Annotated in this window: 105 protein-coding genes, 1 tRNA gene, 4 pseudogenes, 1 riboswitch and 1 other annotated feature (1 of these 112 running past the window's edge); of the genes and pseudogenes, 21 read left to right on the top strand and 89 right to left on the bottom strand. The window is 42.5% G+C overall.

Going from position 1 to position 115,343, the window contains the following annotated elements; genetic code table 11:
* From smc to LI074_RS01630, 6 genes are all read right to left on the bottom strand, one after another.
* Positions 1-1,627, bottom strand: partial view of a chromosome segregation protein SMC gene (smc, locus tag LI074_RS01655; RefSeq protein ID WP_173697735.1) — the start only. It extends 1,934 nt beyond the left edge of the window; 1,627 of the gene's 3,561 nt are visible here — the first part of the coding sequence; its start codon is at positions 1,625-1,627; its stop codon lies beyond the left edge, outside the window.
* Positions 1,628-1,638: 11 nt separating this feature from the next.
* Positions 1,639-2,322 (bottom strand): ribonuclease III, encoded by a 684-nt coding sequence (gene rnc / locus LI074_RS01650; protein ID WP_008704699.1) that lies wholly within the window; start codon positions 2,320-2,322, stop codon positions 1,639-1,641.
* 125 nt (positions 2,323-2,447) lie between these two features.
* Positions 2,448-2,675: an acyl carrier protein gene (acpP, locus tag LI074_RS01645; protein ID WP_020993747.1), complete on the bottom strand. Its 228-nt coding sequence runs from the start codon at positions 2,673-2,675 to the stop codon at positions 2,448-2,450.
* Positions 2,676-2,712: 37 nt separating this feature from the next.
* Complete coding sequence (gene plsX / locus LI074_RS01640) at positions 2,713-3,750, bottom strand: phosphate acyltransferase PlsX (RefSeq protein ID WP_020993746.1); 1,038 nt, start codon at positions 3,748-3,750, stop codon at positions 2,713-2,715.
* A gap of 175 nt (positions 3,751-3,925) precedes the next feature.
* The gene (locus LI074_RS01635; RefSeq protein ID WP_118521114.1) at positions 3,926-5,743 is read right to left on the bottom strand and encodes an ABC-F family ATP-binding cassette domain-containing protein; all 1,818 of its coding nucleotides are present in this window, start codon (positions 5,741-5,743) and stop codon (positions 3,926-3,928) included.
* A 210-nt stretch (positions 5,744-5,953) separates the two neighbouring features.
* On the bottom strand, positions 5,954-6,766 hold the full coding sequence (locus tag LI074_RS01630) for a hypothetical protein (RefSeq protein WP_008704704.1): 813 nt from the start codon (positions 6,764-6,766) through the stop codon (positions 5,954-5,956).
* 248 nt (positions 6,767-7,014) lie between these two features.
* On the opposite strand from LI074_RS01630, the gene LI074_RS01625 reads away from it, so the two are divergent.
* Positions 7,015-7,737 carry a LytR/AlgR family response regulator transcription factor gene (locus tag LI074_RS01625; protein WP_173697734.1) on the top strand — a complete coding sequence of 241 codons (723 nt, stop codon included), beginning with the start codon at positions 7,015-7,017 and terminating at the stop codon, positions 7,735-7,737.
* A 44-nt stretch (positions 7,738-7,781) separates the two neighbouring features.
* Here LI074_RS01625 and LI074_RS01620 read toward each other — a convergent pair whose 3' ends face one another.
* The 7 genes from LI074_RS01620 to pta form a co-directional block, all read right to left on the bottom strand.
* A complete protein-coding gene (locus LI074_RS01620) occupies positions 7,782-9,686 on the bottom strand; it encodes a sensor histidine kinase (RefSeq protein WP_173697733.1) in 1,905 nt (634 codons plus the stop codon).
* A gap of 52 nt (positions 9,687-9,738) precedes the next feature.
* Positions 9,739-11,964 (bottom strand): hypothetical protein, encoded by a 2,226-nt coding sequence (locus tag LI074_RS01615; RefSeq protein WP_173697732.1) that lies wholly within the window; start codon positions 11,962-11,964, stop codon positions 9,739-9,741.
* Positions 11,965-12,101: 137 nt separating this feature from the next.
* Positions 12,102-13,454, bottom strand: coding sequence for an MATE family efflux transporter (locus LI074_RS01610; RefSeq protein ID WP_022380589.1), 1,353 nt, complete (start codon positions 13,452-13,454; stop codon positions 12,102-12,104).
* Positions 13,455-13,539: 85 nt separating this feature from the next.
* Positions 13,540-13,722 (bottom strand): 50S ribosomal protein L32, encoded by a 183-nt coding sequence (gene rpmF, locus LI074_RS01605; RefSeq protein ID WP_008704709.1) that lies wholly within the window; start codon positions 13,720-13,722, stop codon positions 13,540-13,542.
* 4 nt (positions 13,723-13,726) lie between these two features.
* The gene (locus tag LI074_RS01600; protein ID WP_120062487.1) at positions 13,727-14,254 is read right to left on the bottom strand and encodes a YceD family protein; all 528 of its coding nucleotides are present in this window, start codon (positions 14,252-14,254) and stop codon (positions 13,727-13,729) included.
* A gap of 274 nt (positions 14,255-14,528) precedes the next feature.
* On the bottom strand, positions 14,529-15,719 hold the full coding sequence (locus LI074_RS01595) for an acetate/propionate family kinase (RefSeq protein ID WP_008704712.1): 1,191 nt from the start codon (positions 15,717-15,719) through the stop codon (positions 14,529-14,531).
* Positions 15,720-15,950: 231 nt separating this feature from the next.
* Positions 15,951-16,961, bottom strand: coding sequence for a phosphate acetyltransferase (gene pta, locus LI074_RS01590; protein ID WP_019161337.1), 1,011 nt, complete (start codon positions 16,959-16,961; stop codon positions 15,951-15,953).
* A gap of 210 nt (positions 16,962-17,171) precedes the next feature.
* Between pta and LI074_RS01585 the strand changes: the two genes are divergently transcribed.
* Entirely contained in the window at positions 17,172-18,539 is a 1,368-nt protein-coding gene (locus LI074_RS01585; RefSeq protein ID WP_173697731.1) for a tRNA(Met) cytidine acetate ligase, read from the top strand.
* A gap of 80 nt (positions 18,540-18,619) precedes the next feature.
* A complete protein-coding gene (locus LI074_RS01580) occupies positions 18,620-19,408 on the top strand; it encodes a hypothetical protein (RefSeq protein ID WP_025576926.1) in 789 nt (262 codons plus the stop codon).
* A gap of 9 nt (positions 19,409-19,417) precedes the next feature.
* Here LI074_RS01580 and LI074_RS01575 read toward each other — a convergent pair whose 3' ends face one another.
* Positions 19,418-19,831, bottom strand: coding sequence for a potassium channel family protein (locus tag LI074_RS01575; RefSeq protein WP_008704717.1), 414 nt, complete (start codon positions 19,829-19,831; stop codon positions 19,418-19,420).
* Positions 19,832-19,925: 94 nt separating this feature from the next.
* Here LI074_RS01575 and LI074_RS01570 point away from each other — a divergent pair, with 94 nt between their 5' ends.
* Together LI074_RS01570 and LI074_RS01565 are read left to right on the top strand one after the other, a co-directional pair.
* Entirely contained in the window at positions 19,926-20,462 is a 537-nt protein-coding gene (locus tag LI074_RS01570) for an HdeD family acid-resistance protein (RefSeq protein ID WP_173697730.1), read from the top strand.
* Positions 20,463-20,480: 18 nt separating this feature from the next.
* Positions 20,481-21,755: a chloride channel protein gene (locus tag LI074_RS01565; protein ID WP_173697729.1), complete on the top strand. Its 1,275-nt coding sequence runs from the start codon at positions 20,481-20,483 to the stop codon at positions 21,753-21,755.
* Positions 21,756-21,874: 119 nt separating this feature from the next.
* On the opposite strand, the gene LI074_RS01560 is transcribed toward LI074_RS01565, so the two are convergent.
* The 3 genes from LI074_RS01560 to LI074_RS01550 all read right to left on the bottom strand — a co-directional run bounded on the left by LI074_RS01560 (position 21,875) and on the right by LI074_RS01550 (position 24,797).
* Complete coding sequence (locus tag LI074_RS01560) at positions 21,875-22,669, bottom strand: ABC transporter ATP-binding protein (protein WP_022380585.1); 795 nt, start codon at positions 22,667-22,669, stop codon at positions 21,875-21,877.
* 3 nt (positions 22,670-22,672) lie between these two features.
* The gene (locus LI074_RS01555) at positions 22,673-23,599 is read right to left on the bottom strand and encodes an ABC transporter permease (protein WP_008704724.1); all 927 of its coding nucleotides are present in this window, start codon (positions 23,597-23,599) and stop codon (positions 22,673-22,675) included.
* 175 nt (positions 23,600-23,774) lie between these two features.
* Positions 23,775-24,797, bottom strand: a complete 1,023-nt coding sequence (locus LI074_RS01550) for an ABC transporter substrate-binding protein (RefSeq protein ID WP_008704725.1) — start codon at positions 24,795-24,797, stop codon at positions 23,775-23,777.
* Positions 24,798-25,042: 245 nt separating this feature from the next.
* Positions 25,043-25,294, bottom strand: a binding site (T-box leader).
* Positions 25,295-25,909: 615 nt separating this feature from the next.
* Between LI074_RS01550 and LI074_RS01545 the strand changes: the two genes are divergently transcribed.
* Positions 25,910-27,001 (top strand): pyridoxal phosphate-dependent aminotransferase, encoded by a 1,092-nt coding sequence (locus tag LI074_RS01545; RefSeq protein ID WP_173697728.1) that lies wholly within the window; start codon positions 25,910-25,912, stop codon positions 26,999-27,001.
* A gap of 362 nt (positions 27,002-27,363) precedes the next feature.
* On the opposite strand, the gene LI074_RS01540 is transcribed toward LI074_RS01545, so the two are convergent.
* From LI074_RS01540 to LI074_RS01475, 14 genes are all read right to left on the bottom strand, one after another.
* Entirely contained in the window at positions 27,364-28,728 is a 1,365-nt protein-coding gene (locus LI074_RS01540; RefSeq protein ID WP_008704727.1) for a PFL family protein, read from the bottom strand.
* Positions 28,729-28,817: 89 nt separating this feature from the next.
* Positions 28,818-29,090: an ACT domain-containing protein gene (locus tag LI074_RS01535; protein WP_008704728.1), complete on the bottom strand. Its 273-nt coding sequence runs from the start codon at positions 29,088-29,090 to the stop codon at positions 28,818-28,820.
* 16 nt (positions 29,091-29,106) lie between these two features.
* Complete coding sequence (locus LI074_RS01530) at positions 29,107-29,901, bottom strand: MBL fold metallo-hydrolase (RefSeq protein ID WP_008704729.1); 795 nt, start codon at positions 29,899-29,901, stop codon at positions 29,107-29,109.
* Positions 29,888-30,490: a dephospho-CoA kinase gene (gene coaE / locus LI074_RS01525; protein ID WP_306797798.1), complete on the bottom strand. Its 603-nt coding sequence runs from the start codon at positions 30,488-30,490 to the stop codon at positions 29,888-29,890. Before coaE ends, LI074_RS01530 begins: the two co-directional genes overlap by 14 nt.
* The gene (polA, locus tag LI074_RS01520) at positions 30,490-33,243 is read right to left on the bottom strand and encodes a DNA polymerase I (protein WP_173697727.1); all 2,754 of its coding nucleotides are present in this window, start codon (positions 33,241-33,243) and stop codon (positions 30,490-30,492) included. The genes coaE and polA overlap by 1 nt, the downstream gene beginning before the upstream one ends.
* 17 nt (positions 33,244-33,260) lie before the next feature.
* Positions 33,261-33,608, bottom strand: coding sequence for a zf-HC2 domain-containing protein (locus LI074_RS01515; protein WP_029676784.1), 348 nt, complete (start codon positions 33,606-33,608; stop codon positions 33,261-33,263).
* A 213-nt stretch (positions 33,609-33,821) separates the two neighbouring features.
* Complete coding sequence (gene ftsH / locus LI074_RS01510; RefSeq protein WP_118566270.1) at positions 33,822-35,777, bottom strand: ATP-dependent zinc metalloprotease FtsH; 1,956 nt, start codon at positions 35,775-35,777, stop codon at positions 33,822-33,824.
* Between the two features lie 172 nt (positions 35,778-35,949).
* A tRNA-Leu gene (locus LI074_RS01505) sits at positions 35,950-36,032 on the bottom strand.
* A 63-nt stretch (positions 36,033-36,095) separates the two neighbouring features.
* A complete protein-coding gene (locus tag LI074_RS01500; protein ID WP_173697726.1) occupies positions 36,096-37,160 on the bottom strand; it encodes a leucine-rich repeat domain-containing protein in 1,065 nt (354 codons plus the stop codon).
* Between the two features lie 296 nt (positions 37,161-37,456).
* The gene (locus LI074_RS01495; RefSeq protein WP_173697725.1) at positions 37,457-38,971 is read right to left on the bottom strand and encodes a glycerophosphodiester phosphodiesterase family protein; all 1,515 of its coding nucleotides are present in this window, start codon (positions 38,969-38,971) and stop codon (positions 37,457-37,459) included.
* A 4-nt stretch (positions 38,972-38,975) separates the two neighbouring features.
* A complete protein-coding gene (locus LI074_RS01490) occupies positions 38,976-39,191 on the bottom strand; it encodes a hypothetical protein (protein ID WP_020993737.1) in 216 nt (71 codons plus the stop codon).
* Between the two features lie 184 nt (positions 39,192-39,375).
* Positions 39,376-40,656 carry a diaminopimelate decarboxylase gene (locus LI074_RS01485; RefSeq protein WP_008704744.1) on the bottom strand — a complete coding sequence of 427 codons (1,281 nt, stop codon included), beginning with the start codon at positions 40,654-40,656 and terminating at the stop codon, positions 39,376-39,378.
* Positions 40,657-40,673: 17 nt separating this feature from the next.
* Positions 40,674-41,552 carry a membrane protein gene (locus LI074_RS01480; protein ID WP_025576938.1) on the bottom strand — a complete coding sequence of 293 codons (879 nt, stop codon included), beginning with the start codon at positions 41,550-41,552 and terminating at the stop codon, positions 40,674-40,676.
* Between the two features lie 114 nt (positions 41,553-41,666).
* On the bottom strand, positions 41,667-42,608 hold the full coding sequence (locus LI074_RS01475) for a magnesium transporter CorA family protein (RefSeq protein WP_020993736.1): 942 nt from the start codon (positions 42,606-42,608) through the stop codon (positions 41,667-41,669).
* 266 nt (positions 42,609-42,874) lie between these two features.
* Between LI074_RS01475 and LI074_RS18060 the strand changes: the two are divergent.
* Positions 42,875-42,928, top strand: a pseudogene (locus LI074_RS18060) (DUF6783 domain-containing protein); the annotation flags it as partial.
* Here LI074_RS18060 and LI074_RS18055 read toward each other — a convergent pair.
* Positions 42,920-43,024, bottom strand: a pseudogene (locus LI074_RS18055) (DUF6783 domain-containing protein); the annotation flags it as partial. The pseudogenes LI074_RS18060 and LI074_RS18055 sit on opposite strands and share 9 nt — an antisense overlap.
* Between LI074_RS18055 and aroC the strand changes: the two are divergent.
* Positions 43,025-44,119: a chorismate synthase gene (gene aroC, locus LI074_RS01470; protein ID WP_008704750.1), complete on the top strand. Its 1,095-nt coding sequence runs from the start codon at positions 43,025-43,027 to the stop codon at positions 44,117-44,119.
* Positions 44,120-44,230: 111 nt separating this feature from the next.
* Here aroC and LI074_RS01465 read toward each other — a convergent pair whose 3' ends face one another.
* The 8 genes from LI074_RS01465 to LI074_RS01430 all read right to left on the bottom strand — a co-directional run bounded on the left by LI074_RS01465 (position 44,231) and on the right by LI074_RS01430 (position 53,955).
* Positions 44,231-45,298, bottom strand: coding sequence for a lactonase family protein (locus LI074_RS01465; protein ID WP_008704751.1), 1,068 nt, complete (start codon positions 45,296-45,298; stop codon positions 44,231-44,233).
* 294 nt (positions 45,299-45,592) lie between these two features.
* On the bottom strand, positions 45,593-46,870 hold the full coding sequence (gene hemL / locus LI074_RS01460) for a glutamate-1-semialdehyde 2,1-aminomutase (RefSeq protein ID WP_118408165.1): 1,278 nt from the start codon (positions 46,868-46,870) through the stop codon (positions 45,593-45,595).
* Positions 46,870-47,853: a porphobilinogen synthase gene (hemB, locus tag LI074_RS01455; RefSeq protein WP_008704753.1), complete on the bottom strand. Its 984-nt coding sequence runs from the start codon at positions 47,851-47,853 to the stop codon at positions 46,870-46,872. Before hemB ends, hemL begins: the two co-directional genes overlap by 1 nt.
* A gap of 60 nt (positions 47,854-47,913) precedes the next feature.
* Entirely contained in the window at positions 47,914-49,419 is a 1,506-nt protein-coding gene (gene cobA / locus LI074_RS01450; RefSeq protein WP_118408163.1) for a uroporphyrinogen-III C-methyltransferase, read from the bottom strand.
* A gap of 48 nt (positions 49,420-49,467) precedes the next feature.
* A complete protein-coding gene (hemC, locus tag LI074_RS01445; protein ID WP_330584076.1) occupies positions 49,468-50,388 on the bottom strand; it encodes a hydroxymethylbilane synthase in 921 nt (306 codons plus the stop codon).
* The gene (locus tag LI074_RS01440; RefSeq protein ID WP_118408159.1) at positions 50,366-50,863 is read right to left on the bottom strand and encodes a precorrin-2 dehydrogenase/sirohydrochlorin ferrochelatase family protein; all 498 of its coding nucleotides are present in this window, start codon (positions 50,861-50,863) and stop codon (positions 50,366-50,368) included. Before LI074_RS01440 ends, hemC begins: the two co-directional genes overlap by 23 nt.
* Entirely contained in the window at positions 50,853-52,082 is a 1,230-nt protein-coding gene (gene hemA / locus LI074_RS01435) for a glutamyl-tRNA reductase (protein WP_025576942.1), read from the bottom strand. The genes LI074_RS01440 and hemA overlap by 11 nt, the downstream gene beginning before the upstream one ends.
* Positions 52,083-52,254: 172 nt before the next feature.
* Positions 52,255-53,955 (bottom strand): AAA family ATPase, encoded by a 1,701-nt coding sequence (locus LI074_RS01430; protein WP_144137218.1) that lies wholly within the window; start codon positions 53,953-53,955, stop codon positions 52,255-52,257.
* Positions 53,956-54,162: 207 nt separating this feature from the next.
* On the opposite strand from LI074_RS01430, the gene LI074_RS01425 reads away from it, so the two are divergent.
* On the top strand, positions 54,163-54,978 hold the full coding sequence (locus LI074_RS01425; RefSeq protein WP_227311061.1) for a hypothetical protein: 816 nt from the start codon (positions 54,163-54,165) through the stop codon (positions 54,976-54,978).
* Positions 54,979-55,042: 64 nt separating this feature from the next.
* Here LI074_RS01425 and LI074_RS01420 read toward each other — a convergent pair whose 3' ends face one another.
* From LI074_RS01420 to LI074_RS01380, 9 genes are all read right to left on the bottom strand, one after another.
* A complete protein-coding gene (locus LI074_RS01420) occupies positions 55,043-55,747 on the bottom strand; it encodes a response regulator (RefSeq protein ID WP_025576945.1) in 705 nt (234 codons plus the stop codon).
* Positions 55,740-57,305, bottom strand: coding sequence for an ATP-binding protein (locus tag LI074_RS01415; protein ID WP_173697724.1), 1,566 nt, complete (start codon positions 57,303-57,305; stop codon positions 55,740-55,742). The genes LI074_RS01420 and LI074_RS01415 overlap by 8 nt, the downstream gene beginning before the upstream one ends.
* Before the next feature lie 72 nt (positions 57,306-57,377).
* Positions 57,378-58,025 carry a potassium channel family protein gene (locus tag LI074_RS01410; RefSeq protein WP_118408269.1) on the bottom strand — a complete coding sequence of 216 codons (648 nt, stop codon included), beginning with the start codon at positions 58,023-58,025 and terminating at the stop codon, positions 57,378-57,380.
* A gap of 19 nt (positions 58,026-58,044) precedes the next feature.
* Positions 58,045-59,382 carry a TrkH family potassium uptake protein gene (locus tag LI074_RS01405; RefSeq protein WP_173697723.1) on the bottom strand — a complete coding sequence of 446 codons (1,338 nt, stop codon included), beginning with the start codon at positions 59,380-59,382 and terminating at the stop codon, positions 58,045-58,047.
* A gap of 134 nt (positions 59,383-59,516) precedes the next feature.
* A complete protein-coding gene (locus LI074_RS17670) occupies positions 59,517-59,687 on the bottom strand; it encodes an ArsR family transcriptional regulator (RefSeq protein WP_173697722.1) in 171 nt (56 codons plus the stop codon).
* Between the two features lie 11 nt (positions 59,688-59,698).
* Positions 59,699-62,197: an ABC transporter permease gene (locus tag LI074_RS01395; RefSeq protein WP_173697721.1), complete on the bottom strand. Its 2,499-nt coding sequence runs from the start codon at positions 62,195-62,197 to the stop codon at positions 59,699-59,701.
* Complete coding sequence (locus tag LI074_RS01390) at positions 62,190-62,891, bottom strand: ABC transporter ATP-binding protein (RefSeq protein WP_008704772.1); 702 nt, start codon at positions 62,889-62,891, stop codon at positions 62,190-62,192. Before LI074_RS01390 ends, LI074_RS01395 begins: the two co-directional genes overlap by 8 nt.
* 139 nt (positions 62,892-63,030) lie before the next feature.
* Positions 63,031-63,960, bottom strand: coding sequence for a sensor histidine kinase (locus LI074_RS01385; protein WP_008704786.1), 930 nt, complete (start codon positions 63,958-63,960; stop codon positions 63,031-63,033).
* The gene (locus LI074_RS01380) at positions 63,948-64,616 is read right to left on the bottom strand and encodes a response regulator transcription factor (RefSeq protein ID WP_008704787.1); all 669 of its coding nucleotides are present in this window, start codon (positions 64,614-64,616) and stop codon (positions 63,948-63,950) included. Before LI074_RS01380 ends, LI074_RS01385 begins: the two co-directional genes overlap by 13 nt.
* 714 nt (positions 64,617-65,330) lie before the next feature.
* On the opposite strand from LI074_RS01380, the gene LI074_RS01375 reads away from it, so the two are divergent.
* Positions 65,331-65,873, top strand: coding sequence for a Uma2 family endonuclease (locus LI074_RS01375; RefSeq protein WP_128868207.1), 543 nt, complete (start codon positions 65,331-65,333; stop codon positions 65,871-65,873).
* Between the two features lie 131 nt (positions 65,874-66,004).
* Here LI074_RS01375 and LI074_RS01370 read toward each other — a convergent pair whose 3' ends face one another.
* The 5 genes from LI074_RS01370 to LI074_RS01350 all read right to left on the bottom strand — a co-directional run bounded on the left by LI074_RS01370 (position 66,005) and on the right by LI074_RS01350 (position 69,710).
* Positions 66,005-67,033, bottom strand: a complete 1,029-nt coding sequence (locus tag LI074_RS01370) for an SdpI family protein (RefSeq protein ID WP_173697720.1) — start codon at positions 67,031-67,033, stop codon at positions 66,005-66,007.
* Positions 67,017-67,322: an autorepressor SdpR family transcription factor gene (locus tag LI074_RS01365; RefSeq protein WP_196801867.1), complete on the bottom strand. Its 306-nt coding sequence runs from the start codon at positions 67,320-67,322 to the stop codon at positions 67,017-67,019. The genes LI074_RS01370 and LI074_RS01365 overlap by 17 nt, the downstream gene beginning before the upstream one ends.
* 265 nt (positions 67,323-67,587) lie before the next feature.
* Positions 67,588-68,193 (bottom strand): TIGR04100 family radical SAM protein, encoded by a 606-nt coding sequence (locus LI074_RS01360; RefSeq protein WP_173697719.1) that lies wholly within the window; start codon positions 68,191-68,193, stop codon positions 67,588-67,590.
* Between the two features lie 44 nt (positions 68,194-68,237).
* The gene (locus LI074_RS01355; protein ID WP_173697718.1) at positions 68,238-68,774 is read right to left on the bottom strand and encodes a TIGR04002 family protein; all 537 of its coding nucleotides are present in this window, start codon (positions 68,772-68,774) and stop codon (positions 68,238-68,240) included.
* 66 nt (positions 68,775-68,840) lie between these two features.
* Complete coding sequence (locus LI074_RS01350; RefSeq protein WP_055053409.1) at positions 68,841-69,710, bottom strand: pyridoxamine kinase; 870 nt, start codon at positions 69,708-69,710, stop codon at positions 68,841-68,843.
* Between the two features lie 163 nt (positions 69,711-69,873).
* On the opposite strand from LI074_RS01350, the gene pdxR reads away from it, so the two are divergent.
* A complete protein-coding gene (pdxR, locus tag LI074_RS01345) occupies positions 69,874-71,187 on the top strand; it encodes a MocR-like pyridoxine biosynthesis transcription factor PdxR (RefSeq protein WP_173697717.1) in 1,314 nt (437 codons plus the stop codon).
* 199 nt (positions 71,188-71,386) lie between these two features.
* Here the strand turns inward: pdxR and LI074_RS01340 are convergent, their stop codons facing one another.
* The 11 genes from LI074_RS01340 to LI074_RS01290 form a co-directional block, all read right to left on the bottom strand.
* Positions 71,387-72,031: a precorrin-8X methylmutase gene (locus LI074_RS01340; RefSeq protein WP_173682835.1), complete on the bottom strand. Its 645-nt coding sequence runs from the start codon at positions 72,029-72,031 to the stop codon at positions 71,387-71,389.
* A gap of 91 nt (positions 72,032-72,122) precedes the next feature.
* Complete coding sequence (locus LI074_RS01335; RefSeq protein WP_173697716.1) at positions 72,123-73,631, bottom strand: cobyric acid synthase; 1,509 nt, start codon at positions 73,629-73,631, stop codon at positions 72,123-72,125.
* 32 nt (positions 73,632-73,663) lie between these two features.
* The gene (locus LI074_RS01330; RefSeq protein ID WP_173697715.1) at positions 73,664-74,707 is read right to left on the bottom strand and encodes a pyridoxal phosphate-dependent aminotransferase; all 1,044 of its coding nucleotides are present in this window, start codon (positions 74,705-74,707) and stop codon (positions 73,664-73,666) included.
* A 128-nt stretch (positions 74,708-74,835) separates the two neighbouring features.
* Positions 74,836-75,813 carry an adenosylcobinamide-phosphate synthase CbiB gene (gene cbiB, locus LI074_RS01325; RefSeq protein ID WP_173697714.1) on the bottom strand — a complete coding sequence of 326 codons (978 nt, stop codon included), beginning with the start codon at positions 75,811-75,813 and terminating at the stop codon, positions 74,836-74,838.
* A 100-nt stretch (positions 75,814-75,913) separates the two neighbouring features.
* Positions 75,914-77,308 carry a cobyrinate a,c-diamide synthase gene (locus LI074_RS01320; RefSeq protein WP_173697713.1) on the bottom strand — a complete coding sequence of 465 codons (1,395 nt, stop codon included), beginning with the start codon at positions 77,306-77,308 and terminating at the stop codon, positions 75,914-75,916.
* A gap of 122 nt (positions 77,309-77,430) precedes the next feature.
* Positions 77,431-79,482, bottom strand: coding sequence for a precorrin-6A reductase (cobK, locus tag LI074_RS01315; RefSeq protein ID WP_173697712.1), 2,052 nt, complete (start codon positions 79,480-79,482; stop codon positions 77,431-77,433).
* Positions 79,475-80,206 (bottom strand): precorrin-3B C(17)-methyltransferase, encoded by a 732-nt coding sequence (cobJ, locus tag LI074_RS01310; protein ID WP_161275974.1) that lies wholly within the window; start codon positions 80,204-80,206, stop codon positions 79,475-79,477. Before cobJ ends, cobK begins: the two co-directional genes overlap by 8 nt.
* Complete coding sequence (locus LI074_RS01305; RefSeq protein WP_161275973.1) at positions 80,199-81,320, bottom strand: cobalt-precorrin 5A hydrolase; 1,122 nt, start codon at positions 81,318-81,320, stop codon at positions 80,199-80,201. Before LI074_RS01305 ends, cobJ begins: the two co-directional genes overlap by 8 nt.
* Before the next feature lie 73 nt (positions 81,321-81,393).
* On the bottom strand, positions 81,394-82,170 hold the full coding sequence (cobM, locus tag LI074_RS01300) for a precorrin-4 C(11)-methyltransferase (RefSeq protein WP_161275972.1): 777 nt from the start codon (positions 82,168-82,170) through the stop codon (positions 81,394-81,396).
* Between the two features lie 255 nt (positions 82,171-82,425).
* A complete protein-coding gene (cbiD, locus tag LI074_RS01295) occupies positions 82,426-83,586 on the bottom strand; it encodes a cobalt-precorrin-5B (C(1))-methyltransferase CbiD (protein WP_173697711.1) in 1,161 nt (386 codons plus the stop codon).
* Between the two features lie 321 nt (positions 83,587-83,907).
* The gene (locus LI074_RS01290; protein ID WP_055053399.1) at positions 83,908-85,251 is read right to left on the bottom strand and encodes an MATE family efflux transporter; all 1,344 of its coding nucleotides are present in this window, start codon (positions 85,249-85,251) and stop codon (positions 83,908-83,910) included.
* Positions 85,252-85,618: 367 nt separating this feature from the next.
* Here LI074_RS01290 and LI074_RS01285 point away from each other — a divergent pair, with 367 nt between their 5' ends.
* Positions 85,619-86,518, top strand: coding sequence for an RluA family pseudouridine synthase (locus LI074_RS01285; RefSeq protein ID WP_022381458.1), 900 nt, complete (start codon positions 85,619-85,621; stop codon positions 86,516-86,518).
* Positions 86,519-86,611: 93 nt separating this feature from the next.
* Here the strand turns inward: LI074_RS01285 and LI074_RS01280 are convergent, their stop codons facing one another.
* Both LI074_RS01280 and coaBC read right to left on the bottom strand, forming a co-directional pair.
* Positions 86,612-87,376 carry a type III pantothenate kinase gene (locus LI074_RS01280; protein WP_025576961.1) on the bottom strand — a complete coding sequence of 255 codons (765 nt, stop codon included), beginning with the start codon at positions 87,374-87,376 and terminating at the stop codon, positions 86,612-86,614.
* 37 nt (positions 87,377-87,413) lie between these two features.
* Entirely contained in the window at positions 87,414-88,625 is a 1,212-nt protein-coding gene (coaBC, locus tag LI074_RS01275) for a bifunctional phosphopantothenoylcysteine decarboxylase/phosphopantothenate--cysteine ligase CoaBC (protein WP_173679304.1), read from the bottom strand.
* Between the two features lie 457 nt (positions 88,626-89,082).
* Here coaBC and LI074_RS01270 point away from each other — a divergent pair, with 457 nt between their 5' ends.
* Entirely contained in the window at positions 89,083-89,646 is a 564-nt protein-coding gene (locus LI074_RS01270; RefSeq protein ID WP_022381455.1) for a class I SAM-dependent methyltransferase, read from the top strand.
* A gap of 121 nt (positions 89,647-89,767) precedes the next feature.
* Here LI074_RS01270 and LI074_RS01265 read toward each other — a convergent pair whose 3' ends face one another.
* Positions 89,768-90,586 (bottom strand): peptidylprolyl isomerase, encoded by an 819-nt coding sequence (locus LI074_RS01265; protein ID WP_173697710.1) that lies wholly within the window; start codon positions 90,584-90,586, stop codon positions 89,768-89,770.
* A 237-nt stretch (positions 90,587-90,823) separates the two neighbouring features.
* Between LI074_RS01265 and LI074_RS01260 the strand changes: the two genes are divergently transcribed.
* Positions 90,824-91,303, top strand: a complete 480-nt coding sequence (locus tag LI074_RS01260; protein WP_118613380.1) for an S-ribosylhomocysteine lyase — start codon at positions 90,824-90,826, stop codon at positions 91,301-91,303.
* 218 nt (positions 91,304-91,521) lie between these two features.
* On the opposite strand, the gene LI074_RS01255 is transcribed toward LI074_RS01260, so the two are convergent.
* Complete coding sequence (locus tag LI074_RS01255) at positions 91,522-92,004, bottom strand: SH3 domain-containing protein (RefSeq protein ID WP_022381452.1); 483 nt, start codon at positions 92,002-92,004, stop codon at positions 91,522-91,524.
* A 315-nt stretch (positions 92,005-92,319) separates the two neighbouring features.
* Positions 92,320-93,315 carry an XdhC family protein gene (locus tag LI074_RS01250; protein WP_008704827.1) on the bottom strand — a complete coding sequence of 332 codons (996 nt, stop codon included), beginning with the start codon at positions 93,313-93,315 and terminating at the stop codon, positions 92,320-92,322.
* Between the two features lie 82 nt (positions 93,316-93,397).
* On the opposite strand from LI074_RS01250, the gene LI074_RS01245 reads away from it, so the two are divergent.
* The gene (locus LI074_RS01245; RefSeq protein WP_022381450.1) at positions 93,398-94,609 is read left to right on the top strand and encodes a dicarboxylate/amino acid:cation symporter; all 1,212 of its coding nucleotides are present in this window, start codon (positions 93,398-93,400) and stop codon (positions 94,607-94,609) included.
* 57 nt (positions 94,610-94,666) lie between these two features.
* Here LI074_RS01245 and yedF read toward each other — a convergent pair whose 3' ends face one another.
* The 3 genes and pseudogenes from yedF to LI074_RS17665 form a co-directional block, all read right to left on the bottom strand.
* Positions 94,667-95,281: a sulfurtransferase-like selenium metabolism protein YedF gene (gene yedF, locus LI074_RS01240; RefSeq protein WP_022381449.1), complete on the bottom strand. Its 615-nt coding sequence runs from the start codon at positions 95,279-95,281 to the stop codon at positions 94,667-94,669.
* Between the two features lie 93 nt (positions 95,282-95,374).
* Positions 95,375-96,748, bottom strand: coding sequence for a dihydropyrimidinase (gene hydA / locus LI074_RS01235; protein WP_161275967.1), 1,374 nt, complete (start codon positions 96,746-96,748; stop codon positions 95,375-95,377).
* A gap of 23 nt (positions 96,749-96,771) precedes the next feature.
* Positions 96,772-96,936, bottom strand: a pseudogene (locus tag LI074_RS17665) (DUF6783 domain-containing protein).
* On the opposite strand from LI074_RS17665, the pseudogene LI074_RS17660 reads away from it, so the two are divergent.
* The 4 genes and pseudogenes from LI074_RS17660 to LI074_RS01220 all read left to right on the top strand — a co-directional run.
* Positions 96,874-97,023 (top strand): annotated as a pseudogene (locus tag LI074_RS17660) (DUF6783 domain-containing protein); the annotation flags it as partial. The pseudogenes LI074_RS17665 and LI074_RS17660 sit on opposite strands and share 63 nt — an antisense overlap.
* A gap of 253 nt (positions 97,024-97,276) precedes the next feature.
* Positions 97,277-97,909, top strand: a complete 633-nt coding sequence (locus LI074_RS01230; RefSeq protein WP_020993722.1) for a helix-turn-helix transcriptional regulator — start codon at positions 97,277-97,279, stop codon at positions 97,907-97,909.
* A gap of 330 nt (positions 97,910-98,239) precedes the next feature.
* On the top strand, positions 98,240-99,508 hold the full coding sequence (locus tag LI074_RS01225) for a sensor histidine kinase (protein ID WP_173697709.1): 1,269 nt from the start codon (positions 98,240-98,242) through the stop codon (positions 99,506-99,508).
* Positions 99,509-99,572: 64 nt separating this feature from the next.
* Entirely contained in the window at positions 99,573-100,289 is a 717-nt protein-coding gene (locus tag LI074_RS01220) for a LytR/AlgR family response regulator transcription factor (protein WP_173697708.1), read from the top strand.
* 92 nt (positions 100,290-100,381) lie between these two features.
* Here the strand turns inward: LI074_RS01220 and LI074_RS01215 are convergent, their stop codons facing one another.
* Positions 100,382-100,567, bottom strand: coding sequence for a hypothetical protein (locus LI074_RS01215; protein WP_008704840.1), 186 nt, complete (start codon positions 100,565-100,567; stop codon positions 100,382-100,384).
* A 362-nt stretch (positions 100,568-100,929) separates the two neighbouring features.
* Here LI074_RS01215 and LI074_RS01210 point away from each other — a divergent pair, with 362 nt between their 5' ends.
* The gene (locus tag LI074_RS01210) at positions 100,930-101,457 is read left to right on the top strand and encodes a hypothetical protein (protein ID WP_173697707.1); all 528 of its coding nucleotides are present in this window, start codon (positions 100,930-100,932) and stop codon (positions 101,455-101,457) included.
* A gap of 281 nt (positions 101,458-101,738) precedes the next feature.
* Here LI074_RS01210 and ilvC read toward each other — a convergent pair whose 3' ends face one another.
* From ilvC to LI074_RS01195, 3 genes are all read right to left on the bottom strand, one after another.
* Positions 101,739-102,758, bottom strand: coding sequence for a ketol-acid reductoisomerase (gene ilvC, locus LI074_RS01205; protein ID WP_008704844.1), 1,020 nt, complete (start codon positions 102,756-102,758; stop codon positions 101,739-101,741).
* Between the two features lie 128 nt (positions 102,759-102,886).
* Positions 102,887-103,384, bottom strand: coding sequence for an acetolactate synthase small subunit (ilvN, locus tag LI074_RS01200; protein ID WP_008704845.1), 498 nt, complete (start codon positions 103,382-103,384; stop codon positions 102,887-102,889).
* 228 nt (positions 103,385-103,612) lie between these two features.
* Entirely contained in the window at positions 103,613-104,665 is a 1,053-nt protein-coding gene (locus LI074_RS01195) for a tyrosine-protein phosphatase (RefSeq protein WP_020993720.1), read from the bottom strand.
* 245 nt (positions 104,666-104,910) lie between these two features.
* On the opposite strand from LI074_RS01195, the gene LI074_RS01190 reads away from it, so the two are divergent.
* Positions 104,911-105,855, top strand: a complete 945-nt coding sequence (locus tag LI074_RS01190; protein WP_020993719.1) for an AEC family transporter — start codon at positions 104,911-104,913, stop codon at positions 105,853-105,855.
* A gap of 17 nt (positions 105,856-105,872) precedes the next feature.
* Here LI074_RS01190 and LI074_RS01185 read toward each other — a convergent pair whose 3' ends face one another.
* The 12 genes from LI074_RS01185 to LI074_RS01130 form a co-directional block, all read right to left on the bottom strand.
* Positions 105,873-106,682 (bottom strand): HAD family hydrolase, encoded by an 810-nt coding sequence (locus tag LI074_RS01185; RefSeq protein ID WP_025580980.1) that lies wholly within the window; start codon positions 106,680-106,682, stop codon positions 105,873-105,875.
* Positions 106,683-106,735: 53 nt separating this feature from the next.
* Positions 106,736-108,004 carry a M18 family aminopeptidase gene (locus tag LI074_RS01180; RefSeq protein WP_173697706.1) on the bottom strand — a complete coding sequence of 423 codons (1,269 nt, stop codon included), beginning with the start codon at positions 108,002-108,004 and terminating at the stop codon, positions 106,736-106,738.
* 132 nt (positions 108,005-108,136) lie between these two features.
* Positions 108,137-108,463 carry a cupin domain-containing protein gene (locus LI074_RS01175; RefSeq protein ID WP_022381443.1) on the bottom strand — a complete coding sequence of 109 codons (327 nt, stop codon included), beginning with the start codon at positions 108,461-108,463 and terminating at the stop codon, positions 108,137-108,139.
* Positions 108,464-108,599: 136 nt separating this feature from the next.
* The gene (folK, locus tag LI074_RS01170) at positions 108,600-109,451 is read right to left on the bottom strand and encodes a 2-amino-4-hydroxy-6-hydroxymethyldihydropteridine diphosphokinase (protein ID WP_118633910.1); all 852 of its coding nucleotides are present in this window, start codon (positions 109,449-109,451) and stop codon (positions 108,600-108,602) included.
* A 57-nt stretch (positions 109,452-109,508) separates the two neighbouring features.
* Positions 109,509-110,318: a dihydropteroate synthase gene (gene folP, locus LI074_RS01165; RefSeq protein WP_173697705.1), complete on the bottom strand. Its 810-nt coding sequence runs from the start codon at positions 110,316-110,318 to the stop codon at positions 109,509-109,511.
* A gap of 39 nt (positions 110,319-110,357) precedes the next feature.
* Positions 110,358-110,855, bottom strand: coding sequence for an HD domain-containing protein (locus LI074_RS01160; protein ID WP_226840099.1), 498 nt, complete (start codon positions 110,853-110,855; stop codon positions 110,358-110,360).
* Positions 110,852-111,409 carry a GTP cyclohydrolase I FolE gene (gene folE / locus LI074_RS01155; RefSeq protein WP_173697704.1) on the bottom strand — a complete coding sequence of 186 codons (558 nt, stop codon included), beginning with the start codon at positions 111,407-111,409 and terminating at the stop codon, positions 110,852-110,854. Before folE ends, LI074_RS01160 begins: the two co-directional genes overlap by 4 nt.
* Before the next feature lie 135 nt (positions 111,410-111,544).
* Positions 111,545-111,641, bottom strand: a riboswitch (THF riboswitch).
* Between the two features lie 232 nt (positions 111,642-111,873).
* Positions 111,874-112,287 carry a hypothetical protein gene (locus LI074_RS01150; RefSeq protein ID WP_173697703.1) on the bottom strand — a complete coding sequence of 138 codons (414 nt, stop codon included), beginning with the start codon at positions 112,285-112,287 and terminating at the stop codon, positions 111,874-111,876.
* Between the two features lie 15 nt (positions 112,288-112,302).
* On the bottom strand, positions 112,303-113,829 hold the full coding sequence (locus tag LI074_RS01145; RefSeq protein WP_173697768.1) for a Y-family DNA polymerase: 1,527 nt from the start codon (positions 113,827-113,829) through the stop codon (positions 112,303-112,305).
* A 39-nt stretch (positions 113,830-113,868) separates the two neighbouring features.
* On the bottom strand, positions 113,869-114,324 hold the full coding sequence (locus LI074_RS01140) for a YaiI/YqxD family protein (RefSeq protein ID WP_173697702.1): 456 nt from the start codon (positions 114,322-114,324) through the stop codon (positions 113,869-113,871).
* A gap of 10 nt (positions 114,325-114,334) precedes the next feature.
* Positions 114,335-114,703 carry a VOC family protein gene (locus LI074_RS01135; RefSeq protein ID WP_020993716.1) on the bottom strand — a complete coding sequence of 123 codons (369 nt, stop codon included), beginning with the start codon at positions 114,701-114,703 and terminating at the stop codon, positions 114,335-114,337.
* Positions 114,704-114,730: 27 nt separating this feature from the next.
* The gene (locus tag LI074_RS01130; protein WP_026648565.1) at positions 114,731-115,141 is read right to left on the bottom strand and encodes a peptide deformylase; all 411 of its coding nucleotides are present in this window, start codon (positions 115,139-115,141) and stop codon (positions 114,731-114,733) included.
* Between the last annotated feature and the right edge of the window lie 202 nt (positions 115,142-115,343).

Here is a 115,343-nt window from a genome sequence, read left to right as displayed (position 1 = left end):
TCTCGATAGCGATCTCATAATCTTTGTTTACCTGGATCAGATCTGCGACAACACCCTGGATTCCCGGAACACGTTCTTTTTGTTCCATAACTCTCCGGATACTGTTTCCGTATCCATCATAGCGCTCCGCGATATTTCTGAGAGAATCCAGCCGGGATGCCTCTCTGTGATAGGCTGTCTGTTCTGCTTCCAGCTTTGTGTTCTGTTCCTTCAGCTTTTCCTGAATCTTCATCACACTCAGATTCAGATGTTCACATTCCTCATTGGCATTTTCAATCTGGGATGTAATCTCATCATACTGTTTCCGGGCTGTAGTCAGAATGGTCTGCTGCTCTTCCTCTTCACTCTTCAGTCTGAGAATACGCTGGCTGATCTCTGCCTTACGGATTTCTGCCTGTTCCATCATTGCATCAAATCTCTGGGCTTTACCCTTGACATTGGCGCGGCTGTTCAGAATTTCAATGATCTCATTTTTGCCATTCTCCACTTCGAGAGTACAGGCTTCCATATTCTCCTGCGCTGTCCTTAATTTCTCTTCTTCCTCAGAAAGTTTCTTACGGACAGCCTTTAACTGTGCATAAATATCCGTTTTTTCTTCTTCAAGTTTCTTCTTTGAATCTGTTCTTACTGAAAGTTCAGCCTCAATAGTCTGGATACGTCCCTTATAATGCTCTTCATTCTGTGCCCCTGCCAGTATCTGCTCATTTAATACATTGATCTGGCCTTCCAGCTGTTGTTTACGGATTGCCTGCTCCTGACCGGAAATGCGAAGTGCATCCATTTTGGAATTTAAATCTTCCAGTTCCTGTTCCAGACGTTCATATTCCACCTTGGTCCGGTCATAGGAACTCTGGGTATCCTTCAGCTGATTCTGCGCAATTATGTTCTTCTCTTCCAGTTCCTTGAGTTCTTTGGCTGCAGCAGCATACTCCATCAGGAACATATTCACATCCAGTTCCTTAAGAGTCTCTCTTTTGGAAAGATAAACTCTTGCTGTCTCTGACTGTTTCTCCAGTGGTTCCAGCTGTCTGGTAAGCTCCGAGAGGATATCTGTCACTCTGACCAGGTTCTGGCGTTCTTCCTCCAGTTTTTTGATCGTGGTATTCTTTCTTCTCTTAAATTTAACAATACCTGCTGCCTCATCAAAAAGCTCTCTTCTCTCTTCCGGTTTACCGCTTAGGATCCTGTCGATCTGTCCCTGTCCGATAATGGAATATCCTTCTTTACCGATACCTGTATCATAAAACATCTCATTGATATCTTTCAGTCTGCAGGCACTTCCGTTGATCTTATATTCACTCTCTCCTGAACGGTAAAGCCTTCTGGTAACCGTAACCTCGTTAAAATCAACCGGAAGCTTATGGTCTGAATTATCCAGTGTGATCGCCACCGATGCATAACCCAGGGGTTTTCTTGTCTCTGTACCGGAGAAAATAACATCCTGCATATTTCCTCCTCGCAGAGACCTGGCACTCTGTTCACCCAGCACCCATCTCACCGCATCACCGACATTGCTCTTTCCACTTCCGTTCGGACCTACAATACCGGTGATCCCGTTATGAAATTCAAAATTGATCTTCTGGGCGAAAGACTTAAATCCCTGTACCTCTATATTCTTTAAATACATAATTCTCCTGTTTATTTTCTGAGTACACGAATCGCCTGGTATGCTGCGGCCTGTTCTGCTGCTTTCTTTGTATGACCGCTTCCCTGTCCCATCACTTTTCCGTTTACTCTTGCCTCCACAGTAAAGTTTTTGTTATGATCCGGGCCTTCTTCTTTTGTCAGAATATATTCCACCGGCTGTGTTCCGTTTTCCTGCACGATTTCCTGCAGGATGGTCTTGCTATCATAAAAGAGCTGTTTATGTTCAATATCATTCAGGATAAAATTCAGCACAAACTCCTTTGCATTAGCAAAACCACCATCCAGATAGATAGCTCCCAATAAAGCCTCTGTTGCATCAGAGACGATAGAATCCCTGTTTCTTCCGCCTGTCATATCCTCTCCCTTTCCAAGCAACAGAAACTGCGGCAGTCCGAATTCTCTTGCACAATAGGCAAGGCTTGGCTCACACACCAGGCTGGCTCTCTTCTTTGTCAGCTCTCCCTCCGGTATCTGGGTAAATCTTGCATACAGATAATCACTGCTGATCAGCTCCAGCACAGCATCTCCCAGAAACTCCAGTCTCTCATTGCTGCCCAGCTTCCCCAACTTCTTCTCATTTGCATAGGAACTGTGAGTCAGTGCCTGTGTAAGATAATGTTTATTTTTAAAATGATATCCTATGATTTCTTCTAATTCTTCTGTCTTTCTATTCATTCCTCTAACCCTCTCCATATGCACAGGGCTGTCATCTGACAACCCTGCGGCATCATTTTTTGCAACTGCTCAGTCCGCCTGTATTATGCTCCTGTCAAATTTCAGACTGCCGGACAGTTACATTTTTATTTAATTGTCCGAATTGCTTCAACAGCATCACCGACTGTCTGAATCTGTTCGACAGATTCATTATCCAGCTCAATGTCATACTCCTCTTCAATCCCCATAATAATCTGAAAAATATCAAGAGAGTCTGCACCAAGATCATCTACAAATGTAGTGTCTTCTGTGATCGAATCTGCATCAATATTCAGAACCTCTGCTATGATAGCTTTTATTTTCTCCAGTTCCATCTTCAACCCTCCTTCCTGTTTCTGTTCCTGTCCTGCTCTATTCTGCTCCGGACTTCAGTACTTCCTGATCCTCCAGGATACGCTCTGCGATCTTCTCGTTGATCTTCTCCTGTTTAAACTGTACACACTGGAAAATACCATGTTTGATCTCAATGGCTTTGGCACTTCCATGCGTCTTTACCACAAGTCCTTTAAGCCCCAGAAGCGGTGCTCCGCCATATTCCGTTGCATCAAAGGATTTCAGAGTTTCTTTCAGTGCAGGCTTTACCAGAAGTGCACCGATCTTACTTCTTGTGCTGGTCATCATTCCTTCTTTGATCTTCTGGACCAGGGCAGAACCAACTCCCTCATATAATTTAAGGATCACATTTCCCACAAATGCTTCGCATACGACCACATCCGCATATCCTGCCGGGATATCTCTGGCTTCTATACTTCCGATGAAATTAATGCTTTTGCATTCTTTCAGAAGGGGGAAAGTTTCTTTTACAAGTGCATTTCCCTTCTCCTCTTCCGCCCCGTTATTTACAATGGCAACTTTTGGATTTTTAATACCAACTACGTTCTCCATATAAATAGAGCCCATCTTCGCAAACTGCACCAGATGCGATGGACGTGCATCCACATTGGCACCACAGTCGATCAGAAGGGAAACACCCTTCGTGGTAGGGATCAACGGTGCAAGAGGCGGCCTCTCCACACCTTTACTTCTGCCTACCAGTACCTGTCCGCCAACAAGAACAGCTCCTGTACTTCCTGATGAAACAAAGGCATCTGCCTCCTGTTTCTTAACCATATTCAAACCTACTACGATTGATGAATCTTTTTTCTTACGGATCGCAAAAACAGGGGGTTCTGCTGTCTCAATCACCTGGGATGCGTTGACAACCTGGATCTGGTTCTTCGGATATCCTGAATATTTCGCCAGTTCCTTATCTATCACTTCCTGTTTTCCTGTAAGAATTACTTTTATGTCCTGTCTCTCTGTTACAGCTTCCACTGCAGCCCTGACAGGTTCTGCCGGGGCATTATCCCCGCCCATTGCGTCCACTACAACTCTGACCTGTTCTGCCATATTTTTATATCTCCTGTTCACTTACTGTTCACTCACAGATGTCAGGATCAAAAGATATTTTCTGTTACTGACCCGGCATCCGCAAATTGCCCCGCTGCAAAGCAGCTCCTGCAATCTTCCATAATCTGTATCATACTAAAGAACCCTCTGCAAAGTCAATAGCATCTGAAAAAAATCACTTTTCACTTTTTTGTGCCTCGATTCGCTCCGCCAGATCATTCAGATAAACCCACCTGTCCATCTTCTCATCCAGATCTGCCTGTGCCTTCTCCTTCTGCTCCATGATCTCACGAAGCTTCACAGAATTGGTGGCATTGGCCTCCATATCCTTATCCAGCTTCTCCAGCAGTTCCTCCAGCGCTGCAATATCATCATCGATAGTTTCAAATTCCCTCTGCTCTTTATAGGTAAATTTCAGCTTCTGGGGACGATTCTGCTTCCAGTCTGCCTGAGCCGACTTCTTCTTTTCCGCACCAACTGCAGTGCTCTGTCCTTCAGATACTGCCCCGCCTTTTCTCGCCAGCGCCTCTGTATAATCCGTATATCCGCCCTCATACTGGGTCAGATGTCCATTCCCCTCAAAAGCAAAAATCCTGTCCACAATATTATCCAGAAAATACCTGTCATGAGACACTGCGATCACAATCCCTGCAAAAGAATCCAGATAATCCTCCAGAATGGTCAGTGTAGGAATATCCAGATCATTACTTGGCTCATCCAGAAGAAGCACATTCGGCGCCTCCATCAGAACCTTCAGCAGATACAGACGCCTCTTCTCACCACCTGACAATTTGGCAATGGGTGCATACTGCATGGCAGAATCAAAGAGAAACCTCTCCAGCATCATTGTTGCGGAAATCTTCCCGTCTCTGGTCGGAATATACTCTGCCACGTCGCGAATATAATCGATCACACGTTGATTGGTATCCATATCCGGCACTTCCTGTGCAAAATACCCTATGCGGATGGTTTCTCCAATTTCCACTTCTCCTGCATCCGGCTGTACCATCCCATCAATAATCTTGATGAGTGTTGACTTTCCGCACCCATTAGGACCAATAATCCCAAGACGCTGATTGCGCAGCACAATATAATTAAAATCATCCAGGATCTTCTTCTCACCAAAACTCTTGCTGATATGGTGAAGTTCGATCGTCTTCTTTCCCATACGTGTCTCAACAGAATCCAGCTCCACATTCGCATCACGCACCGGAGCCTTTCCATTCTTCAGTGCCTCCAGGCGTTCCAGACGTGCCCGCTGCTTGGTACTTCTGGCTCTGCATCCACGCTTTGCCCACTCCAGTTCCATGCGGAGTACGCTCTGTCTCTTCCTCTCACTGGCAAGCTCCATCTCCTCACGCTCTGCCTTCAGTTCCAGAAACTTCGAGTAATTAGCCTCATAAGCATAAAGGCCGCCATGGGAAATCTCCAGAATCTTATTAGTAACCCTGTCGAGGAAATATCTGTCATGAGTAACCATGATCACAACGCCCTTAAAACTTCTCAGAAAGTCTTCCAGCCAGGTCACCATCTCATTATCCAGATGGTTGGTAGGCTCGTCCAGAAGCAGCACATCACAGGGATTCACCAGAGTCCTTGCCAGTGCCACCCTTTTCTTCTGTCCCCCGGATAAATGATCGATCTTCTCCTCATGGTCTGTAATTCCCAGCTTATTCAGAACATTCCTTGCCTCGCTCTCAGTACTCCAGTCCTTCTGCCACTTTCCTTCTGCCACATAATCCAGGACAGAAGCTCCCTGCGGAAACTCCGGCATCTGCGGAAGATACGTGATTCTCAGGCCATTTTGAGTGATCACCTGCCCCTCATCCGGCTCCTCCAGACCGCCGATGATCTTCAGAATCGTAGACTTCCCGGTCCCATTAATCCCGATGATCCCAATCTTATCTCCCTGATGCACCCCGTAGGAAACATCATCCAGCACCACCTTCTCACCAAACACCTTGGAAACATGCTCTATATTCAGAATATTCATAAATTCAAACCTCTCTCGTAATTTTCGCTTCCTGTCTGTTTCTGCTCATCTGTAACACTTCCACAAAAACTATAGAATTCGCTCCTCATTATACCATCTTCCCAGCCATTCTAAAACCCCCGGCACAGAAAAAACACTCCCCTCCGAATAAATCTATCCGAAGAGGAGTATCCTCAAAATCACATATTTTTGTTCCTGAAAAAGAATTGCTTAGTTCATCTCAGTTCCATTCTCAACTGCATACTTCAGTCCCTGAACGGCAACCGCCAGCGTAGCTTCCTCTACAGTAGCGCTTCCAAGATCACCCATATCCAGTGTCAGTGTATCATCATCATTCACTGCCACGCCAAAAGTAAGTGCCATCTCAGAAACTTCATCAGTAATCGTCACAGTACCATTCTCTTCATCAAAAGTACCTTCGCCAACAAAGCTTACATAGTTATCATCCTGATCGATCACAAGTACTGAGCAGAAAGTTCCATCCTCATTAGCTGCATAAATAAAAGTCTCACCTGCTTCTGTCTCACCGGAATAACATTCTGTCAGGATATCACCCATATCCTGATAAGTCTGATTGTAATCCGACTCATCACCGTCTGCCTCATAAGGCTCCAGGGTTGCAGTCAGGTCCAGACTGTCCGGATCATAAAGTTCCAGAAGATTCTCTTCCTCATTTGCCTGCACCAGATAAGTTACCATATTTTCATCATCATACGTGCCGTCGTCATTTGCGAACTGCATTACCAGAGCTGTATATTCTCCGTCTGAACTCAGGGCATATACACCAAGAACATCCTGCTCTTCATCCTTCCACTGACCAAAAAACGAATTATCTTTGTAGAATCCGTAGATATCTCCTGCGCTGTCCTTCCAGAGTCCTAACATTGCCTCTGATACATCCGCGACATCTCCGTCATCTGCTGCTTCTTCTGTAGTCTCCTCTGCTGCCCATACCGGAACAACCATAGAGCTTACCATTGCAGCAGCACAAAGACCTGCCATTATTTTTTTCCAGTTTTTCATATTTTTTTACCATCCTTTCTTAAAATGTGTGTACATATTTCTAAACTGAATTTCTATGTTCTTACTATAAAAAATTTCAGTCTTATTTTCAAGATACATGGGATTAAATGACATTTTTCATGAAATATGGAAAAATGAATAAATACTTATGGTATTACTTGCTTTCAGTAAGGAATCCGTACTTGAATAACTCATGAAAATACGCTAAAATACAAATTATGTTTAAGTTAATTTAGGAGGTACTCCTTTTGAATATTGCAATCCTTGACGATTCAAAGGAAGATCTGCGTCAGGTAAAATCTGTCATTTCTTCTTATTATGAATCCCAGAATACATCCGCAGACATCCATTTGTATTCCAGCGCAGAAGCTTTTTTTACTAAATACATACCCGGATTTTACGACCTGATCATTATGGATATTTATATGGGCAGTATGACCGGTATGGATGCAGCCAGAAAGCTCCGCGAAGCCAGGGATACAACTGCTCTGATTTTTATTTCAAGCAGTGATTCCTTTGCTGTGGAAAGCTATGATGTACAGGCATCCTACTATCTGCTGAAGCCCTTTGACCCGGAGAAGCTTTGCCGGATTCTCTCAACAATCCAGTTCAGACAGTCACAGAACTCCAGATATATAGAACTGATCTCTGACCGTACCCCTGTAAAGATCCCTGTCAGGAGCATCCTGTACGTGGATACCTACCGCAATGCAGTTCAGGTACATACCACAGATGCAGGCATTATACGCTCCTACATAACCTTCCAGAAATTCGAAGAGCTTCTGGAGGGAACGAAATGTTTTCTCTCCTGTTACAGAGGCTGTATCGTAAATATGGATCACATCGAGAAATCCACAGATGAAGGCTTTGTTATGGACAATCAGGAGCTTGTTACTGTACGCAAGCGTGGCTCCAACGCAATAAAAAAAGCATATCTGGAATACTTATTCTCTTCAGACTCTGATAAATAAGTATTTCCGATATGCCTCTTCCCCTCCGGGCAGTAACTATTTATTTACTGTACTGTTTTCACCGGCAGAAAGATATTTACTTTAAAAATACCCTCTTCTGTATTAAAAACTACATATCCGCCCATTCGTTGTACCACTTCTGCTACAGACGCTGTTCCGATTCCAAAGCCTTCATGCTTTGTTGAATAAAAAACTTTTTCTCTTCGCTGGATTTCATTGGAATATGGATTTGAAATCTCTATCAGAAGCTTCCTGTTCTTAACCTTTGTAAGCATCTTTACATAAGGCTTATTTTCCGGTAGCAGATCTTTTACTGCATCTACGGCATTTTCCAGAAGATTTCCATATATTTTGCACAGATCTGTATCTGAAATGCCAATATTCTGTGGCAGCATCATATCACATTCAAAAGGAATCCCTTTCTTCCTCAGTTCTCCTGCATAAAAATGGATCACTGCATCTACGGCCATGTTTCTGCAATAACAGATTAGCTTTTCCTCTTCTGTTATAACGGATGCATACTCCTGCAGATATTCCATCATCTCCTGATATTTTCCCTGCTGGGTGTAAGACATGATGGTGCGCAGATGGTGTCTCATATCATGGCGCATCCTGCTGATCTCATCCATCTTTTCTGTAAGTTCCTCATAATTCTGTTTCTGTATCTGCAGTTTCTGTTCCATCTGACGGCTGTATTCTCCATAGGTAAGCTGAAATCTGTAAGCATTGGCAAGCTCCATCCACAGAGTCAGTCCCACACTGGCTACAAGCACTGCTGCACCAATTTCCATAAACCACCCGCCAATGATCGGCTCATATAATCTCCATATCCGGTCTGCTGCCAGAGACGCTGCATAAACAACAATTCCCACTAAAAGTACATTACTGTACTTCTGTTTTATCTCCTTTACACTTCTGAAAAGCAGATAACCGGCTGCTGCCCACTTCAAAATCTCTGTAAGCTTAGAGATCAGATACAGCCCTGTTGCAGACTGGGCTCTGCTGCACAGCATTTCTGCCACAAAAACCATCACTCCGGCTGCTGCGGCCACACCTGCAAGAATTTCCGGAATCCTTTCCTCACCTCCCAGGATCTTCTGTTGTACCAGCATAACACCGGCAAACATCAGATAATAGAACAATGCCTCCATTCCATAACAAGGCTGTACTTTTACTGCAACAAAGGAATGCAGGATCGGATAAGAACCATATCCCAGCACACAGATACAAAGCAGGGCAAAAAGTCCAAACTCCACTTTTTTAGTTCGCATATACATATACACTGAAAAAATCAGGACAAAAAATGTAAAAGCCATAAATACCACAGCAATCATAAGTGACAACCCGCGGATAATATTCACTTTAAAAGGAGAAGCCAAAACCGGCACATACTGAATTCCCGATGACACCGAATGTTTGTCTGTCACTGCGATCACAATCTCTGCAGTTCCTTTTCCCTCAAAGGTAAATACCCTGTTCTGAATCTGCTCCTGGTAATTGTCCGGATCCGGATTTCCCATCTGCCCCATCAATTCCCCATTAATATACAGCTTGTAAGCAGAAAAAATCTCTGTCAGGCCAATAGCATATTGTTTTTCTTTTTCAGGAAGCACCAGGGTCATCCGATAGGTACCACTTCCAAAAGGAGATTTATTTTTGTCGCCCAGGTCCATTCCACCGTACTCGCCAATGGAAACATAACGGCTGTAGTAGTCCTCCTTCTGTTCCTTTATTTCCTGCGGTGTCAGCAATACATCCGGATAATATTCCCATTCCCTGGCAAGATAATGCACAGAATCATCATCAGGCACATAGAGGATTCCCTGAATGGCCTGGTCCCCCCTGGCCGTATATTTGTTATCAAAGCGGTAAAACAGAAAGAATATGCCCATAGTCAATGCAAATACAGCTACTATAAGTAGTAATGAATATTTCCAGTTCTTCTTCATTGCTGACACCTCCTTCTGTTTTCAGGTGCTTTGTTTGCCTTTCCACTGTCGCTTATCTGCGTTTTTTACGAATTGCAAAAATAATGGCAGCCACCAGGATACATACTGCCGGTAATGTAAGTATTATCATCAGAAACTGTTTGGCGGAATTCTCTGTTTTCTGCTCTGTCTTTTGCTCCGTTTCCTCCTCTGGCATTGGCTCTTCTGTAAAACCTATATCTTCTCCGTCTGAAATAGCTTCCACGCTGTCCTCAACCGTCTGGTCCCCGATATTTTCCGACTCTCCATCTGTCAAAAAATAATCCCCTGTCTGGTTGATCTCCATACGGAGAACATTTTGTTTTTCCTGATAATTCACTGCATATTGATTTCCCTGCACATCCTCCGCTTTTACTGTTTCAGGTAACTGGATTCCGCCAAACACAGATGCCTGAAATTCCACCACTGTTCCAGGAATCTCTGTCACTTTCTCACCTCTGACAAAAATCCGCAGAGAAAATGCAGTTTCTGACGTTTTCTCGATTCCTATCTGGATTTCATCCTCTGCATTGATCTTCCATCCATTCACTGTATCCGGAGAAAATGTCACAGAGATTCCCTGTTTCTCAAACCTTGCACTTCCATTCTGTTGGATCATAAGAAGCATTCTCTTTCCACTGACTGCAGTAATGGTGTCGGTGCTTAACTCTGTCACGAAATTCTCTGTATCCGATATTTCAGCAGATTTTGCATCAGAAACTTTGTTACTGCTGCTATTCTGTCCGTCTGTATTATTGTCTGTTCCGTAAGAGTCACCATAATAATATCCGGCACTTCCCGTATTCAGATTCTCTTTCTTTTCTTCCTGTACTACTTCTGACGAAGCAGGTGCTTTCTGCACAATGTCAGGAAGATCTTTTTCCTCTCTGTCCGAAAAATTTCGCTCATGCCAGTATTCATTGACAATAAACGCATCATTATAGGAAAAAGAATAAATTCCTGTGCTCCCTTTCTCATAGACAGCACAGATCTGGTAGTTCTGTCCTTTCTTTAATATCTCTCTGTAATAAATCTGAATTCCATCAGAAGTCACTTCCACCAAGTCATCATCAATTTTCCGGTAATTTCCCTCATTCTCAGAGAGGTAAACCTGTATGTTCCGGCGTTCTTCTGCAGAAAATCCATCCAGCAGCATAGGAAATTCCAGCAGGTCTACCATCGGCATGCTGTAGGTATTAATCTGTGGTTCTCCTTTTTTCTGTACAGAAAGATATGCATATGCCTCTGGCAGCGTCAGGCTGTCAGATACTTCATATCCCTCTGGGATCACAAATGATCCGGTTACCTTGTACACGCCTTGTTTTTCCCTATTCACCCGGCTCAGATCCCAGGAAGATTCCAGAATCAGTTCCGGATTCTCGGCTGTATTTTCAAATGTTTCAGCAGTACTGACCCTCAGTCTGACATTCTCCTTCAATTCTTTCTCAATCTGCTTCAGGCTTCCCCCCGTTTTTACTGCATAGGCAGCACATCTGCTGAGATATTTCTCATCTCCGGTATCATAAGAACAGATGATTTTTCCAGGCTTCTGTGTATTTCCAAGCAGATTGTGCTGATAACCGTAAATTTTAAGACTGCCGTCTTTTTGGTATTGAAACCGCAGAGTATTGGTCTGCTTCTTTCCATTATCATAGGTTACCAGCAGGGAATAGGTATTACCCACAACCATACTCTGGTTAGATACATACAGCCCCTCCTCTTCACAGAGAGCAAAGCCCTCCTCAGTGAGGTTGATCCACTGTCCGCTTTCTTTCTTCAGATAAGCTTCCATGGAGTCAAAATTTTCCTGCTTCAACCAGGGAAATATATAGATTCCTGCCGCAGTCAGCCTGTAATATATATTAATATCCGGTTTGTCCGGGTACTGCACAGAAACAGTTGTCTGTACCTTCAGACTTTTACTCTCATCAAAAGCATACTCAGGCGGAAGCTTCAGTACACCTTTCATTGTGTAAACGCCTGCCAGTTTCATATTTACAGACGAAACATCCCAGAACACCGGAATATGCAGTGTATCTGTGTCTGTATAAACTGTATAGAAAACCCGAGACAGTTTCTCAGTAATCAGTTCGCTACTTTTATTTATTTCTACAGCTACTGCAGGAATATCATGAGGTACGATCACATCATTTACCCGGATCACCGCGCCCCATACTGTGGTATTTTTTTTCATTCCCCATATGCCAGTCAGGCACAGAGTTATCATTAAAATCAGAACTGTTATTTTCTGTTTTCTCATGCTTTTTTCATACTTTCATTTTACATTACTGCTCAATCCGTTATCTTTATTCTCAATTTCCTTTGTTCTTAGCTTACCTTATCTGGCGGATTTCGGCAACAGACATAGGATAAACTGCATTATTTCATGAAAAATGGTTAATTCTCCTTTTTCTTTCCTGGAAATTTCATAAAATAATATACAATAAACAATACTGCCGTAATGCTCCATGAAACCGGATAACTGAGCATGATCGTATTAATTCCCGGGTATATCTGGCCGGCTGTAAAAAGCCACAGGATTCTCAAAGAACACACACCGCCGCAGGTAAGAAGCATAGGCACAAGAACCTTCCCGGTCCCCCTCAGCGCTCCGGACAGGATTCCTATGATCACATAAATGAAATAGGACGGCAGTAAAAAACGACTCATATGAACACCATGGACAACCACTGCGCTGTCTGTGGTAAACAGACGATAAATCCAGGGAGCAAATGAATACATCAAAATGATCAGCACCGCAGAACTGGCCATACTCATGATCATGCAGACACTCACACTTTTCCGCATACGGTGATATTTACCGGCTCCGAAATTCTGTCCCACAAAGGTAGTAATGGAAATCGCAAATGCATTGATCACCATCCAGAAAAGAGCATCTATTTTCCCAAGAGTTCCCCATGCCGCCACTGTGTCAGTTCCCAGATTATTTACAAATACCTGTATCACAATATTGGAAATATTATACATTACAGATTCCAGACCTGCCGGAATACCGATTCTCAGAACTGAAAACAGCATTCTTCTGTCAAAACGGATCTGATTGATCTTCAGCACATATATCTCTCTGGTTTTCAGAAGCATTACTGTTACAATCAGCGCACTGATCACCTGAGAAGTAACTGTAGCAACAGCTACTCCTGTCACACCCATGCCAAACGCAACCACAAACAGCAGATCAAGAATAATGTTCAGCACACAGGTAATGATCAGAACATACAGTGGTCTTTTGGAGTCTCCTACTGCACGCAGGATGGCTGCTCCCATATTATAAACCAGGTTAAAAACCATTCCGCCAAAATAAATATGAAGATACACTGCAGAGTCCTCTACTACATCTGCAGGTGTCTTCATAAGTAGCAATGCAGGTCTGGTCAGAAAAATCCCCACTACAGTAAGAACAATTCCCGCTGCAATGGAGAATGCAAATGCTGTATGCAGTGCCTTACTCAGATTCTTCTTATCTTTTGCCCCATAAAACTGCGAGATCACAACTGCTGCCCCTGAAGAAAGCCCTACAAAAAAGCCAACGATCAGATTGGCGATCTGACTGGCAGAACCTCCAACTGCAGCAAGTGCCTGTTTTCCTACGAAACGACCTACAACAATAGTATCCGCCGTATTATAAATCTGCTGAAAAAATGTTCCAAATACAATAGGAAAGAAAAATAACAGCAGCTGTTTCCAGATCACACCTTCTGTGATCTGATTTACCTTCTCCTTCTCATTCATTACTTTTTCCTCATCCATAAAATAATACACAAAAAAGCAGGCATCCCAAACGGGAGAACCTGCCATACTTTGCAATCATTAAAAATTAGTCTTCAACTTTAATGATTTCCTTTTTGTTGTAGCTTCCGCAAGCTTTGCATACTCTGTGCGGCATCATCAGTTCGCCACATTTGCTGCATTTTACAAGGTTCGGAGCGCTCATTTTCCAGTTTGCTCTTCTCTTATCGCGTCTTGCTTTGGAAGATTTATTCTTCGGACAGATGGACATTATGTTACACCTCCTTAAATTTACTAAATATATCACTGATAGCTGCCATACGGGGATCCTTAGGTTCCTCGACGCATCCACAGGGACCGTCATTGAGGTTTTTCCCGCACTGGCTACAGATTCCTTTGCAGTCTTCTCTACATAAAACCTTCAAAGGCCAGCTCATCAGTACCTCAAGATAGACCAGCTGGTCCACATCCAGGTCCATACCTGTGAGATAAGAACTCTCGTCCAGATCATTCACACGTTCTTCATCCGTAAGCTTCATATCAAGTTTTCGCTCAATCTCCAAAGGAATCTCTGTTGAAACCTCTTCCAGACATCTGTCACAGGGAATACCTACGGTAATCTTACCTGTTCCTCTGATTTCAAGATTTCTGTCACCTGTATTCGTGATCGTAAGCTCTATGGGTTCTTTTGCAAGTACCGGAAAGCTTCCTGACTGAAAGGTGATCGTATCCATTCCAAACTCTGCAGTCTTCTGAATACACATTCCTTCACTGGATGAAATATCTGATAAATGTATCTGCATACTTTTCTCCTATCCACACTTGTTTTATTATACATACCGCCTCTGCTTTTGTCAACGATAAATTAGAAAAATTTCACATTTTGTCAAGTAATATTCCTTTACGAAGTATTTTATCATCCGGCGGCATTATTATCAGGTAATTTCCACATGCCTTACGGGCACAAAGAAGGGTGCTCCTGACAGATGCACCCTTCCCTTCTATATAAATATAACTTTTATCTAGTTATATTTCTCTCGTTTGGACACAAAACAGACACTTTATTATCTGTGAAAATTAAACCAGAGCTACTGTCTCTCTGCAGATTGCAAGTTCTTCGTTTGTAGGAATTACAGCAACTTTAACTTTGGAATCCGGTGTAGAGATAACGATCTCTTCTCCGCGAACTCCGTTAGCTTCTTTGTCAAGTGTAACTCCAAGGTATCCAAGATAGCTTACAACTTTCTCACGTACAGGAATAGCATTCTCGCCGATACCTGCTGTAAATACGATGGCATCTACACCGTTCATAGCTGCAACATATCCGCCAACGAATTTAGCGATACCATAGCAGAGAACATCGATTGCGTTAGCTGCATCTTCGTTTCCACTCTGAGCTGCATCGTTCAGGTCACGGAAGTCACTGGATAATCCGCCGGATAATCCAAGAAGACCGGATTTCTTATTGAGAACATTCATCATACCTGCGATGTCAAGGTTCTCTTTCTTAGCAATGAATTCCATGATAGCAGGATCAATGTTACCGGAACGTGTTCCCATAACAACACCTTCAAGTGGAGTAAGACCCATTGTTGTATCAACACACTCACCGTTTACAACAGCACTGATGGAAGAACCGTTTCCAAGGTGGCAGACGATAACTTTGGAATTATCTTTGTCAAGGCCAAGGAATTCAACAGCACGTTTGGAAACAAAGCTGTGGGATGTTCCGTGGAAACCATATCTTCTTACTTTGTAGTTCTTGTAATATTCGATCGGAAGACCATAGAGATATGCTTTTGCAGGCATTGTCTGATGGAAAGCTGTATCGAATACTGCTACCTGGGGTACACCCGGCATAAGCTCGGAGCATACACGGATACCGATCAGGTTTGCAGGGTTATGAAGTGGTGCAAGGTCATTGCATTCTTCTACTGCTGAGATTACTTCATCTGTGATCACTACAGATTTGGCAAATTTCTCACCACCATGTACAACACGATGTCCAACAGCATTTACTTCTTTCAGGCTTCCGATTGCGCCTGTTTTATCATTTGTGAGGGCATCCAGTACCATCTGGATTGCTTCTTTATGTGTAGGCATTGCAGCTTCTGTGATCTCTTTGTCACAGCCTGTTTTCTGATATACTAATCTTCCATCGATACCGATTCTCTCGCAGAGACCTTTTGCAAGAACTGCTTCTGAATCAGAGTTGATCAGCTGATATTTAAGGGATGAACTTCCACAGTTGATTACTAATACGTTCATTTTCATATTCTGCCGGCAGCAAATTTCGAATACTGTCCATAATCCTGACACAAGTCTTCGAATATTTCTGTCAGCTTTTCCTTTCATATTATAATATTATTCTCATCATTTCCAGGGAAATATGAGTAATGATATCAAAGGCATCAGAATCAGAAATATCTCCTCCGATGCCTTTAACATTATGTAGTCAATGAAATAATTCTCAGTCCGTTTTACGGTCTGACTGAAATCTTATTTGTTGTCGTCAGCCTGGCACTGTACTGCTGTGATAGCTACCACACCAACGATATCGTCTGCAGAGCATCCACGGGACAGGTCATTTACAGGTTTAGCGATACCCTGGGTTACAGGTCCGTAAGCTTCTGCTTTTGCAAGACGCTGTACAAGTTTGTATCCGATGTTACCTGCATCAAGGTCTGGGAATACAAGTACGTTAGCTTTACCTGCAACTTCGCTTCCAGGAGCTTTAGAAGCGCCTACGCTTGGAACGATAGCTGCATCAAGCTGGAATTCTCCGTCAAGTGCAAGTTCCGGATTCTGCTCTTTTGCGATCTTTGTAGCTTCTACTACTTTATCTACGTCAGCATGTTTTGCACTGCCTTTAGTGGAGTGTGAAAGCATTGCAACGATTGGTTTCTCCTGAACAAGAAGTTCGAAGGATTCTGCAGAAGATGCTGCGATTGCTGCAAGCTCTTCTGAAGTCGGGTTCTGGTTCAGACCGGAATCAGCAAATACAAATGCGCCGTTTGCGCCATATTCGCAGTTCGGAACTACCATTAAGAAGAATGCAGATACAAGTTTTGTACCTGGTTTTGTTTTCAGGATCTGAAGACATGGTCTTAATGTATCAGCTGTAGAGTGACATGCACCGGATACCATACCGTCTGCATCGCCCATTTTTACCATCATTACACCATAGTACAGATACTGGTTAAGAAGAATCTCTTTAGCCTGATCCGGTGTCATGCCTTTTTTCTGTCTTAATTCTACTAACTTGTCAATGTATCCCTGTGTTTTCTCTGATGTAGCAGGATCTACGATCTGTGCGCCGGAAATGTCATATCCGTCTTCAGCTGCACTCTTTTTAACAGCTTCTTCGTTACCAACAAGGATAACCTTTGCAATTCCTTCTTTTAAAATTTTCTCTGTAGCTGCCAGAGTTCTCTTATCTTCTGTCTCCGGAAGTACGATTGTTTTTACGTTTGCTTTTGCTCTCTCTTTGAGTGTGTCAATAAATCCCATGATTAAAATGGCTCCTTTCATATAGCAGTTCTGATATCCAATATCAATTTTCTATCAATTATCTGCGCTGTTTTCATTATAACTCCTGAAGCCTTGTATTTCAAGCATCTGAATGGTAGAATATGACATAAAAAAGTATTTTTTAAGATGCAATATGGTTAAAAAAAGAGAACTCTACAGAATTTCAGGAAGGAGCATCTGTGTAAATTTATGAAAACAGCAGGAATTATTGCAGAATATAATCCTTTTCACAAAGGACATGAATATCAGATCCGGTATACAAAAGAAAAGCTAAAAGCAGACTATGTTATCGTTGCCATGAGCGGAGATTATGTGCAGCGTGGCACCCCTGCTCTCATCTCCAAACATACACGTGCAGAAATGGCTCTGCGGTGCGGCGCTGACCTTGTGCTTGAAATGCCGGTATCCATCTCTACAGCAAGTGCGGAAGCCTTCGCAATGGGCGGTGTTTCCCTGTTAGACAGCCTTGGTGTTGTTGATATGCTCTGCTTTGGAAGTGAGTCAGGGGAGATCAGCGCACTGCGAGAACTGGCCGAGATTCTTGTAGAAGAACCTGAAGAATATAAAAAACTGCTGAAAAGCTTTTTAAGCGAAGGTCTGACTTTTCCCGCTGCCAGAAGCCAGGCACTGACAGAATATTTTAAGAATCCGCGCAACTTCAATGGTGACGATTTTGACGGAGTTCTTACTCCTCTGTTAAATGAAGTTACACAGATTCTGAATACACCGAATAATATTCTGGGAATCGAATACTGCAAGGCACTTCTCCGCCTGAACAGCCAAATCCGCCCTGTTACCATCCGCAGGGAAGGAATGGGGTATCATGAAACCGCTGTCCCTGAAGGTGATTCAGCAAGCTCCTCCCCTGATTTACAGTCATCTACTGATTTCTTTGCATCTGCAACTGCTATACGCAGTCTTATTCAGAATCCGGGAGGTGGCCATTCAGAGGCAATCTCAGACATAAATAATCCAGTCAGGAATCCGGATACCAAAACTGCCAATATATTATCATCCCAGATTCCACCAGATGCTTTTTACGTTTTCAAAAAGGCGCTGGACTCCGGTGAATTTCTCACAGAAAATTCTCTGGACTCTATCCTCTCCTACTGCCTTATGAAGGAGAATGTAGAAAGCCTTTCTTCCTATATGGATGTTTCCGAGGATCTCGCCCGGCGGATCATAAATCAGCAAAATCTTCTGTTGTCCTTTTCCCAGTCTGTATCTGTTTTAAAAACCAGAGAGCTGACTCAGACAAGGATACAGAGGGCATTGCTTCATATTATATTAAATATCCACACTGCACCGACACAGATTCCCTTTGCCAGGGTTCTTGGTTTCCGCAAAGAAAGCAGTGAACTGCTAAGCCGGATCAAGCAGCACAGCCGAATTCCTCTTATCACCAAGCTTGCGGACGCCCAAAATCTTTTGGACAGTGAAGGTAATCAGATTTTATCTGAAACTGTTTTTTCTTCCAATTTATATGAAAAACTCCTTTGTCTGAAAACCGGCAGAAAATTCTGCCACGAGTCCCAGAAACAGCTTATTATCCTATAATTCTTGTTGTTTGGATGCACTTATGTTAAAATACAAACAGTGAGGATAAGGATATAAAATAAGGAAGGAGGAAAAGAAAAATGAAAGCTAATTCAGGTTTGAAAAAGAACAGAACAAAGATTCAGATGGTACTTACCGCCTTGGTAATCTTATCTGTTGTACGTCAGTTTTTCCTGGGAAATTACCACAATATGTTTCTGGGAATCTTAACATTGATCCTTTTTATGGTTCCACAGTTTCTGGACAGGAAACTGAACGTCACAATACCACCGGGACTGGAAACAGTGATTCTGATCTTTATCTTTTCAGCAGAAATTCTTGGCGAAATCAATGCCTTTTATGTAAAAATCCCTATCTGGGATACCATTTTACATACTACTAACGGTTTTCTGATGGCTGCCATCGGATTTGCACTGATTGATCTTTTTAACCGCAGCGACAGGTTTTCCATTAAAATGTCACCGTATTTTGTAGCTTTTTTTGCATTCTGTTTTTCAATGACTGTTGGTGTTATGTGGGAATTCTTTGAATTCAGCATGGACTGGTTTTTTGGAATGGATATGCAGAAGGACTGGATCGTACCGGCCATCAACTCTGTGAAGCTGAATCCTACCGGTGCAAATGTTCCGATCCATGTAGATGTTCAGTCCCTGGCCGTTAACGGCGAGACCTGGAATCTGGGAGGCTATCTTGATATTGGTATTGTTGATACCATGAAAGATTTGATCGTAAACTTTATCGGCGCAGTCGTATTTTCTATCATCGGTATTCTGTATCTGCGAAACCGCGGAAAAGGAAAGCTGGCAGCTTCTCTGATCCCGCAGGTACGCAGCAAGCAGGAAGAAGAACTTTCTTCCAAAGATCAGTAAGATCCACAGCTACCGAAACTGGCGCACTTTTCTGGAAATATTCTCCAGCTCTTCTCTGGAAAGCTCAGGAAGTCTTTCCAGCTGATCCATAAACATGGCAAGTGTCTCTTTTCGCTGCAATTCCACCATCTGGGTGTAGAAATTAACCACTACCCCGGTGGCAATGGCAACTACAAAAAGCGAATAGATCGTCAGAAGAACGGAACACATTTTTCCAATAAAAGTAACCGCAACCACATCGCCAAATCCGGCAGTGGAGATCACCGCATAGCAATACCACAGTGCATCTCCGTATCGGTTAATGTCCGGTTCCACCAGCTGGATCACTGCTGCGATAGCAAAAATAAACACAATAAAACCAATGATAATTTTATCTGCGCGAGTCCGTTTTAACACACTGCCTAATACTTTAATTCTTTTCATGCACTTGTCCTCCAATGAAATAATATACTGCCTGAAATTAATTGAAGTATAGTATAAAACGGTTTCACTTGCAATATGAAAGGAGCTTAACAGTATGAAAGATAATAAAGCACTAAAATACCTCACTTTGATCACCGGAGTTTTAACATTGTTATTAGGAGTCTACACTCTTGTAAGACCAATGAGAACTTTTCTTGCAATCGGATGGATCCTGGGAATCCTTCTGTTTGTAAATGGTATTGAACTTGTAATCCTTTCTTTATCCAAAGAAAAGAAAGAAATCGGAGCATGTATTCTCGGTGTTCTGGAAGGACTTGCGGGTATTATCTTATTATTCAGCGGCATTCAGCGGTTCATCACAGACGTAATGGCTGCTTATCTGGTCGGTGCAATCATTCTGATTTATGGTATTTTCCAGATTGCCGGCGGCGCAAAGGTATATAAAACATCTAAAGGAAAAGGTATCCTGAGCATTGTGTGCGGTGTTTTATCCGTAATTGTCAGCATCATTTCATTTACCCATCCTGTACTTACCATGATCTCTGCAGGATATATGATCGCTTTTTCTGTTTTGATGCAGGGTATCAATATGATCGTACTTGGAATCAATTTCGGAAAGACCGAAAACTAACAAAAAGGTTATGACTGTATGAATAACACAAAAAGCCCCAAAAACGTATCTTTAAAAAATCAGCTTGAATTGTGGCTGTTCTGTGCACTCATTGGTGCTGTTGCCGGTGCACTGGTATGGATCCTGCTGAAAATAATGGCAGTCGGAACTGAATTTCTATGGAAATGGCTTCCCGGAAAAACCTCTGTTCCCTATTATACGATTCTTATCTGTGTAGCCGGTGCGGCAATTATCGGTATTTTCCGAAAAATATTCGGAGACTATCCCGAAGATCTGGAAACTGTTATGGGAAAAGTCAGAACAGAAAAAAGATACGAATACAAAAACATGCTTGTAATGATGGTGGCAGCACTGCTGCCATTACTCATAGGAAGCAGTGTAGGTCCCGAAGCCGGACTTACCGGTATTATCGTAGGTTTATGCTACTGGGCCGGAGACAATCTGAAGTTTGCCAAACAGAATACCAGAAATTATTCGCAGATTGGTGCCGCAGTCTCCATGAGTGTGCTGTTTCACGCACCTCTGTTCGGTATTTTCGAAGTAGAAGAAAACTCCGAGAAAGATCTTGAAGCCTTAACAAAGGGTTCCAAATTATTTATTTACGGAATCGCGCTGGCTGCAGGCACTGGTATTTATGCAGGTTTATCTGCACTTTTTGGTGCAGGGCTTTCCGGATTTCCATCCTTTGATATGGTGGAAATCCAGAGAAAAGACTATCTGCTTATGATTCTGTATATTTTGTGCGGTCTTATCCTGGCATACTTCTATCAGGCAACACACAAACTGACCGGAAATATTTCCAACAGATTCCCGGCAGTTGTCAGAGAAATTTTTGCAGGTTTATGTCTTGGAATCACAGGTTCATTCTTACCTGTACTTATGTTTTCCGGAGAAGAGCAGATGGGAACACTTATGAAAACCTATACCTCTTATCTGCCGCTGGCACTTATTGGCATTGCATTTTTTAAGCTCCTGCTGACAAATCTGTGTATTCAGTTCGGTTTAAAGGGAGGGCATTTCTTCCCTGTCATCTTTGCCGGAGTATGTATGGGATACGGCGTGGCAATGCTGACCTGCGGGCCAGACGGGGGACATGTGGTATTTGGAGCTGCAATCGTTACTGCGTCACTTCTGGGTGGAATTATGAAAAAGCCACTGGCAGTAACTATGCTTCTCTTCCTCTGCTTCCCGGTTAAAATGTTTATCTGGATTTTCATTGCAGCAGTGGTCGGAAGCAAGCTTATCACACTCAAACCAGAGCAGGAGCCTTCTGTAGATTACAGCAGGCAATAGAGTCGCTACCAGACAAAAAGAACCATTATATCAGAAAACATGGCTGTATGCTTCAGGCAACAACTATAACTTCTGTATATAATGGTTCTTTCATTTACAATTATATGTTATTTTTATAATTACTTTTCTCCGGAAAGAAGAATACGGTCATTATCCAGCATCTTACCGGCACCTGTCTTAAACTTCTCCAGAAGACCTTCCACTGTCAGGCCTTTCTTTTCTTCTTCATGGATATCCAGCACAATATCTCCGGAATCCATCATCAGAATACGATTTCCCAGATCAAGGGCCGACTGCATATTGTGGGTGATCATCAGACAGGTAAGCTGATGTTCCTCTACAATTCGTTTCGTAAGATTCAGTACCTTCTCTGCTGTGCCCGGGTCAAGGGCTGCTGTATGCTCATCCAGAAGCAGAAGCTTGGGCGGATTCATGGTTGCCATGAGAAGTGTCAGCGCCTGTCTCTGTCCGCCGGAAAGAAGTCCTACCGGCTGAGTCATACGCTTCTCAAGTCCGATATCCAAAAGCTTCAGTTCTTCATGGAATCGTTCTTTCTCCTGTCTGGACACATGGGAAAGCCATCCTCCTTTCCCTGCTGCAAGTGCCAGATTCTCTTCTATAGTCATTCCAGGTGCAGTTCCCCTCATAGGATCCTGATACAGGCGACCGATGGTCTTTGCACGTACATGCTGGGGCATAAAAGTAATGTCCTGTCCATCCAACATGATCACACCGGAATCTGTAAGAAAATCTCCACAGATCGCATTAAACAGAGTGGATTTACCAGCTCCATTGGAACCGATGATCGTTGCAAAATCGCCCTTCTCCAGATTCAGGGATAAATCTCTGATGGCCTGTTTCTCGTTTACCGTACCCGGATTAAAAGTCTTGGAAATATGTTCAATCTTCAGCATAAATCACTGTACTCCCTTCCTGTGAGTCATTCTTCTCTTAATCTGCGGCCACTGTTTTTTCAAATATGGACCTGAAATAGCCAGCACAACGATCACAGAAGATACCAGTTTCAGCATAAATGCCGGCATATTGAATCTCAGTGCGACGGTATATACCAGACGGAAAATAAAAGATCCAAGTACCATGCCAACAGCTCTCACGAAAATTCCACCTCTGCCAAGAATCGTACCACCGATCAGCAGGGAAGCCAGCGCGATGGTAACCATTCCCTGTCCGATATTGATATCTACAGATTTCTGTGACTGAGACAGAAGACATCCGGAAAGTGCTGTGAAGGAGTTGGCAACACAGAGACCTACAATCGTAGTAAATACCGGATTAATAGATGAGGATTTTACCATATCTGCATTATTTCCTGTTGCCCTGATTGCCAGGCCAAGTCTTGTCCTTAAGAAAAATACAAGGAAGACAATCACAATGGCTACTGCAATGAAAGCAACTACAATATCTCCTCTTCCTTTCAGCGGTGTACTTTTCAATGTTTCTTTCATCATGGAAAATACCGTCTCTGTTCTGTTCATATTGATCAGGGAGGAACCTCCCATCACTGCAATATTCACAGAATAAAGAGCCGTATTAACAATAATTCCTGCAAGAAGGCTGTCAACGCCCAGCTTTGTCTGAAGTATGGCTGTCACAAAGCCCGAGCATATACCTGCAGCCATAGCTGCAAAAATTGATAAAAAAGGATGTCCGCTGACTGCCACTGCTGCTCCCACTGCTGCTCCCAGTGTGAAACAGCCATCAGTGGAAAGGTCACAGACATTCAGCATGGAATAACTGAGAAACAGGGCAAGAACTGTCAATGAACAGATCAGGCCAAGTTTCAGTGCGGTCTCTCCAAGAGAGAGTATAGTCGCAATAGTCACGATGATTTCCTCCAATTTGTATTTATTTTATTACATTCAATGAACAGCAACAGAAAATATCTGCTGCTGTTCATTTTAATCCAGAAAATATATCAGTCTTTTCAACCGGCACAATGGATTCCGTAAACCCAGAACTTATTCTGAATTTATTCAAAATGCTGTCCGAATATCCTTATTATTTCTCTACATCATCAAAGCTCTCTGCTGTAACGATCTCATTTACCTGTGTGCATAACGGCTCGAAATCTTTTTTAACAGTTTCAAGATCAAGTCCAAGTCCCTCGCAGGTTTCTGTGTTTACTGTTGCAGTACCATTATCAAAAGTTTCAACAGATGTTGTTGCAGGATCTGCATCATTCATAAGGATGTCTGCGATCATATCTGCTGTCTTCTGTCCAAGGTTTGCATAATCAACACCATATCCGACAAATGCACCGTTTAGTGCAAAGGAGTCAGCTCCTGTATACTGTGGGATACCTGCATCAATGAATTTCTCATAGATAGAAAGCTCTGCTGTCATAATTGTGTTGTCAGTTGGTGTGAATACTGCATCTACGCCATCTGCCACCAGTGCATCTGCTGCAAGCTGTACCTCATCTGTTGTGGTACCTGTACGCTCTACATATTCGATGCCTTCTTTATCCAGATAATCCTTGGCTTCCTGGATGGCTGTTGTAGAAGAATCCTGTCCGATATCGTATAAAAGTCCGATTTTCTTTACATCCGGGTTCACTGCCTGGATCAGTTTCATGATGGATGCTGTATCCAGATAATCGCTTGTACCTGTAATGTTTGCTCCAGGTGCATCCAGATCCTCTACAAGACCGCTTCCTACAGGATCAGACACTGCGGAAAATACAACCGGTGTATCGGTTCCTTCTGTTGCGGACTGCATACGCATTGCTACAGGTGTTGCAATACCTACCATCAAATCTACATTATCAGCCTGAAAATCAGAAATGATCTGTTCCATAACATTGGCATCTGCATTACAGTTATCATAGGACACATCAAAATTTACGTCTTTTTCCTTGCCGATTTCTTCCAGACGGGACTGGATGTTGTCTACGATCTGATTCAAGGAAGCGTCATCTACATAATTGCAGATACCGATCTTGAAATCCTGTGCCATAACCGGTGATGCCATCATCATAGTTGCCATTGCTGTTGCTGCGATTGCTAATACTCTTTTTTTCATAGTCTTTTTTCCTCTCTCTACATCTTATTTAGCAGTTCATGGTTTTTTAACTGCCATAGTCTCAGGGATGTTTGCCAATCCCTTGTTACTGTCTGTGAGAAAGAACTCCCCGGATTCCTCTTTTTCCCGGATGTGTCAACTGCTGTGATACCCACCTGCCATCAGCAGATTTTCCTGCATTACAAGGGGGTGCCATATAACAGATTCTCTTTATATATAAAAAAATCCGCCACAAGCTATCTGTTGCTTGAGACGGTAATAAGAATCTTATTATCGCGGTACCACTCAAATTGACGAATTGTCCACTTTCTCATGTACAAACATACACTCCTGATTTATAACGGGTTCGGTTCCCGTCGGTGCCTACTCTCACACTTATCAAGATTTCGGGCCGCCCTCGAAAGGCCATTCAACAATCAGTTTCATACGGCTTCCCACCAATTGCCGTTCTCTGGAATGATTCTTGGTTGTTTACTCTTCTTTCTCATCGGTTTTGATGTGTTTACTTTACCACGCTAATGCAGATATGTCAAGAGGTTTATTTTTTATTTTTTTCCATTAATTTTTTCAAAAGGGACGCGAAGGAATGGGAAGGGATTTCGGGCTTAGTTTCGGAACCATGTAATTCTAAGGCATTTGGGAAGCTGCTAAAAGCATTCAAAAAAATCTCAAACTCGCTTCGCTCAGACAGTGAGATTTTTTTGAATAACGCAGCTTCCCAAATACCAAGAATTACTATGAACCCTCAAATGCGCCCGAAATCCCTTCCCATTCCTTCGCTGTATACTGGCGGATTAACATATATTTCCTTTTCGACAGCATGCTGAATTGCTTGCTTTCTGCACCACCGCAGGAGACTTATTTAATCGAATCAAGTAAATCCCCTGCGGTGGGTGCGAAAAGCAATAAGCAGTGAGTGGGGACTTGCCTTCTGTCAAATGCCTGCTGCAATGATATTGGGATCTGTATATTTCAGGATAGCAACATGTAAACAGTGATGTTTACAGAACGATATGATAAGTGTTAAAATAATGTTCAGAAAAGATCTGCAATCTGCTATGTGGTAATTTTAAGTTTAAATAGATTATTTATATAGAAATGAGGGATATTATATGTCAACAGCAAAAATGGTTTTTCATGGGAGTGATATTGAGAAAATATGTGAGGTCTATCAGCTTAAGCCGGAGGAAATTGTGAAGTTTGGGGCTAATGTAAATCCACTGGGGCTTTCCGAGCATGTAAAGGAACAACTTGCAGGACGGCTGGATATCCTGTCTTCTTATCCAGACAGAGATTATACTTCACTTCGCAGCACAATTTCAGAATATTGTAATATTCCTGCTGAATTCATCCTGCCGGGAAATGGTTCCAGCGAACTGATCGCACTGCTGATCCAGGAACGAAATCCAAAGCATACCCTTATCCTGGGTCCGACCTATTCAGAATACTCCAGGGAACTCTCCTTCTCCGGAAGCACTCAGGAATACTACCACCTGCGCGAAGAGGATAACTTTGTTCTCGATGTAGATGACTTTTGCCGGACTCTGGATGGAAAATACGATTTTCTCATCCTCTGCAACCCAAATAATCCTACCTCATCTGCAATTAGTATAAATGACCTGCGCAGAATCGTTTCCTTCTGCAATGAGCGGAACATTTTCGTGATGATCGACGAAACTTATGTAGAATTTGCCCCGGATATCAATGAGATCACTGCTGTCAGCCTTACCAGAGAATTCACGAACCTTATGATTCTGCGCGGCGTATCAAAATTCTACGCAGCCCCAGGTATGCGTCTTGGCTACGGAATCACCGGGAACCTGGAATTTCTCAAAAAAATGAAAGAAAAACAGGTACCATGGTCTCTCAACAGTCTGGGAGCTCTGGCCGGCGAGCTGATGCTCCAGGATAAAACCTACATCCGCCAGACCCGGGACCTCATTCTCTCAGAACGCACCCGCCTGCTCAAAGCACTGGAGAATATCTCCACTTACAAAACCTACCCAGCCTACGCCAACTTTCTCCTCCTGAAAATCCAGAAGCCCGGCCTGACCTCCCGGGACGTCTTCGACGCCTGCATCCGTCAGGGTCTCATGATCCGTGACTGCTCCTCCTTCGAATGCCTAGACGGCGAATACATCCGCTTCTGCATCATGCACCCCCAGGACAACACCCGACTTCTGCATATACTGGAATCCCTTTAAAGCAGGACATTTCTTTTATTTATAGTAATTCCATAAAATAATACAAACAATCCAGTCCATTATAGCTTAAAACCAGCTACCAGCGGGGCGGAAAATATTTTGTCTGGGGTGCATTTGCAGGAGTCTTAGATATTCTTAGTTTTCAGAAATCTGCGTTATGAGCTGGCTGCCTCACTGTCTGAGCGAAGTTTGCAACGGAGCGAGTTTGACAAGACGGCTCATGCTTTTAGCAGATTTATGGAAACTTAGAATATCTTAGGCTCCGAAACCGCACCCCAGACAAAATATTTTCCGCTCCGCGTCCCTCTTGAACATAAAAAGAGCCAGAAACTCCCCTTTTCCGAAGTTTCTGGCCTTTTTTATCAGTTTTTAAAGCTATGGATCGGTGCCGGAATCCTTCCGCCACGCTGCACAAACGCATCACAGGAGAACTGGTTCACCGGCATGATCGGTGCATAACCAAGCAGTCCACCGAACTCAACCACTTCGCCAACCCCCTTACCAATTACCGGGATCAGACGAACCGCCGTAGTCTTCTGGTTCACCATACCAATTGCAGACTCATCCGCAATAATACCTGCAATCGTAGAAGCCTTCGTATCTCCGGGAATTGCAATCATATCAAGACCTACAGAACATACACAAGTCATAGCTTCCAGCTTCTCAAGAGTCAGTGCCCCTGCATTCACCGCATCGATCATACCCTGATCCTCGCTGACCGGAATAAATGCACCACTCAAACCACCAACTGCTGTAGAAGCCATAACTCCACCCTTCTTAACCTGGTCATTTAACAGAGCAAGCGCTGCTGTTGTGCCCGGTGCACCTGCATGCTCCAGACCAATCTCCTCAAGGATCTCAGCAACACTGTCACCAATTGCAGGAGTAGGAGCCAGAGACAGATCCACGATACCAAACTTAACACCAAGACGTCTGGAAGCCTCCTGTGCTACCAGCTGACCAACACGTGTTACCTTGAAGGCAGTACGCTTGATCATCTCACAAAGAGTTTCAAAATCCTTACCTCTTACCTGTTCCAGCGCAGTCTTAACAACGCCAGGTCCGCTGACACCAACGTTAATGATAGTGTCTGCTTCTGTCACACCATGGAAAGCACCTGCCATAAACGGGTTATCATCCGGTGCATTACAGAATACAACCAGCTTCGCACATCCCAGGGAATCCTGATCTTTGGTAGCTTTCGCTGTTTCCAGAACGATCTCACCCATCAGCTTAACAGCATCCATATTGATACCTGTACGTGTAGATCCAACATTTACAGAACTGCAGACACGCTCTGTCTTCGCCATAGCCTGTGGGATAGATTCGATCAGAAGTCTCTCAGCAGGAGTCATTCCCTTGCTTACCAGTGCAGAATAACCGCCGATAAAGTTTACGCCTACCACCTTGGCAGCCTTATCCAGAGTTTCTGCAATAGTTACAAAATCTTCCTTTGTCTTACATGCAGCTCCGCCAATCAATGCGATCGGAGTTACGGAAATTCTTTTATTTACGATCGGAATTCCATATTCACCGGAAATAGCCTCACCTGTAGATACCAGATCCTTTGCACAGGTTGTGATCTTTTTATAGATTTTCTCATTTAAAACAGCAAGATCACTGTCAATACAGTCCAGAAGGCTGATACCCATAGTAATGGTACGCACATCCAGATTCTCCTGCTCGATCATTTTATTCGTTTCATTTACTTCAAAAATATTGATCATTTTGTTTTTCTCCCTTGTATGTTCTCTCAGCATTTTTCAGGCAATCTGATACAGGAAAGTCCCTCAGTGGCTTACCTGCTTAGATTTTCTCAGATTCTGTGCATTACATTGAAGATATCTTCATGCTGGCAGCGGATCACTACACCGATCTTATCTCCAAGGGCTTCCAGTTCTTTGGCAAGAACTCCGTTGTCTTTCTCACATTTGCTGGCATCTGTTACCATCATCATGTTGAAATATCCCTGTACGATGGTCTGGGAGATATCAAGAATGTTTACATTATTGTCTGCAAGATAAGTACAAACCTTTGCAATAATTCCTACGGTATCGTTTCCTACTACTGTGATGATTGTCTTTTTCATAAGTTCTTTGTCCTTTCTACACTGTAATTACTTCTGATATGCAATCCCTCTGTGCCACCTGAATTCTGAAATCACGCGACTTATAAGGGTTGTCACCTAAGGTTACTTCTGAACAGACGGTTTCATATGCCAGTTCCTCATAGTTATTTTCCCTGCTCAGATGTCCAAGGAAAATCCCTTTCATATTGTCATGCAGCAGCCTGCATAAAAGCCTGCCTGCATTCTCATTGGAAAGATGTCCCCTGTCTCCAAGGATTCTCTGTTTCAGATAATAGGGATATTTTCCAACCTGCAGCATACGGATGTCATGATTTGCTTCCAGAAGAAGCGCATCCAGATTCTGCAGATTACCGACTATGTACTCATTATATTTTCCAAGGTCTGTAGCAATCCCCACAGAATGCTCTCCACACTCTACCCGGTATCCTACGGGCTGTGCAGCATCATGAGGGATCGTAAAAGGATTCACTGTCAGATCATTAATCTCAAAAGGCTCATCTTCGTGTATCTCACGAAAAATCCCTTCCGGCATTTTTCCAAGATTCATGTGAGATAAAGCTTCCACAGTTCCTTCTGTCGCATAAACCGGTATCTGATGTTTCCTTGCGATCACGCCCAGACCTTTGATATGATCCGAATGTTCATGTGTAATCAAGATACCATCAATATCTTTTCCTGTCAATTCCAGAGAATTCAATCCCTGTTCTACTCTTTTTCCGCTGATGCCTACATCCACCAGAAGATGGGTATTATCTGAGCCCACATAAATACAGTTTCCGCTGCTTCCGCTGGCAATGCTACAAAGTCTCATATTTTCTGATTCCTTCCTCAATCTGCCGTCTGGTCTGTGCAAAATCTCCGTTATTTACCACAACATAGTCTGCATTTTCCCGAAAAAAAGTCTCCGGTGCCTGACTGGCAATGATACTGACTGATTTCTCTCTTGTATAACCGCGGTTCTCCATCAGTCTCCTGATACGGATCTCTTCATCCGTATGAATATACCATATCGTATCGCAAAACTCCTGATAATGATCTTCCAGAAGGAGTGCAGCTTCCACCACACATATCTTCTGTCCCTGCTGTTTCTTTACAGCTAACTGCTCTCTGATGTACTGTTTCACAGCCGGATGGATGATCTGGTTTAATTTCTCCAGAAGCTCTGGATGTGAAAATACTACATCCGAAACCTGTCTGCGGTCAATAGTTTTATCATTTTTTATGATTTGTCTTCCAAATAGTGCAATCACCGGTTCATAACAGGACTGCCCCGGCTCCATCACCAGATGCCCGATCTCATCTGCTTTCATCACATATGCCTGATACTTTTCTTCAAGAAAATCAAGCACGGTACTTTTTCCGGCACCCACTCCGCCGGTAATTCCTATTGTTATCATCATCACTTCGCCTCATACCAGTTATTACCCTGATGCATATCGACTTCCAGTTCTACGGAAAGCTTTGCAGCACCTTTCATCTCTTCTTCAAGAATAGCAGAAACCTGCGGGATTTCCTCTTTACAGGTCTCTATCAGAAGTTCATCGTGTACCTGAAGTACAAGACGGGATTTAAGATTCTCATCCTTTAATCGTCTGTACACACGGTTCATTGCAATTTTAATGATATCCGCCGCAGTTCCCTGTATTGGAGAGTTCATGGCTACTCGCTCCCCAAAAGACCTCTGCATAAAATTACCGGATTTCAGTTCCGGGATCGGCCTGCGTCTGCCAAACATGGTAGTCACATATCCTTTTTCTTTTCCCTCTTCCACCAGTCCGTCAAGAAATCCTTTGATCTTTGGATAAGTTTCAAAATATCTTTCAATATATTCTGCTGCTTCTTTTCGTGTGATACTTAAATCCTGGCTGAGCCCAAAGGAACTGATCCCATAAACGATTCCAAAATTTACTGCCTTGGCATTTCTCCTCTGCAGATCTGTCACCTCATCAAAGGGCACATGGAATACCTCTGATGCTGTATGTCTGTGGATATCCTGGGCTTCTTTATATGCCTGGATCAGTTTCTCATCCCCTGACATATGCGCCAGAACGCGAAGCTCGATCTGGGAATAGTCCGCATCCAGAAATACATATCCCTCTTCCGGAACAAATACCTTACGGATCAGTCTTCCAAGCTCCATTCTTACAGGGATATTCTGAAGATTCGGCTCTGTGCTGCTGATCCTTCCTGTTGCTGTAATTGTCTGGTTAAAAGTAGAATGAATCCTGCCGTCCTCTGCGATCTCACCAACAAGCCCGTCTGCATAAGTAGATTTCAGTTTCGCAAGCTGACGGTACTCCAGAATATCCTTTACAATGGGATACTCCGGTGCAAGCTTTTCCAAAATATCTGCCGCTGTGGAATAACCTGTCTTTGTTTTCTTTCCACCCTTAAGGCCAAGCTTTTCAAACAGGATCACTCCCATCTGTTTCGGAGAATTGATATTAAACTCTTCCCCTGCCTGCTGCCAGATCTGCTTCTCCAGTTCTCCAATACGTACACTTAGTTTCTCACCGTAGCTTTTCAGTTCTTCACTCTTCACGCTGATTCCCCATTTTTCCATGGAATCAAGAGTAAAGATCAGCGGAAGCTCAATCTGTGTATATACATTCCACATACCTGTATCACGCAGTGCTTCACACATGGGTTTCCGGCAGGCAAGTGCTGTATAGGCCATGTAGCAGGCCCATGCTGCAAGCCCCTCTGCACTCTCCTCCCATGCTTTTTCCACTGTTTTCTTTCCAAGAAGTTCCTCTCTTGCAGGCAGGATACGACCATTCAGATATTCCTTTGCCATATCATCGTAAGTATAGGAGGATTTCAGAGGATTCAGCAGATATGCAGCCACACCTGCATCAAATACAGCCATCGGATCATCAGATTTTATATGCTTGAGTAATGCCTTTACATCCAATGCACATACACATTTTTTATCATATTTCAGAGTACCGTCTGTATTGACATCAGATATCTCATTTTCCGGATCCTTCTTCACATCATCTGTATTAGATTTCATAATATTCTCTGTGTTGGATTCAGATACTTTATGAAGGAGCCCTTCCAATTTTCCGCAGAGATAACCTTCTGTGATCATCCCTTCTACAGGAATATAATAAATTTCCTCTTCATTCAGCGCAAGTCCTGCACCAAATACCCTGCCATTCTCTGTAACCAGAGAAACACCCGCTGTCTTTCCTGCTTCCGCTTTCGCAAACAGCGCTTCACAGCCTGCCAAGTCTGCACATGTGAAAAACTCCTGTTCCAGCGTATCTTCCTGTACGGCCGCAGAGTCAAAACGGTTAAGCAGATTCTTAAATTCCAGCTGTCTGCAGAGAAGGAAAGCTTCTTTTGTATAAAGATTTCCCAGTTTTGCCTTTTCATACGAAAACTCTATGGGACTGTCCGTACAGATCGTAGCCAGAGCCTTGCTCATCTGCGCCATATCATAATGTTCTCTCATTGATTCCCTGGCTCTGTTTGGCTTCAGCTCTTCCAGATGCTCATAAGCATTCTCAATACTTCCATACTCCACAATAATCTTTGTGGCAGTCTTCTCACCTACTCCCGGGATTCCCGGAATATTGTCAGCACTGTCACCCATCAGCGCCTTTAACTCAATGATCTGGGGAGGTGTCACCTGATATTTCTCGATCACCTGCTGTGCATGATAATCCTCTATAGTGGTCTTGCCCCTTACAGTCTTTGGCAAACGGATCATAACCTTATCTGTCGCAAGCTGAAGCAGATCTCTGTCACCGGAAAGGATTGTCGCATCCATTCCTGCCGCTTCGCTTTTCCTGGCCAGAGTTCCCAGAATATCATCCGCTTCGTAGCCTTCTTTTGTCACAACATTCACACCCATTGCAGTAAGCATTTCTTTAATCAGCGGTACCTGCTCTCTCAGTTCTTCAGGCATGGGTTTACGTGTTCCCTTGTATGCTTCAAACATCTTATGGCGGAAAGTCGGTGCCTTCAGGTCAAATGCCACTGTCAGATACTGAGGCTTCTCTTCCTCGATCGTCCGAAGAAGGATATTCAGGAAACCATATACTGCCCCTGTGTGTTTTCCTTCTGAATTTGTAAGATCCGGCAGACCATAAAAAGCTCTGTTCAGAATACTGTGTCCGTCAATCAGTAATATTTTTTCGCTCATAAAATCCTCCAGTGTTTTTATAGAATGTAATTTGTCTCCATCATTACAAAAATCAATATTGCCGCAATCGTAGCGATCAGAAGGCATATACTTACTCCAAACATCAGCCAACTGGCTTTCTTCTTGCGGATATATCTTCTGGATTTCCGGATATCCTGTTCCAGCAGTTTTTTGAAATCCAGAACCGAATCGCTGCTGTCATCATCAAGCTGCTGTGTTACCTCATGTACAATAAAATATGTTTCCAGTTCATCATAACAGGAAGAACAATTCTGTACATGATCGAGAAACTCTTCCAGTTCATTTAGTGGAAGATCATGTTTAATATAACTACTCACCATTCCTTCTGCAGTTCGGCAATCCATCTTCATTCCCTTCTTTCTTCCAAAAAACATCCAGGATGCTGCGTTCACTATTACGAATTATAACCGAACCGGAGTTAATTGGCAAGGAAAAGCAGCAGAAGCTCAAATCGCCTCTGCTGCTTTCATTGCTGTTCACTCAGTTTTCAGTGACATAACCAAATTTCCGGATTGCCTGCGGCAATGGACTTTTGGCTTGTATATCTTGAGAAAATATCACTTCTGCAGATTCACTTTCCCGGAAGATGTATCTGCATCAGCTTCTGTACTGTTTTCGGATTCTGCATTGTTCTCAGACTCTGTATTACTTTCAGATTCTGCCACTACAGTGGGAACCTGTACAGGTGTATTTAGGATCTTCATAAATTCCTCACCTGTAATTGTCTCATGCTCATACAGATATTTTGCAAGTTCATGGAGCTTTCCGATATTGTCCTGAAGGATTTTCAGTGCTTTCTGGTGTTCCATCCTGACAAGCTCCACAACCTTCTTATCCAGAAGAGTCTGTGTCTCAAAAGAACAGCTTAAGCTGGAGTCTCCGCCCAGATACTGATTTGTCACATTCTCCATGGCAACCATATCGAAGTCTTCACTCATACCATATCTGGAGATCATTGCTCTTGCAAGCTTAGTCGCCTGTTCGATATCATTGGATGCTCCGGTTGTAATAGAGTGGAAGATCAGTTCCTCAGCGGCACGACCGCCTGTAAAGGTCGCTATCTTATTTGCAAGTTCTTCCTTTGTCATCAGATAATGATCTCCGTCATCCACCTGCATGGTATATCCGAGTGCTCCTGATGTACGCGGAATAATAGTGATCTTGTGGACCGGTGCAGATTCGGTCTGCTTTGCTGCAACCAGCGCATGTCCGATTTCATGATAAGCAACTATCAGTTTTTCTTTATTGGAAAGAACTCTGTTCTTCTTCTGATATCCTGCGATAACTACCTCAATACTCTCCTCAAAATCTGCCTGAGTGGCAAATTTTCTGCCGTCACGTACTGCACGAAGTGCTGCTTCATTGACAATATTTGCAAGTTCTGCACCGGAAGCTCCGGCCGCAGCTTTCGCAATCTCATCAAAACGTACGGAATCTGCGATCTTAATCTTCTTTGCATGGACTTTAAGGATTTCCTCACGTCCTTTTAAATCCGGAAGTTCAACAGGAATACGTCTGTCAAAACGTCCGGGACGAAGAAGTGCGGGATCAAGGGAATCCGGTCTGTTGGTTGCCGCAAGGATCACAACACCTTTGGAGCCGTCAAAACCATCCATCTCTGTAAGCAGCTGGTTCAGAGTCTGCTCGCGCTCATCATTGCCGCCTGTAAATCCGGCACCATCACGTTTCTTGCCAATTGTGTCGATCTCATCGATAAATACAATACATGGAGCTTTCTCATTCGCCTGTTTGAAAAGATCACGCACCTTGGCAGCGCCCATACCAACAAACATTTCCACGAATTCAGAACCGGAAATGGAGAAGAACGGAACTTCCGCTTCACCGGCTACCGCTTTTGCAAGAAGTGTTTTACCTGTACCCGGAGGGCCTACAAGAAGGGCTCCTTTCGGCATAGATGCACCGATTTCTCTGTATTTCTGCGGGTTATGAAGATAATCTACGATTTCTGTCAGAAGATCCTTGGCTTCGTCCTCTCCCGCTACATCTGAGAATTTGATTCCCGTAGATGATTTCACATATACTTTCGCATTACTCTTTCCAAATGACATTGCCCCACCGGGACCTCCGCCCATGGAACTCATCATCTTTTTGCTGAGCCACCTTCCAAGAAGGATAAAGATGGCAATCGGCAGTACATATCCTGCGATCAGACTGATCCAGATAGATGTCTGCTGTGGTGCTGCTGCACCGAACTTGACATTTGCATCATGCAAACGGTCTACAAGGTCAGGATCATTCATCTTGACAGTTCTGAAATAACCCTCCTGTCCGTCACTCTCTGCTACATAATAAATATAATCATCCTGAATTTCTACTGTCTTAACGTAATCCTTCTCTACTCCTGTCAGGAAAGTACTGTAATCAGTCGTCTGTACCTTTCGTCCCTCAATTGCAGGAAGTAACAGCACATTCAGAAGAATGATAATAACTGCCGCAATGATATAATATACATAAAGCGGTTTTCTGCCAGGCTTTTTATTATCAAGGTTCATTGGCTTTTCCTCCATTTCGTTTTGTTATGATGTACCATATCACTTATTCATCTCTTTTTCAAGAAAAGCGAGATAAATTTCATAAAGATTTTAGAATTATCTGAACTGTTCAATACGGCAAATAAAAAAAAAGCGAAAACCTTCACAAACAAAGGCTTCGCTTACTTTTTAATGCCGGCAGTGGGACTTGAACCCACACGTGGTTGCCCACAACAGATTTTGAGTCTGCCTCGTCTGCCATTCCGACATGCCGGCATTGAAACGAGTATTATCATATCACGTTTTTGTCGAAATGGCAAGGACATTTTTGAGTTTTTTTTAATATTTCACAAACCTCGTTTTAGAATACACACTACTTGCCTTGATCAATTTCTGATATCTGGCAAACAGCTTCTCAGGAAGTCTGATAGTTACGGTTTTGTTGACCGCAAAAGCTTTTTTTCCAACATAGTTCAGTGCTGTACTGTTGATCCTGATCACTTTGACTGCCGGGCACTGGTAAAAAGCTCTGGCATCTATATGTCTGACACTGGCAGGAAGTATAAAATTTCGCAGTTTTGTACACTGTGCAAATGCGTTGCTGCCAATTCTTTTTACTCTGCTGCCAAACCTTATGTTCCGCAGATTCGGGCACTGGCTGAACGCATATTTTCCAATCGTTGTTACATTATTTCCAAAAATAACATCTGTAATTTCTTTGTTCCCGCTGAAGGCATTCTTGTCAATTGTAGTTACTTTATAAACTTTATCATTGATCACAACTGTAGCCGGAATCTGTATCACATTATATTCCGCAGCAAGACCTGTAACGCTTACTTCTCTTTCATTTAAAATCTTATAGCCAATTCCACCTATCAGGTACTTATAGCTTCCACCCTGTTCAGTTAACGGAGCTGCATTGAACTGATATCTCACAGGTTGTACAATATCGTTTTTCTCCCATATACCTCCTGTATATTCTTCTCTCTGGAAAAAGACATATATATTGTATGCACGTTCCACCTTTGTATAAATACCCTTTGCAGAACCGATTTCCCATTTCCTGTGAATATCGCTTTCCTGCGGTTTGAGAGAAAGACTCCAGTATAATGGCGTCCATCTGACATCTCCCTCAACAGGATTCGTATTCTGCGTTCCGGCACCGGTCACATTAAATTTATAGTAAGTGTTGGGATAGAAAACCAGAGGTTTGTCAAGTCCTTCAACGACACTGTCATTTGCACTTACCCCTTTGCTTTCATCTGTGTCTGTTGAAGTTTCCTCTCCGGCTGCCCAGATGAAATTCTGTGTATCTGCTCCATCCTGAAATTCCGCTGCACCGATCGTACTGACCGGAACTGCTGCCAGAACACCTGCCAGCACCATAGCTGCTATTTTTTTCATTACTCTCTCCTCCTCTTTTTCAGCAGTATATAAAATATATACAACTGTTCAGTCCTTTCTTATAGCAATAGTGAACTGTTAAATACTTACGACATTTGTGTTACTGTTCTGCTTACAATTTATATCTACATCTTGTATTTTACTTATTTTTCTGCTAAATGTCTACCTTGATTTTCTGCTAATCCTGTCGTATTTTTGTTACTGTTCACTCCGTTCTCAGTAACTTAGCCAAAATTCATTCCAGATTGCCTACGGCAATAGAATTTTGGCTTGTGTGTCTCGGGATTTTGGCATATTCATGCCAAAACACCTCGCGGGATAGTGCTATGTGAACAGTAACGCATTTTTACTTCATCTGTATTCCACTTCTCATACGTGATATAATCCGCACCCATTTTCCTGAAAATGTCTACCATATCCTCATTCCGGCAAAGCCATACGGATATGCGGATTCCATTCTGATGGGCATTGTTGATATCATTCATACTGATATTTTTATACTCTGCACTTATGTCCAGATCATATTTCTTACACTGCTGTATCATAGAAGCATTCATGCGCACTGTACGAATCCACTGCAATTTCCCTGTAAATCCCATCTCACGCAGTTTACCAAGTGTTTCTATGCGGAAACAGATGATTACCGGCTCTTTCTGTGATTCAGTCAGAAGCTGCATGAACAAATTCATGGCTTCTTCCGTACGGATTGACTTTATTTCAATCACCGGCGTCACAGAGTACTTATTGCAGCATGCAATATACTGTTCCAGTGTAGGAATAAGATTATCCGGATACTGCGAAGCATTTCTTCCATTTATAATCGGATACTGCTTTATCTCCTCATAAGTCATCTCTGAAATAAGCCTGTCCTCCCCGCACATCCGCAGCAAAGAATCATCATGAGAGACAACCAGAACTCCATCTGCGGTCTCTCTCACATCTGTCTCCACAAACTCCGCCCCATTGCGTCCTGCCATCTCAAAGGCAGGCACGGAATTCTCAGGTGCTTCTGTCTGTTCACCTCTGTGCAAAATATAATGAGTAACTCCATCCAGGGGTTTCCGGAACTTTTCCTCATCTTCCGGTGCAGGTGTGATTTTCGGAGTTGGCGTGACCGTTACCGTCGGCTCCGGGGTCACAGATGGTGCTGGTTCATCCGGCGTCAGTGTAGGCGTAATTTCCGGAGTTTCTGACGCTGCCGGCAGGACGATCACTTCTATCTCTGATACATACCTGTCAGTACCATAAGAAACACTGGTGATTTTGACATTTCCCGTCTTTTTTGCAGTAACTTTTCCTTTCTTTGATACAGTTGCCACCGTTTTATCAGAAGAAGTATAAGTCAGCCTTTTTCCATACTTCTGCGGCTCCAGAATAATTGTCTTTCCTGCCGTTACTTTCACCTGTTTTTTGTATTTCTTAAAAAGAACTGTTTCCGTTTTATTATAGACAAAAACCTCGCAGTTTACTTTCAGTCCACTCATCTGTGCTGTGATCGTTGCCTGTCCGGGCTTTAAACCATATATCCTGCCATTTATAACCTTTACACATTTTGAGTTACTGCTGGTCCATTTAAACTTCTTTGGACTCACTTTTGTATCATGATTCAGGATCTTTACTGTATAAGTGGCACCGGTCTTTACAACCACCTCAGATTTATGCACTCGATATTCGTCTGCTGCATAAGTATTATCTGCCACAGATATTATACTGGTAAAACCTGTAATTATAAGCACAATAGCAAATATGACAGACCTTACAGTCTGCATGCCTGTTCTTTTGTCTCTGTATTCTTTTTTCTTATCTCCCATTATTCTATCTCTCATCTCTCATATGCCATTCCTGATCTGCTGCTTTTATTTCCGGTATGTTCTTAAACACTTCACAATTCTGATCACATTCGTCTCTGATGCAGGGACAGACCATCTTTACTTTTTTAAAATGTCCGGGAACACCTTCATATTGTACACTCCACAGACCATTGTAATGCAGCTGTTTACACATTCCTGTTTCATATTCATATTTAATCATACTACCTCCGAACAGACAAAATTTTTACAGTACATTCTTCTGAAATCACTGTTTCTCCATGCAAAACGAAAGGCACTAACCTTCCAGCATCATGCACAGATCAGTACCTTTCTTTTTGTGTGTTTTTATGTCATATCTGCCCCGTCAATACCACAGGACAGTAAATTACAGAATAATCACAGCATTATTCCATATCTTCCAGTAATTTCTCATAAATCGGGAAGCAGTCAAATGTTGCGAAATAATCTTTCGGTGTCTCGGCACGGCGGATCATCTCGAAACTTCCATCTTCATGGAGAAGAATCTCAGAAGATTTCAGTTTACCATTGTAGTTATATCCCATGGCAAAACCATGAGCTCCTGTATCATGGATCACAAGAAGATCTCCCATATCAACCTTCGGAAGATAGCGGTCAATTGCAAACTTATCATTGTTTTCGCAGAGAGAACCTGTCACATCATACATATGATCACATGGCTGGTCTTCTTTTCCCATAACAGTGATATGATGGTATGCGCCATACATTGCCGGACGCATCAGGTTTACGGCACACGCATCCACACCAATATATTCTTTATGAGTATGCTTCTCATGGATTGCCTTAGTTACCAGGCAGCCATACGGTCCCATCATGAAACGTCCCATCTCTGTATAGATTGCAACATCACCCATTCCGGCCGGAACAAGTACTTCTTCGTATACTTTGCGGACACCCTCACCGATCTCTCTGATATCATTCGGAGTCTGATCTGGTTTGTAAGCGATTCCAACACCACCGGAAAGGTTGATAAACTTCACATGAGCGCCTGTCTCCTTCTGAAGTTTCACTGCCATTTCAAACATCTCTTTCGCCAACATCGGATAATACTCATTTGTCACAGTATTGCTTGCAAGGAATGCATGGATACCGAATTCCTCGGCACCTTTTTCCTTCAGGATCTTGAATGCTTCAAAAATCTGCTCTGTTGTCATACCATATTTGGCATCTCCGGGGTTGTCCATAATATCGTTGCTGATCTTAAACACTCCGCCCGGATTATAACGACAGCTGATCACCTTCGGAATATATCCTACGGCTCTTTCTACGCTCTCGATATGTGTGATATCATCAAGATTGATGATCCCGCCGATTTCATTTGCATATTTGAATTCTTCTTCCGGTGTATCATTGGAAGAAAACATGATATCTCCCTCTTTGCATCCGATTGCTTTGGACATCATCAGCTCTGTCATGGAAGAACAGTCACAGCCACAGCCATACTCCTGAAGGATCTGGATCAGAAATGGATTTGGAGTTGCCTTCACAGCAAAGAATTCTTTGAAGCCCTTATTCCATGCAAATGCTTCTTTCACTGCCTTTGCATTCTCGCGGATACCTTTTTCATCATAAAGATGGAAAGGTGTAGGAAACTGCGCAGTGATTTCCTGAAGTTTATCCAGGGTGACAAATGGTACTTTTTTCATAATAATCTTTTCTCCTCTTACTTCTTGTGTATATGTGTATATAAATGATCCTGACAGTACTCGTAGTTTCCGTTACATTTAGAACAGAAACGGAATTCCAGATTCGGATCATCTTTCTCTGTACGGCCGCAGACTGCACATTTGTGCTTTGTCACTTCCCCTGACTTGCTGCCACCCGGGAAGGGAACGGTCTTACTTTCTCCCATTGCTCTCTTAAACTGGTTTCTGCGATGGATTTCCTTCGGATTGTATCGGTTAAGATTTCTTGTACCAAGGAAGAAAATGATAAAGTTCAGTAAGGATGCGATGATTGGCAGTGCCATAAACCATGCTCCTCCCATAAAATATCTGACAATATCATATACCACAAGAGCAGCATATACAATCGCCATCCACTTCATCTTAATCGGGATTACAAAGTACAGTAAAACCTTCATATCCGGATATGTCAGCGCATATGCCAGAAAAATAGATAAACTGATATAATACGTTGAAAACTGTGATCCATTCAGATAAGCATCTAACACTCCACCTGTGATAAAATACAAAATAAACGCAGAAATTACTGTAAAAATCATTCCAGATAAAATATATACAGTAAATCTGAATGATCCCCATGTACGTTCCAGCGATGCACTGATCGGATAATAAAAGAACAATATCGCAATCATAAACCATAAAGCAGATGACGTACTCGGCGGATAAATAATCCATGTAACAAGTCTCCATATCTGACCATGCAGGATTTCAGAGACATTCAAACTCAACATGGAAAGAGCCCCCGGATTAATATACATCAATGCATATCCCAGTACATAACTTACAATAATATAAATCGTAAGATTCTCAATCCCGCGATTTCCAAATTTTCGTTCCAGTTTGTCAATAAATTTCATAAATCTCCTTTTCTCACAAAATGCTATTCGTTCTTTCGTTACAGCGGATATCCACAATCTGCTTTCTCTGCGTAATTCTGCACCGAATAACTGCCTCTCAGTTCAGACACAAAATCAGAAAAACTTCTTCCTGGAAAGAAATATCGCTGCAATGATACTTGCCACTACAGAAAGGATGATAACGATAAGAAATCCCCATGGTGTCCTGGAAAACGGCATTCCCGCAGCACTCAGGTTCATACCATACGCACTGAAAACAATAGTCGGAATACTCATAACAATGGTAATAACAGCCAGAACCTTCATGACAATGTTCAGGTTATTGGAAATAACTGACGCAAAAGTTCCCATCATACTGCTGAGGATACCACTGTAAATATTAGCCATCTCAATGGCCTGCTTGTTCTCAATGATAACATCCTCCAGAAGCTCTGTATCCTCCGGATATTTCTTGATACTCTCCACCTTCAGAAGTTTCTCCAGAACCATCTCATTGGAACGCAGAGATGTGGTAAAGTATACCAGTGATTTCTCCAGTTCCAGAAGTTCCATCAGTTCCTGATTTCTTGTAGACAGATGAAGTTTCTCCTCAATCTGCTCGCTCTTCTTATCTATAATACGCAGATATCTCAGATACATGCTGGCATTACGGTACAAAATCTGCAGAATAAATCTGGTTTTCATATAGGTAAAAAAGTTTCTTACCCTGCCTTCCATAAATCTTGTCAGAACCTGTGTGTCTTCCAGACATACAGTAAAGATCATCTTCTGAGTCACGATAATACCAAGAGGAATGGTCACATACCAGTCCTTCTCGTTACGTTCTTCAATCGCAGGTACATCTGCAAGGATAAGGGTATAATTGTCCTCCACTTCTATACGGGAACGCTCTTCCTCATCCAAAGGTGCGCGCAAATCGTCCACCTCTATCCCAAACTGCTCGGAAATTTCAAAAATTTCTGTTGCCGTAGGATTCGTCAGTGCAATCCAACAGCCCTCCTGTGGTTCCTGTATTTCATGGATAGCGCCATCGATTGTCTTAAAAATCCTTACCACGATCCACACTTCCCTTCTTTTTCTCGATTTCCCCTCAATAGATTGTTACTGTTTACTCTGTTCTCAGTAACAATAAATCTGCAACTATTCAGAGTTTCTGCAAAAGATTACTGAACAGTTACGTTTACTCTTTATTTTCACAAAGACTCAAACATCATTATAATTTGAACATGAATTTTTGTCAATTCCAATGCTTTCGGTTTACAAAACTTTTACACTTCGCTATAATAAAGTAGTATTTATTTATAAAAGTCCCGTAAAGTGGGGGCGTACAGATTGCGGGAATGATTTTCCAAACACGCTCTAACTACAGCAACTGAATTCAGGTGAAATATCCCGCAAAGTGGGGCGTGCAGATTGCGGGAATGATTTTCCAGACACGCTCTAATACAATAACAGGAAAGGATACAAATCATATGAGCCAGTCATCATTTGGAAATAAATTTAAGGTAACCACCTGGGGGGAATCCCACGGAAAAGCTCTCGGAGCTGTGATAGACGGATGCCCGGCAGGCCTTCCTCTCTGTGAAGAGGACATTCAGAAATTCCTCGATAGAAGAAAACCCGGCCAGAGCAGATACACCACCGCCCGTAAAGAGGGAGATCTGGTAGAAATCCTCTCAGGTGTCTTTGAGGGCAAAACCACCGGAACTCCAATTTCTCTGATGGTAAGAAATACAGATCAGCGCTCCAGAGACTACGGAAATATCGCATATTCCTATCGTCCCGGACATGCAGACTATACTTTTGACCAAAAATACGGATTCCGCGACTACAGAGGCGGTGGACGTTCTTCAGGGCGGGAAACCATCGGAAGAGTTGCAGCAGGTGCCATTGCTTCTAAAATATTAGAAGAACTTGGCATTTCAATCTGCACCTATACCAGATCTATCGGACCTGTTGAAATCGCTTCTTTTAATAAAGAAGAAATCCATCAGAATGCATTTTATATGCCGGACGCACAGGCAGCAGTGAAGGCCGGTGAATATCTGGAAGAATGTATGAAGAATCAGGACAGTGCAGGCGGCGTGATCGAATGTCGTATTACCGGAACACCTGCCGGACTTGGCGAGCCTGTCTTTGACAAGCTCAGTGCTCTTCTTGCCCACGCCCTGATGTCCATCGGTGCAGTCAAGGCTGTTGAAATCGGTGACGGCATTGCAGTGACTTCCTCAAACGGTTCCACTGACAATGATGGATTCACAGTCAAAGACGGTGAAATCATCAAAACCTCCAACCACGCAGGCGGAATCATGGGAGGAATCAGTGACGGCAGTGAAATCATACTTCGTGCCCATATCAAGCCAACCCCATCCATCAGCCAGCCGCAGCAGACCGTAACCAAAGATAAAGAACCTCTTTCTCTGGAAATCCATGGACGACATGATCCGGTCATTGTCCCAAGAGCAGTGGTTGTAGTAGAATCCATGGCAGCAATCACACTGGCGGATGCGCTCTTTGTCAATATGAGTTCCCAGATGGATAAGGTTCGGGATTTTTATCGGAAATAATTCCAATTAATCCACGCAAAAATACCTTCACTTGAATCCTGAGCTGATCTCAGTTTCAAATGAAGGTATTTTATTATCTGCCTATATTGCTGATTCTATGTAACGAATCTGTTATTCTTCCGGAACCGGCCAGATTCTGATACAGTTTGGCTCTGTAATCTTAATCGGCTTGCCGTTCATCACAATAATATTCTTCTCATAATCCACTGTAAAAGTAGTCAGTGTATTACTTGCATGATTAGCCAGCACCAGATGCTTATCATCCGGTAAAAGCACCAGATCTTTCGGATATTCACCACTGATCGGAAGTGTAAACTTCCTTGTCAGCATACCAGTCTCCTCATCACGCTCAAACATGGAAACTGTATCCTCACCTGCTGTTGTACAGAAAAGATGCTTGCCATCATTTGCAAGAGAAAGACCAGACGCTGCATTATGTGTATCATGAACATCCTTCTTCGCACTTGTCTCAATCGTCTGGATCAGTTCAAACGCCGGAACCTTACCGCTTCCATCATATTTGTAAGCCCTGATCTCATTACTGAGTTCAAAGAGAATATAAGCAAACTTACCATCATCGCTAAAACGAATGATACGCGGGCCGCTCTCTCTCGGACATCTCAGGATGTCTACCAGTTCCAGCTTATTGCGCAATTTGTTGACACGGTAAATCTTCACCTGATCAATTCCGTTATCTACTGCACAGAGATATTTATTATCCGGAGTCGGACGAACACAGTTCACATGGGGACGGAAGTTACGCTCTGCAACACTTCCGAGTCCTGTATGGAATACGCCATCCATCAGGCTTCCAAGTCTGCCGTCCTTATGAGTATGTACAACAGTCACCTTACCGTCATGATATCCGGCAACATAAAGATACTTACCGTCAACATCTGTAGAAAGGAAACAGCCTCTCATTCCATCAATATTTACACTGTTGATACGTGACAGATCACCATTTTTATCACGTTTAAATACTGCAACACCCTCATCCTCGATAGAATAAAGATACTTACCATTCTTTGAAACAGCCATGTGGGATGCATTACTTACTTCAACACTGCTGCGTTCTGTAAGAGTGCCATTCTCAACATCAACATCATAAACATGGATTCCCTGTCTGGAAGAGCCATGTGTATAAGAGCCCACATAAGCTACATATTTCTTTTCACTCATAATGCTTTTTTCCTCCTGCTGTCCTGAAGTTTATTTATCATCGCTCACTCTGTTCCCGTCTGCTGTCAGCGAGCAATAATATTTTCGTCCCGATATTGCCGGACGATGTCATACGATAAGGTGATTATAGCACATTTTCCTAATCAGAACAAGATTACGGAACTCAGTTTTATGTATTTTTTCCAGTTCATGGGTTACTGTCGTTACTGTTCACATACAAGCCAAAATTCTATTGCCGCAGGCAATCTGGAATGAATTTGGGCTAAGTTCTATACCGGATAAGCGCTCTGCTGTTTATTTGGTAAAATAATTTCTGACAGCCTCCAGTGTCTGGTCTATGATCTCATCTGTATGGGCAACAGATAAAAACATTGCCTCAAACTGTGACGGAGCCATATGGATTCCCTGCGCAAGCATTCCCTTGAAATATTCAGAGAAAGCTTTTGTATCTGAAGATTTGGCTGATGTATAATCCACAACCTCCTGCTCTGTAAAGAACAGGCTTCCCAGGGAAGATACGTGATTGATATGGTAAGGCAGATTTTTCTCTGCCAGGATTTTCTCCATACCGCCATAGAGACGTTTTCCTTTTTCCTCCAGATCTTTATAAATTCCCTGGTGTTCATAGAGATATTTTAACTGTGTCAGTCCTGCTGCCATTGCAATAGGATTTCCGCTTAAAGTACCGGCTTGGTAAACCTTTCCCACAGGGGAAACCAGTTCCATGATCTCTCTGCGTCCGCCGTATGCGCCTACCGGCATACCTGCACCGATAATTTTACCATAGGTGACCAGATCAGGGGTCACGCCGAAATATTCTGCAGCACCGCCAAAAGCCAAACGGAAACCAGTGATAACCTCGTCAAAGATCAGAAGGGCGCCGTACTCATCGCAGAGCTTTCTCAGACCTTCCAGGAACCCCTTTTTCGGAGGAACCACACCCATATTGGCGCCTACAGCTTCCACGATAACAGCAGCAGTCTGTCCGTCAGCCTGCTCCATCAGTGCACGTACACTGTCCAGATCATTATAAACAGCAGTCATGGTATCCTCTGTGCATCCCTTAGGCACACCGGCACTGTCCGGAACACCGCTTGTCATCACACCGGAGCCTGCGCTTACCAGCATGGCATCACTGTGTCCATGATAGCATCCTGCAAATTTAATAATCTTATTCTTTCCGGTAAATCCTCTGGCAACACGGACTGCACTCATAACAGCCTCTGTACCGGAATTTACCATACGCACCATATCCACATGTGGAATATGGTCACAGATGAACTCAGCCATCTCCACTTCGATTGCAGTTGCGCATCCGAAGCTGAGGCCCTTTTCACATGCCTTCAGTACACTTTCTTTTACTTCCGGAAAATTATGGCCCAGAATCATAGGTCCCCAGGAATCGATATAATCCACATATTCTTTTCCATCAACATCATAAATATGGCATCCGTCTGCGCGGTCGATAAATCTCGGTGCAATACCGATTGCGCCATAGGCACGTACAGGACTGTTTACTCCTCCCGGAATCACCTTTACCGCTCTGTCAAATAATTCTTCTGATAAACCCATCAGCCGATTCTCCCTTCATCCATGCATTTTGCAAGTTCTTTTGCATAATAAGTAAGATAGATCTGGGCACCTGCACGGTATGCACTGACTGCCATCTCACACATAATACGTTCTTCATCGATCCATCCCATCTTTGCAGCTGCTTTCACCATTGCATATTCACCGCTTACACTGTATGTTGCAACCGGCACATTTACAGCCTTTGATACCTCAGAGACCATATCCAGATAAGACATGGCAGGTTTTACCATAATGATATCTGCGCCCTCTTCCACATCCGTAAGAGCTTCCTTCATTCCTTCTCTTCTGTTATGGAAATCCATCTGGTAGCTCTTTCTGTCACCAAAAGACGGTGCAGAACCTGCTGCATCACGGAATGGTCCGTAGAAAGCAGATGCATATTTTACTGCATAGGACATGATCGGTGCTCCATAATGTCCGTTCGCATCAAGAGCCTCACGGATAGCACGTACACGTCCGTCCATCATATCAGAGGGAGCTACCATATCTGCGCCTGCCTCTACATGGGAAACAGCTGTCTTAGCCAGTAATTCCAGTGTTGCATCATTATTTACATCATGACCGCAGAGCACTCCGCAGTGTCCGTGTGAAGTGTACTCACACATACATACATCTGTGATATAGTACATGTCCGGGAACTGTTTCTTTGCTTCTCTCAGGGCCTTCTGTACGATTCCGTTGGGGTCGTACGCACCGCTTCCCACCTCATCCTTATGATCCGGGATACCGAACAGCATAATGCTGTTTACTCCTGCATTCTGCAGACGTTCCAGTTCAAAAGGAAGACGGTCTACACTGTAGCGGAACTGTCCTTCCATAGAAGGGATCTCTTCTTCGATTCCTGTTCCCTCTTTTACAAATAAGGGATAGATAAGGGAAGACTTATCCATTCTTGTCTCTCTTACCATTTTTCTTAAATTTTCACTGCCTCTTAATCTTCTTGGTCTCTGAATTAAATCCATGTCTTTTTGCTCCTTTTATCAACAATTCTCATAACTGTTCCATTTTTTGCAGAATAGTTATCAGTTTTCCTGTTTCATCTCTTCCACAAGCTCTATGAGACTTTCGATGGTAGCCTTCTTTGCCATGCAGGTCTGCATACCATAAGCATCTGCTGCAGCTTTGGTCTGTTTTCCGATACAGGCAGCTTTTACCTTCGTATAGTCCAGTCCCTTTGTGCCTTCCACAAAGCCCTTTACAGTGGATGCACTGGTAAATACTACACAGTCCACACTTCCTGTCTCCAGTTCTTTCTTCTCATCGATCAGTCTGCTCTTCTCATAACGAGTAGTGTAGGTTGCAATATCATCCACCTGTGCCCCTGTCTGCTCCAGCAATTCTGTCAGCTTTTTATTTCCGGCTTCGGCTCTTGGGATCAGAATTTTTTCATTTCCCTGAAGTTCTTTTGCAAGCTCTGCTCCAAGAGTATCTCCGTCATACACACCTGGCACAAAATCAGCCAGCAGGTGATGCTCTTTCAGCTTTTTCTTCGTTCCTTCACCGATCACTGCGATCTTCGCCTGTCCCAGGCTGCGCACATCCATCTCTTTTCTGTCCATCTCGTCAAAAAAGATCTCCACACCTGCAGGGCTTGTAAAAATGATCCACTGATAAGTATCCAGTTTCTCAAATGCCTCATACAGTCTGCCATTATCCTCAACAGGTACTGTACAGATAGACGGCAGCTCCAGAACCTCGGCACCTTTCTGACGGAGAAGATCTGCTGTCTTTGAAATATGCTGTCTTGGTCTTGTGACCAGAACCTTCCAGCCTGCCAGAGGAAGCTTCTCATACCAGGCAAATTTGTCAGCCAGAGAACATACCTTTCCCACAACAATAATGGCAGGTGTCTCTATCCCCTGTCTGTCCACCTCTTCCTTGAGGGTACCTACAGTAGCAACCACCCGCTTCTGTCCTGCTGTTGTTCCTTTCTGAAGAACTGCTGCCGGCACATTCGGATCCATTCCGCCTGCAAGAAGCCCTTTGCAGATATCCTCCAGTGCTGCAATTCCCATGAGAAACACCAGTGTTCCCTTTGTCCGGGTCAGTGCCTTAAAATCTATATCATACTCCTGCCCTGCGCGTTTATGTCCTGTAATAATATGTAAGGACGAACAGAAATCCCTGTGTGTCACAGGAATCCCATTGTAAGCAGGAACAGAGATGGGAGATGTCACTCCGGGCACGATCTCATAAGGGATTCCATTCTCAGAAAGAAGTTCCAGTTCCTCCCCGCCTCTTCCAAAGAGAAAGGGATCTCCACCTTTAAGCCTTACCACTTTATTTCCTTTTTCAGCTTCTTCCAGAAGAACCTTATTAATATCCTCCTGCACCATTGTATGGTGATTTGCTCTTTTACCTACATTAATCAGTCTGGCATGCTCCGGGATCTTTGCCAGAACCCCTTCGCCTACCAGACTGTCATATACTACCACATCTGCCTGCTGCAGAACCGCTGCGCCCTTTAATGTAAAAAGCCCGATATCACCCGGTCCTGCACCAACCAGCCAAACCTTGCCAGCTGCCATGTTACCTCTCCTTTTTGCGTCACAAGAATTTTCTTTTTATAAATTTTTTTATCTTCCCTCACAGTCAGATTTCAATTGCTTTGCAAGTGCAATTCCAAGCTTCTCTCCATCCTCTGCTGCACCTCTGATCTGACCTGTAAGCCACTTTCCTGTAGCTTCACTGTAATATAAACCGCGGATAAAGATCTCATCTCCGTCCACCTCTGCAAATGCAGCTACAGGCGAAGAACATCCTCCGTCCAGATATTTTACATATGCGCGCTCTGCAGTTCCTGCAATCCAGGCATCCCTGTCACAGTATCCGTCCAGATACCCATAATCCTCACCTTTGCGTCCCTGCACAGCCAGGATTCCCTGACCTGCTGAAGGAATCATCTCATCTGGTGTAAAATATCTGCTGATCCTGCTTTCCAGCCCCAGTCGTTTCAGACCTGCCGCTGCCAGGATCAGCCCGGAATACTCTCCTTCATCCAGCTTGCGAAGCCTTGTCTGCAGATTTCCACGGATACTCTTTACCTCCATCTCAGGATACAGCTTCTCTAACTGAAGAGTTCTCCTTAAGCTGGAACATCCCAGAGGTTTATCCGGATCCAGCTCCGCCACTCCCTCAGGAAGCACCAGTACATCTCTTGGATCCTCACGCTTTGAAAAGGCCAGAAGGGGAAGCTCTTTTGGAACCTCCATAGGCATATCCTTAAGACTGTGTACAGACAGATTGCTTTTACCATCTAGCAATGCCCTGTCCAGTTCTTTTACAAACAATCCTTTTCCGCCCACCTTATCCAGGGTACGGTCCAGAATAATATCTCCTGTTGTTTTCATAGTCAGGATATTTACTGTTATTTCAGAACCGGCATTTTTTTCACGGTTTTTCTGCTCTATGTAACTTTTTACCATCTCACTCTGGAGAACGGCCAGCTTACTCTCTCTACTTCCAATGATCACCTCAGTCATCATTTCCCTCCTCATTCTCATCTTCCTGCGCAACCCTCTCCAGGGCATTCTGGATTTCTTCTCTTATCCTGCGCGCTTTTTTATGATCCAGACCGCTGGCTGTGATTCCCACCACCAGTCCATCCTCCATATAGATCCCGGGGAAATAAAAATCGCACTGTTCTCTGTCGCTGGCTACATTAACATAAACGCCTTCCTGCCTGCAGATCCTGTGGATCTCATCATTTAACTTTCTGTCATTTGTAGCTGCGATCACCATATATGCCATCGCAAAGTCTGTACGCTTCACCGGACGTGTGATCAACTCTACATAGCCGGCTTTGCCAAGCTCCATCATCTCCATGGTGACCTTCGGAGCAATGACTCTGATATTTCTGGTGAATGATAAAAGGGTTTTCACTCGACGGGTTGCAATGTTTCCGCCGCCTACAACCACGATATTCTTATCTGATAAGTCTATAAACATTGGAAAATACGGCTTATTCTTCATATATTTTCTCCAGTCCTGCCACACACTCAAGGAAAATCTCCTGATTCAGACTGTCACGCAGACCAAAGATCAGTTTATTTACTACTTTTCCTGCTGCCGTATCCACTGCATGGACCAGATTCTGCCTGTCATCCTCTTCCATAGGTGTTTTCTTTAATATCTTTGCAATCCTTAAATTCAGGTCATTGACTGCCTCATCTTTAATATCCTGAATTCTTGGGATCAGGTCTCTTCCATCCAGCCATTGGAAAAATTCATCCATCTGCTCTCTTACGATCGCGCCTGCTGCCTCCAGATTTTCCTGAAGTTCTGCAGGAACTTCCTCTATACGGAAGCTGTCCATGTCATAAAGTGTGACCCCCTGGAGCTTTCCAACAGATGGCTCTATATCTCTGGGAACTGCCAGATCGATCAGAATCAGGTCATCCTTTGTCCTGATTCCCTGGAATAATTCTTCTCTCAATGTGAAATTCGGGCTTGCAGTTGCACTCACTACAAGGTCACACTGCGGCACATACTCCATTCTGTCACCGTAATTAATGCGCTTACAGCCCAGCGGAATATTCACAACTCCGCTTCTGTACTGACGGATGGTCACTGTCACATCTGCACCTGCCTCCTGCAAAGCCTGAGCAGCCACCTTACCCATCTCACCGTTACCGATGACCATACAGGTCTTATCCCTGAGAGAATACCCTTTCTCTGCCAGAAATCCGATGGCCTGATGGATCACTGACGGATTTCCATGGGAAAAAGGAACCTCTGTCTTAATCCTCTTTCCTGCTGTGGCAGCCATTCTGAACAGAACCTCCAAAACACCATCTGCCGCAAAATTCTCTCTTGCCAGATTCAGGGCATCCTTCACCTGTGTAAGGATCTGATCCTCCCCTATGATCTGTGATTTCAGACCACTGGTAAGATAAAAAAGATGCTCAACTGCCTCCTGATCCTTACGCTCTACAAAATATTGTCTGTAAGAATCCTCAGTAATTCCCTTTATCCTGCAGAGGCAGTCATAAAGACAGACATCCACCTCATCATCCACACTTGCCCAGACCTCCAGGCGGTTACAGGTGGACAGGATCACGCATCCATATATTCCATTTTGATTCTTTATTTTTTCCATTGCTTCACCGGCATTTTTCTTTGTAAATGCAAATTTCGCACGAATATCCACCGGTGCCATATTATGGTCAATTCCAATCATGGAAATACTCATAACTCTAACTCTCCTTCGTATTTCACCATTTCTCATTCATTTCATATCATAATCATTTCCTGTTAAGATGTCAATTGCAAACGCGGAAAAAGCTTCTTCTTTAAAGGATAACGTGACAAGACCTCATTACCGTTCGTTCTGCATCCGGTAATGAGGTCTGAATATTCTGTGTTCACTGTTTGTCTATTCTCATCAGCACCTTACATTTCTTTCTGTAACAGGCGATTCCATATTTTATGATTGTATGAATCCCTTCCTGCTCTAACGCCTCAGTATATCTGATATCTATAATCTGCTGAAGTGCTTTTTCGCACTCTCCCTGAAGATTTCCGTCATCTGCATATTTTACTTCGATCACAATTCCCACATCTTCATCTTCTATACGGATCAGAATATCCCCGAATCCATCTCCTGATTCCCGATTGGACATTACTGACCAGTTCTCTTTGAATCCCAGAATACCAAGCAGCAATCCATGATAGAAATTTTCTTTCGTTGGTTTCCGGGCAAAGGTATCTCTTATGCTGATCGTTTTTTTCATATATTCTGTAAAAATCAACTCTACTTTTTCCGGATTTTGGTTCAGCAGTGCATCACACAAATCGCTGACTGTTTTTCCATCGTCCTTTACATTTTCTTTGAACATTTTCAAAATATGGTTGGTGATAATATTTCGGATCTCTCTGTTGGGAATAACCAGATTATATCTGTTACCACTGGGTTCCCCTCTCTGTGTCAGATATCCGGTCATAAAAAGTGTGCTCCACAGATTGTCTATGGAAGAATATAATTCCTTATAGGTAAGCTCAAAATTAATTTCTTTCTGGACAATCCCTCCATTTACCAGCTGTTCCAGCTCCATTCTGGTCAGCTTCTGTGGTTTTCCCACACTGTCAATGAAATGACTGATCACACTGTTTCCACTTGTATTCGCCCAGTAATTCTTCGGTTCCAGCCCGGGATCTGCCAGATGATCGCTGCAGAAATTGATCACATCCCATGGACAATAAACATCCACATTTCCAAACCGGTAGCCGTCATACCACTCTTTCACTGTCTCATAATATTTTTTCTGTCCATAATACCGGAGGAGTTCCTTTACTTCCTCATCTGTAAATCCAAATGTTTCATCAAAACTCTTATCTGTAATGGAATAAACCTTAAAGTTGTTAAGACCTGTAAAAATGCTTTCTTTTGCAATCCGCAGGCATCCTGTCAGCACTGCGAATTTCAGACTGTTGTTGGTTTTTAATGCGTTCTCAAATAAATTACGGATCAGCAATACCATTTCATCATAATAGCCATTTTCATTTGCCTTTGCCAGAGGTACGTCATACTCATCGATCAGAACAATTACTTTGCTGCCATAGTGCTTTTCCAGCAATTCTGTCAGTTCACGGATACTGTACACCAGAGAATCGTTTGTCATTTCTTTTTTCTTTAACTGTGTCAGTAATTCGTGATCTGTTTCATCAAGCTCTGTGCTGTCTGAAAGTACGGATAGTCTGCGGGCTTCTTCATTGATTGTTTTTATGAGAAATCTTCGGGCTTCCTCATATGTGGCACCATTAATTCCCTTCAGACTGACAGAAACCACCGGAAATTTTCCCTGATATTTTTCACATAATTCCTGATTATCTGAAATCCTCAGCCCATCAAACAGAGTCTTATCTTTTCCAATCTCAAAAAAACTCTGGAGCATACTCATATTCAGGGATTTTCCGAAACGTCTCGGACGGGTAAACAGGTTTACTTCACCCCATCTTGTAAGCAACTGTTCAATCAGTCGTGTCTTATCTATATAATAGAAATCTTCCTGCCGCAATTTTTCAAAATTCTCAATTCCAATTGGAAGTTTTTTTAATCCTGCCATCTTATATCCCCTTCCATTTATAAAGCATACCTTATTATTGTTATCCGTCTTATTACTTTTCATAATAGCATGAATCCTATGGTAATTCCAGAAAATAATGTAACCTGTTACTATCGCAAGTGACAGTGGCAAACGAAGCAAAATATGTAATAATATGATTGAGATACTTGCAGAAAATATTAACAGAAATGGAAGGTGATGAAATTTATGAAGATATTGAAAAAAGCAGGAGGGGTTCTCCTTGTAATAATCGGAATATTCTTTTTTGTATCTGCTTTAAAGATGATCTTTGTGGATAACCCCAAAACAAAAGCAGCTCTGAAAGACGCAGTTTACGTTGATGCAGCAGATACGATCGACCCGGAAAACGATGGAAAGACAGTCATTGTATGCGGCACATTTGAGCTGACTGAACCGGCACATGATGATGAGCTTGGACTGGACTTTGACAGCATCCGCATTTCAAGTTCAAAACAGACAATGAAATTAACAAAATCTTCTTCCAAAAAGAAGGAGGCAATGACTGACGACGAAAAGAAATATGGCGTTCTGGAATGGAATTCATCTTTCAGCAGCATGCCGGTATCAGGCCAGGGGAAAATTGGAAATTATGCACTTTCGCAGGATTTTATTGATGATATTATGCTGACCAAAACCTGGGAAGATTACGACAAGGCAGCATTATCATCTGCCGGTTATACATATGTACCGGATAACACCTATACACAGAAGCATTTTATAGAACCATCGAACCAGACGACACGTTCACATAAAGAATATGATGTTCGTTATTATTATTCTGCTGCTGATTTCGAAACAGGGCAAACCGTAACTGCTATCGGCATACAGGACGGACAGACTCTCAAATCCGCACCCGGAATCACAAAGAATCTGATGAAAAATAAACTTGACCGCGATGAAGCGATCAAACAGGGCGGCACCCCAGGTGTAGGAGCCCAGATCTTTTCAGTTGTTTCCTCATTGCTGTTAATATTGGGAGGGTTCCTTCTTATTATATTATGAGAAATAAATCTATAGCAATCCTCTTAAATGCATTATTTACGAGGATTGCTATAAAAAGAGGATATTACTTTTCAATTCTAAGCATGCGATATCCAATGCCAATATGTGTCTGGATGTATTGCACTCCATTTTTCTCAGGCTCCAGTTTTTTTCGCAATGTTGCCATAAAAACTCTAAGAGAAGCAACGTCATTATCCGAACATCGTCCCCAAATCTGCTGGGTAATATAGGTATGTGTCAATACCTTTCCCACATTGCGGGACAAAAGGCAGAGCAGCTTATATTCTATAGGTGTCAGATGCAATTCCTCTCCCTTCAGATATGTACAGCCTGCCGTATAGTCTATCTTTAATCCACCATTCTCAAAAACAGAGCTTTCTATCTGCTCTCCGCTCTGCATAACCGCAAGTCTCCTCTGGGTGACACGGATACGCGCAAGTAATTCCTCAACAGAGAACGGTTTCGTAATATAATCATCCGCTCCTGCATCCAGCGCCTCTATTTTATCTGTGTCCTCACTTCTGGCGCTGATCACAATAATCGGCATATTCGACCAGGTACGGATTTTTTTTATCACTTCTACCCCTTCCATATCAGGAAGCCCCAGATCCAGAAGAACAATATCCGGATTGTGGGACGAAGCTTCCAGAATGGCTGAAAATCCGTTTTCTGCAGCCAGATATTTATAGTCATGTGTTTTTAATGTAGTAACGATCAGATTGCGTATGGGTCTGTCATCCTCAACCACCAGAATTAATGTTTTATTCATTTAATGTCACCTCGCTTAAGGGTAAAGTAAAAGTAAAATTGCATCCATGAGGATCATGATCTGTCAAAACCAGGGTTCCTTCATGTGCTTCTATAATAGAGTGGCAAAGTGCCAGTCCAAGTCCCAGACTTCGGTGACTATCCGCAACTGTTGTTTTCCCTGTATAAAACATCTCAAAAATATGTGTTTTCATTTCTTCCGGAATTCCCGGGCCATTATCTTCCACACTTATCTGCGCTTTTCCATCTGTTTTCGTTCCCCGAATGCAGATCACAGAACCCGGTGGTGTATATTTTATTGCATTGTCAACTAAATTTACCAGAACCTGCATAATAAGACGTACATCCATACGTGCAAGAACAAGTTCTTCGCAGTCTGTCACAATTTTATAATCATCATGTTTCCGGCTGATATGCCTCAGGGATTCTGCAATCACCTCATCCAGAAGCTGGTCTGTAAATTTAAATTTCAGTCTTCCGTCATTCAGTCTGGTAATGGAAAGCAGATTCTCCACAACTCCGATCAGCCATTCAGAATCATCATAGATATCGCTATAAATCTGATGTTTTGTAGCTTCGTCCAGACGGTCGCTATTTCCAAGCAGCATATCTGCATTACCGGAAATGGAGCAAAGCGGCGTACGAAGATCATGCGAAATCGCCCGAAGAAGATCTGCCCGCAACTGTTCATTTTTGGCCATAACTGCATTTTTTTCTTTTTCTAATGCATTTTTCGCATTTTCCATTGCAAGCGCACATTCATTTATTACAGACAACAGGATGCTGTATTCAAAAGTGTCCAGTGTTTCTTTTTGCAATGGTATCCCGATCACACCGTAAACATTATCCCCGCTCCGGATTGCCAGATATAAACATTTAGCCTGAGGAAAATGGTGTGTGGACGCACCGGCATGCTGTCTGTTTTCACAGACCCATCTGGCTATCTGCTGCTCTTCTGGTATCAAAAAATCTTCTGTGTCCTCTTTTTCCCCGGAAAAAAGCTTTCCCTCTGATAAAGTTCCGTTTTCTACTACATATGCTGTAATATTGCGGTTTAATAAACGGAGAAGCTGTGTACAGGTGACATCAAGAATCTCTGTTTTCCCTTTTGCATTTTGCAGCAGACGGTCTGTATCGAACAGAATCTGTGTACGAAAAGCAAGCTGTGTAGACAGCTTTGCATGTGTTTTCAGCTTTGCTGCAAGTGCTCCCGTAAGTACGGATGAAATAAGCATTATGAAAAATGTCACCGGATAACCCACCGCATAGGTTTTAAAAGACATCCTTGGTTCTGTCAGAAAAAAACAAAATAAAAATACACTTAAGAAAGAGCCTGCCACACTGCAAAGATAGCCATCTGTCACAATCGAAGTAATCAAAACCCCCAGAATATATATGGTTACAATATTCGTATCCGTAAAATTCAGTTTCTGAAACAACAGACCAATTAAGGTGCATACCACAAATATAAATACCGTCAGAAAATAATCCTTTGCAGACGGTTTTTCCATAGACCATGTAAATGATCGTTTCTGATGATTCACATTTTTTAAATTCATCCTGTCCCCCATCTTTTTTACTGTTTTGAAAATTATATCATGGGGCTGTGTTGTGGTCAAAAATCTTTTTTACTATATGTGGAAGCACTTCTGAAGAGCTCTGTATTCTCCCAGCACCAGTAATTTACTATTCTCTTCCAAATACGTATCCGGAGAAATTGCAATATTAAATTCTCCTTCATTTTTTACTGCCAGAATATTAATATTGTAACGCTTTCTGATATCCAGTCCGCCTACAGTTTTTCCAGTCCATTCCTCTGGCACTTCTACCTCAAAAATCGCATGGGAAGCATCCACCTCCATATAATCAAGGATATGATCATCTGTGTAACGGATAGATGCCCATTTTGCAACCTGCTTTTCCGGATAAACCACCTTATCTGCACCATTGCGCAAAAGAAATTTTTCATGGACATCACGTTCAGCTCTGGATATTACCAGTTTTGCTCCCAGTTCTTTCAGAAGGGAAGTTGTCTCAAGAGAATTCTGAAAGCTTCCTCCAATAGTCACAAAACAGATATCGTAGTTTCCAATTCCAAGGGATTGTAAAAATTCAGCATTGGTACTGTCCCCGATCTGGGCGTTAGTCACAAACGGAAGCACTTTGTCCACCCTTTCTTCCTTCCAGTCAACTGCCATAATTTCATGCCCAAGCTGATTCAGCTGCATGGCAATATGTCTTCCAAATCTTCCAAGTCCAATAATCAATACATTCTTCATAATATTACTTTTCTCCTTCTCATCCAACTGTAATTTTCTCCAGAGGAAGCTTTGCATTTCCCTTGTTTCTTCCTGATAATACTGCATAAATCAGGGTCAGGCCGCCTACACGTCCCAGATACATCAATATGATCAGCACAACTTGTGAAAAAACATGAAGTCCCGGTGTGACTCCCAAGGTCAGACCTACCGTACCCACAGCTGAAGCTGCTTCATACAAACAATCTAAAAGGGGAAGGCCTTCGTATACGCTGATTGCAACACCTCCACAAAAGAACAATGTAAAATACAGCATGGCTATTGTGGCTGCATTTTTTATCACATGATACTCCAGTCTCCGTCCAAAAGCCCCTGCATTTTCCTGACTGCGAAAGGTTGCAATTGCATTCAGAATCAGTACCGTAAAAGTGGTTGTTTTCATTCCTCCTGCTGTAGAACCCGGCGAACCACCGATCAGCATTAACAGTATCATAACCGCTTTGGATGCCTCGCTCATCTCTGAAATGTCTATGGTATTAAAGCCGGCAGTTCTTGTAGTTACCGATTGAAACATGGCAGCTAACAGGCGTTCTCCTGCAGGCAGGTTTTTCAGATCACAGGCAAAGAAAAAAACTGCCGGAAAAATAATCAGGCATACAGTAGTCATAAGAATAATCTTGCTTTGCATGCGGTAACGTTTAAAATTCATTTTATTCCTATAAATATCATCCCAGGTAAGAAAACCAATTCCCCCTGTGATGATCAGCAGCATAATTACCACATTTATAAGGATATTTCCGGAATAGCCCGTCAGAGACGGAAAAGCATTATCTGCTGTTCCCAGAATGTCAAATCCTGCATTACAAAAAGCAGAAACAGAATGAAAGGCTGCCATCCAGATTCCCTTTAAGCCATAATCCGATACAAAAACCGGCAACAATAACATAGCTCCTGCTGCTTCAATCAAAAAAGTCCCCTTTAAAATGAACCTTGTCAATCTGACGATTCCTCCAACTTTAGGTGCTGAAATTGCATCCTGCATTGTACTTCTTTGCATGAGAGATATTTTTTTCCCTGAAAGAAGCGAAACCGCTGCCGCTACGGTTACTACTCCAAGTCCACCTATTTGTATAAGCGCAAGAATAACTGTCTGTCCGAACACAGACCAGTAACTTCCGCTGTCCTTTACTACAAGTCCTGTAACGCATACTGCCGAAGTGGCTGTAAAAAGTGCCTCATGAAATGGCGTCGGCACTTTCTCCAAAGAAGAAACCGGAAGCATCAGCAAAATGCTTCCCAAAAAGATCACGCCTGCAAATCCCAGAATAATTAGCTGAAAAGACGTCAGGTGTTTTTTCTTACACATTTTTTCCGGCATAAATGATCATAACTCCTTACTAATGATTCTATAGCAATATCTTCATAATGCGTTTTATTATATACAATTGCTTTCAAAGATAGTATAAAAGTCTATGATTCCGTATTAAGATTGTATAAAGACAGTCAATACTTTTACACAAGACGTATCAGCATATTGCATAATCTTATTGATGTAGAACTGATCAGATCAGCATCCTTTAATATTGCCAGATGTCTGGATATGGACGCCCCCGTCACCGAAAAATGTTCACATATCTCTCTTGCTGAAAGCCGTCCGCCCTTTAACAAATTTAATAGAAACACATCCTGTCAGATCACTCAACTCCTTTAATCCTCTCAACAACAGTTCCATTCTTTTCCAAAATAATCCAGGTAAGCACTGGAACCATAGTACAAACCAGAAAACTGATTCCCACTGCAAATAAAAGTGGAATTAATGGCACTGAAAAAGCAATCCCCCGATAATTCATTGATTCATAAAGAAGATACGTTACTCCCATTCCTACTGTTAGCGTAACAAGCCATGCGCCACCTGCATAGAGAACTCCTTCCCTGACCAGCATTCCAAGAAGCTGCTTCGGGGTCATCCCGATACTCTCCATAACCGAAAGCTCCGTCATCCGGCTCTGCACATTTACTACAAAAGTGTTCATGTAGTTCATGATTCCGATAAAAGCCAGAATCAACACAATCCCGATTCCCAGTTGCGGCATATTGCCCTGTGCTTTTTCAATCTCATCCGCATCTTCGATTTTGGATTCCCAGGAAAAGTCTTTTGCATTGTCACTTTCTTCTAATAACGACAGAATTTCTTGCTCTGTATCTCTATCATATTCCTTGTGATATTTTATGCTGGTCTTTAGTGTAATTGGATGATTGGCAAATGTTTTCACCACCTGATCACTGGCTATAATCGTCGGTGGGTATCCAAGGAGTGCTGTATAATAATTCTCGTCCGTAACTCCTTCTATGGTAAAAGATTTTGTCGTTTGTTGATCTTCATACAAAGCACATGTCACATTTTTTCCTATTATGTCAGCATCTGAAAGATCCAAACCATTTCGATAAACAATACATACTTTTCCCGAAAGGAAGTCCTCTTTCTTTATCGGATGCGTAAGACTGTTATTTAAATAATCAAATTCCTGTTCATCAATTCCAATCAGAGAGGATCCAAAATTCTCAGGATGATTCTGATACTCGTGCTTTTCCTTACTATATGGAATGCTCATCCACTTTGCATAAAATTCTTTCATCCACATCTCAGCAAAATCCGGTTCCCATGGAACTGTAATCTCGGCAAATATCATAGAATGTACTTCAGAGACTCCGGCATTTTCTTTGATTGACTTCACGAAAGAATCATCCAGAATGTCTCTTCTGTCTTCTGATTTTTCTTTACATGCCGTATCATTTTTAATGACCATGTCCGTATCCATATAATTTGACACTATGGTTCTTGCTGCCTGACTGTCCAGCATGGTCACAATACAAAGGTACACAGACAGACTGGCTGCCAAAGACAACAGTACCATCGCAGTTCTTTTCTTATCCTTTGTAAACTGCTCCATGGAAAGTCTTGCTATTACTTTCCCATTTCCTGCTTTTCTTTCTTTTACGGTTTTGTGGGTCGGACGATAACCAAGCGCTTCTATTGGAGAGATATCTGCTGCCATTTTTGTCGGTTTTTGGCTGGCCAGAAAGATGGTAACCCCAACCAGTAAGATGGTTGCCAGCAGAACTGCCGGATGAAAACGAACCATATCTGCTCCAACATAGCCACTTTTGATTCCAAGTGATTTTACAACAACAGGAATCAGGAAAAAGGATACCATCCCACCTGACAGACATCCAAGTACTGTCCCTGCAGATCCGATCAGAAGCATCTGTTCCTTCATCATCCTTTTTATCTGCTTTTCCGTCATTCCGACCGTCTGAAGCAGGCCATAATAACGAACTTTTCCAGCTACGGAAAGATACATAATATTATAAATAAGCAGATACGCACACAAACAGGTAACTGCAATCAAGCCAATAAGGCCTGCCAATATCTGAACCGATGCGCCAAGATCTTCCATGAAGAAAAGATTCTGCTGCTTTCCAAGATTCATACTTTCGATAAAAGCATTCTGCTCTGTTTTTGTCATTATTTTCTGCTTAAAATCCATAAAGTAACGACCGGAAGCTGCCTGCGAAAGCTTCCATCCCGATTGGTCATAGAATTCTTTCGAGACATAAAACTGTTTCTTGGATCCATATCCGTCCCAGATCCCACAGATTCGAAAAGTCCCTGTAAAGATTCCCTCATATGTTCCATAAGACATAGCAAGGGTATCGCCTACCTCAAGATCTTCGTAACCACATTCTTTTAAAGCGGATTTTGTTACCATTATCTCATTCAAAGCTGTCGGATATCTTCCTTCCAGCTTTTCTCTGACAGGCTCCATCATCTGTGTCCAATATCCATCATCTGCCCAGATCAGTCCCACATCAGGTGTGGAATCCTGATCTGTTTTTTCTACCCATCCACAGACTCCCACCGTACCTGTTAGAACGATATCCGGGTTGTTCTCACACATTTGCCTCTGTTCATCCGTCACTCCATACATAATTGCATCAAACTCAGCTCCTGACATACGGATATTTTGAATTTTCTGAAGCCTAAAATAAGAATCTCCAACTGTGAATATTGTGAATACCAAAAAGGAAGAAAGAAGAACCGCAAGGAACAAAGTAATGGTCTTTCTCCTGTTTACTTTTAAAGCATTCCTTGCCATCCTTTTAATCACTTTCTGATTCGGATTCTTAAGCATAGGAATCACTTCCTTTCCTGGTATCTCCTACAATCTTTCCGTCCTCAATATGTACGATACGATCTGCAAGCTGCGCAATGTCTCTGTCATGAGTGATCAGAATCAAGGTCTGACTGAACTGTCTTGCTGCCATTTTCAAAAGTCCAAGTACATCATGACTGGTAACCGAATCCAGATTTCCCGTTGGTTCATCAGCCAGAATAATGGCGGGCTTCGCCGCAAGCGCCCTGGCAATCGCAGCCCTCTGCTGCTGTCCACCGGATAATGTTCCAGGAAGAGCTTCCCTCTTCTCTGCCAGCCCTAAAAGTTCCAGTATCCCATCCACATACTCCACATCAACCTTTCTCCCATCCAGTTCCACCGGAAGAATAACATTCTCATATACATTAAGATCCGGGACAAGATTATAATTCTGAAAAATAAACCCGATCTTTCTTCTGCGGAATATGGCAAGCTGTTCTTTTTTCAGCCCCAGAAGGCACTTACCCTCTACCAACACTTCCCCTTCTGTTGGCACATCCAGTCCACCCAGCATATGCAAAAGTGTACTTTTCCCGGATCCGCTTTTTCCGATAATAGCAACGAATTCCTGATCTTTCACACGAAAATCTACGCCATCCAATGCCTTTACCGTATTTGCACCCATTTGATAGTATTTCTTTAAGTTCTTTGTCTCTACAATGTATTCTCTCATTGGCTTGCCTCCCTTTTGACATTTCATGATATCAGGGTCAAAAGACCTTTTTACCCTTTTCATAGAATATCTCACAAAAATCACAAACCTGTCTCAATTTTTAATTATCACAGAATTGTGACAAGCCCTGCCGATTATGTTACGGTTCATTCACTGGAAAATACAGGCGAAAACACGCCCCTTTTCCTATTTCAGACTGTACTTCTATATATCCCTTCTGAAGCTCCATGATTGTTCTCGCAAGATATAGTCCGATTCCAACTCCTGGTTTATCATGAACCTCCGGCTCACGGTAAAATCTTGTAAAGATTTCTGCCTGCCTTTCCGGTGCAATCCCTTTTCCAGTATCAGAAATACTGATTTTAAAAAATAATTCCTGTCTTTCTGCCTGAATACGGATTTTTCCACCAGACTCTGTATACTTGAGTGCATTGTCCAGAATATTATAAATTACTTCCTCCGTCCATTTGCTGTCATGACGGATCATCATATTTTCTTCGCAGTTCACATATAGATTAATCCCCTTCAACGCCGCCTCCGGAACCACATCGGCAACTGCATGGCGGATTGTTTCGTATAGATTTTGGTCTTCCTTATGTATTTGCAGAATTCCCGTTTCGAGCCTTGACATTTTTATCATGTTCTGCATTAAAAATTCAATTTTTTCCATCTGCCCTTTGATTTTTCCCAAAAACTCCTGACCGTTTTGCGAAAACTCCTCATCCTCAAGGAGTTCCAGGTATAGTTTTATATTGGCAATGGGTGTCCTTGTCTGATGGGAGATATCAGAAATCAATCCCTTTACTCTTTCTTTCTCACGAAAACCGTCTTCTTCTTTTTTCCGAAATACGTTCCCGGCTTTCGCTAATTGTGTTCCTGTTCTTCCCCAGAGGCTATCCTCCAATTCTTCTTCCATGTTCCATTCTTTTCCCGTTACGATAGCATCCAGAGCATCTTCCACCTTTTCAGCAAACAACTTCGCTTCTTTTTTTATCCGGTAATTTTTCCATAACAATACCAGTACTGCTGCAAATAAAATTATCATTATGATATACATCAGCCAATCCATTGATACCCCATCCCGTATACATTTGAAATATATCTGTGATTCTCATCTTCGATCTTTCCTCTCAGGCGATTTATGTTTACTGCCAATGCGTGTCTGTCCACAAACTGTCCTCCACTATCCCATAACCGTTCCAATAACAGATCATAAGTCAGGAGCTGCCCCCGGTTCATAAGGAATTGACAAAGCAGACGGTATTCTGTCGGTGTAACAGAACTTTCCTGACCTTTTACCATCACTCGTGCATTATCCAAATCTATATATAAATTCTCATCTGTAAAAATCCGATGGTTGGCCGACGCAGTTCTTTTTAAAATGACATCGATTTTTCTAAGTAAAATCTTCATCGAAAATGGTTTTGTAACGTAATCTTCTGCTCCGGATTCGTATCCTGCCAGAGCATCCTCCTCCATATCCCTGGCTGTCAGGTAAATGACCGGAACTTCTCTTTGCTTTTTTACCCACTGGCAAAAAGAGAATCCCTCGCCATCTGGAAGATTCACATCCAAAAGGATTAGATCTATCTGATTCTCAATAAAAGTCTGTTTTCCTTTCTCCATAAAAGTCACACCATAAACTCCATATCCTGACTTTTTCAAAGAATAACAGATTGCCTGATTCAAATCATAATCATCTTCTACAACTAATATATACTGCATATCCTATTTCCTCCGATACAAATTCTCACAAAGATATCCCTGTATAGTGATGATACTCTTCCATATTGTACCACAGACTTTTCCTGGGTATGGAAAAAAAAGAAAGAATCTCAATTTTGTGATTATCTGCCTCAAATTGAAAATCGGTTTGAACCGTTGGCTTTGATTGAACAACTCTTGGACGATAACCATCTGGTGTTCCGTTACAATGTAAAATTGATTTAGGGGGATATGTCAAGATATTTATATAAAAATCCAGAATATAAGCCCAGAATGGTTGAATTTTCAGCATTCTAGGCTTAAGTTGACCACATTGGGTACCCCAATGAATTGAAGCAGGGGACTTCCTTGTTTTGGTTAAATCCCATATTCCTTATATAACTGCTCTCGTTTCTCAGGATCTGTCGATGCCATCTGGATTTCTTCCATTCTCTGATCTTGAATCAGCCGGTTAATCAAATCTCCTAAACGAGCTTCTCCATAAAAATAATTGGCTTTTCCATCTTATATCTGATACAATAAAATTACTATCATAGAAAAAAGGTAATTCCAAACAAGTTCTACATCAAGAGGCGCAAAGCGCCGCATTTTCATAGACATATGTCAAGTACTTTTTGAAAAAAGGTAGTAAAAAATAAAAATGGAATTTCAGAAACCGAAGAATTCAAGGCTTAGAGATTCCGAGAGTCTATTGAATCAGAAGGGAGAATTCTTATGCCATTACCCAGAGAACAGGTTTATACAACAGATGATATCTATGCTCTTCCTGATGGAGAGCGGGCAGAGCTGATTGATGGACAGATTTATATGATGGGTACTCCATCACGCATTCATCAAAAACTGGTCGGTCAGCTATCCCGGATTATTGGTAATTATATTGAATCCAATCATGGTTCCTGTGAGATTTATCCTGCTCCTTTTGCAGTCTTTATTAAGAAAGATGATAAAAACTATGTTGAACCAGATATCAGTGTGATTTGTGATAAGAACAAGCTCTCAGACCGAGGATGTGAAGGCGCACCTGATTTCATTATTGAAATTGTATCACCTTCCAGCCGTAGAATGGACTACTATAAAAAATGTGCATTGTATGCAGAGTCTGGTGTCCGTGAATACTGGATCGTTGATCCGGAGAAGCAGCGTACAATGATTTATCGTTATGAAGATGATGCAGCCCCTATGATCGTACCATTTGAGCAAGACCTGGCAGTTGGAATCTACAATAATTTTATGATCAATGTTTCTAAGTTACTGTAAAAATAAAACCGCCTCTGCTGGTAACAGAGACGACTTTTAAGAATCTTTATAGTTGTAAATAACAGGTATCGCGATTTATAACCGCAATGCCTGTTATTTTTGCTTCTTTTTCTGATTCGGTGAAATACACACTAATTCATCTGGCATTTCTCTCTGAGAATGTCATAGATTTTCTTTGTTTCTGAGTCATCTGCGCCATTTACCACCAATATTTTTCCGCCTATATCCATAACTACATATGAGTGGCAGGATGCATGGGTGTAGCGGATATAATCTCCATAAATATCATTTCTGAAATTTCCCATACCATACTTCAGGTTTCCCATACCATTTGTTCTGCGATCATTCCCATTTTGAAATAAATTTTCTTTGTATGAGATACTGTCAATCTGCTCATAACCCACTGTATAATCACTCCATCCCTGTGCCTCAACAGTAAAATCATTATCATGGAAACTGATATCAATACCACCCCAGAACAAAGTCCATATAGTAAATATTACGACAAAAACTGATACGATTACATATATCACGATTGTCTTCTTGTTATACTGGATTTTTAATTTTTCTCCGGCTGCCATTTTTTTCTTATAAAAAAGATAAGAATAAAGAATGCTGACAATTGTAGCAGCCATAATGCTCACAATATACAAAACCAAAGCAGCAATGCTTTCTCCAAAAAGGCCGCAAAACATACATAAGACACCTGATGCCACCCATAATTTTCCACTGAATCTATGAGTTGCACTCCAGTTTTCTTCATCCTGCAATGTCCATACAACCCTGATTCCTATGGTGTTATTCTGTTTCACCTTTGGCAAATAATTTCCTATGATCATAAACAGTAATCCTGTTCCAAAGTAAATTACTGCCATAAACAGATTCTCACTATCCGCATCCATACTGATCAGTCTTGCCATACCATTATAGATTAACGCGGTAACAGGTATCATCCATATGACCATCCCTATAACCTTGCTGCTCTGCTGTCTGTTCCTGTTGTCATAAAAGATGATTGTCACCAGTATACAATCTGTCACTACAAAAAACACGTTTATCCATATGCTCTGCGCCATCGTAAAACCCACCAAAATTCCTGCAAGCATTACCAGTACAGAACAGATCAATGTACCTTTATATTTTTTAATCATTTCCTTCATAATCCGATACCCCCTTTAAGTCTGTGATCCACAACATAACATCCTCCAATACAGAAGTATTTAGTTCGTAATAAATAAATTTTCCTTCCCTTTTGCTCCTGATCAGATCAGCATCCTTTAATATTGCCAGATGTCTGGATATAGACGCCCCCGTCACTGAAAAATGTTCACATATCTCTCCTGCTGAAAGCCGTCCGCCCTTTAACAAATTTAGAATCTCACGTCGTATTGGATCTGCCAGTGCTTTCAAAGTATCCTGTAATCCCAAAAGTTCATCACAGCCTTTCATTTAACATTTAACCTAATTGTTAAATATAATATAGTATAAAGAATATCATATGTCAAGTGCACTCTCTTATTGCTTATTACTTATTACTTTTTGCAATTTTCGAAGAAGGGGACTTCATCCTGCCCGGAAGGCTTTTTATGTTATAGGAACATTACGGAATAATTTCCTATAACATAAAAAATAAGCAGCCACGCACGGTAAGGTGCATGACTGCTGTAGTTTTCAGACAAATTTAAAAGCAAAAACAGAACTTTTCTATTCTGTATCACGGTGAATATTTTCTTACTCTTAACGGAATCCCATTCTGAGCAGCCAGGATTCTGCTCTGCTCTACTTTTTCCTCGCCGATCACATCTACAACTGTGAAGCGTACATCATCAAGATACTGCTTGCAGTCTCTTGCAAATTTCAGCATGGCGTCAAAGGACTTCTCGCCGTATGCTGGACGGACTACTTCATTGTAGGAAGCTGCATCCGGCATATTCAGGCTGATGGATATACTGTCTACAGCCTGACAGATTTCTTTTGCAGTAGAACGTTTGTGGATCAGATCAGATAATCCGTTGGTATTCAGCCTGATCCGGAATGGGTATCTTTCCCTGATATATTTGCTTACTGCTATGAGGTTCTCAAGAGCCATGGTCGGTTCTCCGTATCCGCAGAAGACCACTTCATTACAGTCTGAAAAATCAAACTCATCAATGGCTTTGTAAATCTCTTCCAATGCAGGTTCCTGTTCAAACCAGAGATTGGATGCCTCACCGATGGCATCCTCTGTATTTCGGATGCAGAAGGTGCATCTGCATGGACATTTATTGGTAATGTTAAAATACACCTGATTTTTATATCTGTATATGATATCTGTTGTCATTTTATATTTTCCTCATTTTAAACTCAGTTATTTTATTTTTCGTATTATTTCGCAATATTCCTCTTAAATCCGATTTTATCAAGTGCAGTACCGATGATCACAAACATAATAGCACTTCCACCTGACTGTACAATACTTCCGCTGACAGAAGTAAAGAAGGATGCTGTAAATCCAAACATAATTCCTTCTGCAATATAGTATCCTGTTGCTGAGATGGCGAATGCAAGGAATAATGCAACTACATTTCTCTTTGTGACCAGCTTTGTTCCTTTAGAAGAAAACGGAAGACAGATCAGCATTTTGATAATTATGGTTGCAGGCGCCCATACAGGTGCTGTTAGAAGATCTGCCAGGCCACCTCCGATCGCTCCTGCCGCACATGCGTAAGGTAGTGGCAGAAATGCTGCTGCCAGATAGATCATAGTATCGCCCAGATGTACATATCCTCCGTTCACCCCTACCGGAATGTGGAAGATATAAGCTGTCATTAAAGTAGTCAATGCTGCCATTACCGCTGTGGCTGTGATCCTTTTCACTGTATCGGCTGTTTTGATGTTTTCTTTTGCTGTTAATTCAGACATAATATGGTCCCTCCTGTTATATATTTTACTTAACTATCCGGCATTTGGTATCTATGATTTCCTGTTTTATATCTGTGTCAGTATCCCCAGATATTTTTCAAAGCAGACTCCGTCATTTCTGTCAGTTCCTTCTTCCACTGCATCGTGAATAGCTCCTCCCAGAAATTCAACAGCCTTCTCCACACATGCTTTCATGGGAATCCCTCTCACCATTCCCGCACTCAGTACAGATGCCAGAAGATCTCCTGTTCCGGAATAACTGCCGCCCTCTTTTACAGAAAAACACCAGTCTGCTTTTTCTTTCTCCAGAACCAGATTTCCCATTCGTGCTCTGCCGTCACTGCCGGACACCTCTACTCCTGTGATCACAATTGCTTCCAGCCCAAAACGCTGAGTCAAATCTCTTCCAGATTTTTCAATTTCCTTAAGCAACTGTGTTTCTTCCATATCAGAAAGTGCTTTCATTCTTTCTTTCATCCCCTCTTCTCCATACAGAAGAAGAAGTGCCTCTGTCAGGTTCGGCGTAATCACTGTAGCTTCTCTGACCAGAGTCCGCATTTTTTCACAGAGAGTCTCTGAATAGGTTTTGTATGTTTCCCCTCTGTCTCCCATAACCGGATCAACCAGGATATGTGTTCCCTCTGTGCAGAACATATCTACAAATTTCAGGATCAGATCCACCTGTCTGGCATCTCCCAGAAATCCTGTATAAACACCATCCGGTGTAAATCCCGTTTTTTTCCACTCGTCCATGATCAGCTCCATCCGGTCTGTATAATCATCCCAGAAATAAGATCCATATCCTGTCTGATTACTCAATATTGCGGTGGGCAGCGGACAAGCCTGGACTCCCATGGCGGAAATTACAGGAATCGCTGCTGTAAGAGAGCATTTCCCCAGACCGGACAGATCATGAATTACTGCAATTTTTTTCAATTTTTTATTCCTCTTGCTTTCTTTTATGCTTTGTATTAATATAGCATCACAGTGGATATATGAATATAGCCAGATTTAATGTTTTTTTAAGGGTCAGTTTATTTTTAACCCTATAGCAATTCAAGAATGCCATCAGCATGTTTGAAGGATCGGAGTTTTACATATGGAATTGATTTTAGATAAGAATAAAAAAAAGGAGCACCTGTATCTGGAGGTGTTCCACTATTACAGGGAACTGATCATGGAGAAAAAGCTCCCGCCCGGAAGCAGGATGCCCTCCCTCCGAAAATGTTCACAGGAACTGAGGCTGAGCCGCACTACCATTGAAAATGCCTATCTGCAGCTGGCTGCGGAGGGATATATTATTTCCAAAGCCCAGAGCGGATATTATGTGACAGATATTGCTGACAGACAACACACATCTGTCAGAAAAACAGAGAAACAGACCCAGACACCCTGCAGGTTTGATTTTGCCTCTTCAGGAGTAGATCGGGAGAGTTTCCGTTTTGACCTGTGGAGACGTTATATCAAAAGCGCTCTTCGCCAGGATGAACGATTACTGTCTTACGGAGAGCCTCAGGGTGAGGCAGATCTGAGAGATACACTTGCCGATTATGTGAGAGAACGCAGAAACGTGATGTGCAGTGGGGAGGATATTGTGATCGGTGCAGGTATTCAGAGTCTTTTGCACATCCTCTGCCCGCTCCTTGAGCAACGCCAGACTGTTTCTTTTCCCAATCCTTCCTTTATACAGGGAAGCACTGTGTTTCATGACTATGGATTTCAGGTAGATTACAGGAATAAGGACTGTGATATTATTTATGTTTCTCCTGCACATATGACAAAATGGGGTGATATTATGCCTGTTTCCAGACGCCTGGAGCTGGTGAATTACTCTGCTGCACATGGCAGTCTGGTCATTGAGGATGATTTTGAAAATGAATTTGTGTATCTGCAGAAGCCTACCCCTTCTCTTTTTGGTCTGGCAGGCGGTCAGAATGTGGTGTATCTGGGAACCTTTTCCAGACTTCTGCTGCCCTCCATCCGTATCAGTTTTATGGTCCTGCCTCCGGAGCTGTCTGCACTGTACAGAAAAAAAGCAGACCAATATAATCAGACAGCATCAAAGGCAGAGCAGATTGCTCTGTGCCAATTTATCCGGGATGGTCACTTGGCAGCACAGACCCGTAAGCTGAAACGTCTGTATTCTGTAAAGCTGAAAGCACTCCGCAGTGCTGTGCGGGAAGTATTTGGAAAAGATTCCCAAATCCAGACCGGAGCCGCAGGTACCAGCCTGGCCCTGACTCTGTCCACAACTCTTACCTGGCAGGAGCTTCAAAAAAAGGCACAGACCAATGGTCTGCGCCTGCAGCTTCTGAGAGAGGCTCCCGGTAAGATTACCCTGATCCTCTCCTGCTCCTCCATGCCTGTGGCAGATTTCGTCCCGGCATGTGAACTGTTAAAAAATATTATTTAACTCAGCTTTTCCAGCTAAGATTTTCAAAGCCTTCCTTGATTGTCGCATCTTCCATAGAGGAAATCCAAAGCCGTTCAAACGGCTTTGTTTCCTCACTTTCGATTTTTGAATTGTGCAACAAGTTGCTGCACAATTTCACAATTCATTTCTTACTTAACAATAATACGGAGTTTACCTTCTTCTTTTGTTTTCTGGTATCTCAATACCCTCTGTTATTATCAATCATATAAAGCAATGCATTACAGATACATGCGGCAACATTGCTTCCGCCCTTTCTTCCTCTGGCTACAATATAAGGTACGTCTGCCTGCATGATCAGTTCCTTGGACTGGACCACATTTACAAAGCCTACCGGCACACCGATGATCAGCTCAGGATCCAGCTTGCCATCCTCAATCAGTTCATAGAGACGTACCAGCGCAGTGGGGGCATTTCCGATGGCAAAGATCAGCTTCTTTCCCATGGCAGCAGCCTTATCCATGCTGGCTGTAGCTCTTGTGGTTCCGTTGGCTTTGGCTGTGGCAGCTACGTCCTCGTCAGAGATAAAGCAGAATACTTCTCCGCCGTAACGGGAAAGGACTCTCTTGTTGATCCCGGACTCTGCCATGTGTGTATCTGTCACAATGCAGGCACCGTCTTTGATAGCAGCAATTGCTTTCTCAACTGCATTCTCAGAGAAACAGAGATTCTCTGCATAATCAAAGTCTGCGCTTGTGTGAATACATCTCTTTACGATCAGCTCTGTTCCGGGAACCAGCTTTGTATCTCCAAGTTCCTCTGTAATGATCTCAAAGCTGCGCTTCTCTATATCCATTGGTTTTACATTTTCCAGTTCTACTTTCATTCCTTATCTCCCAAATTCCATAAATTCCCGTATACAATAGTTACATCTATCACTCATTGATCTATCTGGATTTTCACCATACTGTTCCGGATCAGATTCCCTGCTCCAGAATTTCATAGATTTTCTTCATATCCAGATGCTTCCTCAGTTCTGCTGCCAGGATATCATACTGGGTTTCTTTAAATGCTGCAAAATCGATTCCTGTCATCTGAGATACATCAATTCCCTTTTTTTCACCCAGAACACGTACAACAGCCTCTGCCACATCTTCCCTGTCAAAAACTCCATGGACATAGGTTCCACAGACATTTTTACGGTATGCACCGTCTTCCTTACACTCTCCTGACACCTGATCTTCAATGGATACACTGTGTCCGGCCTCGCCTTTTAACACAGTTTCTCCCATATGGATCTCGTAACCCTCCAGTTCTGCACCGGACAGTGCCTGAAGCTCTCCCTCGAGTTCCAGGAATCTGCCGGAAACTCTGGTTCTGGTTTTCTTTTCCGCAAAAACAGTATCCATAGGAAGCAGTCCCATTCCCTTGATGGTTCCTCCGGCTTCCACATGATGAGGGTCACTTAAGGTCTCACCCAGCATCTGATAACCGCCACAGATTCCAAAGATGATCTTACCCTTTGCAGCTTCCTTCAAAACTGCAGCTTCCAGACCATTAGCCCGCATCCACAGCAGATCTTCCATTGTATTTTTTGTTCCTGGAAGGATGATCATATCCGGATTTTTCAATTCACTGACATGCTGTACATATCTCAGGGAAACTCCCGGGATACTTTCCAGTGGATTAAAATCTGTGAAATTGGAGATCCTTGGCACCCGGATCACCGCAATATCAATAAGATCCACTTCCTGTTTTCTGTCAAATCTTTCTGTGAGGCTGTCCTCATCCTCCACCTGAATATCCAGATACGGAGCCACTCCCACTACAGGGATATGGCTTCTCTCCTCTAGCATCTGCACTCCCGGATCAAGGATGGTCTTGTCGCCGCGGAATTTGTTGATGATCAGACCCTTTACCATCTCTCTTTCATCCTCTTCCAGAAGCTCCACTGTACCGATCAGCTGTGCGAAAACACCGCCTCTGTCAATATCTCCCACCAGAAGTACCGGTGCCTTTGCCATCGTTGCCATTCCCATATTTACGATATCTTCTGTTTTCAGATTGATCTCTGCCGGGCTTCCTGCTCCCTCGATCACAATGATATCATTTTCTGATGCCAGTTTATCATAGGCTTTCATAATATCCGGCACCAGCTTTTTCTTATATTTAAAATAGTCTCTGGCACTCATGGTTCCCAGGACTTCTCCGTTTACGATCACCTGGGAGCCTACATCATTGGTAGGCTTCAGAAGAATGGGGTTCATCAGCACAGAAGGCTTAATTCCGGCTGCCTCCGCCTGCATCACCTGAGCTCTGCCCATCTCCAGCCCCTCTTCTGTAATAAAAGAGTTCAGTGCCATATTCTGGGATTTAAAGGGTGCCACCCTGTATCCATCCTGTCTAAAAATCCTGCAAAGCCCTGCTGCCAGAAGGCTTTTTCCTGCATTGGACATTGTCCCCTGCACCATAATCGCTTTTGCCATTTTTTGTTTCCCCTTTTCTCCTGTATAAATACTTATGAAAGCACTTCTTCCAGTACCTCTATCAGCTTTTCATTCTGTTCATGCAGCTTCACTGCCACACGATAATATCCTTTTTTCAGCCCCGGATAGTTACTGCAGTCCCGGATCAGGATTCCCTTTGCAACACATCTTTCAAAGAGATCCTCAGATCCGTAAAAGAATATATAATTTGCCTCAGAAGGATATACCGTCAGCCCAAGCTGTCTCATCTTTTCCTTCATCCATGCAGATTCCCTGAAAATGATCTGCCGTCCTGCTTCCACATATTCTGATTCCTTCAGTGCTGCCATTCCTGCCTGCTGTGCCATGGTAGACACATTCCAGGGCTGGGTGACTGCCTCCATCCGGTCAAGTACTTCCCTGTCCGAACAGAATCCATAGCCCAGCCGCACACCGGGGATCGCATATCTTTTGGTAAATGCCTTAAGAATAAAAAGTCCCGGATATTTTTCCAGTTTTCCCTTCAGCGTATGTTTCTCCGGATCTTTTACAAAATCCAGGAAGCACTCATCTACTACCATAAATATTCCCTGCATGGCACAGGTTTCCAGAATTTCTTCCAGAAGGTCCTGAGGTATGGTGATCCCTGTAGGATTATTGGGATTACACAGGAAAATAATATCCTGCTTTTCTCTTTTCAGAACATCCGGATAATCTTTCTGTATACAGAAATCATTTTCCTCTTTCAGATAATATCTGCTGATCTCACAGCCAACACTGACCAGTGCCTGTTCATACTCCGCAAAGGTAGGAGCAGGAAGAAGGGCCTTCTTTGGATTCAATGCCCTGCTGAGGGAAAAAATAAGGTCTGCGGCTCCATTCCCGCAGATCAGATATTCTTTTTTTGTATGTTCATAATCTGCGATTGCCTCTTTCAGAGGTCCGCATCCTACACGGGGATAATCACTCAGGTCCTCTACACTGTCTATGATCGCCTGCTTTACACTCTGCGGTGTTCCCAGCGGATTACAGTTTGCAGAGAAATCCAGACAGTGATCATATTTATAAACATCACCGCCATGTATATGTTTTGTCATCAGTTGTCTCCTGTCTTACTATACATGTTTTATATTAATAACTATTCAGCAATCCACTATTGAACCAACAAGCTGTTATCCTACAAGATTATTACAAAAATCAACTTATCAGCACACTGTTACCGGAATTATAAAAAGAAACAGATGCGCACCGCGCTTCCGATCAGAAGAAATATCACAGCCCCCAGGATTGCTGTTGCATAAAGCAGGCGATTGGAACGTCTGATATCCTCCACCTCCACAGGGCGGATTCCATCTCCTATGGTTGGTTTCTCATAAAGCTTTCCGAAATAGTAAGCATTGCCTGCAAGCTGTACCTCCAGCGCACCTGCCATTGCTGCCTCTGTCTGTGCAGAGTTGGGGCTGGCGTGATTTCTTCTGTCTCTGCGGTAGATCTTCGCTGCATTTTTCACATCCATTTTTACAAATGCAGAGGCTGCCACCATCAGCCATCCTGAAAGTCTGGCTGGAATATAATTGGCCACATCATCCAGCTTTGCAGCGCAGCGGCCAAAATACAGATATTTATCATTCTTATATCCCAGCATGGAATCCATGGTATTGATTCCCTTGTAAAGAAACATCAGCCACACTCCGCCGATTGCCATATAAAGCATCGGTGCTATGACACCGTCAGAAGCATTCTCTGCCACAGTCTCTACTGCCGCCTTTGTAACCCCCTCCTCTGTCAGCGACTGGGTATCACGACCTACGATCATGGATACTGCATAACGGGCCTCATCCAAAGTTCCGTTTTTCAGTCTGTCATAAACTTTCATGCTCTCTGTTTTCAGAGATTTCGTTGCCAGAAGCTGATAACACCAGAAGGTTTCCAGTGCAAATCCCGCCCATACTGAAATTCCGTAGAGAATATGCAGGATCAGAAAAGGGATTCCCCCGCTTAACAGACAGACAAGGATCACTTCCACTGTACCTGCAGCCAGTTCGCCCTTATCTGTTTTCGGAAAAATCTTTCGGAGTATTTTTTCCAGAAATGCGATCAGATTTCCGATCAGACATACCGGATGATACAGCCATCTGGGATCTCCTATCATAAGATCAAGTATGAAGCCTGCTGCAAGGGCAGGCATACTGTAATATAACATAATTATAAAACTCCTTGATGCCTTCCGGATGTTTCAATATTTCTGAAACGCCCGGAATTCGGTAATTTACTACTATTTTACCACCTCTAAATCCGGCTCATTATTCTTTTGAATTATGATATTCCAGACATTTCATGAGAAAAGCCCTGGGAATCTGGGGATTTCCATAATAATAGATATGAGGATATCCTGCCAGCAGATTACTGCTGCTGTGTATACAGTCCCAGCCTCTTTTGCTTAAAGGCTTCGCCGCATGGAAGTCACTTCCGCAATTCTCAGAATCAAAATAGTGGAATTCATGGGCCGGAATCTCGCCGATCTCCTCTGCACTTCTGCCAAAAACAGGTTTCCCGGCGGTTAATGTGATATATCCAAATCTGGTCAGTCTGGGAGTGCGGAAACATTTTCCGGGGATCACTCCGCAGGTTTTCCGAAACACTCCGTTCATGTCCTCCATCTGTTCATGAAGATACATAAAGCCTCCGCATTCTGCCATACATGGCATGCCCTGTTTAACTGCCTGTGCAATCTCCTCTTTCATGGATGCATTGCGTTCCAGTGCTTCTCCATTTAATTCCGGATAGCCGCCATAGAGAAGAATCCCATCCAGATCTGCAGGAAGATGTTCATCATGAACTGGCGAGAAATCAACCAGCTCTGCCCCCATTTCCTGAAGGAGACGAAAATTGTCTTCATAAAAGAAACAAAAGGCTTCATCCTTTGCCACTCCGATACGCAGCTTCTGTGGCAGACAATATCCATATGTCCTGTCTTTCTGTATCAGAGATTCCGGCACTTGCAGCTCCTCTGCATTTTTGGCAAGTGCAAGGATCCTGTCGATTTCCAGTGTATCTTCCAATATTCCGGCCAGCTTCTGCAAGCGTTCCTTCAGATCAGAAATCTCCTCAGGAAGCACAAGACCCAGATGACGGCTCTCGATCACGCAGTCCTCTACCTTTGGCACATATCCAAGAACCTCCACCTCAAGCTGTTCTTCCACCAGCTTCTTCATTCTGGGATAAAGCATGGGGGACATCTGGTTAAAAATCACGCCTTTGATATGACTGTTCTCTTTGTACTCCATAAAACCTTTAATATAAGCTGCCAGGGAAATACTCATCCCTCTGCTGTTTACCACAAGGATGACCGGAGTATCTGTGGTATCTGCCAGGTCATAGGCGCTTGCTTTCGTGGATATTCCACCCACGCCGTCATAATAGCCCATAACACCTTCCATCACTGCAATATCACAGTCTGCTGCATTTTTCCCAAGCAGGTATCGGGTAGTCTGGGCATCTGTAAAAAAGGTGTCCAGATTTCGGGATTTCGTCCCGATGACTCTGGAATGAAACATGGGATCTATATAATCCGGTCCGCATTTAAAAGATGCCACTTTCATTTTTCGATTGACCAGTGCCTGCAGAAGTCCGCAGGTGATCAGTGTTTTGCCACTGCCGCTGGCTCCTGCTGCAAGAAGTATTCTTGGAATATCCATCCCTGTTCTCCTCTGTTTCTGTCCTATATTTTTTCAACAATTTCAGGGCATTCCAATCTATTAACTGTTAATCTGTATTTCCTTAACTGTTAATTTGTAATCCCTGATATCTGCATCATTTGTTATTTCCCGGGATTCTGAAGTGTAATAATATAAATAGGATTCTCGCCCATCATCATATGATAACGTCCGATTGCCTTTGAACGTGCCGCACTTAGCTGTACGATCTCATTCTCTTCAAATCCAAACTCTTTCGCTGTTTCCAATGCTTCAGACACAGTTTCAAGAGTGATACAATTGATCACGATCCGGACCTGAGGATTCTTTTCAACCAGCAGCTTCACGATCTCTTTCAGATTTCCTGACGAGCCTCCGATAAAAGCATGGGTTGGTGCCGGAAGATCTTTCAGAGCCTCCGGTGCAAGTCCTTCCACAATCTCCAGATTATCCGCTGCAAATTTCAACTTATTCCGGTGGATCAGTTCAACTGCATCTTCCTTTTTCTCAATTGCCCAGACCTGTCCCTGATGAGCACGAAGTGCCATCTCTATTGACAGTGAGCCTGTTCCTGCGCCCACATCATAGCAGACAGAATCAGCAGTCAGCCGCAATTTGGAAAGAGATACCGTACGCACCTCTTCCTTTGTCATAGGCGCTTTTCCTCTGATAAATTCCTCATCTCTGATCCCATGCGTCTCCAGCCGTGTTCCTGCATTTTCATTTACTGCACAGATGACAGATAAGGGGTCTCCCTTATATTCTGTCAGTTCACTGGCTGGTTTTACAAAAATCTTCTCATTTTCATAGGACAAATTCTCTCCCACATAAAGGAGCACATCACCCATCCCGTATTTTACCAGTTTCTCTGCCAGAACTGCTACACCGTCTGAGGTTCCAAGTATGGAAAATACTTTCTCCGCATAACAGATATGTGAGATAAGATTACATCCTCTTCCATGTGCACTGACGATTTTGGCATCATCCCAGGACAATCCTATTTGGGACATAAAATATACAACTGAGGAAATCCCACACTGAATCTCTATCTCTGTATTATTTTGTGCTGAACTATCCCGTTCTTCCTCACTCTTCTCTGATCCGTTCTTTCTCTGTACTCTCAGATCCGCACTGTCCTGACACAGTACTTCCAGAAGTTTTCTGGCCCCGCTGTAGAAGCCCACATCTCCGGAAAGGACAATCACAATATTGTCATACTCCGGGTGTGCATCAATATAATCCCTGATCTCCTGGCTTCTGTATTCCACGAACACATCCTGTCCCGGACGTTTCACAGAATCCACCATCCTCCTGGCACCGATCAGAAGATCCGCCTGATCCAGGCTATTCTTACCCTGGACAGTGAGAAGTTTTTGACTTCCCATTCCAATTCCCAGCAATGTAATATGCGGTCTGTGGGCTAAGCTGAAATGCTCTGTAAGAAATCTCTTACATTCTCTCACAGACATTCCTTCCTCCTTCAGAGGACGCCCGATGATCACAGGAACTGCATCACATTCCAGGGCAGCATCGATCTTATCCTGAAATCCACCTACTTTTCCTGTATCCTTTGTGACCAGATATCTGCAGTCATACTGTCTGAGCATTGCAGCATTCAGCTCTCTGGAAAAAGGCCCCTGCATTCCTATCAGATGTTTTCCCTCAAATCCCAGCTCTGCACAGGCTTTCATCACATTGGGCAGAGAAAGGACTCTTGCATAAAGACGGTTCTGATAATCCTTCATGCCTGTGAAGCCGGCCAGTTCCTTGCTTCCTGTTGTCAGCAATACATTTCCCTGGGTCTGATTCAGATAATCTGCAGCAGCCTTAACACTGTCCACATATACTGCCCTGTTCTCATGTTCCCCGGCCTCTCTCAGCACCCTGTAATATGCTGTCTGCGTATTTTCACAGGCTGTCCTGATATTTACAGTCACCTCAGCAGCATAAGGATGGGTGGCATCCAGCACCATTTCCGGTTTCTCCTGTAAAAAGACCTCTTCCATGTCCGCTGCATCCAGTCTTCCAGTCTGAACAGTGAGAAATTCATTTTCTGTAAGAGATTTGCTGCCATATTCTGTGGCAACAAATCCCTTTGTCTCTATCTTATGATCTGCCAGAAACCGGCAGATTTCGTATCCTTCTGTTGTTCCCGCAAAAACAAGAACTTTATACATTCCTATATCCCCTCGGTGTTACCATCTTATTGTTGATTTCCTTTGTCTGAGAATTACCGATAAATACTGTGGTAAACATATCCACCTGTGTATCTCTCAGTTCCTTTAATGTCATTACATGAGCTTCCTGGCCTTCTCTTGCAATATTGGAAACTGTTCCGCAGATGGTATCCGGTGATTTGTATTTCATCATCAGATCACAGGCTTTCTGCAGGTAATCATGACGTTTTTTACTTGACGGATTGTAAAGGCATACAACAAAATCTGCCTGGGCTGCTGCCAGAAGTCTTGCCTCTATCTTTTCCCATGGTGTGAGAAGGTCACTTAAGCTGATTAGACAGAAGTCATGGATCAGAGGTGCACCCAGAACAGCAGCTCCGCCTGTTGCAGCTGTCACACCCGGGATGATCTCCAGTTCTGTTTCCGGATAATTGACACCAACCTCATACATCAGACCTGCCATACCGTAAACTCCGGCATCACCACTGCAGATCATGGAAACAGTCTTGCCTTTTTTTGCCTCTTCAAAGGCAAGGACACAGCGGTCCACTTCCTTTTTCATTGGTGTAGTCATAAATTCTTTTCCCGGAAAATATTCCTTCACCAGGTCTACATATACGGTATATCCGATGATCGCATCACTTTCATTCATGGCGCGGATCGCTTTTCCTGTCATCTGGTCATAAGCTCCCGGTCCGATTCCGATTACATATATTTTACTCAAAATGTATCCTCCATTCCCTGGCAGCCACTGCTGTGGTCACACCATTTTCTCCTGTTTTTCTCTGCCGCAGCCTGCCATTTCCACTGGCAAGGACTGCACTTCTCTCACAGACATTATCCACACCTGTGATCTTTTTTACAAAAGGTGAGGGAGTAAATTCTCCAGGCACCTGTTTTAATTCTTCTTCTGTATAAGTCACAAAAGGAATCTGCCAGTCCTGTGACAATGACAGGATTCCCTTTTCTTCTTTCTTCAGATCGATGCTTGCGATCTGCTCAAATGCTTCTTTATGAAATCCGGATCTGTCCAGCACCTTCTGCGCTGCCTCTGCGATTCCACGGGCATCCTTGTCTTTCCTGCAGCCCATACCCAGAGTCAGACATTTCGGAACTACCTGTGTGGTAGAAATAAAAGGATTACAGGAAGTATGTACTGTAACCGCAACTCCGCAGTCTATATTCGTACAGTCTGTCCCTGTTCCATTAAAATCAGAGCTTTTCTGTGTTTCCTCTTCTGATCTGTCATCCATACTGCTGACAGGATTCCCATATTCATCACACCGGGCCAGCCCCTCCGGCAGTTCACCGTCCGTCGGAAACTCACTGTAAAATCCAACTTTCTTTCCTGCCAGAAGTGCAGCAGAGACTTCCTTTGCTGCTTTCATGTTAAAGATATTGCAATTATTTTTCTTTGCAAAAACATCTACTGCAAAACGGTGATGCAGGTCTGTGGCTGTTGTGACCACTGGTATTGCTTCCAGAATTTCTGCTGTTTTTAGCGCCAGTTCATTGGCACCGCCCAAATGTCCTGACAGAAGGGAAATGACAAACTTTCCACACTCATCTACGACCAGCACCGCAGGGTCTGACTTCTTTGACGCTACATAAGGCGCAATGCTGCGGACGGCAATTCCGGTGGCACCGATAAAGATCAGTGCATCTGAATCAGAAAATTTCTCTCCTGCCCATGCAGAGGTACTGACCTGAATAGAATCCAGAAGATATTTACTTTTTTTATCCAGTTCTGCTGTCATACCGGCAGCTTCCAGCCCCCGGTATAATCTCTCCCCGGTCTGCTGACCGGTAAGGCTGAAGCATATAAGTGCAACCTTCACTGTTATATTCCTTCTCTTTCTCCTGTTTACAGTAATCTCATAAACGATAGCAATTCCTTAAGGTTACCAGATTCTATGAGTGATGTGTTTTTGATTTCACAGCTTCACGAAATTCTGTAGTAAACTCCGGATCATACAGCTTGGAACGGTCATAATGTGCTGCTGCAACTGTATCTCCGATGATCATCAGAGCAGTTTTTGTAATATTATTTTCTGCAGCCGTTTTTGCCAGTGTTCCCACTGTGCAGACGAAGGTCTTCTGTTCCGGCCAGGTTGCCTTATATACAATGGCTGCTGGTGTATCTGCTGTATAACCGCCTTCAATAAGACGTCTGCTCAGCTCTTCCAGCATTCCTGTACTTAAGAATACAACCATGGTTGCCTGATGAGCAGCAAATGACTGAATGCTTTCCTTGGACGGAACCGGAGTTCTGCCTTCCATTCGTGTAATGATCACACTCTGGGAAATATCCGGCAGAGTATATTCCAGATTCAGGGCACTTGCAGCACCGCAGAATGCACTGACACCCGGACAGTAATCATAAGCGATATTTTTCTCATCCAGAATATCCATCTGTTCACGGATCGCACCGTAAATACATGGATCTCCGGTATGAAGGCGGACAGTTGTCTTTCCCTCTGCTTCCGCCTTCTCGATCACATGGATCACTTCCTCCAGTGTCATTTTTGCACTGTTGTAGATGGTGCAGATGTCCTTTGTATATTCCAGAAGCTTTGGATTTACCAGAGATCCTGCATAGATCACCACATCTGCTTCCTCCAGATACTGTTTTCCTCTTACTGTGATAAGATCCGATGCTCCCGGACCTGCTCCTACGAAATGTACCATAATCTATCATTCTCCTTTTTATAAATTTATTTCAACTGTTCAATACTTTCACAGTTGTGAGTCAAAATCCATTCAAGCGGATATTCGCAATCCGCTTCGCTACTTGCTCATAACCGAATAACTGCTCCGCAGTTTATCAGAAGGAGCTTGCACTCCTCCTGATACAAGCAAGTCCCCACCCACTGCTTATTGCTTTTCGCAATTGAAGCAGGGGACTTACTTGATTCGGTTAAAATCGCCTTTGCGATAGGATCTTTACTGTGCCTCATCATTCTGTGCATTAATCAGCTTTATCAGCTTCTCTGCATCTGCAGTCTGCCCCAGATACCCATAAGTATTATTAAAGATCACTGCCCCTAAAAGGATCTGCTCATAGGATCTGTGATTTAAATAAAACTGGATCCTGTCCAGGATCTCTTTCATGGTCTTCTGAAGTATCTGATATTTTTCCAGAATGTCTATTGCTTCATCTGTAGTAGATGCATTCAGGATTTCCTTTGCACACTCCAACGATGCTCCTGCCCGGATCGCATTGGATGCCAGCACTTCCATCCTGGCATCTGCACTGTGGGAATGAGTATTCATGATCCCTGCTGCAACTTTTACAAACTTTCCGATATGAGCAATGAAAAGGATTCCCTTAACTCCCATATCAATTGCCATGTCAATGGTCTCACCTACATAATTGCTGCATTTGATATTTTTTTCATAAGGGAGATCCATATGCTCCCGCAGATAATCTGCCCCGTAATTTCCCGGTGTTACCAGAAGATATTCTTCTCCCTGGGAAAAATGCTGCTTCATCTCTACATTGATACTCTGTACAAGAGCAGCTTCGCTCATAGGTTCTACAATCCCGGAAGTTCCCAGAATGGAGATTCCTCCCACAATTCCCAGACGTGGATTAAAGGTTTTCTTTGCAATTTCCACACCTTCAGGAACGGAGATGGTGATTTTCAGACCACCCTCATAATCATATTTCTCAGCAATTTCTGTAGCTTCACGCAAAATCATGGCCTTTGGCACAGGATTGATGGCTGCTTCCCCGATTTTCTGGGAAAGCCCGGCTTTTGTTACCCTTCCCACACCAACGCCTCCGTCGAGGATGATTCCCGGTTCTTTTGTTTTCTGCACCGTAGCATAAACCAGTATTCCGTTTGTAGTATCCGGATCATCTCCTGCATCCTTCTGAATTGCACAGGTCACCTGATTTCCTTCAATCCGGATGTCTTTCAGTTCCAGTGTAAGCATGATTCCCTTAGGAGTCATCAAGGTGACATCCTTCTGCATGACACCACCCAGCAGGATCTTTGCAGCACCCTTACATGCAGCTGCTGCGCAGGAGCCTGTTGTATAGCCAAACCTCATTTTTTTATTGCCACGTATCACGTAGTAATCTTCCAGTCCGTTTTTCATGACGCCTCCTTTGCTGCATTGTTGTCACATCCTGTCTGCAGATTACTATAATGTCATTTATATAACATCTACATAAAAAGGAGGGATTTCTGTGTGCAACAAAATCCCTCCTGAAAGTTCTTTTCCCGAAATATCCTCTGGTTGCCGCAGATCATATTTCCTCTCTACAATGAAAAGCAGACAGTATCTGGCTGTTACAGTAACGGACTTGCGCAGGAATTTCACCTGACTTCCTGTAATGCTTTTCCAGAATTATTTCCGAGAATCATTATATAATTTTGAGCAGTAAAAGTCAACGCATTTCATGGCTATACCACCTTATTATACTACCTTATGCTTCAGCCATTTCCTGCTGTGGAAGCGAAGAGAAAATACGATTCCCCGCACTGTCCAGTCAGTAAACATTCCAAGCCATACAGCCATTGGGCCGAAGCCTCTGAAACGGATCAGATATACACAAAGGCAAAAACGGAATGTCCACATAGTGATACAGGATGTGATCATGGAAAATTTTACATCTCCGGCTGCTCTGAGGCCATAAGCAGGAATAAACGCCAGGGTCCATACAATAGGTTTGACAACCGTTATCCAGGATATCATATGGAAACACATTCTTGCACTTTCCGGTTCCATACCACCCAGCTTTGTGACCGGAATGGTTAAGGCAAACACCAAAAGACAGCTTGCAACAACAATGATTTCTGCAAGGACACTTAATTTCTTAATATAGTAAACTGCCTCATCCTTTCTGCCCGCTCCCAGACACTGTCCTACTACAGTCATCAGACCGATTCCTACACCGATAGCTGCAATACCGTTAAGGTTCTCAAGGATATTCGTCATTGCCTGAGCTGCAATGGCTACCGTCCCCAGTGTAGATACGGAAGACTGTATTGCCAGCTTTCCAAGCTGAAACATGCTGTTCTCTATACCGGACGGGATTCCCAGAGCCAGAACTCTTCTGATCATTTTTCCATCCGGACGGATCTGTCTGTAATTTCTGACTACAATAGGCTGTCTGTCCATACGAAGCTGCCAGAGTACCACTACAGCACAGAAGACTCTGGATGCAAGAGTTGCGATGGCAGCTCCTGCCACTCCCATATTGAATCCCCAGATCAGCGCCGCATTTCCGCCGATATTAATCACATTTGAAATAACCGATACTGTCATTGGCCCTCTGGTATTTCCCTGGGACCGGAATATGGATGCTCCCGCATCATAAAGTGCTATAAACGGAAAAGACAACGCCGTATAGAAGAAATACACCTGAGAGGCAGTCATAACATCTGATTCTACTTTTCCGAATATCAGTTTTAACAGCGGCACACGAAACAGCAGGCACAGAGCAGTCACTGCTACGGATATGGCAGTAATGATAAATAATACCTGTCTTGCTGATTTATTTGCCATTTCATGATTTTTCTGACCTATGTACTGTGAACAGAGGATTGCACCGCCTGCTGCCAGCGCTGAGAACGCCTGGATCACCAATACATTGATGGAATCCACCAGAGATACTGCGGATATTGCAGCAGAGCCTACATTGCTGACCATCATGGTATCCACAGTTCCCATCAGGGAATTCAGTACCTGTTCAAAAATAACCGGTATCAACAGGGTTCGGAGCATTTTGTTTGTAAAAATATGTTGCTGTTCTTTCATTTTTTCCACCTGAATCTATTTTCTTTTTTTGATTATACGCTTAATTTTCTGTGATGCAATAGAATAAAATGTATTTTTTAACGTTTTCAGGGTTACTGTTCACCCGCCACTATTCCGCGAGGTGTTTTGGCATGAATATGCCAAAATCCCGAGACATACAAGCCAAAATTCCATTGCCGCAGGCAATCTGGAATGAGTTTTGGCTACATTACTGTAAACAGAGTGAACAGTAATTTTTCAGGAAATCTGATAATTGTTCTTGTTATGTTCTTCAAAATCTGATACAGTAAATCTGTTAAAAATAAGGCAGGGCATATCAGCCCGCAATTCTTAAATCTTATACAAATCAAGAAAGCAGACAGATCATATGCAAAGAATCCTTAAATATATTATCTCCGAAAATACAACTCCGGTCACGATTCTGGACTTTCTAAAAAAAGAGGGGTTTTCCCGCCACATATTAAGCTCAATGAAGAACACTCCCAACACCATCATTCTCAATGGTGAACGTGGTTTCGGACGATCAGTGCTTAAACCGCAGGATCATCTGATCATCACTGTTCCTGAAACCGAATCAGGAGAAAACATTATCCGTACAAAGATGGATTTGAATATCATTTATGAAGATGAGGATATCCTTGTGATAAACAAGCCTGCAGATATGCCTGTGCACCCTTCTGCGGGAAATTATGAAAATACTCTGGCAAATGGAATCGCCTGGTATTTTGCAGAAAAAGGAGAGGATTTTGTTTACCGCTGTATCAACCGGCTGGACCGGGATACCACCGGTGCTCTGATCCTTGCCAAAAATCCCCTCAGCGCAGCGATTCTGTCAGTTCAGATGAAAAAACGTCAGATTCTCAGGACTTATCTCGCACTTGTAGACGGGCTTCTTCCTGACTCCGGAACGATCAACGCTCCTATCGCACGAATGGAAGGCTCCGTGATCACCAGAGAAGTAAATTTCGGAACCGGGGAGTCTGCAATAACTCATTATGAACGGCTGGCGGCAGGAAAAGAATATTCTCTGGCCGAACTTCATCTGGAAACAGGGCGCACACACCAGATACGTGTGCATATGAAATATATCGGGCATCCTCTGCCCGGAGATTATTTATATAATCCTGATTACCGTCGGATAAACCGTCAGCCCCTTCATTCTTATCAGTTGGAGTTTACTCATCCTATAACCGGAAAGGTCATGCTTTTTACTGCTCCGCTTCCTATTGATTTTATTTCTGCCTTTTATAGCAATTCTCTAAAATAATGCATTTATAGCAATCCCATAAATTACTGCAAACAAAACAGTTCATCAGTTTTATGTCTGATGAACTGTTTTGATATGAATGCATATACATTCTTACTTATTTTTCTCATAAATGATCAGAAGACCTCTCAGAAGAAGTTCCTCGTCCAGAATGATTTCTCTCTTACAATGAGGAACGATTTTCTTTGCCAGACCACCGGTTGCCACTACAGTTGCCTTCTCCCCCAGTTCCTCTTCGATCCTGTCAATAATTCCATCCAGAGCTGCTGCATTGCTGTAAAGAACCCCGCTCTTCATACATTCGATCGTGTTTTTCCCGATCACATGTCTTGGCGCATCAATACTGATTCCGCTGAGCTGGGAAGCCCTCGCAGTAAGTGCATCCAGGGAAACCCCTACACCCGGAAGAATCATTCCGCCTACATACTGCTTCTTACTGTTGACAACAGACGCTGTGGTTGCAGTTCCCATATCGATAAGGATCAACGGCACCGGATAACCGGCAATTCCTGCCACTGCATCAGCAACCTGATCTGCGCCAAGCTGTCCCGGATTATCCATCATAATGTTCAGTCCTGTCTTTACACCGGGTCCGAGAACAATTGCATTTTTCTTAAGAATTTTCTCTGCGGCAAGTTTCACAATATTTGTGATCTGCGGCACTACAGAAGAAATAATACAGCCCTCAATCTCTGTTTTTTTTATATGATAGATATCAAGAACATTCTTTAAATCCACCGCATATTCCAGTTCCGTCTTTGTACGGTTGGTAGAAAGGCGTTCTATAAAATATGTTTTCAGGTCATCAATACATCCAACTACAATGTTGGTGTTTCCAACGTCAATTGCTAAAATCATAATTATTTATCTCCAATTTCTTAATCGTCCTGTTCCTTTAACAGACAGAATCCTGCATCATCATCGAAAGGATTTTATCCAGGATCCTAAAAGCGGCGTCTTCTTTGCTCATAAGCGGAAGAGAGATTTCTTCATCCTGTGTGATCAGTGTCAGCACATTGGTATCTCCCTGAAATCCGGCACCCTCCACTTTCACATTGTTGGCAGCCACCATATCCAGATTTTTCTTTGCCAGCTTGGCTCTGGAATTGTCGATCACATTCTGTGTCTCCATGGAAAATCCGCAGAGAAACTGTCCGGCCCGTTTGTGTTCTCCCAGAAACTTCAGGATATCATCTGTTCTTTCCAGTTCTATGGACATCTGTCCGTCACTTTTCTTAACTTTTTCTTCACTGATCCTGGAAGGGCGGTAATCTGCCACAGCAGCAGCTTTAACAATAATGTCCTGTTCGTTGCTGACAGAAGTTACAGCTTCATACATATCCCTTGCAGTCACAACAGGCACCAGATTTACAAACATGGGAGGTTCAATTGAAGTACGTCCGCTGACCAGCGTGACATCTGCACCGCGGAGCATGGCAGCTTTCGCAATAGCATAGCCCATTTTTCCTGAAGAATGATTGGTAAGATAACGAACAGGATCAACAGATTCCTGTGTAGGACCTGCAGTTACAAGGATTTTCTTTCCTTTCAGATCTTTCTCACAGGCAGCTTCGCGCTCAATATAGGCAAGTAATGTCTCAGGTTCCGGCATTTTTCCCGCTCCTGTGTCACCACATGCCAGATATCCGCACGCCGGAGCGATCACTTCATATCCGTAATGCTCCAGAATCTTTAAATTATCCTGTACTACAGGATTCTCAAACATATTGGTATTCATGGCCGGGGAAATGAATTTTTTACATTTGCATGCCATGATCGTGGTAGTAAGCATGTCATCTGCGATCCCATGTGCCAGTTTACCGATCACATTGGCACTTGCCGGTGCGATCATCACCGCATCTGCTTTCTTTGCAATCGATACGTGTTCTACCTGAAACTGAAAATTCCGGTCAAAGGTATCCACCAGACATTTATTTCCTGTGAGAGTTTCAAAAGTGATCGGATTGATAAAATTCGTAGCGTTCTCTGTCATCAGCACATGAACATCTGCATGACGTTTCTTCAGCGCGCTTGCCAGATATGCAATCTTATACGCCGCAATGCTGCCTGTCACTCCCAGTAATACTGTTTTTCCTTCCAGTGTCATTTTCCTTTACCTCTTTCTCCGAACCATATTATTTCTGGCTGTTTCTACGTCTTTATACTTACATGTCAAAATCTATCATAATTCATCTTTGATAACAGGATTCTGACTTTTACAATTCTATTTATTATAGACTAATTATTATCAAAAATGCAATAAGTGATTTGTTTTATTTGCGAAACAATCTGGATGGAATTTTGGCTCGTATGTCTCGGGATTTTGGCATATTCATGCCAAAACACCTCGCGGAATAGTGGTGTGTGAACAGTAACGGTGAACCTCAGCAAGATTACACTTAACCGTTGTTTATAAAGATTTCCTGCATTATAATAATAATCAGTCAGATATCCATAATTTGTGCTGGACTCTACCTGACTTAACTGACAGACCGGATTATTATAATATACTGATATCAACATATAAATCCGGTGTATGACTTTGTGGAGGAATATAGGAATATATGAAGAATTATCAGATCACGCAATGGTGCGCAGCTTTTATCAGACAGCAGGTACAGGAAGGAGACTTCTGTATTGATGCTACAATGGGAAACGGAAATGATACGCTTCTGCTTTCGCAGCTATGCGGAGAATCAGGAAAGGTTCTTGCCTTTGATATTCAGGAGCAGGCACTGACTGCAACCCAAAAGAGACTGAACGCCGGACATGTTCCGGAAAATTACAGACTGCTTCTGGAATCTCACGCAAATATGGCAGAATATGCCACACCAGACAGTGTAAGCTGCATTGTATTTAATTTTGGTTATCTTCCCGGTGGAGATCATTCACTTGCAACCAGAGGTGAAACCAGCATTCAGGCATTGACCCAGGCTTTAACCCTTCTGAAAAAAGGCGGAATGATTTCTCTTTGCATCTACAGTGGCGGCGATTCCGGATTTGAAGAGCGGGATCAGATCCTTGACTGGCTGAAAAACCTTGATCCCCATCAATATCTGGTAATCAAAAGCGAATATTATAATCGCCCCAACAACCCACCGATACCAGTGCTGATAATTAAAAATTAACTGTATCTGTTCCAAAAAGCAGCAGAAAAGATTTTTCATATCTCTCCTGCTGCTTCTTGTTATGCCTTTTCTTCAATTTTAGTTTGCTCTCCGGGCACTTATACTTCGATTTCTGTTTTACTTAATCTGTAATGGTAATCTTCTCAATAACCGGCTGCTGATCTGACGGGATTGTTCCATTGTCGTCTGTCGGTTTTGCATCCTCGCAGATCTTATCAACAATATCCATGCCTTCTGTCACATGGCCAAATCCTGCATAATCTCCGTCCAGGAATGTACTGTCTGCCTGAACAATAAAGAACTGCGAGCTTGCGCTGTCCGGATCACTGGCTCTTGCCATGGAAATAGTCCCTCTTGTGTGGGAAATATCATTGTCTACTCCATTGTTGCTGAACTCACCCTTAATATTCTCTTTTGATCCACCTGTTCCGTCTCCGTTGGGATCACCACCCTGGATCATGAATCCATCCATGATACGGTGGAATGTCAGTCCGTCATAAAAACCTTCCTGTGCGAGTTTCACGAAATTTGTCACTGTGATCGGTGCTGTATCTGCATCCAGTTCCACATCAATCGTACCGTAATCCTTTACTTCAATCTCTGCGTGATGAATTCCTGTCAATTCTTTGGAAGTATCCAGAAGCACACTGGTTGTACTGCTGTCTGAAGAATCTTTATTTTCAGAATCTGTATCAGCAGAATCACTCTTTTCATCAGAACCATCAGAAAATCCGGCTTTTTCTGCCTCTTCTTCACTTGCTACATTATCACTGTCAGAAGAAGCAGCTTTTGTCTCCGTCTCTTCCTGAGAAGAAGTCTCCTCATTCGCTGTTTCCTCTGTTTTTGTACTCTCTTCTGTTTTATCACTGCTGCCACATCCTGCCAGTAAACCTGCTGACATAGCTGTAACACAAAGTGCTGCCAGTAATTTTCTTTTCATTTTCCTTTACCTCCGAAATCATTTACAACAATCTGATTATAACCTATCTCAGAAAAAAAACAACTCTTTTCACAAAATGTTCAGATTGTGAATGTTTCCTGTGTTTACTTCTTTCTGATTGCCTGTTAAAATGTATATGGCTGTTCAGTTCTGTACCTTCCCTTTTTGCAGTGAAACCGGAACAACAGACTGATGAACAGTCAGAATATATCTGCAAAAGAAAGCGAGGAATCCAAAATGGAAAAAATAACAAGTTTTACCATTGACCATATCAAATTACAGCCTGGAATTTATGTTTCACGTAAGGATCCGGTTGGCGACAGTATGATCACTACCTTCGATATCCGTATGACTTCTCCTAACGAAGAACCTGTGATGAATACTGCTGAACTTCACACGATCGAGCATCTGGCAGCAACATTCCTGAGAAATCATAAAGAGTTCGGCTCTAAAATGATCTACTGGGGACCGATGGGATGCCGTACAGGCAATTATCTTCTTTTAAATGGAGATTATGAGTCCAAGGATATCGTTCCGCTTATGATCGAGACTTTTGAATTTATACGTGATTTTGAAGGTGAAGTTCCGGGAGCATCTGCAAAAGACTGCGGAAATTATCTGGATATGAATCTGCCTATGGCAAAATATCTGGCAGAAAAATTTCTGGATGAGGTTCTTTATGATATCAAGCCGGACAGACTTATTTATCCACAGTAACATTCTACAGTATTATAGCAATCCTCATAAACAACACACCGAAAAAGATTTCTATCGTATTTTTCAGACAAAAAAAGCAGAAGCTGACAGGTCATTATCCTCTGCAGCTTCTGCTTTTACTTATACATTTCTGTCAACATTTTTCCAAAAAAGCCTTTATTGTACCTCTCATAGAAATATATTTAAAGAGGACTGATACAAATTTTTATATCATCAGATTATTCTGCACTTTCATCATAAGACGTATCTGCTGATGTATCTGCTGCAGTCTCACCTGCGTCTGCTGCCGGAGCTGTTGTTGTCACAAAATCTCCGCTTGCATAACAGGTCTGTCCATTATAATCCACACGAATCCATCCATTCTCGCATACACCTGTACTGTTCAGCTGAGTTCCGGCTGCCACACTTGAAATCAGATCTGCATCTGCACTTGCATCAGAACGAAGATTTAATTCTGATGACGCATAATAGGTATCGGATTTCACTTCTACTTTTACACCACTGGCTGTCTGCTCTGCTGCCGGCGTCGGTGTTGCTTCCGGTGTTGGTGTTGCCTCTGAAGCCTCAGGAGTAGGTGTGACTTCCGGTGTTGGTGTTACTTTAACGATCATAACGCTGGAATCAATAGTAGGATCAAATCCGCATCCCTGAGCAGCAAATGCAAGTCCCAGTACAAGAACCAGCCAAAGTGATTTCTTCATAAGTAGTTTCCTCCTTTATCAAACACGCTCTGTCCCCTCGTGTTTTCTGTGTTCGCTTTATGTATTAATATACACGATTCTTACAGATAATTCAAGTATGCGTTTTGTCCTGCTTTGTCTGCTTTCTTCCATTTGCGCGGAATTGCTGCAGGGTTACTGTTCACTCCGTTCTCAGTAACGTAGCCAAAATTCATTCCAGATTGCCTGTGGCAATGGAATTTTGGCTTGTATGTCTCGGGATTTTGGCATATTCATGCCAAAACACCTCGCAGGATAGTGATATGTGAACAGTAACGCTGTAGGTTCTGTGTTTATCTACAACAATTCATAAAGGACTTCCACCTCGCCGCCACAGATCATTCCCAGATTCGCACCGCCCTGGTTAGACAGATTATATTTTCTGATTTCACCATGCTGCGCTTCTGGTGCATATTTCAAAGCCTGAAATTCTACATTTCCGCCTCCGATGCTTCCATATGAATTCCCGTCTTTATCAATAAACATTTTACTTCCTGTCCCTCTTGGAGAAGAACCACTCTTGGATATGATCGTGATCATAATTCCATTTTCTTTTTTCCTGACAGCATCCTCCACAGCTCCATCAATATAAGAAACATCATACCTGTTCTTTTCCTGAACGATCTCCGCAGCAATACTTACAGCAATCTCTGCCGGCATATGTCCTCCGATCGGCAATCCAATCGGTGCATGGATACTGTTGAGCTGTTCTTCGCTGAAACCTTCTCCGAGTAATTTTTCTCTGGTCAGTTTTACCTTATTTTTACTGCCGATCATTCCCAGATAAGTATAAGGGCGTCTCAGGATCTGTCTGGCACAGGCACTGTCTCCGAGATGACCTCTTGTCACGATCACATAATAAGCATTTTCATAGGCCGGTATTTTGTCTGAAAGTTTATCATAGCTGCCTTTGATCAGCCGATCGGCATCCGGAAATCTCTCTGAAGTCACAAAATCTTCTCTGTCATCCATAACAGTCACATGAAATCCCAGCATTTTTCCGATTTTTGCAACAGGCTGCGAAACATGTCCGCCTCCAAAAATGATAAGCTGCGGATTTTTCACATAAATTTCCACAAAGAAATCTACATCTCCCATATGAACAACTTTTGTCTCCTGGCACTCCGCCAGATCAGCTTCATATTTTTTCCAGAAATCTGCTGTATTTTCATCGGATGATAAACAATGGTTTTCTTTTATCAGACATTTTTCGCCCTTATGATTCCCGTTTAAAACCATTGCTGTTTTTACTTTTCCTGTTTCTTCCAAAATTTGATAAATTTTTCTGTACATAACTCTCTCCTGTTTCGATATAAAATACCTTTTGACCATGACATCATTATATATTATAATTGACAGAAAAAGGGGGATTATTATGAAAAAAAACTTTTTTCTACACAGTCTGCCCTTCAGACTGCTTGTCGGCGTGGCTTTTGGAATCTGTATCGGACTTCTTCTTAATATAATAGATGAATCTGCCATTACGACTGCAGTACTGAATGTGGTTGTAACATCGAAGTATATTCTTGGTCAGCTGATCAGCTTTTCTGTTCCGCTGATCATCATTGGATTTATCGCACCATCTATTACCAGACTCGGAAACAATGCTTCCAGAATGTTAGGTGTTGCAGTCAGTATTGCTTATGCTTCCTCACTGGGAGCTGCTTTATTCTCTGCATTATCCGGATACCTGCTGATCCCACATTTATCCTTCAGCTCCACTGCCAGTCATCTCAAAGCTTTGCCGGATGTAGTTTTTGAACTTTCCATTCCACAGATAATGCCTGTCATGAGTGCACTTGTACTGGCCATTATGCTGGGACTTGCATCTGCATGGACAAAAGCCAGTCTGATTTCTTCTTTTCTTGAAGAATTCCAGAAGATCATACTGGCTATTGTATCAAGAGTCATTATTCCGATTCTCCCATACTTCATCGGACTGACTTTCTGTTCACTGGCATACGAAGGAACAATCACCAGACAGCTTCCTGTATTCCTTCAGGTAATCGTCATTGTTCTGATCGGACATTTTATCTGGATAGCTCTTCTATATATACTTGCAGGAATTTATTCCAGAGAAAATCCTCTGAAAGTTGTGAAACATTATGGTCCCGCCTACCTCACAGCCATAGGTACCATGTCATCTGCTGCCACACTGCCGGTCGCCCTCCAATGCGCACACAGGGCAAAACCTCTCCGAAAGGATCTGGTAGATTTTGGTATTCCGCTGTTTGCCAATATTCATCTCTGTGGTTCTGTCCTCACAGAAGTATTCTTCTGTATGGCAATCTCCAAAATTCTTTATGGTGCAGTTCCTGCGCCGGGGGCCATGGTTCTTTTCTGTGTCCTGCTTGGAATTTTTGCCATTGGTGCTCCGGGTGTACCGGGAGGCACTGTTATGGCATCTCTCGGTATTATCACCGGTATCCTGAAATTCGGCGATTCTGCTACAGCTCTGATGCTGACTATCTTTGCCCTTCAGGACAGTTTTGGGACAGCCTGTAACGTAACAGGCGATGGTGCCCTGACTCTGATTCTTACCGGATATGCCAGATACCACAATATCAGAGAACAGAAATTGCAATAAAAGTTCAAAATACCATCATATCTGTCTTTTTTCTCAGATATGATGGCCTTCATTTTCTTACGGACGAATCACCTTATCTGCACCTGTCATACGCTCTGCAATCGTATACATATCGGTAACTTTTCCAACCATCAGTTTCTCCATCAGTCCATAATGCTTCAGGCAGGTACCGCAGGTCAGGATTTCCACGCCCTCTTCTTCCATCTTTTTCAGATCTTCCAGACTTTCAGAGTCTTCTGTTGTAAGTTTTGCACCTCCATTATAGAAAAGGATTGTATCCGGATGTGTTTCCATCTGAGAAAGGGCATAGATAAATCCTTTGATCAAAATCTTTCCCAGTTCATCATCACCATTTCCCATAACATTTGAGGAGATTACCGCTACCGTCACTTTTTTATGCGGTGCTTCGCAGACAAATTCCTCTTCTTCCAAGGTACCACCTGTCTGTTCAGTCTTTACTGCCATCTTCACCTGATACTTTTTGTCTCCCAGTTTTTCAGATACAAACGTACAGCCTGTTTTATTTGCAAGTCTGCTCAGATTATTCACTGCGGTTTCATTATCGATCAGAATTTCAATCTCATCACCGACTGCCGCATTATCAATAACCTTCTTTGTCATCACTACCGGAATCGGGCACTGTTTTCCCATTGCATTTACTTCATGTTTCATTTTCTGTCACCTCTTGTTATTCTTTATATTCACTGCTTATTACTCTTCGCTAGAGGACTTACCTGATTACAGCAATTCCATAAAATATATATTTTACATCTGATTCTTACCGCGTTTAATATATTTTCCTGTTTTCTCCAGAATTACTTTTCCATCCTGCACCACATGAGCTCCTCTTAAATATACGCTGTCAATATCTCCATGAAGCTTAAATCCCTCATATGGATTATTATCCGTATGATACAGATGTGTCTTTGCAGAGATAACGCTTTCCTTCTCAGGATCAAATACAACAATATCTGCATCACTTCCCTCACGTATCACGCCCTTATTGGGATACACTCCGTAAAGTTTAGCTGCATTCTCACTTAACAGACGGCACATCTGTTCCTGCGTGATCCTGCCTGTGCGTACACCGTATGTATAAAGCAGAGTTCCTCTCGTCTGTACTCCCGGCAGCCCTCCCGGAATCTTCGTGAAATCATCTTTACCAAGAGCTTTCTGCTCCATTGTAAAGCTGCACTGGTCAGTTGCAACCGTCTGGATCTGATCATTCGCCAGTGCTTTCCACAGGCAGTCCTGATCTGCTTTCTTACGGATTGGAGGTGCACACACGTATTTGGCACCTTCAAAATCCGGTTTTGAATATACACTGTCATCCAGAAGCAGATACTGCGGACAGGTTTCCGCATATACCTTTTGTCCGTTCATTCTGGCACGCATCACTTCTTCAAATGCTTTCCGGTTGGTAAGATGTACTACCATTACAGGAGCATCTGCTGCATCTGCGATCACAAGAAGGCGGTGAACTGCCTCTGCCTCCATAATATCCGGACGCACCAACGGGTGATTCTCAGGTCCCAGACGTCCCTCTTTTTTGGCTTCTGCGATCAACGCATCGATTGCCCCTGCATTCTCACAATGTACCCCTGCAAAACATCCATATTCATTTAATTTCTTAATAATCTTATAAAGGTCACCGTCATCTACAATCATTGCCGGATAAGTCATGTAAAGCTTAAAACTGGTAATCCCTTCATTGATCATATCCTGTATTTCTCTCTCAGTTTCCTCATTCCATTCCACAACAGACATATGGAAAGAATAATCACAGGAACATTTCCCATCTGCTTTCTTATGCCACTTCTCAAGACCTTCCTTCAGCGTATGACCACCTTTATCCTGAGACGCATAATCGATTACCAGAGTTGTTCCTCCTGCAATGGCAGCTCTTGTTCCTGTTTCAAAATCATCTGCCGTCACTGTTCCTGCCACTTCCAGGTCAAAATGTGTATGTCCGTCTATAAATCCCGGAAAAAGCAGCTTACCGTTTACATCAACTACCTGTGCATCCTCTGCTTCCAGATTCCGGCCTACTTTTACAATCTTCTCTCCATCTATAAGAACATCTTCTCTGACAGACATATCCCCCGATACTACTGTACCATTCTTCAGTAAAGTTTTCACTGTTTCTGACACCCCTTTCTTTATTATAAGTTAAGGACAAAAAGTATTTTACCCCTAGAGCGTGTCTGAAAAATCATTCCCACAATCTGAACGCCCCACTTTGCGGGATATTTCACCCGAATTCAGTTGCCGTAGCCCACTACGGCGCCCTCATCCGGGCAAAATATCCCACAAATTGTGACGCACATCTTGCAGAAAGCCTTTTTCAGACACGCTCTAACTTATCGCAATTCTCATGTTTAAAATATACCACGATTCCTATATCACTTCAATGATTTATGATTATAATCACAAATTTTTTAAGGTATTCACATTTATTTTTTTTAGGCTCTTTTTATTTCCTTTTTTTTATGATAGAATATAAAAAATGTGCAGTTTCCGTATATCTGCACTGAACGTTTTGACGGATAAATTTATCCGCTTTACTACATGCTCATAATCGAATGACTGTTACTGCTCAGACTATAGAAGCCCCTGCCTGATTCGGTTATGATCCGTTTAAAAGTTATATTAATAGGAGGAAATCAAATGGGACGACTTACTGTGTTAAAACAAATCGCTGCTGATCTTGCTTCCCAGTTCGGACCTGACTGTGAAGTAGTAATCCATGATCTGAAAACTTCGGAGCCGGAACATTCCATCGTCTACATCGTAAATGGTCATGTTACAAACAGAGATATCGGAGACGGACCATCCAATGCTGTTTTTGATGCGATCCGCAATCAGGAAAAAGGAGCAACCCCCGAAGACCATACCGGTTATCTGATGAAAACAGCAGACGGCAAGATCCTGAAGTGCAGCACTTCCTACATTCATGATGACGATGGTACCCTTCATTATGTTTTCGGAATCAATTATGACATTACCAAGCTTACTATGATCGAATCTGCCCTTCATTCTCTTGTCACTCCGGAAAATAAGGAAGAGAAGCCCAAAGAGATCACTCATAATGTCAATGATCTTCTTGATCATCTGATCGAAGAATCTGTAGCTCTGGTAGGCAAACCTGTTCCTTTAATGAATAAGGAGGATAAGGTTACTGCTATTCAGTTCTTAAATGATGCAGGTGCTTTCCTTATTACCAAATCCGGAGATAAGGTTGCAAATTATTTCGGAATCTCCAAATATACATTGTACAGTTATATTGATGTAAATAAGTAAAAACAGGAAAGAATGATATAAAAACAGACCTGCATGGTACTTTTCCATCAGGTCTGTTTTTCTTCTGTTTTTCTTTTTTCATCCAGCGCCGGTATATCGTTAAATATGCTCTCTCTTTCATCTCCTTCCTCGTAATTTTTTTCGATATTCCTTTATAGACTGATTATAACACAGAACAACAACATGTTTTCTCTTTCACGCGAACAGTAATTATATGGTGTGAATGGTATGGAAAAAGGTTGTCTTTAAATTTGAAATCTTTTATACTTGATATATATACAACATTTTGATGATAAATTTTATTAATCCTTATCAGACGGAGGTGCTGTTATGTCTGAACAGATTTTATCTGCTGTTCATGGTGTCACTACCATGCTCTTTGGAATTTACTGTTCTGCATTTTTTCTTGGGATCAAACCGATCAGAAAAAATATCCTGACTATGTTTCTGTTATTTTCAGGGCAGGGACTGTTATATGTAATTGATCTGGCATTATTTGGGGAAACTCTTGCAAATATGTCCTATCCTCTGATCGTACATTTTCCATTGGTTTTATTCCTCTCCGTTCATTATAAGTATCCTCTGATTTCTTCCGCTGTTTCTGTCTTTTCTGCCTATCTGTGTTGCCAGATAAGCAACTGGACCGGATTATTCGCTTTGGCAATAACAGGATTACAGTGGTGTTATTATTCTGTGCGGATCTTAACAACAACCTTAACTTTTGTCCTTCTTTATCGATATGTATTTCGATCTACAAAAACAATTTTTACAAAAAATGCACGTGAGCTTTCCATCATCGGTTTCCTGCCATTTGTATATTACGTTTTTGATTATGCTTCCACCAAGTTTTCAACTTTACTTTATTCCGGAAATAAAGCAGTTGTTGAGTTCATGGGATTTGCATTCTGCATTGCCTACCTGGTATTTCTCATCATCTACTTTCAGGAATATGAGAATAAACAGGAGATAACGCAATACAGCAATCTTCGTGAAATGCAGCTTCAATCCATGCAAAACGAAATTGAACAGGTAAAGATCAGCAGCCAGAGACTGGCGATCCTGCGGCATGATATGCGCCACCATCTGAGTATTATTCTGACCCAGCTGCAAAACGGACATCCGGATAAAGCACAGGAATACATCCATGAAATTAATTCTGCATATGACGATACGATCATCGCCGCCTATTCCGGAAATGAAATGCTGAACTCTGTGCTTTCCATTTATCATTCCCGTTTCGCAGACAGAGGATTGTCTCTTATATGCAATGTTTCTACAGGAAAAGAACTTCCATGCTCCGATCTGTCCCTCTGTACAATCCTGTCCAATGCGCTGGAAAACTCCATGCATGCACTGGAGCAGCTGGAATCACCTTCAAAATGGGCCCGGCTTACTCTTTCACAGAAAAAGAATCACATTCTGTTCCAACTGGAAAATCCCGTAGAAAAAATTCCGGCATTTGTAGATGGAGTTCCGGTTTCTACCAGAAACGGGCATGGAATCGGTGTCAGGAGTATTATTTATTATGTGGAACAATTGCATGGACAGTGTCATTTTTCTATCGTGGACCATTGCTTTGTCCTGCGAATCATCATCTGACACAGGATTTTCACTGCCGGATACAATACATACATTTATTCACAGAAAGGTTTTGATAAAAATTATGAATATTGCAATTTGTGATGATGAAATACTCTTTACCCGGGAATTAAGTTCACTTCTGACTCACTGGGCGGAAAAAAATGATTTTTCACTTACCCTGTATCCATATTCCAACGGTGATGATCTGTTAACAGCTCTCCGGACAATTCCGGTAGATCTGATCTTTCTCGACATCATCATGCCATTATTAAACGGCATAGATACAGCAAGAGAAATACGCAGCATGGGACTGACTGTTCCTGTGATTTTTCTGACTTCTTCCAGAGAATTTGCCCTGGATTCCTATGATGTAAAAGCTTTTCATTATCTTTTAAAACCAGTAAATACTCTGAAACTTTTTTCTGTTATGGATGATTTTTTTAAAACCTATCATGTTCCGGCGGAAACTTTCATCGCACATACTACAGACGGATTCTGCTCAATTACGCTCAATGATGTAGATTATCTGGAAGCTCAGAATAAACAGGTTCTGGTCTGCCTTTCAAATGGAACTACTTTAAAAATCCGCGAATTATTTGCAAAGTGTGAAGGGGTCTTTACTCCGGCAAAAGGATTCTTTAAATGTCACCGAAGCTATATTGTAAACCTGTCGCACATAAAACAGTTCACAAGAACTATGGTCACTACCGGCATTTCCTCTGTCCCTATTTCCAGAAATAACTATTCTGCATTCAAAGATGCCTATTTTTCATATATGTTTGATTCTAACTCCGGTTAATCCGATAATTACAGCATTTGCGGGTTACTATCCCCTCCGTTCTCAGCAATACATTTCGCAGTTCACTGCTTTTCGTACACCCTCACATATTCTTATCGTTCCATTTCATGTGCCTGTTTGTAGATTTCACAGGCAGCATAATTCACACATCTGTCATGTGCACAATCCATAAATGTGAGGGTTCTTTTATCTCCTTCCATCGTATATTCGCAGCAGACAGTCTGCCCTCCATTACATGTTCTGCAAAATCCCGAAATAAACTCTTCTTCTATCTCCATTTTATCCTCCTCAATTTTCCTTATATCTCATTATCCTTCCGAGAAACAAAAATACAGGCAACAATACATTCGTTACTGTTCACAAATATTTTTATTTATTCGTCCGTTTTTTGTTGCATTTTACAACAAACAGATTTATAATCAGTATAACATAGAAATGTGCGGAAACACTATAACAAACATAAAATAATCGTAACTGTTCAGTACCTTCACAGTTACGAGTCAAAATCCATTAAAAATCGCCTTCGGCGATGGGATTTTGACTTGTATGTCTCGGGATTTTGGCATGTTCATGCCAAAACACCTCGCGGGATAGTAGACTGCTGAATAGTTACAAATAATCAAAAAAGAGGGAAAATGTCATGAACAAAGAACTTTATGATGAGGCAATACGCTCCAATATCCTGTCACGCAAACTGATCGAACAGTTGATGGAAAGTATGAATTACAGTAGTATCTCTTTTATCAACTGGACTGTAGAGGTACTAAAGATTATTAAAACACGTCTGGAACGCGGAGATAAAATCACAGACGAAGTATCCGGAATTACTTATGATATAAAATCTTTCCGAAATTTTGTAAGCACCAATTTTTCTTCCTATATTACAAGTCAGGTCTTTGATGCTCCTGATAAGGCAGAGAAAGTATATTTTTCTCTGGAAGCCACCGAAGACGGACATGCCTACAATATGGTTATGGCAAGTTCATCTAAGAACAAAACATATAAGTGGATTTCCAGTCTCAGCGAACGCTTTTCATTAGTGGAGATGATCGCTACCGGAATTGTATATCTTAAAGATAACAGGACAGATACATATCAGCCATTTATTTCCGGAAATGGTAAGTACTGCAGATATGACGTAGAAAAAGGACAGATTGTCGAATTATAAAATGCTGAGATTGATTTGCATCTTGTTATATTATGCATAATCTTAAGAATTGCATAATACAAAACAAACAACCATCATTGAGTCAGTACATGCAAGAAAGAATCCTGCTTGCAGGATTCTCCGCCTGCGGCGGGTCGCTTCAGCGACATAATTCCTCTCCGTCGCAGTGCGATCCTGCCCGGAGGGCTTTTTTATGTTATAGGAACATTACGGAGTAATTTCCTATAACATAAAAAATCCCCTGCCATTCAGCAGGGGATTTTAATTTAATCATATTCAGATTAGTTGTTGATGAGTTTGTCTTCACCATTCCAGCTGTAAAGTTTACGAATTTCTTCGCCAACTTTCTCAGACTGATGCTCGGAAGCTTTCTTTCTCATAGCTTTGAAGTGAACCTGTGCACCTGCATCAGACATATCAAGTAAGAAGTCTTTTGCAAATGTACCATCCTGGATATCAGAAAGAATTTTCTTCATAGCTTTCTTTGTATCTTCTGTGATGATCTTAGGTCCTGTGATGTAATCACCATATTCAGCAGTGTTGGAGATAGAATATCTCATTCCTGCGAATCCTGACTGATAAATCAGGTCTACGATCAGCTTCATTTCATGAATACATTCAAAGTATGCATTTCTTGGATCATAACCAGCTTCAACAAGTGTTTCGAAACCTGCCTGCATAAGTGCGCAAACACCACCGCAAAGTACAGCCTGCTCACCAAAGAGGTCTGTCTCTGTCTCTACACGGAATGTAGTTTCAAGAAGACCAGCTCTTGCTCCGCCGATTCCAAGACCATATGCCAGTGCAAGATCCTGAGCTTTTCCTGTGTAATCCTGCTCTACAGCGATAAGACAAGGTGTTCCTTTTCCAGCCTGATACTCACTTCTTACTGTGTGACCAGGTGCTTTAGGAGCGATCATTGTAACATCAACATTCTTTGGTGGTTTGATGCATCCGAAATGGATATTGAAACCATGAGCAAACATTAACATGTTGCCTTCTTCAAGGTTTGGCTCGATGGATTCTTTGTAAAGTTTAGCCTGTAATTCATCATTGATAAGAATCATGATGATATCTGCCTGTTTAGCTGCTTCAGCTGCTGTATATACCTTAAAGCCCTGCTCTTCAGCTCTCTTCCAGGATTTGCTGCCTTCATAAAGACCGATAATGACATCACATCCGGAATCCTTTAAGTTCAGAGCATGTGCATGTCCCTGGCTTCCGTATCCAATAATTGCAATTTTTTTACCATCCAGTAAGCTTAAATTACAATCTTCCTGATAAAAAATCTTGTTAGCCATTTTATTTTCCTCCTGCTAATCGTAAAAAAATTTATCGTTAAGGGATGCTCCCCTAGCAAACTATAATATGTACTGTTTCTGAGATATTCTTCCATTTTCTGCATTCCGAAAAGCCTTCCGGTCTTTCATCAGAAATAGGTTACATCCTGCGAACCTCTTGATAAACCGGTCATTCCTGTACGTGCAAGTTCGAGAATCTCGTAATCACCCATCAGCTCAAGAAATGCTTCCAATTTATTATGGTTGCCTGTCATCTCCAATATCATGGAATCCACACTTACGTCTGCAACTTTCGCATGGAAAACATCCGCTATGGAAATGAGTCCCTGTCTCTGCTCCGGTTTCGCAGCCACCTTGATCATCATTAATTCATGGCATACGCTGTTGTCCGGCTCCAGGATCTTAATATCTCTTACATCTACAAGCTTGGCAAGCTGATTCGTGATCTGCTCCAGAATCAGTTCATCCCCGCTGCACACAACGGTAATTCTGGAAAAACGCTCGTCCGCTGTTACACCTCCGGTAATGCTGTCGATGTTATAGCCTCTGCGGCTGAATAATCCAGATACTCTGGTTGTTACACCTGCAGTATTATCTACTAACAGGGATAATACTCTCTTCTGCATGTCCCACCTGCTTTCAACGTGTACATTTTCACCACGTTAATATAATAAATAGCTCGTATGGTTACCATTATATCAATAATCGTGATTTTGTCAATAAATTTTTCGCACAAAAACAAATGTCTTTCTGTGACGTTACTGTTCACTTCGTTCCCAGCAACACGCTTCGCGGGATATTACCAGTGAATAGTATCTCTATGATAACTTTTGTAAAAACATCAAATCAACTGCCTATATCAGATATTTATTTCTGAACTCTTCGATCATTTTCGGTTTCAGATAAAATACGGTCTGGAAAAACTTTTCCATAGAACCATAAGTCTTTTTCACTGTTTCAAAAACAGCAGCCAGATACTCCTCTTTTACATTATATATAATTGGAAGCTTCTCGGTCATTTTCTCATCTGCCTCCGGCCAGGTCTGTACAAGTCTCTGCATATATACCAGTTTGGGCTCCATATAACGGTTTGTGCGCAGATAGTCTTCATATATCACATCTTCCTCCACCCCCAGCAGACTGAGCAGAAAAGCAGTCCCGATCCCTGTACGGTCCTTTCCAGTTCCGCAATGCCACAAAACAGCACCTTTTTCCTGCCTGAAAAGAATATCGATAAACTTCGCATACTGTTTCAACACCAGCTGATCCATGCATAAATTCCTGTACTGTCTGATCATATATTCTTCCATATCATCCGGGAGTCCTGCAAGCATTTTCACAAACTGTTCTCTGTTGCTGATAACCTGCACATCCTCATCCACAACCGGTACATGGTAGTATTCTACTTCTGCTATAATAGTATCCGGTTTACATTTTCTCTCTTCTGCCGAACGCAGGTCGATCACCGTCTTCAGATTGTATTCTTCTCTGAGTCTGTTCTTATCGCTCTCTGAAATGTGATAAAGTTCCCCGCTTCTCAGAAGCCTCCTCGGCAGGATGTGTCTGTCATCAGCTGTAACGATCGCACCCAGATCTCTGGTATTCGGCAGACTATGAAGAGATATCCTGCCGCCCTTCGGGAAACCTGTTGCCATATCCGGGTTTAATATCTTAAGAATGCGGATACACTCATGAATCTCTTTTTCTGTCATATCGAACTTGTATCTCTTCTTACGTCTGGTAACAATTACAAGATAATTTACACTCAGCTGTCTGTCATCACCTTCATCTGCTCCCTCTTTTCGCATATATGCCCATACAATGTCTTTACATGGAAGATTGTTTATCATCATATGTCTGGTAAAAACCAGAAATCCATCTTCTATCCTTATCTTTCCATACTTCATGATCCACCACTCCACTGTCTGCAATTTTATTATTGTTCACTCTGCTCTTAGAGCGTGTCTGAAAAATCATTCCCGCAATCTGCAAGGCATACTGAACAGCAACTATTTTTTTCAGAATAACACAGAAATCGGAATTTGACAATTCCTGTCAAACGTTTATAATCATGGTGTTATTGTGATATAGCAGTCACCTTATGAACCGTACTTTTTGTACAGAAATCATTTTTTTGAAAGGATTTATGAAAATGGAGAATCTTATTTTCTGTCTTAATGCTACAATCCCGATTTTTCTCACCCTGATGCTCGGGCTCTTTTTTCGGAAGATCGGACTCTTTGATGACACCTTTGTCAGCCGTCTGAATAAGTTCGTATTTAATGCAGCTCTGCCTGCGCTTTTGTTTCTGGATATTGCAAAGTCAGATTTCTACAGTGTGTGGAATACGAAATTTGTATTGTTCTGCTTCTTTGTCACACTGATCAGTATCGGAATTTCCACAGGACTTTCCTATCTGCTGAAACCGCGAAATATCCAGGGCGAATTTATCCAGGCTTCTTACCGGAGCAGCGCTGCGATCCTTGGAATTGCAATTATCCAGAATCTTTACGGAAACGCAGGAATGGCACCGCTTATGATCATCGGAAGTGTGCCGCTTTATAATGTGATGGCAGTTATAACACTGTCACTGTTCGCTCCCGGCGGCGGTAAACTTGATACCGCAAAGCTTATCCGAACCCTGAAAGGAATCGCCACGAACCCTATTATCCTTGGTATCCTGACAGGTATGGTATGGTCGCTGCTTCATCTGCCAATGCCAACAATTCTGAATACTGCCGTAGATAATCTCGGAAAAACAGCGACTCCTCTTGGGCTGATGGCCATGGGTGGCGCACTGAAATTCGGCAAGGCATTCGCAAGGCCGAAACCACTGATCGCATGTAGCTTTCTGAAGCTTGTGGGATATGAAGCTGTATTTCTTCCACTGGCTGTGCTTCTGGGATTTTCCCATGATATGCTGGTTGCGATCATTATCATGCTTGGCTCTGCCACTACTGTAAGCTGTTATATCATGGCCAAAAACATGGATTATGACGGCGATTTTACTTCCGGTGTGGTTATGACTACCACTCTGTTAAGCTCCTTTACCATGACAATCTGGCTCTATATATGCAAAAGCCTGGGACTGATCTGAGCCCAGGCTTTTTATGTTTATATCAGCTTCAGATATTCCAGTCCGTTTCTGATTCCATAATGGAACATATCCTGTGTAATATGATCAGCCAGAGCTTTTATTTTCTCCGAACCATTTCCCATGGCAACCTTCACCGCCGCATATTCAAACATGGCGAGATCATTATTGCTGTCTCCAAACACGATCGTATCCTCCCATGGAATATCAAAGAGTCTGCACACTGCCGAGATCCCCACTGCCTTGTTAAAGCCCTTTGGGACAAGTTCAATGGTGGTTCCCGCAATCCCTGAACCACTCTCATGACGGATAATGTCATAATACTCACTCAGTTCCCTGCAGGCAGCTTCTGCATCACAGCCTTTTATCATTTTGGCACTGATCTTATTAATGCGCATACAATCTTCATTTCCCCTGATGGGACGCCATTTAGATCCTAAAGATTCTGTGATCAGATCCGTATACCAGTTCACATCTGTATTATATTCATCCTTATCATAATACATGAAATCTGCACCTTCCATAACCGGGACCAGACCATATCTGCGCAGGATTTCCACTGATTTTTTTGCAACTTCCGGGGGCATCTCTTTATTAAAAAGACGTTCTCCATCTTTTTCAATGGTAGCCCCGCAGGCACTGATCATACCGGTAAATGGAAGCTCTTCCAGATACCAGGAAACAAAGGCCCTGCTCCTGCCTGTGCAAAGCCATGCGTCATGACCGTTTTCTCTTAATTTCTTCAATGCCTCCTTTGTGCTCTGGGGTACACCCTTTTCCATATCGCAGAGTGTTCCGTCTGCATCAAAAAACACTGCTTTTCTGTTCACTTTCTTATCTCCTGATTTTTATATTTACGTTTATCTTCCAGTGTGCCGACAAGCTATGCAAAAAATACTGTCGCTGCCTTAACCAGGCTCTCTGTATCTTTCGCACCTGTGGTTTCATATACAGAGTGCATGGCAAGCTGTGCCAGACCGATATCCACTGTTTTCACAGGAACCTGGGTATTGGAAATATTTCCCAGCGTGGATCCGCCTGCCATATCCGAACGGTTCACAAAGGTCTGGTACGGCACCTTTGCCCTGTCACAGATATCCTTGAAAATTGCAGCGGACACTCCGTCTGTACAATATTTCTGGTTTGCATTGTACTTGATCACGATTCCCTCATTCAGCACCGGACGATTTACCGGATCTGTCTTATCTGTATGGTTTGGATGGAGGGCATGGGCATTATCTGCAGAGATCATAAAGCTGTCTGCAAGTGCCATATAGTATTCCTCCTGAGTACGTCCCAGTCCCATATTGATCCGCATCAGAGTATCCTTAAGGAATGTGGAAGCAGCGCCCTGTCTTGTACTGCTTCCCACTTCTTCATTATCCAGCACACAATGTACAGAAATGCTTTCTTCACGATTTCCCTGCAGGAATCCCTCCATAGAAGAGAATGCACACTGCAGATCATCCAGTCTGGGTGCAGAGACAAATTCCTCATTTACTCCCCACAGAGTACCCGGAGTTCTGTCATAAAGAAACAGATCATGTCCCAGAATATCTTCTGTCTTTACTTCTGCGGCCTCAGCCACAGTTTCCATAAATCTACCCTTTCCTTCCTTACCGCTGAAAAGAGGCAGCATATCCTTCTGCACATTATATTTATATCCGTCATTTACTTCCCTGTTCATATGAATGGCAAGATTGGGAATGACCAGCAGATCTCTGTCCACAGCCACCATCTTCTCTCTGATTTTTCCATCCTGGCGGACAATCAGCCTTCCTGCTACCGACAGAGGTCTGTCAAACCACGGAGACAGAATCATTCCACCGTAACGCTCCACATTCAGTTTGATATAAGCATTCTCCACCTCTATTTCAGGATTCTCCTTGATCTTAAGGGAAGGGGAATCACTGTGGCTTGCCATAATATGAAACTTCCACACAGGCTTCTGCGGAATGGAAAAAGCTATGATCGCAGAATGATTTCTGGTCACATAATAATTTCCGCCTTTTTTAAGCTTCCAGTGATCCTCCTCTTTCAATTCTTCAAAGCCTTCTTTGTCAAGCCTTTTGGTCATCTCCGTCACTGCCTGAAATGCAGTGGGGCTTTTCTCTATGAATTTCAGTAACTTCTTTGCTGTTTTTCTGTACATAGTTTGATTCTCCATTTGAATGATTGTGAAAATGATACCTGATTTATACTGTTTCTTATTATAATCTGTCTGTCCTGGTAATAAAAACAGCAGTCATTATTTCCATAAGAAATATGTGCTGCTGCTTTTATATCAGTCTTTAATGATCAGAGCCATAAAAACCAGATCTGTATTTCCTGTATTTGCAAGTGCATGTCCATGATTGTCCGGTGTGAATGTAATATCTCCGGCTTTTACCGGACGATAGGTACCGTTGTCATTGTATTCGCCCTGTCCCTGTAAAATATAATAGGTTTCACTTTCTCCATGATGTTCATGATATCCCAGTGAACATCCCGGCTCCAGGGTTACCTGTGCATACAGTCCACATTTACCATTCAACTGTTCTGCATCAAGGATTTCTTTGATGATTACGTGACCATTTCCACCTGCCATGTGTTCTTCGCGTCTGATTCTCATAATTTTTTGCCCTCCTGTAGGTGTTTTCTCTTTTATAGAATTTCCATTGAATATATCATAGCACTGTTTGTAAAAAATGGCAAAGTAAATATCAATGGAACATTCAACAAAATATCGTTACTGGTTACTGTTCACTTTATTTTGCAGTATTTTCAGATTTGTTCAGAAGGCTGTCCAGAAGCTGCGAAATAGTCTGATTTAACACAGGATGTCGCAGATACGGAGCAATCTGATTCATTGGTACAAGAACGAAATCGCGGTTGTGCAGATCAATATGAGGAATATGAAGATCTGGCATATCAATAATTTCTTGATCATAAAACAGGATATCCAAATCCAGTGTCCTTGGTCCCCAGTGAATGATACGTTCCCTGTTTGCCTCCTGTTCTAACTGATGCAGTCGCACAAGCAATTCTCCAGGAGTAAGAAGTGTCCGCATTTTCAGAACTCCATTTAAAAATTCATCCTGATCAGTAACTCCGTAAGGTTCTGTAATAAGATAATCGGAAATTGCCTCTATACGGCATCCTTTTGTCTCTGCCAGACCACGGATTCCATTGTCTATATACATCTTTTTATCACCCATATTAGAGCCAAAAGCAATGTAAGCAGTATGCCATTTCCGTGTAATTTCCACAGATACGGTTTTCAGAGGAAGACCAACCGGTGCCCAGGGCTTTTCGATCTTCAGAGTGATTTTTTCAAGTCCGGAAAGAGAGCAAAGAAGCATTTCTGCAAGATTCTCTGCAAGAGATTCCAGAAGTTTATAAGTATGTTTTCTAGTGAAATCAGTGATCATATGGCTGACTTCGCCATAGTTTATGGAAGCAGACAACTCATCGGTTAATCCCGCCAGACGTGTTCTGGTAAAAAGTGTAGCAGAAATAACAAACTTCTGTCCCAGAACATTTTCTTCGGGATATACACCATGGTTTGCAAAAACCTCCAACTCTTTAATTTCTATTTTATCTAATCTGGTCTCATCCATAACAGCAAATCCTTTCTGTATGTTATTTATATTTACCATCTGTTTTGTGCCAGTAATTTATCTGCGTCCCAGGATTGCTTCTGTCATCTGGATCACACGCTTGTTTTCTTTAACATCGTGGACACGGACAAAAGAGCATCCCTTCATTACGCCAATTACACTGGTAGCCAAAGTCCCCTCCACGCGCTGATCTACAGGAAGATCCAGTGCCAGTCCAATCATGGATTTACGGGATGTACCAAGGAGAACCGGAAGTCCCAGATTCTGAAAAAGCTCCAGGTGATTCATTGCTTCCAGATTCATTTCAAATGTTTTTCCAAAACCAATTCCCGGATCAAGCATGATTTTTTCATCTTTAATTCCAGCCTGTCTTGCAAGATTAACACATTCCTGTGTTTCAGCGAGCATATCAATAATAAAATTTTGATATTCTGTATTAGATTTGTTGTGCATCAGACAACAGGCCACATCATATTTTGCGATCACAGCTGCCATTTTCGGATCATATTTTAATCCCCAGATATCATTAACCAGGTCAGCTCCTGCCTGGATAGAGCTTTCAGCAACACTGCTCTTAAAAGTATCTACAGAAACAGGAATGTCAAAATGTTTTTTGACCGCTTCAATAACAGGAAGAACTCTCTGTGCTTCCTCATCAGCACTGACAGGAGTATGACCGGGACGTGTAGATTCGCCTCCGATATCAATAATATCTGCACCATCAGCAATCATTGCCTCTGTATGTTTCAAAGCTTCATCCATATGATTCCATTTGCCGCCGTCAGAAAAGGAATCAGGGGTAACATTTAGAATTCCCATTATGTAAGTATGATTCTTAGTATCAAAAAAACGGTTTCCAATTTTCATGAGCAGAGCCCATCCTTTCTTTTGTGCTTATGAAGAAGATTAGTATTCAATTTTCATATTTTTTTTATCATCAGACCAATAGCATTCAGGAGCAGCGGAACATAAAAAACAATTTCTGGACTGCTTATCCGCTTTATAAAGAAGTGCTGCCAGCGTACTGCAGGAATCTCCTTTTCGGTGATGTCCAATAGAAGACAGAATCAGTTCTTTTTCCTGTTCTGTAAAGTGCAGATCTGTCAGAATTTCCCGTGCGATTTCTACTCCTGCAATATCATGGGGAATGTTGTACTGATATTGCTGTGCACGTCCGATATCATGCAGAAGTGCTGCTGCATAGATAAGCTCTTTGGGCAGCTCCAGATGTTCCTCCAGTGCATAAATGTACATCAGTCGTGCAACATCCAGAAAATGTTCAGGCGTATGACGGCAGAAGATCCGTTCACTTTCAAGTTCCTGTATTTTTTTATAATGTTCCTGATAAACCGGGTGCCTCCAGATCTGATTGACACGATCCATATCTGAAAAATTGTTATTCATCCTTTTACCATAGAAAGGAACATTTTCTGCAGTTCCTTATCTTCTGTAAACGCACCACGGGTTACAGTAGTGATCGTTTTGCTTCCCGGTTTCTTTATTCCGCGCATGGTCATACAGGTATGTTCCGCTTCCAGCATTACCATAATTCCTTTTGGATCCAGAGTACGCTCCAAAGCATCTGCGATCTGAACGGTAAGCCGTTCCTGAATCTGTGGTCTTCTGGAATAAACATCTACTGTACGTGCCAGCTTGCTTAAACCGGTAACTTTGCCGTTGGGGATGTATGCAAGATGAGCTTTTCCATAAAAAGGCATCAGGTGATGCTCACACATGGAGTAAAAGGTGATGTCTTTTTCCAGTACGATTTCATTATTTTCTACAGGAAACTGCTTTAACAGATGCTGGTCCGCTTCATGACCAAGACCTCCGTAAATTTCTTCACACATGCGGGCAATCCTGTCAGGAGTATCAATCAGACCTTCCCGCGTGATATCTTCACCGATACCTTCCAGAAGCAGACGGACTGCCTGCTCAATTTTCACTTTGTCAACCATTAAAAAATAACCTCCTTTGTATTTTTGAAATGGAGATTATCCTTTTGACCAAATTAAAAAGGATATCTCCAATTGTGATAGAATGTATGTCGAAAACATTCCCTAACACAATATGAGATATCCTCTTATATTGTTTGCAACGGGTGCGGATAATATACCGTAAGACGCACTTTTCGTTTCAGTGACAACTCCCCATTCACCGAACACTTGACGCATAAAATCCTATTTTGCATATCATTCATTTCGGTATTCAGTATACCATGTAATACGATAATAGAAAAGCTTTTTTCTGACCTTTCAGAATAATTTTTTTCCTGCTGCCAGAACTAATAGTTTCGAAGTACACTTTGCAGATATACTTTATACTGTTGCTTTACATCTTCCGGTCCAACAATTCTCATTCCGGATCCAACACCGGTAAGCCATCCAAAAAACTGCGAGCTTCTGAGTATCTGTTTTTACATTTACCACTCTTCACATTTAATACCGCTTATCTGTTCAATTGGAATGACCGTTTGATCTGTCATGATCATGGTATGCTCATATTCGTCTACCTTTTTTACAATACCAGAGTACGTAACATAGAATCCGCCGGCTTTTTTTGCATCGGGAATAAAATAAGTTATCGATACATTCTGTTCTATACCGATATTATTTCTGATTATATTGATTTTTTCATTCAGCTGAGCAATCACTTCCTCGCTCAGTTCCAATCTTTCATCTGTTAATCTTGCTGTTTCTTTTATCGCAGCATCATGTCCAGTCAAGGCTGCAAAAGGAGCAAATTGCGCTGCCCGATCCTGAAGTGGCATTTGCGGATGATTCTTAGAGACCGGATGGGGTAAATTGATGATATCATCATAAAAATTATTTTTCATCCTCTTCCAACTCCTTTATGCCTTATGTCCGCCAATTTGTTCATTTCTGTCCCTGGCGGTTGCGCCTTCCTGAAGATTCATTCCTTTCAGTACAGCGTTTTTCCCAAATTTCTTTTTGATACTGAGCATTGCTTCCTGCATACGTTTTTCGCGATCCAGCGTAGCTTCTTCCTCTTCCTTCTTTTTCCTTTGCGCCTCATAATCCGTAAAAAGATCCAGTTGCTCATACACTTCTTCTTTCTTTACAGAATTTTCATCCACAAGCCTGTTCGCTGTGATATTAATTCTTCTGATAAGCAGGTTTCTGTCAACGAGCCTGTCATACAACTCTATTACTGCATCTGTTATCATTTTTGTTGAGGAAGTCTGCCGTTTCAGATTGGTCGTTCCATGTGCGTGTTTCGGGATTCTTCTTCCATAACGGTCGATCGTAACCTCACCATGATATTTCTTTTTCCTGTCGGTATTATTCAAATTCTCAATATCATAACCAACTGTCAATACAATCTGATCCGTCACAAGCTTCTTATCCACCAAATCCAAAACCATCTGGTCCGTCATCTCTTTGACGACTAATTTTGCTTTTTCAAAGTCATAAGGACAATGAAGTACCTGCCCGGAACAAACACTGTTCGTTTCCGGTTTGTAAGCCTTGACCATTTCCATGGTACAGGGTTCATATCCCCAGGCATGGTCGATCAGCAGCTCCGCATTAACGCCAAACAGCCTATATAACAGGTCTTCATTATATAACTCATTTGCTTTACCGATGGAACATCTGGCAATATCACCCATTGTATAAAGCCCGTATTCTTCCAGCTTCTTTGCATATCCCTTTCCGACTCTCCAGAAATCAGTAAGTGGTCTGTGACCCCAGAGTTTTCTTCGGTAGGACATTTCATCCAATTCTGCAATTCGTACACCATCTTTATCTGCTTTAATATGCTTCGCCACGATATCCATCGCAATCTTACACAGATACATATTTGTTCCGATTCCGGCAGTTGCCGTTATACCTGTCGTCTTCAGCACATCTTGTATCATGGTCATTGCAAGTTCTCTTGCTGTCATATTATAGGTATGCAGATAATCCGTTACATCCATAAATACTTCGTCGATCGAATAAGGGAAAATATCTTCAGGTGCAATATATTTCAGATAAATGCTGTAAATTCTAGTGCTGTATTCCAGATAGAGAGCCATCCGGGGAGGCGCAACAATATAATCAATCTCCAGTGCAGGATTGATATTTAATTCTGTACTGTCATCAGAAGCTCCGATAAAAGTTCTGTTCGGCGCTTTCCACCTGCGGGCACTATTGGTTTCTTTTACTTTTTGAACAACCTCAAATAAACGAGCCCTTCCGGGTATCCCATAACACTTTAAGGCTGGAGATACCGCAAGACAGATTGTTTTTTCTGTTCTGCTTTTATCCGCAACCACAAGATTGGTAGTCAAAGGATCCCGATTTCGCTCTTTACATTCCACAGACGCATAGAATGACTTAAGATCGATTGCAATATAGGTTCTTTTCTTTTCCATCATTCTACACCTCCCGATTCTCCTGTGTTCTGTTTGTGATTATTTCCCCTTATCCATTACCATATGTATCATTTTTTCAAAAGACGCTCTGAAATGCTCATCATCTTCTGCTGTTCGTTTTCGTGGTCCTTTTAAATGATTCTTTCCGGATGCCCTTCGTGCTTTCTTGTTCAAGTGACGCTCCATAAGCATCTGGTCAATATTTTCATTGGTATACCATTTCCCGGACTGATGAATCGCATAAGCACCTTTTCCTAATACCATTGCCGCCACTCCATAATCCTGTGATACAATAATATCGCCTTTATGACAAATACTGATCAGTTTACAATCCACTGCATCTGCACCGGCTCCAACTACGATCACTTCACTGTAATCAGATGATAACACATGATTGGTATCACACAACAACGTTACCGGAAGATTATGCTCTTTTGCAACTCTTTCAACGATACTGACTACCGGACAGGCATCTGCATCAACCAAAATCTGCATATTCCCTCCTTTAATTGCACCTGAACGGAGTGCGAACCTCAATAAGATTACCACTGGGATCATATAGTCTTACAAGCTTCTGCCCACCTGCAAGTTCTGTCAGTTCGGTGGCATATCGGACGAAATACTTACCAGATTCATATTTCGCAAGCAATCCATCTATATCAAAATCCTCGAAATACAATTCCATCATGTTATTGAACGGCGTAGAAGTTTCATTCAATGTTTTCCCCCATATGTCGGCATCCTGCAAAACAAGTCCCTCCGATAAGATCACATTACCTTCATTCTTAAGAATCACTTGCAGTCCAAATAAGTCCCTATAAAATTCTATGGATTTTTCTATATCATCCACCACAATCAGTACATTCTTTAACATACCGGCCACCTCGCAATCCGCATTCGATTATATGATCTTCCCAGACAAATGATCAATTTCATGTTGACAGATCTGTGCCGTCCATCCAGACAGCTTCTGCCGCTGTTTTTTCCAGTTGAAGTCATAATATTCTACTTCAATTTCCTGATATCTGGTCGTCTTACGAACACCATCCAGAGACAGACAGCCTTCTTCCGTCTCATACATGTCATGCTTTGAAACAATCACCGGGTTAAACATAACAACATCTATAAATCCCATATTCACAATGATAATATTCTTCCTTACACCAATCATATTTGCAGCCATACCAACGCACCGTTCCCGGTTCGCCTGCAGTGTGTCCTGCAGATCCTTCCCAATCTGGATATCTGCTTTTGTGGCTGGCTTGGATGGCTGGCCTAAAAAGAAAATGTCTCTTACGATTTGCTTTACCATTTATTTTCTCCTGTATTTAATTTCTAATTCTTATTTATCCTGACCGGAAATCTTTCTCATCGGCTCAAGATTAATTTTACAGCATCAATCAAGTCCTCAGTGAATTACTCGGTAACTGAGTTACCAGAGCATCTGAATTAAGGCGGAATACCGCCTTTTTTCAGGGTGCATCCATGGCACCACTACTGTTTGCTCTTTAGAG

Source organism: Blautia sp. MSK18_10, assembly GCF_020553185.1.
GTDB classification, from domain to species: Bacteria; Bacillota; Clostridia; order Lachnospirales; family Lachnospiraceae; genus Blautia_A; species Blautia_A wexlerae.
Note: the sequence above shows the minus strand (reverse complement) of the source record. Positions and strands in the feature narration are given on the sequence as shown.

Excerpts from the sequence above, each read along its gene's own strand:
- LI074_RS01490 (WP_020993737.1), bottom strand. The coding sequence starts at position 39,191 with ATGATTAAATATGAATATGAAACAGGAATGTGTAAACAGCTGCATTAC.
- LI074_RS01425 (WP_227311061.1), top strand. The coding sequence starts at position 54,163 with ATGAAGATATTGAAAAAAGCAGGAGGGGTTCTCCTTGTAATAATCGGA.
- LI074_RS01580 (WP_025576926.1), top strand. The coding sequence starts at position 18,620 with ATGAAAGCTAATTCAGGTTTGAAAAAGAACAGAACAAAGATTCAGATG.
- LI074_RS01230 (WP_020993722.1), top strand. The coding sequence starts at position 97,277 with ATGGGACGACTTACTGTGTTAAAACAAATCGCTGCTGATCTTGCTTCC.
- LI074_RS01495 (WP_173697725.1), bottom strand. The coding sequence starts at position 38,971 with ATGGGAGATAAGAAAAAAGAATACAGAGACAAAAGAACAGGCATGCAG.
- yedF (WP_022381449.1), bottom strand. The coding sequence starts at position 95,281 with ATGAAACATGAAGTAAATGCAATGGGAAAACAGTGCCCGATTCCGGTA.
- folP (WP_173697705.1), bottom strand. The coding sequence starts at position 110,318 with ATGAAAATTGGAAACCGTTTTTTTGATACTAAGAATCATACTTACATA.
- LI074_RS01430 (WP_144137218.1), bottom strand. The coding sequence starts at position 53,955 with ATGGCAGGATTAAAAAAACTTCCAATTGGAATTGAGAATTTTGAAAAA.
- LI074_RS01620 (WP_173697733.1), bottom strand. The coding sequence starts at position 9,686 with ATGAAGAAGAACTGGAAATATTCATTACTACTTATAGTAGCTGTATTT.
- coaE (WP_306797798.1), bottom strand. The coding sequence starts at position 30,490 with ATGATGATAACAATAGGAATTACCGGCGGAGTGGGTGCCGGAAAAAGT.
- LI074_RS01215 (WP_008704840.1), bottom strand. The coding sequence starts at position 100,567 with ATGGAGATAGAAGAAGAGTTTATTTCGGGATTTTGCAGAACATGTAAT.
- cobK (WP_173697712.1), bottom strand. The coding sequence starts at position 79,482 with ATGTATAAAGTTCTTGTTTTTGCGGGAACAACAGAAGGATACGAAATC.
- LI074_RS01265 (WP_173697710.1), bottom strand. The coding sequence starts at position 90,586 with ATGAAAAGAAAATTACTGGCAGCACTTTGTGTTACAGCTATGTCAGCA.
- rnc (WP_008704699.1), bottom strand. The coding sequence starts at position 2,322 with ATGAATAGAAAGACAGAAGAATTAGAAGAAATCATAGGATATCATTTT.
- cobA (WP_118408163.1), bottom strand. The coding sequence starts at position 49,419 with ATGGCAGCTGGCAAGGTTTGGCTGGTTGGTGCAGGACCGGGTGATATC.
- LI074_RS01130 (WP_026648565.1), bottom strand. The coding sequence starts at position 115,141 with ATGGTAAAGCAAATCGTAAGAGACATTTTCTTTTTAGGCCAGCCATCC.
- LI074_RS01190 (WP_020993719.1), top strand. The coding sequence starts at position 104,911 with ATGGAGAATCTTATTTTCTGTCTTAATGCTACAATCCCGATTTTTCTC.
- LI074_RS01565 (WP_173697729.1), top strand. The coding sequence starts at position 20,481 with ATGAATAACACAAAAAGCCCCAAAAACGTATCTTTAAAAAATCAGCTT.
- LI074_RS01140 (WP_173697702.1), bottom strand. The coding sequence starts at position 114,324 with ATGCAGATTTTGGTTGATGCAGATGCCTGTCCGGTAGTCAGTATCGTT.
- LI074_RS01395 (WP_173697721.1), bottom strand. The coding sequence starts at position 62,197 with ATGCTTAAGAATCCGAATCAGAAAGTGATTAAAAGGATGGCAAGGAAT.
- ilvC (WP_008704844.1), bottom strand. The coding sequence starts at position 102,758 with ATGGCTAACAAGATTTTTTATCAGGAAGATTGTAATTTAAGCTTACTG.
- LI074_RS01145 (WP_173697768.1), bottom strand. The coding sequence starts at position 113,829 with ATGGAAAAGAAAAGAACCTATATTGCAATCGATCTTAAGTCATTCTAT.
- LI074_RS01375 (WP_128868207.1), top strand. The coding sequence starts at position 65,331 with ATGCCATTACCCAGAGAACAGGTTTATACAACAGATGATATCTATGCT.
- LI074_RS01410 (WP_118408269.1), bottom strand. The coding sequence starts at position 58,025 with ATGAAGAATGTATTGATTATTGGACTTGGAAGATTTGGAAGACATATT.
- pdxR (WP_173697717.1), top strand. The coding sequence starts at position 69,874 with ATGGAATTGATTTTAGATAAGAATAAAAAAAAGGAGCACCTGTATCTG.
- LI074_RS01485 (WP_008704744.1), bottom strand. The coding sequence starts at position 40,656 with ATGAAAAAAGTACCATTTGTCACCCTGGATAAACTTCAGGAAATCACT.
- rpmF (WP_008704709.1), bottom strand. The coding sequence starts at position 13,722 with ATGTCCATCTGTCCGAAGAATAAATCTTCCAAAGCAAGACGCGATAAG.
- hemA (WP_025576942.1), bottom strand. The coding sequence starts at position 52,082 with ATGAGTATTTCCATGATTGGAATTGACCATAATATGGCACCGGTGGAT.
- LI074_RS01545 (WP_173697728.1), top strand. The coding sequence starts at position 25,910 with ATGTCAACAGCAAAAATGGTTTTTCATGGGAGTGATATTGAGAAAATA.
- LI074_RS01260 (WP_118613380.1), top strand. The coding sequence starts at position 90,824 with ATGGAAAAAATAACAAGTTTTACCATTGACCATATCAAATTACAGCCT.
- aroC (WP_008704750.1), top strand. The coding sequence starts at position 43,025 with ATGAGCCAGTCATCATTTGGAAATAAATTTAAGGTAACCACCTGGGGG.
- LI074_RS01290 (WP_055053399.1), bottom strand. The coding sequence starts at position 85,251 with ATGAAAGAACAGCAACATATTTTTACAAACAAAATGCTCCGAACCCTG.
- acpP (WP_020993747.1), bottom strand. The coding sequence starts at position 2,675 with ATGGAACTGGAGAAAATAAAAGCTATCATAGCAGAGGTTCTGAATATT.
- LI074_RS01210 (WP_173697707.1), top strand. The coding sequence starts at position 100,930 with ATGAACAAAGAACTTTATGATGAGGCAATACGCTCCAATATCCTGTCA.
- hemB (WP_008704753.1), bottom strand. The coding sequence starts at position 47,853 with ATGGATTTAATTCAGAGACCAAGAAGATTAAGAGGCAGTGAAAATTTA.
- LI074_RS01280 (WP_025576961.1), bottom strand. The coding sequence starts at position 87,376 with ATGATTTTAGCAATTGACGTTGGAAACACCAACATTGTAGTTGGATGT.
- LI074_RS01390 (WP_008704772.1), bottom strand. The coding sequence starts at position 62,891 with ATGAGAGAATACATTGTAGAGACAAAGAACTTAAAGAAATACTATCAA.
- plsX (WP_020993746.1), bottom strand. The coding sequence starts at position 3,750 with ATGGCAGAACAGGTCAGAGTTGTAGTGGACGCAATGGGCGGGGATAAT.
- LI074_RS01220 (WP_173697708.1), top strand. The coding sequence starts at position 99,573 with ATGAATATTGCAATTTGTGATGATGAAATACTCTTTACCCGGGAATTA.
- LI074_RS01135 (WP_020993716.1), bottom strand. The coding sequence starts at position 114,703 with ATGTTAAAGAATGTACTGATTGTGGTGGATGATATAGAAAAATCCATA.
- polA (WP_173697727.1), bottom strand. The coding sequence starts at position 33,243 with ATGAGCGAAAAAATATTACTGATTGACGGACACAGTATTCTGAACAGA.
- LI074_RS01385 (WP_008704786.1), bottom strand. The coding sequence starts at position 63,960 with ATGGATTGGCTGATGTATATCATAATGATAATTTTATTTGCAGCAGTA.
- LI074_RS01150 (WP_173697703.1), bottom strand. The coding sequence starts at position 112,287 with ATGAAAAATAATTTTTATGATGATATCATCAATTTACCCCATCCGGTC.
- LI074_RS01610 (WP_022380589.1), bottom strand. The coding sequence starts at position 13,454 with ATGAATGAGAAGGAGAAGGTAAATCAGATCACAGAAGGTGTGATCTGG.
- LI074_RS01330 (WP_173697715.1), bottom strand. The coding sequence starts at position 74,707 with ATGACAAAACATATACATGGCGGTGATGTTTATAAATATGATCACTGT.
- LI074_RS01575 (WP_008704717.1), bottom strand. The coding sequence starts at position 19,831 with ATGAAAAGAATTAAAGTATTAGGCAGTGTGTTAAAACGGACTCGCGCA.
- ftsH (WP_118566270.1), bottom strand. The coding sequence starts at position 35,777 with ATGAACCTTGATAATAAAAAGCCTGGCAGAAAACCGCTTTATGTATAT.
- LI074_RS01180 (WP_173697706.1), bottom strand. The coding sequence starts at position 108,004 with ATGTACAGAAAAACAGCAAAGAAGTTACTGAAATTCATAGAGAAAAGC.
- pta (WP_019161337.1), bottom strand. The coding sequence starts at position 16,961 with ATGGGATTTATTGACACACTCAAAGAGAGAGCAAAAGCAAACGTAAAA.
- LI074_RS01440 (WP_118408159.1), bottom strand. The coding sequence starts at position 50,863 with ATGAAGAATAAGCCGTATTTTCCAATGTTTATAGACTTATCAGATAAG.
- LI074_RS01340 (WP_173682835.1), bottom strand. The coding sequence starts at position 72,031 with ATGAAAGTAGAACTGGAAAATGTAAAACCAATGGATATAGAGAAGCGC.
- LI074_RS01465 (WP_008704751.1), bottom strand. The coding sequence starts at position 45,298 with ATGAGTGAAAAGAAATATGTAGCTTATGTGGGCTCTTATACACATGGC.
- LI074_RS01245 (WP_022381450.1), top strand. The coding sequence starts at position 93,398 with ATGAAAAAAAACTTTTTTCTACACAGTCTGCCCTTCAGACTGCTTGTC.
- LI074_RS01585 (WP_173697731.1), top strand. The coding sequence starts at position 17,172 with ATGAAAACAGCAGGAATTATTGCAGAATATAATCCTTTTCACAAAGGA.
- LI074_RS01550 (WP_008704725.1), bottom strand. The coding sequence starts at position 24,797 with ATGAAAAAAAGAGTATTAGCAATCGCAGCAACAGCAATGGCAACTATG.
- LI074_RS01270 (WP_022381455.1), top strand. The coding sequence starts at position 89,083 with ATGAAGAATTATCAGATCACGCAATGGTGCGCAGCTTTTATCAGACAG.
- ilvN (WP_008704845.1), bottom strand. The coding sequence starts at position 103,384 with ATGCAGAAGAGAGTATTATCCCTGTTAGTAGATAATACTGCAGGTGTA.
- LI074_RS01285 (WP_022381458.1), top strand. The coding sequence starts at position 85,619 with ATGCAAAGAATCCTTAAATATATTATCTCCGAAAATACAACTCCGGTC.
- coaBC (WP_173679304.1), bottom strand. The coding sequence starts at position 88,625 with ATGACACTGGAAGGAAAAACAGTATTACTGGGAGTGACAGGCAGCATT.
- hemC (WP_330584076.1), bottom strand. The coding sequence starts at position 50,388 with ATGAGGAGGGAAATGATGACTGAGGTGATCATTGGAAGTAGAGAGAGT.
- LI074_RS01540 (WP_008704727.1), bottom strand. The coding sequence starts at position 28,728 with ATGATCAATATTTTTGAAGTAAATGAAACGAATAAAATGATCGAGCAG.
- folK (WP_118633910.1), bottom strand. The coding sequence starts at position 109,451 with ATGGATGAGACCAGATTAGATAAAATAGAAATTAAAGAGTTGGAGGTT.
- LI074_RS01595 (WP_008704712.1), bottom strand. The coding sequence starts at position 15,719 with ATGAACGTATTAGTAATCAACTGTGGAAGTTCATCCCTTAAATATCAG.
- LI074_RS01160 (WP_226840099.1), bottom strand. The coding sequence starts at position 110,855 with ATGAATAACAATTTTTCAGATATGGATCGTGTCAATCAGATCTGGAGG.
- LI074_RS01500 (WP_173697726.1), bottom strand. The coding sequence starts at position 37,160 with ATGAAAAAAATAGCAGCTATGGTGCTGGCAGGTGTTCTGGCAGCAGTT.
- LI074_RS01370 (WP_173697720.1), bottom strand. The coding sequence starts at position 67,033 with ATGAAGGAAATGATTAAAAAATATAAAGGTACATTGATCTGTTCTGTA.
- LI074_RS01405 (WP_173697723.1), bottom strand. The coding sequence starts at position 59,382 with ATGCCGGAAAAAATGTGTAAGAAAAAACACCTGACGTCTTTTCAGCTA.
- LI074_RS01175 (WP_022381443.1), bottom strand. The coding sequence starts at position 108,463 with ATGAGAATCAGACGCGAAGAACACATGGCAGGTGGAAATGGTCACGTA.
- hemL (WP_118408165.1), bottom strand. The coding sequence starts at position 46,870 with ATGGGTTTATCAGAAGAATTATTTGACAGAGCGGTAAAGGTGATTCCG.
- LI074_RS01380 (WP_008704787.1), bottom strand. The coding sequence starts at position 64,616 with ATGCAGTATATATTAGTTGTAGAAGATGATTATGATTTGAATCAGGCA.
- LI074_RS01225 (WP_173697709.1), top strand. The coding sequence starts at position 98,240 with ATGTCTGAACAGATTTTATCTGCTGTTCATGGTGTCACTACCATGCTC.
- LI074_RS01480 (WP_025576938.1), bottom strand. The coding sequence starts at position 41,552 with ATGAAATTTATTGACAAACTGGAACGAAAATTTGGAAATCGCGGGATT.
- LI074_RS01600 (WP_120062487.1), bottom strand. The coding sequence starts at position 14,254 with ATGCAGATACATTTATCAGATATTTCATCCAGTGAAGGAATGTGTATT.
- LI074_RS01335 (WP_173697716.1), bottom strand. The coding sequence starts at position 73,631 with ATGGCAAAAGCGATTATGGTGCAGGGGACAATGTCCAATGCAGGAAAA.
- LI074_RS01415 (WP_173697724.1), bottom strand. The coding sequence starts at position 57,305 with ATGAATTTAAAAAATGTGAATCATCAGAAACGATCATTTACATGGTCT.
- cobM (WP_161275972.1), bottom strand. The coding sequence starts at position 82,170 with ATGGTACATTTCGTAGGAGCAGGTCCGGGAGCATCGGATCTTATCACA.
- LI074_RS01635 (WP_118521114.1), bottom strand. The coding sequence starts at position 5,743 with ATGAATATTCTGAATATAGAGCATGTTTCCAAGGTGTTTGGTGAGAAG.
- cbiD (WP_173697711.1), bottom strand. The coding sequence starts at position 83,586 with ATGAAAAACGGACTGGAAGATTACTACGTGATACGTGGCAATAAAAAA.
- LI074_RS01530 (WP_008704729.1), bottom strand. The coding sequence starts at position 29,901 with ATGAGACTTTGTAGCATTGCCAGCGGAAGCAGCGGAAACTGTATTTAT.
- LI074_RS01570 (WP_173697730.1), top strand. The coding sequence starts at position 19,926 with ATGAAAGATAATAAAGCACTAAAATACCTCACTTTGATCACCGGAGTT.
- LI074_RS01365 (WP_196801867.1), bottom strand. The coding sequence starts at position 67,322 with ATGAAAGGCTGTGATGAACTTTTGGGATTACAGGATACTTTGAAAGCA.
- LI074_RS01615 (WP_173697732.1), bottom strand. The coding sequence starts at position 11,964 with ATGAGAAAACAGAAAATAACAGTTCTGATTTTAATGATAACTCTGTGC.
- LI074_RS01250 (WP_008704827.1), bottom strand. The coding sequence starts at position 93,315 with ATGTACAGAAAAATTTATCAAATTTTGGAAGAAACAGGAAAAGTAAAA.
- LI074_RS01320 (WP_173697713.1), bottom strand. The coding sequence starts at position 77,308 with ATGGATATTCCAAGAATACTTCTTGCAGCAGGAGCCAGCGGCAGTGGC.
- cbiB (WP_173697714.1), bottom strand. The coding sequence starts at position 75,813 with ATGTTATATTACAGTATGCCTGCCCTTGCAGCAGGCTTCATACTTGAT.
- LI074_RS01195 (WP_020993720.1), bottom strand. The coding sequence starts at position 104,665 with ATGAAGTATGGAAAGATAAGGATAGAAGATGGATTTCTGGTTTTTACC.
- folE (WP_173697704.1), bottom strand. The coding sequence starts at position 111,409 with ATGGTTGACAAAGTGAAAATTGAGCAGGCAGTCCGTCTGCTTCTGGAA.
- LI074_RS01535 (WP_008704728.1), bottom strand. The coding sequence starts at position 29,090 with ATGAAAAAGACAATCATCACAGTAGTAGGAAACGATACCGTAGGAATT.
- LI074_RS01420 (WP_025576945.1), bottom strand. The coding sequence starts at position 55,747 with ATGAATAAAACATTAATTCTGGTGGTTGAGGATGACAGACCCATACGC.
- LI074_RS01630 (WP_008704704.1), bottom strand. The coding sequence starts at position 6,766 with ATGAAAAACTGGAAAAAAATAATGGCAGGTCTTTGTGCTGCTGCAATG.
- LI074_RS01255 (WP_022381452.1), bottom strand. The coding sequence starts at position 92,004 with ATGAAGAAATCACTTTGGCTGGTTCTTGTACTGGGACTTGCATTTGCT.
- LI074_RS01360 (WP_173697719.1), bottom strand. The coding sequence starts at position 68,193 with ATGACAACAGATATCATATACAGATATAAAAATCAGGTGTATTTTAAC.
- LI074_RS01355 (WP_173697718.1), bottom strand. The coding sequence starts at position 68,774 with ATGTCTGAATTAACAGCAAAAGAAAACATCAAAACAGCCGATACAGTG.
- LI074_RS01560 (WP_022380585.1), bottom strand. The coding sequence starts at position 22,669 with ATGCTGAAGATTGAACATATTTCCAAGACTTTTAATCCGGGTACGGTA.
- LI074_RS01515 (WP_029676784.1), bottom strand. The coding sequence starts at position 33,608 with ATGGATTGCCGAACTGCAGAAGGAATGGTGAGTAGTTATATTAAACAT.